This is a genomic window from Pontibacterium granulatum, from assembly GCF_029961155.1.
Classification (GTDB): Bacteria; Pseudomonadota; Gammaproteobacteria; order Pseudomonadales; family Balneatricaceae; genus Pontibacterium; species Pontibacterium granulatum.
Genome location: NZ_JASBRH010000003.1, coordinates 57,672 through 173,014 on the forward strand (window position 1 = coordinate 57,672; position 115,343 = coordinate 173,014).

Below are 115,343 nucleotides of genomic sequence, written 5' to 3' on the forward strand. Positions count from 1 at the left end.
CAATCTCTCCAGCCGCTCCTACTTTAAAGAAGCACGGCGCAGTAAGACGCTGGTTATCTCCAACAGTTTTATTGGAGCCGATGGTGTACCCGCCGTCGCACTCAACCTGCCGATTCTTGACGCCCAAGGCAACATCATCGCCCACTTAGGCGGTGTGCGGTATCTCCACCATCTTGACGCCATGATCAGTCCGGACAAGATCGCACCATTCGACAAGGCCTTGCTACTCGATGGAGAAGGCAACCGAATCGCATCAAGTGGAGCTGCACCCGATACATTTTCGGCACAACCGTTTGCCCGCTTAAACATCGGGATGCCAACGGGCACCTCCATCCGCCAACTGCGCGACAGCAATGACCTGATCTGGCTTTCGTTCCAGTTGCAGCTGGATACGGGTTGGTCGCTGCAACTCATGCGGCGTATGGATCGTCTGCAGGATGAGATCTCGCCACAGCTGCAGAAAACTATCAGCCTAGGTATCGCCATCATCATCCTCACCAGCATCATTGGTGCGTGGCTAGCGCTACGCTTCAGCCGCCGCTGGCGCGAAACCGACGCGGCGCTGAAACAGGCAAACGCTACCCTGGAGCAAAGGGTCAAACAGCGCACCGAAGCCCTCGCCTACTCCGAGCTGCGCCATCGTACGCTGTTCGAGTCCACCGCCGATGCCGTGCTGTTACTGCGCAAGGGACAGATCATCGACTGCAACAACTCGGCACTGCGGATGTTTGGAGCCTCCAGCAAGGAAATGTTGTTACAACGGGTCGTAGGCGAGTTTTCAACACTCAACCAAACCTGTGGTGGGCACTCTGCCGAACTGGCCAAGCTACGGATGCAACAGGCGTACGACGAGGGTAGCTGTCGCTTCGAATGGATACACAAACGGCTTGATAACGACAAGAGCTTTCCCGCTGAAGTGCTACTTAGCCGGATGGTAGTGGATGGCGAACCACTGTTGCAGGCGACCATACAGGACATCAGTGAACGTAAGAGCGCGGAAGAGCGTATCCGTACCCTTTCGCAGGCCATCGAGCAGAGCCCGGTGTCGGTTGTCATCACTGACACCAAGGGCAACATCGAATACGTGAACCAGGCCTTTGAGCGAATCACCGGTTATGCCGAGAAAGATGTGCTCGGCCAAAATTCTCGCCTGTTGAAGTCGGGCAACACCCCGCCAAGACGCTATCAGGAGCTGTGGAAAGCAATTCTGTCCGGTAAGGCCTGGCAGGGTGAGTTCCAGAATAAACGAAAAAATGGCGAGATCTTCTGGGAACAGGCACACATTGCGCCGGTTATTGACGTTGATGGCATAACCCGCCACTTCCTCGCCGTAAAACAGGATGTGACCCTGCACAAGATGCAGGAGGAGCATATCCTGCACCAGGCGCTCTACGACAACCTGACGGAGCTGCCTAACCGTTTTCTCTCACTCGACCGTCTGGACCAGCTGATCAGCGATGCCAAGCGTGACGACAGCCAGATTGCTGTGTTGTTTATCGACCTGGACGACTTCAAGAAAGTGAACGACACCCTGGGGCACGAAACCGGCGATCACCTGCTGCAACACGCTGCCACCCGTCTCAACTGCTCCGTGCGCGAACAGGACACTGTAGGGCGTTTAGGAGGCGACGAGTTTATTGTGCTGCTGGGTGGATTGAAGAAACCCGAAGACGCGTTGCCGGTTGCAGAGAAGATCCTTAACTGCTTCCGCGACCCGTTCAAAATTGCCAACCGCGAACTGGTGGTCACCGCCAGTATGGGGATCTCGATCTACCCGGACAACGGCATCAGCCCGGCGGAATTGCTGCGCAACGCCGATACCGCGATGTACGCATCCAAGGGTCAGGGCGGCAACACCTGTCACTTCTTCACCGAAGAGATGAACATGGGTGTCAGCCGACGCCTCGCGCTGGAGGAACAGTTGCACAGTGCACTGGGCAACAATGAGCTTGAGGTGGTCTACCAGCCACTGGTTGACATCCATAGCCGCAGTATCATTGGTGCTGAAGCCCTGCTGCGCTGGTGCAACCCGACTCTCGGAAGCATCCCTCCGGATGAATTTATTCCGGTAGCGGAACAGACCGGCCTGATCATCCCAATCGGTCAGTACGTCTTGTCCCAAGCGCTGGAGATGACAGCCAAGTGGAGCAAACAACGCCGCTGGCCGTTTAAGATCGCCGTAAACCTCTCACCGCGCCAGTTCCGCGACGAGAACCTGGCCTCCTTCATACAGGAAAAACTGCACGAAACCGGCGTCTCTGGCCGTAACCTTGAGCTGGAGATTACCGAAGGTGTGCTGATGGGTGATCACGGTTATATAAACAGCGCACTGGAAACCCTCTGCCGCATGGATATCGGCATCGCCATGGACGATTTCGGTACCGGTTACTCGTCGCTGAGTTACCTGCGTAGCTATCCGTTCGACACCCTGAAGATCGACCGCAGCTTTGTCAACGACATCAATGTTGATGCGGCCGACCGCGAGCTGGTCAGCGCCGCCATCGCTATGGCGCACGGTTTGGGACTGAAGGTGGTTGCGGAAGGCGTTGAGACTGAAGAGCAGATGGAATATCTGGCGACCCAGTATTGCGATATCGCGCAGGGTTACCTGTTCAGTAAACCGGTGAAAGCGGGAGAGATTAGCCGAATGCTAAATGAAGGCGGGTTTAGTCGGTCGGGACCAAGACGTTAATGCCAACCACACCTCTCGTCGTTTATTTATGCGGCTGTAGGGCAGCCGTTCAAGCTGCCGGTAGCGTGAAGGCTACCCTGCAAGCGTCCGTCAATAGTATCGTAGGTTGGCCACCGCAAAGCGGTGCCCAACATGTTAGGCATCGCGTTGCGATGACTAACCTACGGGGCTGCCGGTAGCCTGAAGGCTGCCCTACAAGGGGGGCGTAAATAGATTGGATTTCCCCAAAATTCAACAAAAAACCCGCTGCCACAAAGTGACAGCGGGCCAGACCCTTTGCTGAACTGAAAGGTTATCAGTTCAGGCGTTCAAACACCGTAGCAATCCCCTGCCCCATACCGATACACATGGTTGCCAGACCGTAGGTGGCATCCTTGTGATCCATGACGTTCAGCAAGGTGGTGGAGATACGGGTACCGGAGCAGCCCAGCGGGTGACCCAGAGCGATCGCACCACCGTTCAGGTTTACCTTCTCTTCCATCTGATCCAGCAGTTTCAGGTTTTTCAGTACTGCCAGACCCTGCGCTGCGAACGCTTCGTTCAGCTCGACCACGTCGATATCGTCCATGCTCAAGCCTGCTCGTTTCAGCGCTTTCTGGGATGCAGGTACCGGACCGTAACCCATGATGGAGGGATCACAACCCGCAACCGCCATGCTAACGATACGGGCACGAGGTGTCAGGCCCAGCTCCTGCGCTTTGGCTGCTGACATGATCAGCATACCGGAGGCACCGTCGGAAAATGCAGAAGAGGTACCCGCAGTCACTGTGCCCACTTTCGGTACAAAGGCTGGTTTCAGCGAGCTCAACGTTTCTACGGTAGTTTCCGGACGGATCACCTCATCGTACTCCAGCAGGCTCTTGAAGCCGTTTTCGTCGTGGCCTTCCACGGCGATGATCTCGTTGTCCCAACGACCTTCCAGCGTCGCTTCGTGCGCCAGACGGTGTGAACGGGCACCAAACTCATCCTGCATCTCACGGGAGATACCGTTCATCTTGCCCAGCATCTCGGCAGTCACGCCCATCATCAGGGCAGCCTTAGCAACCTGCTTGGACATCTCCGGGTTCACATCGATACCGTGCAGAATCGACAGGTGGCCCATATGCTCCACACCACCGGCCAGATAGATATCACCGTTGCCTGTCATGATCCCCTGAGCCGCGGTATGCAGCGCCGACATTGAGGAACCACACAAGCGGTTAACCGACTGTGCGGCAACCGTGTGCGGAATACCCGCCAGCACCGCCGCGTTACGGCCGATATTAAAGCCCTGCTCCTTGGTCTGGTTTACACAACCCCAGACAATGTCTTCGATCTCTGCAGCCTTCAGCGCTTCGTTACGGTCCAGCAACGCGTTCATTACAGCTGCCGATAGCGCCTCGGCACGGACGTTACGGAAAGAGCCGTTCTTGGATTTCCCCATCGGGGTGCGTACCGCATCGACGATTACTGCGTCATTTGGTTTCAGATTCATCGTTCTCTCTCCATCCTTAACCGAAGTAGGTTTCGCCAGCGGCGGCCATCTGTTTCATCTTCTCGGTCGGCTGGTACAGCGGACCCAGTGCTTCGTACTTAGCGGCGATCTCGCAGAAGCGATCCAGCCCCATGCGATCCAGGTAGTGCAGCGGACCACCCAGGAACGGCGGGAAACCGATACCCATGATCAGGCCCATATCCGCTTCCGCCGGGGACGCCACGATGCCATTTTCAAGACAACGTACGGTTTCGATGCACAGCGGCACCATCATGCGCTCGATAATCTCTTCGTCGGAGAAGTCGGTCGCGGTACCCACCACGCCTTCGAGCAGCGCATCCACTTCGTCATCCTGCAGTTTCTTCGGTTTGCCCTTACGGTCCATCTCGTAGCGGTAGAAACCTTTGCTGTTCTTCTGACCAAAGCGTTCCAGCTTAAACATGCGGTCGATGATGTTTTCACCTTCGTGCTCCATACGGTCCGGGAAACCCGCCGCCATCACACGGTCCGCATGGTGCGCGGTATCCACACCCACCACGTCAAGCAGGTAGGCAGGCCCCATCGGCCAGCCGAAACCTTCCATCACCTTGTCGATCTTGCGGAAGTCAGCGCCGTCTTTGATCAGCGCGGCAAAACCACCGAAGTATGGGAACAGGATGCGGTTAACCAGGAAGCCCGGGCAGTCATTCACAACGATCGGTGTTTTGCCCATCGCCTTGGCGTAGGCCACGGTACGTGCAATTGCGGCTTCAGACGTTTTCTCGCCACGGATAACTTCCACCAGCGGCATTTTGTGCACCGGGTTGAAGAAGTGCATGCCACAGAAGTTTTCCGGTTTTTCCAGTGCCGTTGCCAGCTCGGTTATCGAGATGGTGGAGGTGTTGGAGGTCAGCACCGCGCCTTCTGGCAGTTGCTTCTCGGTTTCGGCCAGGACGGCTTTTTTCACGTTCGGGTTTTCAACCACCGCTTCCACCACCAGATCCACGCGGTTGAAATCGCCGTAGCTCAGGGTTGGCGTAATGCGGTTGATAATCTGCGCCATCTTGGCTGCGTCGATGCGCTTACGCTTCAGCTGGCCGCCCAGCAGTTTGTTGGCTTCGTCCAGACCCAGCTGCAATGCGGGCTCCGCGATGTCCTTCATCAGGATCGGCGTGCCTTTGGAGGCAGATTGATAAGCCACGCCACCACCCATGATGCCCGCACCCAGTACGGCGGCCTGTTTCACAGGTTCAGCCTGGGCTTCGTATTTGCCGGTGATCTTCTTGATCGCCTGGTCTTTCAGGAACAGCCCCACCAACGAGCGGGTGACGTCGTTACGCGCCAGTTTGGCAAATCCGGCCGCTTCGATCGGCAATGCCTTGTCACGCGGCAAGTTGGCGTGTTTCTGGATCGTTTTCAGGGCCGCTAGCGGAGCCGGATAGTGAGGACCGGCCTTGGCACCGATCACACCCTTAGCACTTTCGAACGCCATCATCTGCTCGATCTGGTTCAGCTTGATCGGTGATTTCTTCTCTTCACTACGCGCCTGGTAGTCGAACTTGCCGTCGATACATTTGCGCAACAGGTCAAGACCTGCTTCGTTCACTTGTTCAACTGCAACCACCGCATCCGCCGCGCCGTCTTTCAGCGCCGCATCCGCTCGCTTTTCCACACCGCCGCAGATCCACTCGTTGGCGTTATCCACACCGATCAGACGTGGCAGTCGAATGGTGCCGCCCCAACCCGGGTAGATACCCAGTTTCACTTCAGGCAGACCCACTTTGGCGCCTTCTGCCATCACGCGGTAATCGGTACTCAGACTGAGCTCGAAACCACCACCCAACGCGATTCCGTTGATCGCCGTCACGGTTGGGCATGGCAAATCTTCGATGGTGTTGAAGATCTGGTTCATCTCCAGCAGTGCCGCAACGATCGCCTCCTCTTCGTGGGAGAACATCTTGTTGAATTCGGTAATATCGGCACCGACGATAAAGCAGGACTTGGCACTGGAAAACAGCACCCCTTTTAGATCGTCCCGGGCTGACAGTAGGTTGACTGCTTCGCGCAGCTCACCCAACGTCGCCTGATCCAGCTTGTTGATGGATTCGTTCTGGTTATCGAACACCAGGTTGAAGATACCGCCTTCAACCTCTTCCACACGGATCGACTGACCTTGATAAAGCATTGGTTTGCTCCGTTTATTTTGGATACCTTGAGAATCCTGCTGCACGATCCGATAGCTACGTTACGCGGTGCTCGCTCCCTCGCCTATCTTCAGATATGTCTCGGTTGCTGCGCGCCGGGCGCCTTGCTCTCGAACCGCTCGCGATGGATTCTCAGATACCCTTTTTTATTTTCAGCCGCCCTATCCAGGACGACTGCTAATTGAAAAGGTTTTTTCGGTTACAGCTTGCCCGACATCTCAGGCACCACATCGAAGAGATCCGCGACCAGGCCATAATCCGCTACCTGGAAGATCGGTGCCTCCTCATCCTTATTGATCGCGACGATCACTTTGGAATCCTTCATACCCGCCAGATGCTGGATCGCGCCGGAGATACCTACTGCAATGTATAGCTCAGGCGCGACCATCTTGCCGGTCTGGCCCACCTGCATATCGTTCGGTACAAAGCCCGCATCCACTGCGGCACGGGACGCACCCACAGCAGCCCCCAGCTTGTCAGCCAGGGCGTAAAGCAGGTCAAAGTTTTCACCGTTCCCCATACCGCGGCCACCGGAGACCACAACGGATGCCGCGGTCAGCTCAGGACGGTCGCTCTTCGCCAGTTCTTCACCCACAAAGCTGGAAAGACCCGCATCACAGACTTCGCCAAAGGTTTCCTGAGTCGCACTGCCACCCTCTGCTGCAACGGCATCAAAGGCGGTACCACGCACGGTGATCACTTTCACCGGATCAGACGACTGTACAGTGGCAATGGCGTTGCCCGCATAGATCGGGCGGGTGAAGGTATCAGCGCTCTCAACACCGGTAATGTCGGAGATCTGGTTCACATCCAGCAATGCCGCTACACGTGGCAGCAGGTTCTTACCACTGGTGGTGGCTGGCGCCAGTATATGACTGTAATTGCCCGGCAGCGCCAGGATCAGCTTGGTCACGTTCTCCGCCAGCTGGTGTTCGTAAACCGGGGCATCGGCTGTGATCACGTTGCTGACACCCGCCGCTTTAGCTGCCGCGTCAGATACCGCCTGACAGTTGTGACCTGCCACCAGCAGATCGATGTCACCACCAATCTGTTGGGCGGCTGCCAGCGTGGTCAGGGTGACCGGTTTCAGTTCGTTGTTGTCGTGTTCTGCAATGACCAAAATACGCATCTGAATTACCTCCCCTTAAACCACTTTGGCTTCGTTTTTCAGCTTGTCGATCAGCTCATCCACGGAGCCCACTTTGATACCGGCCTGACGCTGTGGTGGAGTTTCCACTTTCAGCAGCGTCAACGCGGATTTGACGGTCACACCGAGCTCATCGGTGCTGAGGATATCCAGCGGTTTACGCTTGGCTTTCATGATATTCGGCAGGGAGGCGTAACGTGGTTCGTTCAGGCGCAGGTCGGTGGTCACCACTGCTGGCAGGTTGAGCGCAACGGTTTGCAAGCCGCCGTCTATTTCGCGGGTTACATTCACTTTGCCGTCCGCCAGCTTCACTTCAGAGGCAAAGGTACCCTGTGGCATATCCAGCAGTGCAGCCAGCATCTGACCGGTCTGGTTGTTGTCGGAGTCGATCGCCTGCTTACCCAGGATGATCAGCCCCGGCTGTTCCTTTTCTGCGACCTTCGCCAGCAGCTTGGCGATGGTCAGCGGATCCATCTGCTCTTCGCAATCCACGCGGACACCACGGTCGGCACCCAGCGCCAGTGCGGTACGAATCTGCTCTTCACACTGTTTACCACCGATGGACACCACAACCACTTCATCGGCAACACCGCTCTCTTTCATGCGCACCGCTTCTTCAATCGCGATTTCACAGAACGGGTTCAGGGCCATCTTTACGTTAGCCAAATCAACATCGGAGTTATCTGCTTTCACGCGCACTTTGACGTTGTAGTCAATCACGCGCTTTACTGCGACCAGTACTTTCATCATCGGCCCTTTTCATGCTCAGGTTATACGTCAATACTAATCCGGGGGCCGATATCAACAATGACAAATAACAGCTGATTTACTGACAAAAAATTTCAGAATAGCTAAAGGCCAATAAAATCAGTGATTAATTTGCATATTAAAAACTAACACAAAGATTCAAAAATCAACCTATCACTCTCGTAGCAGCCCGCTCTGAGGGCGACAAGCTATTGATCTTCGAATTGTCGCGGTCAGAGCCCGCTGCTACAGTGAACGTGCCAATAACAAACAAGGATGTTGAATATGGCGACCTCAAAATTTCGTACGCAAAACCTGCGTATCGGCAGGCATTCTGCGCCTCATCAGATCTATATGATCACCACGGTTGCTCACCGACGGTCTCCGTTGTTTGAAGATTTGTTTTTGGGTCGGTGTGTGGTTAATGCGCTTAGGCAAGCCGAATCATCTGCGCACACACTCGCTTATGTCGTAATGCCGAATCATCTGCATTGGCTGATGCAATTGAGGGAAGAAGCATCGTTGGCAACAACCGTGCAATTCATGAAAACCCTGTCGGCTAGATCCGTTAACGAATACAACGGCTCAAAAGGGAAAGTCTGGGCTAAAGGCTATTACGATCAGGCATTACGAGATGAGGGTCAGGTTAGAGATTTTGCCCGATATATCGTGGCTAATCCCTTAAGATCTGGTTTGGTAAGGTCCGTCAAAGATTACCCATTATGGGATGCGGTTTGGTTATAGAGCGTGGACCGGTCTTGGTCAGAGCCCGCTGCTACAGGACCGTGCTTGTAGCAGCCCGCTCCGAGGGCGACATCCCACCAACAAAAAAACCGGCACAAGGCCGGTAACGAAGTACGACAGGTAATTGCTCAGGTGGATGAAGCGTCTTGGTACAAGTCAGGCAGGTAGGTTTTGATCACCTCACTGTCCTGGGCCCAGGTGCGGCAGGTATTAAGCATAAACTGCCCACCCAGGGTCATGACATCCTCTTTAGCACTCGGCCAGAGGGTTTGAACCGCGGTGGTCGCGATGGGGATCAGCAATTCGCTCAGATGGGTGCAGCCATGCACACCACCCAACAGCTCCTTGGTCTGGCGCTGCCAGCCTGGACCGATACGGGTGCCTTCCAGCTTTTTGAATGCCCCCACGACTCCCGGACACATACGAAACGGGGACTGGTCGATATAGGCTTCCACTTCATGGATCTGCAGGGTCGCGTCGATGGTGACCCTTAAACCCATATCGTGGAACGGTTCACCGGCCCCGACGTAACCATCACGCTCGGGATTATCAACCGACTGGGTTTTCACGTCGATCAAGTGACCCTCGATATCCCAGAGACCATCTTCACGCTGGTATCCCAGACATCGAACGTTGCGCTGATGCGCCAGGTTACGACGCACCGGTTTTGATAGTGGCATCAGCTCACCTCGTCCAGTTGATCCAGGGTCGGCATCGGTTGTTTGAGCATGCGCCGCAGGATCTTACCTACGTTGGACTTGGGCAGTTCGTCGGCAAACTCCACGTATTTCGGTACTTTGTAGCGGGTCAGGCGCTCTTTGCACCAGTCGCGGATCTCTTCCCGGTTAAGGTCAGGGTTCTTGCTCACCACAAAGAGTTTCACCGCCTCACCGCTCACCGTATCTTCAACACCTACTGCCGCGCATTCAATCACATCCGGGTGGGAGGCCACCACGTCCTCGACTTCGTTTGGATACACGTTGAAGCCGGAGACGATGATCATATCCTTGGCCCGGTCAACGATGCGGAAACGCCCGTCGGGCTGACACAGTGCGATATCCCCGGTCATGAAGAAACCGTCAGGTGTAAAGACATCGCGCGTATCCTGTTCACGCTGCCAGTAACCACGCATCACCTGTGGGCCTTTAACACAAAGCTCTCCTGGTTCATCGATCGGCTGCTCTTCGCCGTCTTTGATGATGCGCACGTCGGTGTGGATCACCGGAATGCCGATGGTACCGATCTGCACCGCTCCAGGTTCGTTCGCACATACCGCGGGAGAGGTTTCGGTCAGGCCATAACCTTCAATGATCTCGCAGCCGGTGGTGTCTCGCCACAAATCAGCCGCGGCATGGGTTAGCGCCATCCCCCCAGAGATGGTGAGTTTCAGAGGGCTGAAATCCAGCGTCTTAAAAGCGTCTTTATTGCACAGGGCAACAAACAGCGTATTCAGTCCGATAAAGCCGGTCGGGCGCCAGTTACCCAACTCTTTTACAAAGCCATCGATATCCCGCGGATTCGGAATCAGTACCGAATGACCGCCGGAAAGCAGTACCACCTGGGCAATGGTAAAGGCGTAGATATGGTAGAGCGGCAACGGTGAGATCACCTGATCGTGCCAAGCGGCGCCCACGCCACTGACTCGATCCTGTAACTGCATCATGTTGGCGAGCAGGTTGGCGTGGGTAAGCATCGCCCCTTTGGATACCCCGGTTGTGCCGCCGGTGTACTGCAGTGCTGCGATATCACCCGGCTTGCGGTACGTGGGTTTTGGCGTTTCACCGTGGAATTTCAGCAAAGCAGCGCGCAATGGGATCGCCCCCGGCAGATGGTACTTAGGCTCCATCTTTTTCAGGTACTTTACCGCTGCATTCAGCAGGGTGCGTTTAACAAAACCATGCAGATCACCCACCTGTGTGACAAAGGTGTGTTTAATGTCTGTATTGTGCAGAATCTTGTCGGCCTTGTGGGCCATACTCTTATGGATCACCAGCGCTCTGGCGCCGGAGTCTGAGAACTGGTGTTCCATCTCCGCCGCCGTATAAAGCGGATTGGTATTAACCACAATCAGGCCTGCACGCAAGGCGCCGTAAACCACCACCGGATACTGAATCAGGTTGGGTAGTTGAATTGCAATACGGTCGCCCGGTTGCAGATCGGTCTCCTGCTGTAGATAGACCGCAAAAGCCGCCGACAAACGATCCAGCTCGCTAAAACTCAAGGTCCGGCCAAAGCTGGTAAAAGCCGGCGCATCCTTGTACTGAGCTACGGCGTAGGCCAGCACATCGGGGATAGTCTCAAACCCCTGTGGATTAATATCCGCAGGGATGCTGTCCGCAGCAGGGATCTGCCCGTCCATTTCAACCTCGCATACTGTTATTTTTATTGTTAGGTGTTGATTAGCCGGATTGACGTTAGCTCACCGGGAACAGGGCAGCAAGTTTAGTGGCGACCATGATGTCACCTTCAGCCTGTATACGGCCGGTCATAAACGCCTGCATGCCATCGGTTTCACCGGACATTACCTCTTCCAGCGTGGTGGCATCCATGTTGAGGGTTACGGTTGGGGCATCATGCTCACCTTCAGCAACCTGACACTCACCATCGGCCACCGCCACGCTCCAGTGTGCATCACCGTCGATCACATACTGGAACACTGCATCGGTGTCGGTCGCAGCTGCAGGGTTAAAACGTGCCTTCATCTGGTCAAAGATTGCATTCAGATCAGCCATGGAGTTTGTCCTCTCATTATTTTTTTTGCGGTAACGTTTGGCATTCAGTTTTAGCAGGCCAGTCGCCAGTGACTGACCCGCGGATGTTTTCAAAAAACGGGTTACGATCTTCATCAGAACTGGAAGTGCTCTTCTTCGAGCGCCATCAGGTTATCGGAGCCGGACAGCATGGTGTCCACCAGGCTGCGGGTACGTGGCAGCAGACGCTGGAAGTAGAAGCGTGCAGTGGCCAGCTTCGCTTTGTAGAACTCCGCCTCACCCTCACCGGCATCCAGCTTCTGCTGGGCGGTTTCCGCCATGCGTGCCCACAGGTAAGCCAGGGTCACGTAACCGGAGTACATCAGGTAATCCACCGATGCGGCACCCACTTCGTCGCGGTTCTGCATCGCTTTCATGCCCACCTGCATGGTGAGCTCGCCCCACTCCTTATTCAGTTTGTTGAGCGGATCGATAAACTCTTTCAGGCCTTCGTTATCGGACTGCGCCTGACAGTATTTGTGGATCACCTTGGTGAAACGTTTCAGGGATTCACCCTGGGTCATCAGTACTTTACGGCCCAGCAGGTCCAGCGCCTGAATCTGCGTGGTGCCCTCATACAACATGGAAATACGGCTATCGCGTACGTTCTGCTCCATGCCCCACTCAGCGATATAACCGTGGCCGCCAAAGACCTGCAGGCCGTGGTTGGCGGATTCGAAACCGACTTCCGTCAGGAACGCTTTAGCGATTGGCGTCAGCAGGGCCAACAGGCCATCCGCTTCAGCACGCTCTTCCGGTGATGCCAGGTGTACCTTGTCCACCATCTGTGCGGTGTAGTAGATCAGTGCACGACCGCCCTCGGCGAATGCCTTCTGAGTCAGCAGCAACTTACGCACTTCCGGGTGCACGATGATCGGATCCGCCGGTTTGTCCGGATTCTTAGGTCCGGTCAGGGAACGCATCTGCAGACGGTCTTTGGCGTAGTCCAGCGAGTTCTGGAACGCCCACTCCGCATGCGCCAGCCCTTGCAGGGCAGTACCGATACGTGCGGTGTTCATAAAGGTGAACATGCAGTTTAGGCCTTTGTTCGGCGGGCCGATCAGGTAGCCGGTCGCTTCATCGAAATTCATTACACAGGTGGAATTACCGTGGATACCCATTTTGTGTTCGAGGGACCCACAGCTCACGCCGTTACGATCACCGATACCGTCACCGGATGGCAGGAACTTCGGCACGATAAACAGGGAGATACCTTTGGTGCCTTCCGGCGCATCCGGCAGGCGGGCCAGGACGATATGTACGATGTTATCGGCCATGTCGTGCTCACCGGCTGAGATAAAGATCTTGGTGCCGCTGATGCGGTAGCTGCCATCTTCGTTGGGCTCCGCCTTGGTGCGCAGCATGCCCAGGTCGGTACCGCAGTGCGGCTCCGTCAGACACATGGTGCCGGTCCATTCACCGGATACCAACTTGGTCAGGTACGTTTCCTTCTGCTCCTGCGTCCCGTGGGCTTCCAGAGTATTCATGGCACCGTGGCTCAGCCCCGGGTACATGCTCCACGCCCAGTTCGCGGTGCCCACCAGCTCATTGATTACAATCCCTAAGGATTCCGGCAGCCCTTGACCACCCCATTCGGTGTCATGCGCCAGGGAAGGCCAACCGCCTTCCACAAACTGCTGGTATGCATCGCGGAAACCTTCAGGAGTTTTCACCCCCTCTTCGCTCCACTGACAGCCTTGCTGGTCACCCACCTGGTTCAGCGGTGCCAGAACGCGCTCGGCAAACTTGGCCCCCTCTTCCACGATGGCAGACACCATATCCGGGGTTGCTTCCTCACAGCCGGGCAGGCTCGCATAGTGCTTATCCATCTCAAGCACTTCATTCAGCACAAAACTCATGTCACGCAAAGGGGCCTTATATTCCGGCATAACCAATCCCTCATTCCTATTATTTTTGTGGTCGGTCCGGGCCAGGGTGTGCCCACAATCAGATACAGACCAACATCGTTTATGGAAACCTTCTAATAAGTCCTATAGGCACTCTGGCGTTCGAGATGATTCATAGTCGAGGCGGAGCTTTGCGGGCATGTCAGGACATGTCAAAAAGCTCCAACGAAGAGAATGAATCATCTCGATCGCCCCGAAGGGCAAGTCCAGAAGCCCGCACCTCCTGCGTTGCAGTTCTTGGTAAGGACTACGGCCATTACCTGCAAACTTCGCCTTGTATCTGCGGGCTTCTGAACTTGCAGAGCACGCATAGGACTTGTTAGCAGGTTTCGTAATAACAGAATGGTTCAAGAGCCCTTTGCGGCCAATAACAAAAGCTACCAGTTTTAGTAACAAAAATTGTCAACAGACTAAATACCAACACCAACACATTGAAATTAATTGATTTTTCAAAAGAACTGGCATCGACCATCTCTACCATCTTCTGGCAAAAATAATTCAGAAAGGACTATAAGTTGATTGTCGCCCTCGGAGCGGGCTGCTACGAAGCACCTGTAGCAGCCCGCTCCGAGGGCGACACAAATAGAAAATAGATTTAAGTGAGGGGACTCAGAAAGATGCCGTTTCCGGCTATGTCATCAACGGCGGCAGCGGCTGATCGATCCCGGCACGCAGGACGAGGATATCGGTATTCAAGCGATCGAGAATGCGTTCGGCGGTATTACCCAGCAGGGCAGCGGATACCCCTTTACGGGCAAGGGTGCCCATCACCACCAGCGAGGCATCAATCTCGGTGCTGACATGAGGAATCCAGTGTTCCGGCGGCCCTTCACCCACATGGAGCTGAGCCACCCGCAGATTCATTTCTGACAGCACGTTTTCAGCACAACGTTGCGCCCGTTGGTCAATCAGTACCTGGGATTGCAATTCAGGTTCAACGCCCTGCATCGCCATAGGTGTCGCCACCGCCGCGTGCAAAGGTGCGTTTAGAGCGTGGGCGATAAAACCTGCCAACATCAGAATGCTTTGGTTGTGTGCCCGTAATTGCGGGTCATGAGTGACCGTATTCACCGCGGCCAGGATACGACCATCCGCCCAATGCTGATCCTGTTTTACCAGCAGTACCGGACAAGGCGTTTCACGCAACAACTGCCAGTCACGAGGGGCAAGTAAGCGGCGGTTGTTATGCCGTAGATCGCAACCTTTCACCAGAAGTGCAAAGTGATCCTGCTGCCACCGCTCCACAACCAAATCGATCAGGTCCTTGGTGATCACCTCTTGGGTAAAACGTACCGCGCTGGATTGAAGTACTGCCAGATCCTGCGCCAGTCCTGTCCAGGGTTCCGATTTTCCAACCCAAAGCAGCTCCAGTTCACAGCCCATCCGCTCGGCGATCAGCTGCGCCCGATGCAATGCTTTGGGACTGTGTTCACCACTGTCCAGAATCACCAGAATACGTTTACTGAACAACATGTACCCGCTCCTTCTCCTCGGTATGCAGCAGACAAGCCAATGCCGGTAGCAGAATCAACGCACCCAGCATGTTCCAAATGAACATAAAGGTCAGCAACACGCCCATATCCGCCTGGAAACGGATGGGCGAGAACACCCACAACACCACGCCAATCGCCAGGGTCAGGCCGGTGAAGGCAACGGACTTACCGGTGCTCTGCAGAGTTTCCAGATAAGCCTCCGACAGACTATGGCCCTGCACCAGATAGGTGTTGAGTTTGGAATAGATGTAGATGCCATAGTCCACACCGATACCCACGCCTAATGCGATTACCGGCAGTGTTGCCACCTTCACACCGATACCCAACTGGGCCATCAATGCCTGACAGAGCAGCGAGGTCAGTGCCAGCGGCGTGATAATACAGAACACGACTTTCAGGGAGCGGAAGGTCAGCAGACAGAGGAAACTCACCACACCGTATACCCAGAACAGCATCTCGTACTGGGCCACGCTGATCACCTCGTTGGTGGCAGCTTCAAATCCAGCATTGCCGGCCGCCATCAGGAACTCAATATCATCGGTGTTATGTTGCTTAGCAAACGCCTCCACCGCCGCAGTTACCCGTAGCAGGGTTTCAGCCTTGTGGTCGTCCAGGAAGATAATCACCGGTAGCAGGGAACATTTGGCATTCATCAGGCCCGCAGGTACATAGGCCAGCGAAGCGTTGATCACCATCCGGTTACGGCTTACGGAGCGCCACTTCAGGCTGCCCTCATTGAGGCCCGCAGTGACCCGCTCGGATACATCCGCCAGCGAGATACTGCTCTGTATACCGGCCACATTTTTCAGGCCGTGCTGGAACTGATCCACCAGCGACAGCGTTTGGTAGCTGCTGCACTGCTCATCGCCGGTTTTCACCATCACCACAAAGGTGTCGCTGGAGGTGGAGTAATTCTCGGTAATAAAGGCATTATCCAGGTTGTAGCGGGAGTCCGCACGCAACTCGGGCGCCCCGGAATCCAGGTCTCCAATTTTAAGGTCGCTGCTGTAGATAAAACCCAGCCCCGCCATAAAGACCGCCACCGCGAGTGCGGAAAATGCCCCCTTAGGACGGCTAAATACGGTAAGCAACTGCCAGCGACTGTGGGTTCGGTTGGCGGCTTTTTGTGCACGCTTAATCGCCTTCGCCCCCACACCAAAATAGGACATCAGCACCGGCAACAGCAGCAGGTTGGTGAGGATAATCACCGCTACACCCACCGATGCCGCCACAGCCAGATCCTGAATCACTTCAATTTCGATTACCTGCAGGGTAACAAAACCGATGCCGTCGGAAAGCAGTGCGATCAGGCCGGGGATAAAGATCGCACGGAAGGCACGCTGTGCCGCCAGGCGCTTATCCGCCCCCTGCGCCGCCTCCAGGGTGGTGGTATTTACAATCTGCACACCGTGGCTGACTGCAATCGCAAACACCAGAAACGGCACCAGCATGGAGTACGGATCAAGACCGAAACCCAGCACATTCAGCAGCCCCAACTGCCAGATTACCGCAATTACGGAACAGGTCAGCGGAATGAGCGTACCGGTGACACTGCCAGAGTAGAGGTAGAGCAGTACCAGCGTCACACCAAAGGCGATGGCAAAGAACACCGCCACCTGCACCGCACCGTCGATCAGATCACCGACAATCTTGGCAAAGCCGGTAATATGAATTTCAATGCCCGGACGCGCGTATTTATCGCGAATCAGTTCTTCCAGCTGATGGGAGAACTGCTGGTAATTGAGCTTTTCACCGGTCTGGGGATGACGATCAAACAGCGGCACCTGGATAATGGCGGATTTAAAGTCGTTCGCCACCAGGCGCCCCACCTGACCGGAACGCAGGATATTAATCCGCACCTGCTCCAGGCTTTCGTCCGATCCATCGTAAGTTGGCGGAATCACCGGCCCGCCGACAAAGCCCTCTTCGGTCACTTCGGTCCAGCGGATGTTGGGTGTCCAGATCGACTTCAGTGCAGAACGATCCACGCCGGGAATGAAGAATACCTCGTCGGTAACCTGTCGCAGGGTTTCCTGAAACTCGGCGCTAAAGATATCTGCGTCGGTGGCTTCCACGGAGATACGCACGCTGTTGCCCAGGCCTACCAGGTCATCCCGGTATTGCAGGAAGTTACTCACATAAGGGTGACTGGATGGGATCATCTTCACGAAGCTGGCATCCGGGCGAATCATGCTCGCCTGCCAGACAAAGATGATCGTCAGCAGCGCAAACAGGCCCACGACCAACCCGCGACGATAGAACAGAAAACGCTCCAGCAGCTGTTCACTGGCGCGGATTGGTGCCAGCAGTTGACGGGAGAAACTCATCAGGAACGCCCTCCCTGTGGATTATTTGAGAGTTGCACGCGGGTAATACCGGCTTCACCCACCAGAATCAGTTGTTGCCCTACACGCACGCCGGACGAGAAGCTGGTGCGCATAGGCACTTTCAGCGACTCAAAGTGAGTGTTCTGCTGCTGGAGCAACAGGCCACCCTGCCCGATCAGGATTAACCCACCCTGGGCATCACTCAGCCCCGCGTTAATACTGCTGGACGTTGGCAATGCCACCTGCGCCCAGTGCTCACCGTCTCCGGATCTGAACAGATGGCCGCGCAACCCCATTAGGTTAAGCCCCTCTTCGCCTTCCTGCAGTGCAAAGAAGGAGCCTTCATAGCCGGTATCCAGCTGATACCAGCTGCCAGAGCCTTCATGCGCATAATCGACGGCATCACGCTTAAAAAGTGAACCCGCTTCACCAGCCAGATACAGGTCACCGTTACGGGCGGCGTATATGGCATTCAGATGAAGACGGTCAGGGTTAGGCAACAGGTGATCGGCACTCTGCCAATTCTTGCCGCCATCACGGGTCTGCAGGAACGTGCCGTAAGCCCCCACCAGATAACCGGTATTTCGGTCGGTAAACCACAGATCCAACAACGGTACGCTGGCGCCGTCTTCCTGTGCGATTTGGGCATCCTCCAGCGCGTACTCCAGATCCTCCAAGGTAAGATCGCCGTTGTCCCGGTTTTCATCCCATTGCTGGATTGTGCTGTTCAGATCGTGGATGCGGGTCTGGTTGATCTGGTTACCATCCAGCTTAAACTGCCAGCTTTCGCCGCCATCAACGGTCTGCAATGCAACGCCGTCATGCCCCACAGCCCAACCAACCTGCCCATCCACAAACTGCACCGCGGTCAGCAATACACTGGACGGAACCCTGGCCTGGCGCCAGCTTGAGCCCTGATCATCGGAAATCAAAATAACGCCCTGCTCCCCTACGGCGACAAGCCGGTTGCCCACAACCGTGATATCCAGCAGAAGCAGTTGACGGGTCATCGCGGCATCGACCACGTCAAGTGGGGTCGTATCCCGCACCAAGCGATCGGCAGTTCCGGCTGATACAGCCGGTGATGACAAACAAAAAAAAGACAGGAGCGACCAAATGGCCACCCGAAAAATTGCTGCGCGTTCTCTCATATACGACCCGGTTATTATATTTGTTGGGTAATCTGCGCCCGAGAGCTTTCTAGACTGTTACGCAGTTTCTTAGAAGACCAGCCGTTCAGCAATGACATTTCAACGCAGGTTTAGTGACATAAATCGCTAAAACACCTTTAAAGCACGAATTCAGCGGGAGCAAACGACAATCCAAGCCAAGTGAGGACTAACGTATTTGTGCAACCAAGCGATGTTAAAACGCTGAATGGAACAAACAAAGGGCACCTTAAAGATGCCCCACACGTTGTTTTGAAAGATTGGGCGCGTGATGCTAGAGCTGGGCAGCCAGACGCGTGCCCTGATCGATCGCACGTTTCGCATCCAACTCGGCAGCCAGGTCGGCACCGCCAATCAGGTGAACCGGTTTTCTACTGATCTGATCCGCCAGACCGCGATTCGATTCCTGACCCGCACAGATCACCACGTTATCCACTGCCAGCAGTTGCGGTTCGCCATTCACTTGCAGGTGCAGACCGTCGTCATCGATCTTCACATATTCACACTTGTTCAGCATGCGCACGCCTTTTTTGGCCAAGTCCGTACGGTGAATCCAGCCGGTGGTTTTGCCCAAGCCCGCGCCTACCTTGCTGGCCTTGCGCTGCAGCAGATAGACTTCGCGGGCAGCCGGTTCGAAGTCCTGCTCGATACCTTCCACACCACCCCGCGCCTGCAGGGACATATCGATACCCCACTGCTGCATGAAAGCCTCGATATTCTGGCTGGTTGATTCGCCCTGATGTACCAGCATCTCGCTGATATCAAAACCGATACCACCCGCGCCAATCACCGCCACCTTTTTACCTACTTCAGCGCCGTGCATCACATCGAGGTATCCCAGCACTTTCGGATGGTCGATGCCGTCGAGTTCCGGATTGCGTGGTGTAATACCCGTCGCCACCACGATCTCATCGAAATCGCCCTGCTCCAATTCCTCTGCACTGACAAAGGTATCCAGCTTCAGTTCTACACCGGTTAACTCGACCTGGCGTGCGAAGTAGCGCAGTGTCTCGTAGAACTCCTCTTTACCCGGAATCCGTTTTGCCACATTAAATTGGCCGCCAATCTCGGACTGGCCGTCGAACAGGGTGACCTGATGACCCCGTTTCGCCGCTGTCGTCGCAAACGCCAGACCCGCCGGGCCAGCCCCTACAACCGCAAAACGCTTCGGCGCGTCGGTTGGCTTGATCTCCAGTTCAGTTTCGTGGCAGGCACGGGGGTTCACCAAACAGCTGGTAAGCTTGCCCACAAAGATATGATCCAGACAGGCCTGGTTACAACCGATGCAGGTGTTGATCTCATCCGCCCGGGATTGCTCGGCCTTGGCAACAAACTCCGGATCGGCCAGGAACGGACGGGCCATCGACACCATGTCCGCATCACCCCGTGCCAACACATCTTCGGCAACCTGCGGCATGTTGATGCGGTTGGAGGTAATGAGCGGGATATTCAGTTCTGCCCGAACGCGCGCAGTGACCCAAGTAAAGGCCGCACGCGGTACTTTGGTGGCGATGGTCGGGATACGCGCTTCGTGCCAGCCGATACCGGTGTTGATAATAGTGGCACCGGCCTGCTCGATCTCCTTACCCAACTGCACAATCTCGTCAAAGGAGCTGCCGCCCTCCACCAGATCCAGCATCGACAGCCGGTAGATAATGATAAAGTGTTCACCCACCGCCTCACGCACCCGGCGCACAATCTCCACTGCAAACCGGATACGCCGCTCATACGCTCCCCCCCACTCATCATCACGGGTATTGGTGCGCTTGGCGATAAACTGGTTGATCAGGTACCCCTCCGATCCCATGATCTCGACACCGTCATAACCAGACTCTTTTGCCAGACAGGCACAACGCACAAAATCCTGCATCTGCTCTTCGATCTGGGCTTCATCCAGCGGGTTGGGAGCAAATGGATTGATCGGCGCTTTAATGGCAGACGGCGCCACCAGCTGTGGACTGTAGGCATAACGTCCGGTGTGCAGGATCTGCATACAGATCTTGCCACCCGCCTCATGCACGGCATCAGTCACGGTACGGTGCTTGGCCACATCTTCCTGACTGCTCATCATCGATGCGCCCTGGTGTACGACACCGGCTTCGTTCGGTGCGATACCGCCGGTCACGATCAGTGCCACACCACCGCGGGCACGCTCGGCGTAAAATGCGGCCATACGTTCAAAACCGTTTGGCCGCTCTTCCAGCCCCAAGTGCATGGAGCCCATCAGGATACGGTTTTTCAGGGTGGTGAATCCCAGGTCCAGCGGCTGGAACAGATTTGGATACAGTGGGTGTGCGTTGCTCATCTCATTGATCTCTGTATTTTTTATTCTTCGGCTTTTTCTTCGACTAATCCGCGATAGCGCTGTTTAAAAGCAATTACTTAAGCGGCTCGGTAACCGGGCGGAGCCCTTCATAGTCCGGTGTTTGCTGTGTCATCTTGGCGCTGAAGGTTTGCACCATATCGGTTGGCTGGAACATTCCTGCCTGCCAGGTCGCCATCATGGTCAGGCTGTCTGCCATGCTGTGATCGCGCGCATAATTGATCATCTGCTTGGTACCGGTGACGGCCAGCGGCGAGCGCTCGGCAATCTGCCTGGCAATAGCCAACACTTCGGTGAGCATGGTTTCCTGGTCGGCAAATACCCGGTTTACAAAACCACTGCTTGCCGCCTCATTTGCTGCCATCTTGCGCGCAGTGTAGGCCAGTTCCCGCGCCAGGCCCGGCGCAATCAGTTGCGGCAGGCGCTGCAGGGTGCCCAGATCGGCGGACATCCCCAGCTCGGTCTCTTTCACCTGGAAAAACGCATCTTCGGTGCAGTAACGCATATCCGCCGCACACACCATATCCACAGCGCCACCAATGCAGCCACCCTGGATCGCGGTCAGCACCGGCATACGCACCTCTTCCAGCACGTTAAAGCAAGCCTGCAGCTGCATCACCAAGCGACGCATACCTTCCGCCTGGCGGCCGCGCTCGCCCTGAAACAGGGTCGGGTTTGGATTACTGAACACCTCCAGATCCATACCCGCGGAAAAATGCTTGCCGCTGGAGCTGATCACAATCACCCGCGCCTCCGCAGCCTCATCAATGGCACGTATAGCAGCGGGCAGTTCACGCCAGAACGCCTGGTTCATGCTGTTGTAGGCATCGGGGCGGTTCAGCTGCAGATGCGCAATATGATCCTCAACCGTCAGATCAAACGTGGTGTAACTCATACATCCTCCTGTGATCCGGTCGTTTTTATCGCGTATTCAAACCCTTGAAACAGTGTAGACAAGCGCGACCGATCAATCTTGACACCGTCAAGTTATTACTCATTCTTGACGGTGTCAAGATGCATTGCTAGATTCCGCTCATGACTCAGGATAAGAAAACCTACCACCACGGCGACCTGCGCCAGTCCCTGTTGCAGGCGGCGACTCAGATCATTCGGGATGGCGGTGTAGACGCCCTCTCGATGCGTAAATTGGCCGATAACGTGGGCGTATCACGCACCGCGCCGTATCATCACTTCAAAGATAAAAACGAGCTGTTGTGCGCCATTGCAGAGGCGGGATTTGCCGACCATATCCGCGCAGTGAGTGAGCTGCCGCAGCAACATCCAGATTTGGAACCTCGTTTGCTATTTGAACTCTACGTGCTGGGGTATATCCGTTTTGCGGATGCAAATCCGGAAACCTACGATCTGATGTTCGGCAAGGAGATCTGGAAACTGGGTCAGCCCACCGAGTCCCTGAAAGGGATCTCAAAATGCTGTTTCCAGCACTGGCTGGAGTGGATCGAAACCCTGCAGGACGCAGGCATACTCACAGATAAGCATCCGACGCTACGGGTCGCACAGGCCAGTTGGGCGACACTGCACGGTTTGTGTCGTTTGCTGAACGACGGCATCTACGTCAACCGGGAAGATTTGGAAGAGATGGGAAAAACAGCGGCGGCCATGTTGTTGGCACAAGCTGGGACGTAACGGGAAAGAGCGGAGGTTGAGGGTATATGCCCAAGCTGCAGAACACCGGCGTCCCGATATTCCTTAAACGTCAGCCAAAAGCATATACCCTGCGGTAAACAATCCTGCATTGAGGTCGCCAGGGATGACCTCAGAAATTGCCTACCGAAGCCTGAATGACCGGTAGCGTTCACTCAGGCGGAATAAAAGAGGCCCGTGCGTCCAATTGGCATCGGCGGATCAACGGGCTTCTTCCTGCAAGCGACGATTCTTATTCGCCGGTTACCATGATTGCTTCAACTTCGATATCCGCATCCTTTGGCAGCTGTTTAACTGCGTATGCAGCACGCGCTGGGTAAGGCTCTGCGAAGTAACGGGACATCACTTCGTTCACGATACCGAAGTATTTCAGGTCAGACAGCAGGATGGTTACTTTAACCACGTCAGCTAGGCTACCGCCCGCTGCTTCAGAGATTGCCTGCAGGTTCTGGAAAACACGCTCAGCCTGAGCTTCAAAAGACTCGGTTACCATCTCCATAGTTTCTGGTACCAGTGGGATCTGGCCGGAGATGTATACGGTGTTACCCGCTTTCACTGCCTGAGAGTAGGTACCGATAGCGGAAGGTGCCTTTTCAGTGCTGATAATGCTTTTGTTCATTGTTATTCCTTAAAAGACTGATAGTTGAATTCTTTAGGGACGCTTAACGCCTCTGAGAGACTATCGGGCTTGACCGATTTTTAAGTGCGATAGTCTCCTGGAACCCGGTGCAGGATAAGTCGGGTTCTATCACGTAACGCCCATATAATGACAGCATAATCGAAAAAAAAAACAGAGGCGTGTCCGGGTAAGTTGCGAACTAGCCAGAAAACGACTCTGAAATTCAGAGCCCGGCCCAGTCCCAACCTAAGACCCGTAGCGCCTCTTAAAGGTCATTGGACGTCATGATTAGGGGTAAACGGTAAAAAAACGGACGGGCGAACCCGTCCAAAGGGCTTATGTTCAGTTTGCAGGGCAGCTTAGCTGTAACGCGCTACGCTCAGGCCCGCTGTGTCGATATCCGGCTTGCGACCGCAGATGATATCGGCAACGTATCGGCTGCTGCCCAGAGACATGGTCCAACCCAGGGTACCGTGACCGGTATTCAGGACCAGACTCTTGTATTTGGTTTCACCCAGTACCGGTACACTGTCTGGCGTCATCGGACGCAAGCCAGTCCAGAACTCGGCGTTCTTCAGGTCACCAGCGCCGGTGAACAGGTCATCCACCACGAAGTCGACACTTTTACGGCGCTTCTCTGGCAGACCCAGATCGTAACCGGTGATCTCTGCGGTACCACCCACACGGATACGGTCGTCAAAGCGCGTTACTGCAACCTTGTAGGTCTCATCCATTACTGTGGACACCGGCGCGCGGCTTTCATCAATGATCGGCAGGGTCAGGGAGTACCCTTTCACTGGATATACCGGCACCTTGATGCCGATCTGAGCCAGCAGCAGCGGGCTGTAACTGCCCATCGCAACCACGTACTTGTCAGCGGTCAGCAAGCCTGCGGAGGTGTGCACACCGGTGACATCACCCTTCTCTACCTGCAGCGCGTCTACGCTGGTATTGAAGATGAATTTAACGCCCAGTCGCTCACACTCTTTGGCCAGTGCCTGCGTAAACTTGAAGCAATCACCGGTCTCATCACCCGGCAGACGCAGACCACCCACAATCTTGTCTTTTTTGTATGCCAGCGCAGGTTCAGCGTCGACACAACCTGCAACATCCAGCACTTCGTGACGGACGTTGCACTCTTTCAGGATGGCAACGTCAGCCCCACAGGCATCCATCTGTTTCTGGGTACGGAATAGCTGCAGAGTACCTTGGGTACGCTGCTCGTAGTTGATATCCAACTCGTTACGCATATCAACGAAGCAGTCGCGGCTGTACTCGGCAATACGCAGCATCCGTTCTTTGTTCACGGCGTACGCAGATTCAGTACAGTTGCGCAGCATCTTGCTCATCCAGGAATACATGGAGCCTTCCAGCTTTGGCTGGATCGCCAACGGCGCCAGATCCTGCATCATCCACTTCACGGCTTTTTTCGGTACACCCGGAGCCGCCCAAGGCATCGCGTAACCTGGTGAGATCATTCCTGCATTGCCATAGCTAGTTTCCAGCGCGGCCTCTGGCTGACGATCTACCACAGTTACCTCATGACCTTCTTTAGCCAGATACCAAGCGTTGGTTACACCAATTACACCACTGCCAAGCACAAGAACTTTCATCAACTCACCTTCTGGTTATTATTTGATCAATGCGAGATATATAACCATTCTATTCCAGGTTCGTCAGAATATTTCTTTGTATTTATGCTATTATTAGCTGATATTACGAGAATAATAAAAATTGCAGAAAATATTATGGAAAGTAAGCGTAAGCCTTTGAAAAAAAGAAAGTTTGACCGTATTGACCGCAACATTTTGCGCATCTTGCAGCGCGAGGGCCGCATTTCGTACACGGAACTTTCCGACCGGGTCGGTCTATCGACTACGCCCTGCATGGAACGTGTAAAACGTTTAGAGAAAGACGGTGTGATTGAGGGCTACTACGCCCGCATCCATCCTGAAGCTCTAGACTACCACATGCTGGTGTTTGTTGAGATATCTCTCTCGTACCAGTCACCGGATGCCTTTGGTGCTTTTAACCAGGCAGTTAAAAAGCTGCCCTATATCCAGGAATGCCACCTGGTATCCGGTGACTCCGACTACCTGCTGAAAGCGCGTATCAGTGACATGTCCCAGTACCGTGAGCTGCTGGGCGACATGCTGCTGACCCTTCCCGGCGTAAAAAACTCCAAGAGTTACATCGTGATGGAAGAGGTGAAGGAATCTCAGGAGCTGCCGGTACCCGAGCGCTGAGCCAACGCACGCAACCAATCCCGCAATACCCGCGCATTGGATACGTCCGGTGTGCCTTTTGGCAGCAGCAGGTAGTAGTCACAGCAGGATTTCACGGCTGGAAACGGGGCGATCAGGCGCCCTGTCTCCAGCTCGTCCTTTACCAGTGCACTGCGCGCCAGCGCCACCCCCAAGCCAGCCCCCGCGGCTGCAATCGCCATATCCACGCGGTTAAAGTAGTGGCCGGAACCGCTGCACACATCATTCAGCCCCCGCTGATCCAGCCAATATCGCCACTCGGCATCGCGCCGCGAATTCGGCCATGGCATCGAATCATGCAGCAGGGAGATCTTGCTCCAGATATCCGGGTCCGACCAGTCCGCTTCCGGCATGTAGTTAGGGCTCGTCACCGGCCGTAACGTTTCCTCCATCAGCAGCAACGTTTCGAAGTCGGTGTACTCGCCATTGCTGTAATCGATGGCCAGATCAAAGTCCCCGGTAGTCAGGTCCAGCAGCGCAGCATCGGCAAAAGTCTCTACACGGATCTCAGGGTGGCTTTGATCAAAGGCCTGTAAATGCGGAATCAGCCATTTGAATACAAAAGATGGTGTCGACTTTAGTCTAACTACAGACTCCCCCGCCTGTCCCTGCAGTTTTTCTAATACCGTCTCAATCGCCTCTACTGAGCTTTGGGTAACTTTTAGTAACTCTGTCCCCTCAGCGGTGAGCTCAATCCCCCGAGGCTGACGCTCAAACAGTTTAAAGCCCAGAACATCCTCCAGCTTGCGAATCTGCTGACTTACAGCCCCGGTTGTGAGAGACAGTTCTTTCGCTGCGTCGGAAAAACTGAGAAGGCGACCACAGGCTTCAAAGTGAACCAGTGATGCCAGTGTGCGGGAGTTAAGCTTTGCCATCTATACTCTACAGAAACATTTATCGTTTAGTAAAACTAAACAGCCTTTAAGAAACTATCGTTTGTTTTGGGCAAGTTTTGTTCAGACAATAGTCTAAACACATTGAGGCAGGAATAGCGATGACAAACCTGAATCTGACCCAACAAGAAAAAGAAAAACTCAGTTCCGGACACCCTCTATTCTGGCTTAACCCCGCTTACCAAAACGCACATGCTGCGCCTGATACACCGGATGTAGCAGGCATCTACGAAGCGGAAGCGCGTTTGGCGCGCTTTGCACCGCTGCTGATCGACCTGTTCCCTGAGCTGAAAGACACGGGCGGCTTGATCGAATCTCCGCTGCTGCCAACCGATGCGTTGAACAAAGAGATCAACCCGATCGGCGGGCGCTTGTTTCTAAAAGCGGATCACGCATTGCCGGTTGCGGGTTCCATCAAAGCCCGTGGCGGTATTCACGAAGTCCTCTGCTTTGCGGAACAACTGGCATTAAAGGAAGGACTTATCGCAGGTCCCGATGATGATTATCGGAAACTTGGCTCCGACGAGAGCCGCACCCTATTCGCGCAACACACCATCGCCGTGGGTAGCACCGGCAACCTGGGCCTGAGCATCGGCATTATGGGCGCTGCATTGGGCTTCAATGCCGTGGTACACATGTCTTCCGATGCCAAGGAGTGGAAGAAAGAGCGCCTGCGTAAACGTGGCGTCAAAGTGGTGGAACATACCGCAGACTACGGCGCGGCCGTCGCAGCAGGTCGCGCAGAATCGGACGCAGATCCTCACAGCTATTTCGTCGACGATGAGAACTCACCGCGCCTGTTTATGGGATATGCGGTGGCCGCACTGCGTCTGAAGACACAGCTCGATGCTGCAGGTATCGAAGTGAGCCCGGAGCAGCCATTGATCGTTTACTTACCCGCTGGAGTCGGTGGCGCACCAGGCGGCATTACTTTTGGCCTGAAAGCCCTGTTTGGCGACAACGTACATTGTTTCTTCGCCGAACCGGTACAGGCTCCCTGCATGCTTCTCGGCATGGCGGGTGAAGCGGGACAGGAGCCTGTTCCGATCTACGAATTGGGGTTGCAGATCGATACCGATGCCGACGGACTGGCGGTGGGTACTGCATCCCAATGGGTGTGTGATGCAGTGCGTCATCAGGTGTCCGGTGTTTACACCGCCACCGATGATGAGCTGTATCAACACCTTTTTTCGCTCAAAAACCTAGAAAATGTCGAAGTTGAGCCTTCAGCAGCTATAAGTTGTTGTGGTCCAGCTATGCTTAACACAGGTCCGGGCCGTCAGTACCTTGAAGCCCAAAACATCGCTAACTCATTGAAAAACGGGGTACATGTTGCCTGGTTAACCGGTGGGTCGTTCGTACCTGATAAGGAATATCAACGTTATCTAGAAAAAGCGATAAAAATTTCCAATTGAAAACAATTTCAATAAGAGATAATTTGTTTCCTATTGGAAATAAAACATCCAATACAAGAAACAAAAAGCAAGACCACTTGCTACTGTCCGTCCCTCTGGACAACCAGCGACTATAAAAATAACAAGGGGAGGTATCCTTCTGATGGAAGCTCTAAGTTCCATAATTGGTGAAATTAACGGTATTGTGTGGGGTTGGCCGATGCTGATCCTGATTTTAGGTGTAGGTTTCTTCATGAGCCTGGGCCTGAAGCTGATGCCGATCCTGAAACTCGGTACGGGTTTCAAACTGCTCGCTAGCGGCACGTCCGCTAAAAAAGGCGAGGAAAGCGAAGGTGAGATCCCACCTTACCAAGCTCTGATGACTGCAATGTCCGCTACCGTTGGTACCGGTAACATCGCAGGTGTTGCAACGGCTGTATTCCTGGGTGGCCCTGGTGCCCTGTTCTGGATGTGGCTGACCGCTCTGGTTGGTATGGCAACCAAGTACTCCGAAGCCGTTCTGGCTGTTAAATACCGTGAAGTTGATGAAGAAGGTAACCACGTTGGTGGTCCGATGTACTACATCAAAAACGGTATGGGCAAGAACTGGGCTTGGCTGGGTACTGCATTTGCTATCTTCGGTGCGATTGCCGGTTTCGGTATCGGTAACACCGTACAGTCCAACTCCATCGCTCAGGTAATCGAAGCTAACTTCCAGATCCCAACCATCGTTACCGGTGTTGTTGCTGCGGTTCTGGTAGGTGCTGTACTGATGGGTGGTATCAAGCGTATCGGTCACGTTGCCGGTGCCCTGGTTCCATTCATGGCGGTTGCGTACATCGTTGCAGGTCTGGTGGTTCTGTCCATCAACGCTGACCAGATTGGTCCTGCGTTTGCCCTGATCATCGATGCGGCATTCACCGGTCACGCTGCCGAAGGCGGTTTCGCTGGTGCTGCTATTTGGGCAGCTATCCGTTTCGGTGTTGCACGTGGTGTATTCTCTAACGAAGCTGGTCTGGGTTCTGCGCCAATCGCTCACGCGGCGGCACAGACTAAAGATCCAGTTCGTCAGGGTCTGATCGCGATGCTGGGTACTTTCCTGGACACTCTGATCGTTTGTACTGTAACTGGTCTGGTTATTGTAACCTCCGGTGTATGGACTTCCGGTGAGTCCGGCGCAGCGCTGACTTCTGCAGCATTCGCAAATGCTCTGCCTGGCGTAGGTAACTACCTGGTAGCTATCTCTCTGGCAATCTTTGCTTTCACCACCATCATCGGTTGGTCTTTCTACGGCGAGAAATGTGTTGAGTTCCTGCTGGGCGTTAAAGCTATCAAACCATACCGCATCCTGTGGATCCTGGCTGTACCGGTAGGTGCAACCCTGAGCCTGGACTTCGTATGGCTGGTGGCAGACACCCTGAACGCTATGATGGCGATCCCTAATCTGATCGCAATCGCAGTACTGAGCCCAGTTGTATTCCGACTGACTCGCGAGTACTTCGAGCGTCAGAACGGCATTCCGGCTTCTCAGCCTAAATAACCGTTAATCTGCACACGTTAAAAAAGGGGCCTCCGGGCCTCTTTTTTTATGCTCCTGTCCCGTCCTGTATAACGTTGATACTTTTTCAGCTTCAATTCAGGTCCATTCCATACTATGAGCACACAACGCGGTGACCCTCAATCACCTTGTTGTGCGCGTGGGAACCAGCATGGCTTAATTCACTGCCTTGATCTCGAATCGCTCTGAACACCAGCGCGTAGTTCGGACGTGTTCGCAGGTTCCCTATGACCTTCTATCCAGTCCTTTGAGTTCATGAAGGTCATACTCAGAGCTCTCAATAAACCCTACTTCAGCCGCCTACCCCGGGCGGCTGTCTTTTTACGATTTGCGAACGCTTAGTACAATGTAGAGACCTTATAGGGAGAAGGTTATGACAAACGTTATCTTTATTACCGATCCGCTGTGCGGATGGTGTTGGGGCGCTGCGCCTATGGTGTCTGTAGTACACCAGACAGCACTTGAAAGCGGTGCACAGTTTGAACTGCTGCATCGCGCACTGTTCACCGGTGAAATGACCCGCTGGATGAGTAACAGCTTTTCCGACTATGTGACCGAAGCTGACAAACGCATTCATGCGGTATCGGGCCAACCATTTTCCGACACCTATAAAGAAAACCTGCTCTATAACAACAGCCTGATTTTTGACTCCTGGCCCACCGCAGTAGCCAATCAGGTTGTAAAGCGGCTGGCACCGGAATTGATATTCCAGTATTACGAACGCCTGCAGCATAAACGCTTTATTGAAGGCCGCGTGATCTCCGATGCTTCGGTACTCACCGAAACCGCTGCAGAGATCGGCATCAGGGCGATCGACTTCCACAACTGTTTTACCTATGACGACGCTATACGTGATACCGCCACACAGGAGCAGTGCCGCGCGATCGACCTGCAAAACCAGGTACTGAGCCAGGGTGTACCCTGTTTACTGCTGGAGCGCGATGACAGCCTGGAGCGCTTACCGCACGAATCCTGGCTGGGTGATCCGAACGGCTTTGCCCGAATAGTCCAGCACCAGTTGCGGTCTTAGCTTTCCCCCTGGCAGCCGTTTATAATGGCCGCCGCTTATCTGTCCGACGGAAACTTCCCATGCAACGCGCCGACATCTTGCTCACCGAAAAAGGTTACGCCCAGTCCCGTACTCACGCCCAGCGCCTTCTGAAGGGTCGTAAGGTCTCTGTACGTGCAGGCGATGGCTGGCAGGTTATCACTAAACCGGGCGTCAAACTCGATCCTGATACCGAGTTTCAGGTGGAAGTGGATGAAGCTGATCGTTTTGTTTCCCGTGGTGCGTTGAAACTGTTGGGTGCACTGGAACGCACGCGACTGGATGTTACCGACATGATCGCCATCGATGTGGGCCAATCCACCGGGGGGTTCTCCGATTGTCTTGTGCAGTCCGGTATTCGCAAAGTAGTCGGTATTGAGGTTGGACATGATCAGTTGGCGGAAAAGCTGCGCAACAATGAGCGTGTACTCTGCTTTGAAGGCGTTAACGGCCGCGATCTTCCTGCAGAGATGCTGCTGACGCATAGCCATGCGGACGGCTTTGATCTGGCTGTTATGGACGTTTCCTTCATCTCCCAGACCAAGATCCTGCCGTCGCTCATCCCTTTGATCCGCCCAGGCGGTCACCTGATCTCGCTGGTTAAACCCCAATTTGAAGTGGGTAAGGCGGGTGTCGGCAGTGGTGGTATCGTGCGGGACCCATCGCTGTATCCAAAGGTAGAACACACCATCAAGCAACACTGTGAAGAACTGGGTATGGAGATCCTCGACTACTTTGAAAGCCCAATCAAAGGCGGTGACGGAAACCGGGAGTTCCTCATTATCGGCCGAAAACAGTAAATCTGACGATTCCACCTTTTCCGGAATCAAGGCATCAACACAGTTCCAGACCATTTACTTTTAGGATAAAGATCAATCAAAACCCGATATATACAATTTTATTATTGTTTTTGATATTTCACTGAAACCAGCTTATTTTGACGCTTGAAGCCGGATTGCAGGCTGTATAAGGTAATCACATAACGGTTGTTGGACGGCTTCCTATGTATATCGATCTGCAGGATCTCTTTTGGCTGACACTGATCTCCCTGTTCTGTTTGCACTGGTGGCACGCACAGAAGGTAAAAGAGATCGCGTTCAAGCATACCGTGCGTCACTGTAAGGAGATGGACCTTCAACTGCTGGACGGCAGCATCGGTTTACGCGCGTTCTGGCTGAAACGAGGAGACGATGGCCGCCTGCACTTCTGGCGCTCGTACGTGTTTGAGTTTACCGCCACCGGCGATGACCGTTACAAAGGACGGGTTGTAATGCTGGGCCAGAAGGTTACTAACATCCAGCTGGATCCACACCGCATCTAATCTCCCCTTCTTTCACTGAAAGCTGTTGATCCGCGTCACCTCTATCACCGATTCTATGCCTGCTTGAGTAGCACTGGACTAGACTGTGAGAGTCCCTGATTTGGGGACCGATCTGCCCACCACGTTTAGAGGACACGCCGATGAGTGAGCTTCAGAATTTCCGCTTAATGGCCCGGTATAACCAGTGGATGAACGACACCCTTACCGAGGCTGCCGGGACACTACCGGAGACTGTTCTGCTGCAGGATCAAGGTGCATTTTTCGGATCGATCATGGGTACGCTGAACCACCTGCTAATCGGGGATATCATCTGGTTACAGCGTTTCAGCACCCACCCTTCAGGTTTCCATTCTCTACACCCTCTGGAAACCATGAAAAAACCCGCCACTCTCAACACCATGCTGTATGACGACCTCGAAGCCTTCGCGGTTGAACGCCAGGGGTTGGATATCATTATTCAGGAGTGGTGCGAAGAACTGACCGACGCCGACCTGGAACATAACCTGCGCTACTCCAACATGGCGGGCGTGCAATCGTGCAAACGGTTCGGTTTTCTGGTGCAGCACCTATTTAACCACCAGACCCACCACCGGGGTCAGATAACCACCCTGCTCTCCCAGCACGACGTGGATGTCGGTATCACTGACCTGCTCACACTGATCCCGGAAGCACACTGAAAAACGGACAAAGACTCCACACACAAAAACGCCGGTTCAAAGACCGGCGTTTTGCGTTATATGGATCTGTTTTCTGTCATGATGAACAGGTCAGGCAGATAGCGCCCGCCCAATCAGGCGGCGTATCGGCAAAGCGCTGCACCTCCGGGTGATCATCGCCGGGATGACGCAACACCCCCAACAGCTGATTCACCAATACATAGTTGCCGTCATGCGCCTCGCGGATCGCCTCCTCTGCCATGTAGTTACGGAGGATGTATTTCGGGTTTACCGAGCGCATCTGTTGACGGCGAATTGGAAAACTGGCCGCTTCGGCAGCCAAGCGTTCATCATACTGATCCAGCCACTGATCCAACACAGCGGCATCACACAGGAACGGATAGAGCAGATCGCGAGCGGCCCCCGCCCCTTCGTAATCACATAGCGTGCGGAAGAAGCGGTTAAAATCGACCTTATGCTCCGCAAAAAGGGTCAGCAACGACTCAATCAGCGCGGCATCACCCGCTTGCTCCGTCTGCAACCCCAGGCGCGCCGCGAGGCGTGCATTGCGGTACGCCACGAATTTGTGCGAGTAAGCACGCAACACAGCCTTCAGATCCTCCTCACCCACCATCGGTAAAAAGGACTCTGCCAATGCGGTGAGATTCCACTGCACGATGTCCGGTTGCTGCTTAAAGGCGTAACGACCGGCTGTATCATTCTGGTTCGCCACAAAGTCCGGGCGATACTCGTCCAGGAAGGTGTAAGGTCCGTAGTCGAAGGTCTCACCGAGGATCGACATATTGTCGGTATTCAGAACCCCATGTACAAAGCCATACGCCTGCCACTGGGCAACCAGTTGCGCGGTGCGCTCCGCGATCTGCTGATACATCGCCAGGTAGGGATTCTCGGCGTCTTTCACATCCGGGTAGTAACGCTCGATACAGTAATCCGCCAAACGACGCAGGTCTTCATGCTGCTTGCTGTAATAGAAGTACTCAAAGTGGCCAAAGCGGATATGACATGGAGTCACACGCAGAACGGCAGCACAGGGCTCCATGCCGTTGCGCATCACTTGCTGTGTACTGCCGATCAAGCACAACGCTCGTGTAGTGGGAATCCCTAAACCATGCATCGCTTCACTGACCAGATACTCGCGGATGCTGGAGCGCAGCACCGCACGGCCGTCACCAAAACGGGAATACCGGGTTTTACCCGCTCCCTTGAGGTGCAGGTCCCAGCGCTCGCCGTTTTGATTCACCACTTCACCCAGCAACAAGCCACGTCCATCACCCAGGTCCGGGTTGTAGTAGCCAAACTGGTGACCGGTATACTTCATCGCGATCGGCTCGCTGCCCGGTAACAAGTTTCCGCCCCCAAAGTAGTTCGCCAGATCCGACGGATTGATCTCACAGGGGTTCAGGTCCAGCAACGCTGCCACTTCCGGGTTGAAGCTGATCAGGTGTGCATCAACCAACGGCTCAGGTGTAACACGGTGAAAGAAATGTTCTGGAAAGCGGGTATAACTGTTATCAAAGTTCAGCGTTTCCAGCGTGGCGAAAGAGTCGGACATCCATAAAACCCCTGCTATCTAATTGCCAATTACCCTACCATTTTAATCAAGTATTTTCACCCCATAGGTTATCGGGTCATTTGGGTTTTATGGGTTCAAATACACTGTGGTAGATTTAGCGGATCGACAACCACGACCAGTGATATTACTTTGGAAGACGTAAGCTATCAGGAAAGGTTCTGGCAGGTGATCAGCCTGATCCCACCGGGTTCGGTGGCCACCTACGGCCAGGTGGCAGAACTGGCAGGGTTACCGCGCATGGCAAGAGCCGTCGGTCGAACCCTCAGTCAATTGCCCAAGGACTCCACCTTGCCCTGGTTCCGGGTGATCAACGCCAAAGGTGAGATCTCGTTCCCTAAAGACAGCCCCGCCTACACGCGCCAGAGGTCCTTGCTGGAAGCGGACGGGATTGTTTTTATGAACGGAAAAGTTTCACTCAAACGGTACAAGTGGCAGCCTTAAGGCAGCCACTTTGCGCTTAGAGGTGCAGCAGCGCGATCTTCAGTGGGAACTGGCCATCCGGCGATGGAAAGTCTGCTTCCGGGGTGATGATTTCATAATCCCGTATGGGACGACCGGCCTTGTTGCCACAACGCTGTACAGTATCCAGCCATTCATCCAACGGTACCTTGGCCACGTTGTTCACACAGATCAGGGTGCCGCCTTCCTTAGTTGCCAGGAGCGAGGGTTTCAGCACACTCGGGTAGTCACGTACCAGATCCACGGTGCCAAAGTAACTTTTTGCCCAACGCGGTGGATCCAGGTACACAAGATCAAACTGGCGCTCATCAATCCGTGGGAAAGGTCGCGGTTTCTGCCCACGTTTCACACGCTGCTTCACCGGCAGACCCGCATACTGTTTTACCGCAGTAAAGAAATCGCTCTGTATGAACGCGATCTGATCTTCATTCAAACCGTTAAGCTCGGCGTTTTCCCGGCCAACCTCCAGGTTACGGGTGGAAAAGTCCACGTTTACCACATCCGATGCACCGGCCTTTGCGGCACATACGCCCACTCCGCAGGTGTAAGAAAACAGGTTCAGTACGCTCTTATCCTGGGCTATCTCCACAATGCGACGACGCCCCGCACGCATATCCAGAAACAGCAATGGATCCTGTCCCATGTGCTTGCCGCGTACGCGGTATTTAACGCCTATTTCGTGCCCCACATACTCCGTACCCAGTACCCGGGAATCGTCACTGCGACGGGAGTTACTGGCACTGCGATCGTTGTAGACCACCTCTTCCGGCTCAAAAACCTGACGACAGTGTGTCTCGATCAACGCGAGATCCTGCTCAGACACGGGCGCATGGAAACTTTGCACCAGCAACTGCGGGCCGTAACGGTCAACGGTAAGACCTGGCTCACCTTCATTTGTACCGTGAAACAGACGGTAGCAGTCGGTTTGCTCAGCGTGCAGGGATGCCAAAAGCTCGGCGCGGGCGTCTAACGCATGAGAAAGTTTGTGTTGTAGATCGTTCATCGGGCACCTAACTGCTGCAGTAGTGATTGAATTGCCTCAAGGCGCAGGAGCGGATCATCACTTTCCAATAGCAGCTGCTTCTCGGCATGGGTAAATGGCAGGAGTTCAGCTAGCAGGTAACCCACCTGCGCGGCATCCCGGTAGTCGATATCGGTATCAAACGTCTCCACCATCGGATGCTCTTCCAGCTCCATTGCAAGCTTAACCAGCAGCTGGTATTTCTCTGCAACCAACACACCTGATGGCTCCTCAATAGGTTCACACTGGCCAACCAATAAGCTGTCTGGTTCGGCCCGGTAGTCATGAATACGAACCCGAAACTGCCCTTCCACTTCTATGCCCAGCATGTCATTGGCTTGCGGGTGCCAATCGATAACCTTGGCATAACAACCCACGCGGTAGAACGACCTGTCGCCGTTTTGAACCTTCTCTTCTGGCAAAGACTGAACAATGACAAAGCCAGTCTGATTTTGCAGCGACTCCTTTACCATCCGCAGGTAACGCGGCTCGAAAATCTGCAGAGGCATCACCGTCATGGGGTAAAGTACGACCGGAAGCGGAAAGAGAGGGAGTTCAACCATAAGACCACCTTTAGCTGGGGATGGCAGTATAACAGAGGGTTTATAAAGCGACGCGCTAAAACGCAAAAAGGGCAGCCAGAGCCACCCTCCATTTGAGATTGCGTATTGAGTGTTCCTCAACAAACAATCTCATCGTGTATTCCATGCTGTGTCGGAAAACACTGTTGTGGATCTACCCCACATTTTCGCTGCCGCCGGACCGGTGCTGAGCATTCTGCTCCATACCCGCCCGACGGCGAAATTTATTTTTGCTTCTCCCGTTGGCAGAGCCTCACCTTCAACTCCTTCTCAGTGGCCACAAGATCGTCTTCAGGCACTACGACACCGTTTTCGATACGAAGACCGATATCTTTTAACTGTGCGGACGAGAGGTCGCGCAGTTCATAGTATGTCTGGCGCTGCTTCAGGGCGATGTTCAGTTTACGGAAACAAGATACAAACAGAGCAAAAACAGTCATGGTTTTCTCCTTTGGATTTAAGCCCGGAACGCTTAGAGGAGAAAACAGAAGATAAGAGCATTCAGATTCACCGCGAAGAGTTCCGCGGCTACAGGGTGGTTTAAACGATCAGATAGCACGCAGACAGGCAGAAGTACGCTTATGCCAAGGGGCAGAAACGTGAGACATAATATTTCGCTGAGACGTATGCAGCTGGAACATTACGTTGCCTATCCAAAAGGTTGATATCTGAGAAAGACCGATTTCACCGTTTCAGTGCAAACAAGTCAAGCCTTCAAAAACAAAAAAGGCAGCCGAAGCTGCCTTTTCTCAGAACTGAATGGTCAGCAATTACCAGCCAGTTACTTCTTTCAGTGCGTCGCCGATCTGAGCTAGGGAACGTACAGTCTTAACGCCTGCATCTTCCAGAGCTGCAAATTTCTCGTCAGCAGTACCTTTACCGCCAGAGATGATCGCACCGGCGTGACCCATACGCTTACCCGCTGGAGCAGTTACACCAGCAATGTAAGAAACTACAGGCTTAGTTACGTTTGCTTTGATGTAAGCAGCCGCTTCTTCTTCTGCAGTACCACCGATCTCACCGATCATTACGATCGCTTCGGTCTGTGGGTCGTTCTGGAACATTTCCAGAATGTCGATGAAGTTAGAACCTGGGATCGGATCACCACCGATACCTACACAGGTAGACTGACCGAAACCGTAGTCAGTAGTCTGCTTAACAGCTTCGTAAGTCAGAGTACCGGAACGGGATACGATACCTACTTTACCCGGCAGGTGGATGTGACCTGGCATGATACCGATCTTACATTCGCCCGGAGTGATAACACCTGGGCAGTTAGGACCGATCAGGCGAACGCCCAGCTCGTCACACTTAACTTTACACTCCAGCATATCCATTACTGGGATGTGCTCAGTGATACATACGATCAGTTTGATACCTGCGTTCGCAGCTTCCAGGATGGAATCCTTACAGAAAGGAGCTGGTACGTAGATAACGGAAGCGTCAGCGCCTGTTGCTTCAACAGCTTCAGCAACAGTGTTGAACACAGGCAGGCCCAGGTGCTCAGTACCACCTTTGCCTGGAGTTACACCACCCACCATCTGAGTGCCGTAAGCGATAGCCTGTTCAGAGTGGAAGGTACCCTGACCACCAGTGAAACCCTGACAGATTACTTTGGTGTCTTTGTTAATCAGAACGGACATTATTTACCCTCCGCTGCTTTAACTGCCTGCTGAGCTGCGTCAGTCAGGCTGGTTGCCGCGATGATATCCAGGCCAGATTCCGCCAGAAGCTTGGAGCCCAGATCAGCATTGTTACCTTCCAGACGTACAACAACTGGTACGTTTACGCCTACTTCCTTAACTGCACCGATGATACCTTCTGCGATCAGGTCGCAACGAACGATACCGCCGAAGATGTTAACCAGTACGGTTTTCACCTTGTCGTCAGCCAGGATCAGCTTGAATGCTTCGGTAACACGCTCTTTAGTCGCGCCGCCACCAACGTCCAGGAAGTTAGCTGGGAAGCCACCGTGCAGAGCCACGATGTCCATAGTACCCATTGCCAGGCCAGCACCGTTAACCATGCAGCCGATGGTACCATCCAGGGCTACGTAGTTCAGATCCCACTCAGCAGCGTGCGCTTCGCGCTCGTCTTCCTGAGATGGATCGTGCATAGCCTGCAGATCTTTGTGGCGGTATACAGCGTTACCGTCGATTACCACTTTAGCGTCCAGACAGTGCAGGTTGCCTTCGTCAGTGATAACCAGTGGGTTGATTTCCAGCAGTGCCAGGTCTTTTTCCTGGAACATCTGCGCCAGACCCAGGAAGATCTTAACGAACTGCTTAATCTGGTCGCCCTGCAGGCCCAGTTTGAAAGCCAGCTCGCGACCCTGGTATGGCTGTGCACCAGTCAGAGGATCGATAGTTGCTTTCAGGATTTTTTCTGGAGTTTCTTCTGCAACCTTCTCGATTTCCACGCCACCTTCAGTAGATGCCATGAATACGATGCGGCGAGTAGAACGGTCTACAACCGCACCCAGGTACAGCTCGGAAGCGATATCTGTGCAGGTCTCAACCAGAATTTTGGATACTGGCTGACCGTTTTCGTCAGTCTGGTAGGTCACCAGGTTTTTGCCCAGCCAGTTTGCAGCGAATTCCTGCGCTTCCGCAGGGCTGTCTACCAGCTTAACGCCGCCCGCTTTACCGCGGCCGCCGGCGTGCACCTGGGCTTTAACTACCCACTTGTCACCGCCAATTGTAGTTGCTGCTTCTGCTGCAGCTTCCGGAGTATCTACCGCGATTCCTTTGGAAACCGGCAGACCATATTCGGCAAACAGTTGTTTACCCTGGTACTCGTGAAGGTTCATGCTCTAATCCGTTGTGTTGTCACTAGTGTGTGTTTCTGCAACGCAGTATGGAGAGATTACGTTGTTGCAGCCCTGTTGGGATCTCAACGACAAACTCAGAATCGACCGGATACCCCCGAAATGATACCCGGCCGACAGTTTAAAACGTCAGGTTAGCGTTTTTTACGGTTCGCAATGTGAATTGCGTGGCCGTCCACCGCCAGAGCGGCTTCGTGCACAGCTTCACTCACGGTTGGGTGAGCGAAGACGGTCAGCTGAAGGTCTTCTGCGGAAGAGCAGAATTCCATAGCAATCGCAGCCTGAGCAATCAGCTCGGATGCGATACCGCCAACCATGTGAACACCCAGAATGCGGTCATTTTCTTCGTCAGCAATGATCTTAACGAAACCATCGGTATCGTCAGCAGCCATCGCACGACCAGAAGCCGCAAATGGGAATTTGCCCACTTTGATCTTCACGCCATCCGCTTTCAGTTCCTGTTCGGTCTTACCGACCCAGGCCAGTTCAGGATGGGTGTAGATGATGCTCGGAATCACGTCGTAGTTCATCTGAGCTTTGTGGCCAGCAATGATGTCGGCAACCATGATGCCTTCTTCGGACGCCTTGTGCGCCAACATCGGACCACGTACGGAGTCACCGATTGCGTAAACTCCCGGTGCGTCAGTGCGGCACTGCTCATCTACGAAGATGAAGCCGCGCTCATCCAGCTTAACGCCGGAATCTTCAGACAGCAGACCATTGGTCTGTGGCTTACGGCCAACAGCAACGATCAGCTTGTCTACGGTGATTTCCTGCTCGCCTTTAGCGTCAGTGAAGAACACCTTAACTTCTTTACCGTCAACGATTTCGGTACCGGTTACACGCGCACCCAGCTGGATATCCAGACCCTGTTTCTTGAACAGTTTTGCAGCGTCGCGTGCAACGTCTTTATCAGCCGCAGCCAGGAAAGAATCCATCGCTTCCAGAACAGTTACTTTGGTACCCAGACGTGCCCATACAGAGCCCATTTCCAGACCGATTACGCCTGCACCGATTACACCCAGACGCTCTGGAACTTCATCGATATCCAGTGCACCGGCGTTATCCAGGATCAGACCTTCAGTCAGTGGCGCTGGCGGGATGTTCACTGGTACGGAACCGGATGCCAGAATCACGTTTTCAGCATCGTATACAGTCGCGGTACCGTCAGCTGCGGTCACTTCAACCTGTTTGTTCGCCAGCAGCTTACCCATGCCCTGCAGCAGGGTTACGCCGTTTGCTTTGAACAGACCACCAATACCACCGGTCAGGTTGCCAACAATCTTGTCCTTACGCGCAACCATCGCTTTAACATCCATAGTGACTTCGCCACCAACCTGGATGCCGTGTACATCAGCGTGCTGTGCTTTGTGGAACTGGTGAGTAGATTCCAGCAGTGCTTTAGACGGAATACAACCAACGTTCAGACAAGTACCACCCAGTACAGCGGCACCCTTGTCATCAACCCATTTCTCAACACACGCAGTGTTCAGGCCCAGCTGAGCCGCGCGAATAGCTGCTACGTAACCACCAGGGCCCGCGCCTACGACGATAACGTCGAATTTCTGTGACATGTCTCTTTACCTATCCTATCAATTCACTCGTTATAATTTGGGCTGACTTAGACTTCCAGCAGCATACGTGCAGGATCTTCCAGAAGGTCTTTAATAGTCACGAGGAATTGTACAGCTTCCTTGCCATCAATCATACGGTGGTCGTATGACAGGGCCAGGTACATCATTGGCAGGATTTCAACCTGACCGTTAACCGCCATTGGACGCTCCTGGATCTTGTGCATACCCAGGATTGCAGTCTGAGGTGGGTTCAGGATAGGGGTAGACATCAGGGAACCGAATACACCACCGTTAGTGATGGTGAACGTACCGCCCTGCATGTCGTCCATACCCAGCTTGCCTTCGCGACCACGCTTACCGAAGTCAGCGATAGTTGCTTCAACGTCAGCCAGGCTCATGCTGTCGGTGTCACGCAGCACAGGCACCATCAGACCACGATCGGTAGATACTGCTACACCGATGTCCTGGTAGCCGTGGTAAACCATGTCGTTGCCGTCGATAGACGCGTTTACAGCCGGGAATTTCTTCAGCGCTTCAGTAGCCGCTTTTACGAAGAAGGACATGAAGCCCAGACGAGTACCGTTGTGGGTTTTCTCGAACAGGTCTTTGTACTGCTTACGCAGTTCCATAACCGGCTTCATGTTGACTTCGTTGTAAGTGGTCAGCATCGCAGCGTTCTGCTGTGCTTCAACCAGACGCTTGGCGATGGTTGCACGCAGACGAGTCATAGGAACGCGCTTCTCTACGCGATCGCCTGCCGCGATGTTCAGAGCCGCAGCAGTTGCAGATGCAGCTGGAGCAGGCGCTGCTGCAGCTGCAGCTGGAGCGGGAGCTGCAGCAGGTTTGTTTTTCAGGAAGTTCTGTACGTCTTCCTTAGTGATACCGCCGTTTTTGCCGGTACCCGGGATCTGGGATGCATCCAGACCGTTTTCATCGATCAGTTTGCGTGCTGCAGGACCGATCTTATCAGCGTCACCAGCTGGCGCTGCTTCTGCAGTTGCTTCAGCCGCAGGTGCTGCTGCACCCGCTGCGCCTGCAGTGAAGGTTGCCAGTACTTCTTCGCTCAGTACGGTGTCACCTTCGCCTTTCAGGATCTCTGTAACAACACCGTCTTCTGGTGCTACTACTTCCAGAACGACTTTGTCAGTTTCGATGTCTACGATCAGTTCGTCCGCAGAGCATGCTTCACCTGGCTGTTTGTGCCAAGTTGCAACTGTACCGTCTGCTACTGATTCAGGGAAAGTCGGCGCTTTGATTTCGATGGACATGTTTTTTCCTTTACCGTTGCTCCGTCGGGTGATTACTTTCGATCACCCGATCAACCGTTGATTGCTTCGTTAACCAGTTTTTCCTGCTGTTCAAGGTGTACGGATACGTAACCTACAGCAGGTGCCGCTGCGTGCGGACGACCTACACCTTCAAGGTGCAGATTAGGGTTATGCTTGTGCAGCACAGAACGCATGTGATGCTGGCTGCAGTACCAAGCCCCCTGATTCATAGGCTCTTCCTGACACCAAACTACAGACTCCAGGTTGGTGTAAGGTGCGATTGCTCGCGTCAGATCCTTCTCAGGGAATGGGTACAGCTGTTCGATACGAACAATTGCAACATCGTCTTTTTCCAGCTCTGCACGGCGGTTGTACAGGTCGTAGTAAACCTTACCGCTACACAGCACCAGGCGTTTAACCTTGGCTGGATCAAGCTGATCGGTTTCAGCGATCACAGGCTTGAACATGGTGCCTTCTGCCAACTCTTCCAGAGTAGAAGTAGCCTGCTTGTGACGCAGCAGACTCTTCGGTGACATCACTACCAGCGGCTTACGCAGCGGTCGAACGACCTGGCGACGCAGCAGGTGGAAGATCTGTGCCGGAGTAGTCGGAACACACACCTGAATGTTGTGTTCAGCACACAGCTGGAGATAACGTTCCAGACGCGCAGAAGAGTGCTCAGGCCCTTGACCTTCAAAGCCGTGAGGCAGGAGCATGGTCAGGCCGCACAGGCGCTGCCACTTCTGTTCGCCACTTGTAATAAACTGGTCAATAACAACCTGAGCGCCGTTGGCAAAGTCACCGAACTGAGCTTCCCAGATTACCAATGCATTTGGTGTAGTGGTTGCGTAACCGTATTCAAACGCCAGCACCGCTTCCTCAGACAGGAAGGAGTCGTGCAGCGTCAAAGGCGGCTGCTCTGAAGACAGATTCTCCAGCGGCACATAGGTAGATGCGTCTTTCTGGTTATGCAGGACCGCGTGACGGTGGGAGAACGTGCCTCGACCTACGTCCTGACCGGTGATACGAACCGGGTGGCCCTCGGCCAAAACGGATGCATAAGCCAGAGACTCAGCCATACCCCAGTTCAGCTCCATGGCACCTGCAGCCATGCGCTTACGGTCATCAATAATTTTCTGAACCTGACGCTGAACAGAGAAACCTTCCGGCGCTTCACACAGTTTGTTGCCAAGCTCCTGAAGGAGTTTCAGATCAACACCGGTGTCGTGGTCGAAGGTCCACTTATGACCCAGATAAGGTGTCCAGTCTACGAACAGTTCCTTATTTGGCTCTGTCACCAGAGACTGAACCACGTGCTCACCGCTTTCCAGTGCAGCACGGTAATCCTTCTCCATCTGCTTGCTCTGTTCCGCAGTGATCACGCCTTCTTCGATCAACTGCTGAGCATACAGCTCGCGGGTGGTTTTCTGTTTCTTGATCTGCGCGTACATCAGTGGCTGAGTACCGGATGGTTCATCCGCCTCGTTGTGGCCACGACGACGGTAGCAGACCAGATCGATTACAACGTCTTTGTTGAATTCGTTTCGGTAATCAACCGCCAGTTGCGTTACGAAACGCACGGCTTCAGGATCGTCACCGTTTACGTGGAAGATTGGTGCGGACACCATCTTCGCAACATCGGTACAGTATTCGGAAGAGCGGGAGTCTTCTTTCTTGTTGGTGGTAAAACCAACCTGGTTGTTGATTACGATGTGGATCGTACCGCCGGTTTTGTAGGCACGGGTCTGGGACATCTGGAATGTCTCCATTACCACGCCCTGGCCAGCAAACGCCTGGTCACCGTGAATGTTAACTGGTACGACCGTTGTACCCACAGCATCTTCGCGACGGTCCTGACGGGCACGTACGGAACCTTCAACTACAGGCGCGGCGATCTCCAGGTGGGATGGGTTAAACGCCATCGCCAGGTGGACCTCACCGTCACGGGTCATCACGTTGGAAGAGAAGCCCTGGTGGTACTTCACGTCACCGGAAGACTCCACCATCTTCTTACCTTCGAACTCGCCGAACAGTTCAGCAGGGTTCTTACCAAAGATGTTAACCAGCGTGTTCAGGCGACCACGGTGCGCCATGCCGATTACAACTTCTTTCGCACCCTGTTTACCCGCGCGCTGAATCAAAGAGTTCAAGGACACGATCAGGGATTCGCCACCTTCCACACCAAAGCGCTTCGCACCGGCATAGCGGGAACCCAGGTACTTCTCAAGACCCTCGGCGGCCGTCAGGCGCTCGAGGACCATCATCTTTTTCTCAGGCTCAACCACCGGATGGGAGCGGCTTGGTTCCAGACGGGACTGGATCCAGCGTTTTTCCTGAGTGTCAACGATGTGCATGTACTCGGCACCGACAGTACCACAGTACGTTTTCTTCAGATCAGCCAGAATATCCTTCAGTGGCGCTTCTTCCGGTCCGAAGAACAGAGAGCCCAACTGGAAGACAGTGTCGTAGTCTGCTTCAGACAGTTCATGGAAGCGCGGATCCAAATCTGGCACGTCTTCACGTTCCAGCAGACCCAGCGGATCGATATTCGCTACCTGGTGACCACGCACGCGGTACGCGTTGATCATACGCAATACACGAACCTGCTTCTTCTCGTGCTCAGAGCTTACAGAGCTCACGGAAGCTGGTGCTGCGCGTTTCTGGTTTTTAGCGAGGTAGAGGAAATGTTCCTGGATAGGAGAGTGAGGAACATCTTGGGTGAGATTTTCACCCACTTTAGGCAAACGATCGAATTCTTCGCGCCACTCTTGTGGAATTGCGCTCGGATCCATCAGGTAGGTTTCGTACAGTTGTTCGATGTAGGAAAGGTTGCCACCATATAGGTGTGCATTCTTCCACATCAACTCCATGATGCCTTCTTGCATTCTTGATCACCCTGGCTCAGGGGGCTTTCTTAAGTCGGCACAGCATTGTATCTGTCGCGCGACTGCCCCTCTTTGACGTTACCGTATGTATACTCCGCAAACATAAGCGTCCCTATGTTCGGCGGTTGGTATTCTATAGCTTTTCACAGAAAGCTTTAAATAATTCTTTGTGTGAATATCACAGAATTGACATTATTTTCTTATCTGCCAAAAAGTGTTTCTTATTTCGCACAAATTTAGGTCAAAAAAAAGCGGTGCATGAGCACCGCTTGTTCGATCAGGTCGCCTGCTGAAGTAGCATGTTGCGAATCTTGCCGATCGCCTTGGTCGGGTTAAGACCTTTAGGACAAACGTTCACACAGTTCATGATGCCGTGGCAACGGAACACACTGAACGGATCGTCCAGATCTGCGAGACGCTCGCGAGTTGCGGTGTCGCGGCTGTCCGCCAGGAAGCGGTAAGCCTGCAGCAGACCGGATGGGCCGATAAACTTGTCCGGGTTCCACCAGAAAGATGGGCAGGACGTGGAGCAGCAAGCACAGAGAATACACTCGTACAGGCCGTCCAGCTCCGCACGCTCTTCTGGAGACTGCAGACGTTCGATCGCCGGCGCCGGCGTGTTGTTGATCAGGTATGGCTTGATCTTTTCGTACGCGCTGTAGAACTGAGTCATATCTACAACCAGGTCGCGGATAACCGGCAGACCAGGCAGCGGACGCAGTACCAGCTTGTCGTTTTCAACCACTGCGGACAGCGGAGTGATACAAGCCAGACCGTTCAGGCCGTTCATGTTCATACCATCGGAACCACATACACCTTCACGGCAGGAGCGACGGTACGCCAGCGATGGATCTTTGTCCTTCAGCAACTGAAGCAGATCCAGCACCATGATGTCTTTACCGCCAGGGATATCGATGTGGATATCCTGCATGTACGGTTTGTCATCAGTCTCAGGATTGTAGCGATATACACTTACCAGCATGCTATCTACCCCTTAGTAGGTTCGTACTTTAGGTGGGAACGCATCAACAGTCTTAGGCGCGAAGTTTACAGCGCGCTTAGCGATACGTTTTTCACCTGGGAAGTACATGGAGTGGCACAGCCAGTTCTCATCGTCACGCTCCGTGAAGTCGTTACGTGCGTGAGCACCACGGGATTCCTTACGCTCTTCGGCAGCGATCGCAGTTGCTTCAGCAACTTCCATCAGGTTCTGAAGTTCCAGAGCCTCGATACGTGCAGTGTTGAACGCCTGGCTCTTGTCTTCCAGATACAGGTTGTCAACTTTAGCGCGGATACCCTCAAGCAGTCCCAGACCTTTCTGCATGCTTTCGCCGTCACGGAATACACCGAAGTACAGCTGCATGGTGTCCTGCAGTTCTTTACGAACAGCAGATACACTCTCACCACCGGTAGAGTTGTTCAGCTTGTTCAGACGAGCCATTGCTTCATCAAGGTTAGCTTCGGTTGCGTCTTTAACTTCGTAACCTTCTTTCAGCTGCTTCTCGATGTGCATACCTGCTGCGCGACCGAATACAACCAGGTCAAGCAGAGAGTTACCACCCAGACGGTTTGCACCGTGTACAGATACACATGCAACTTCACCACATGCAAACAGGCCTTCAACGATGTAGTCGTTACCTTCTGCATCCTGAGCGATCGCCTGACCACCAATGTTGGTAGCAACACCACCCATCTGGTAGTGACAGGTTGGAACAACAGGGATTGGCGCTTTAACCGGATCAACGGCAGCAAAGGTCTTGGACAGTTCACAGATACCCGGCAGACGGGATTGCAGGACCTCTTCGCCCAGGTGATCCAGTTTCAGGAATACGTGATCGCCCTCTTCGCCACAACCACGACCGTCCAGGATCTCCAGGATCATGGAACGTGCAACCACGTCACGACCTGCCAGGTCCTTCGCGTTTGGAGCATAACGCTCCATGAAACGCTCGCCGTCTTTGTTGATCAGGTAACCACCTTCACCACGACAACCTTCTGTTACCAGTACACCCGCACCCGCAATACCGGTTGGGTGGAACTGCCACATTTCCATATCCTGCGCAGGAACGCCTGCACGCAGAGACATACCCATACCGTCACCGGTATTGATCAGAGCGTTGGTAGTGGAAGCAAAGATACGACCCGCACCACCAGTCGCCAGTACAGTTGCCTTGGACTTGATGTATACGGTTTCACCGGTTTCGATGCAGATAGCGATAATACCGACGATCGCACCGTCGTCATTCTTCACCAGATCGACAGCGTACCATTCGTTCAGGAAGGTAGTACCGGCTTTGATGTTACCCTGGTACAGGGTGTGCAGCAGTGCGTGACCGGTACGGTCAGCAGCAGCACAGGTACGGGCAGCCTGACCGCCCTCACCGAAGTTTTTGGACTGACCACCGAACGGACGCTGGTAGATACGACCAGTTTCAGTACGGGAGAATGGCAGACCCATGTGGTCCAGCTCAAATACAGCCTGAGGACCTACGGAACACATGTATTCGATAGCGTCCTGGTCACCGATGTAATCGGAACCTTTAACGGTATCGTACATGTGCCAACGCCAATCGTCGTTCGGATCAGCAGAAGCGATCGCACAGGTAATACCACCCTGCGCAGATACAGTGTGAGAACGGGTCGGGAAGACCTTCGTTACACAAGCGGTGTTCAGACCGGACTGAGCCAGCTGAAGTGCGGCACGCATACCAGCACCGCCGCCACCGACAACAATTGCGTCAAAAGTTAGCGTACGCAGCTTAGACATCTTTTAGATACCCCACAGAATCTGGATGCCCCAAACGACGTAAATAAACGTCACCAGTCCAGAGCCTGATTGAAACAGAAAACGCAATCCGGTTGCCTTGATGTAGTCAGTAGATACAGACCACAGGCCAATCCATACGTGTGCTGCCATAGACAGCAGTGCCAGCAGGGTAAAGATGCGCATCGCTGTGCCTTCAAACAGCGAGTTCCACATTTCATAAGTCAGCTCGGCGCCAAACGCCAGATAACCGATCATGAAAACGGTGTATGCTGCAAGAACAACGGCGGTAACGCGCTGAATCATCCAGTCATACAGGCCACTACGGCCAAAGCTAGTAATGCTAGTTACCATATCCATACTCCCGCCAGGAGGATTGCTACAACGCTAACAACCAGAGTTGCTTTCGCTGCTTTCCGACCACTTTCAAGTTCTTCACAGTGGCCAAAATCCATTACCAGGTGTTTGATGCCCGCAAAGAAGTGATACAGCAGTGCTGATACACATCCCCACGCAATCAGCTTCGCGAAGAAGCCATTCTCGAACATTTCAACGGCTTCGTTGAAGCCAGCTTCTGATTCCAGAGACAGACCCAGTGCATACAGCATGAACGCAGCAGCAACAAAAAGTGCTACCCCGGTCGCGCGGTGCAAAATGGATGTGATCGCCGGAAGCGGCTGTTTGATTGTTCGCAGATCTAGGTTTACAGGTCTTTTCTTATTCACGGCTCTTGTCACACTTTGCTGCCCTCTTGCAGGGCATGGTTGCTAGGAAGTGCTATAAAGATAAGTACCTCGTCCAAAAAGCTCACGTCCCTTTATTTCGGCACTTGTAGCGCTTTTAAGGCACATAAACTTCGGTGCGAGAGTATAAGCATTTAATAACCACAATACAACGCGGGGCTCCTTCTCTACACCCTTTGTCTAGGTCCGGCGGGGTAATGTCTGTTTAACTACAACTAAATATCTATACAGGCGGTGGTTAAAAATTGTTAAAAGTTTGTCACAATTTGCTGCAACGCAATAAACGACGCGTTGACAAACGCTTCGTAAACTCTATATTGGGTGAGCCCTTAAACTGGGTAAACTCCAACAAGTGATTCTGATTTAGTCGCCTAAGTCAATGATAAGAGATCTTTTACCTGGTAAGAGATCCATATAATTAACAAAATGATAGGAGCCTGTAATGGCTGATAAGAAAGCACGTTTGACCATCGACGGTCTGGATGAAGCAATCGAACTTCCTGTCTATTCCGGCACCGAAGGTCCTGATGTAGTTGACGTTCGCCCACTGACTGGCAAGGGCTGCTTCACTTATGATCCAGGGTTCGTATCCACCGCTGCATGTGAGTCTAAAATCACATACATCGATGGCGGTGCAGGTGTGCTCTTACACGGTGGCTACCCAATCGAGCAGCTGGCAGAACACTCCGACTACCTGGAGACCTGCTACCTACTGCTGAACGGTGAACTGCCAACTCCAGAACAGAAAGAAGAGTTCGTCAACACCATCAAGCGCCACACCATGGTGCACGAGCAGATGAGCGACTTCTTCCACGGCTTCCGTCGTGACGCTCACCCGATGGCTATCATGGTTGCAGTTGTGGGCGCCCTGTCTGCGTTCTACCACGACTCCCTGGACATCGATGATGCGTACCACCGCGAAGTATGCGCATACCGCCTGGTAGCGAAGATGCCTACGATCGCAGCAATGTGTTACAAATACAGCATCGGCCAGCCTTTCCAGTACCCACGTAATGATCTGGACTACGCTGAAAACTTCCTGCAGATGATGTTCGGCAACCCATGCGAAGACTACAAACCAAGTCCGGTTCTGTCCAAAGCCATGGACAAGATCTTCCTGCTGCACGCTGACCACGAACAGAACGCGTCTACTTCTACTGTACGTCTGGCTGGTTCTTCCGGCGCTAACCCGTTTGCATGTATCGCTTCCGGTATCGCTGCACTGTGGGGACCTGCGCACGGTGGTGCGAACGAAGCAGTACTGAACATGCTGGAAGAGATCGGCGACGAATCCAACATCGAAGAGTTCGTTGCACGCGCGAAAGATCCGAATGACTCCTTCCGCCTGATGGGCTTCGGTCACCGTGTATACCGTAACTTCGACCCTCGCGCGAAAGTTATGAAGAAGACCTGTGACGAAGTGCTGGCAGAGCTGGGCATCGAAGACGAGCCGCTGCTGAAGATCGCTAAGCGCCTGGAACAGATCGCACTGGAAGATGAGTACTTCGTAGAGCGTAAACTGTACCCGAACGTAGACTTCTACTCCGGTATCATCCTGAAGGCAATCGGTATCCCAACCACCATGTTTACCGTGATCTTCGCGCTGTCCCGCACTATCGGCTGGATCTCTCACTGGAACGAGTTCCACAGCAGCCCGAACAAGATCGGTCGCCCACGCCAGTTGTACACTGGCCCAAGCAAACGCGACTACCCTGCATAACGTTTTGTTTTGCTCTAAAAAGCCACCTTTTAAGGTGGCTTTTTTGTGCGCCCACTGCTTTAAACCTCAACCCCCATCCCCTTGGAAGTTCAGGCCACCTCCACACCCTTTAGCCGACCTGGTGCAAACGACCGTAACACTGACTCATTGAGACCGATTCCCCCTGCCCAAAGGGTCTCAACGGCACTCAGCACGCTACAGTCCTTCAACCCCACTTCTCTCACCACTAAAGCCAACACAAGGCCTGAGCCACTCTCATAAGCACTGCCATTCATCCATATTTTCGCGCATACCCCAAACGCAATCGCCACTAGAGAATTATGACAACAGCTTCAACTTCGGTTCCAGTTTGTGCCTGCCGATTCTCGCCATCAGTACCAAACTCATCACGCATTCCTTCCCATGGCTAGCTACAAACCACAGACACAAAAAAGCCGGCACTCCGCCGGCTTTTTCCTCACAGAACGAGGAGATCAATCCAGAGATGTAGACTCGATCTTGTGGATACTTAGGTCGGCACCGTTGAACTCCTGCTCTTCATCCAAGCGCAGACCCACAACTGTCTTGATTGCACCGTACACAACCAGACCACCGATCAGAGCCACTGCAATACCTGCTAGCGTACCGACCACCTGGGACATCAGGCTCACTCCACCCAGTCCACCCAGCGCTTCGCTACCGAAAATACCTGCAGCAATCCCGCCCCAGGCACCACACAGGCCGTGCAGCGGCCATACACCCAGCACATCATCGATCTTCCACTTATTCTGCTGGATGGTGAACAGCCACACAAAGATCACACCGGCCACACCACCAACAACCAATGCACCAATCGGGTGCATCACATCAGACCCCGCGCACACAGCCACCAGGCCTGCCAACGGACCGTTATGAATAAAGCCCGGGTCATTACGCCCCACGATTAGCGAGGTGACAATGCCACCTACCATCGCCATCAACGTGTTCACTGCTACCAACCCCGAGATACCGTCCAGCGTCTGTGCCGACATGACATTAAAGCCGAACCAACCGATACACAGTATCCACGCCCCGAGCGCAAGGAACGGAATATTGGATGGAGGGAATGCAATCAACTTACCGGAACGGTAACGGCCTTTACGGATACCCAGCAACAGCACCGCCGCCAAAGCAATCCAGCCACCCACTCCGTGCACAACAACAGAACCCGCAAAGTCATGGAACCCGGCTCCAAAGGATACTTCCAGCCACGCCTGAAAGCCGTAGTTACCATTCCAGATAATGCCTTCAAAGAATGGGTATACAAACGCCACACTCAGCGCAGACGCCGTCAGAATTGGCCAGAAACGCGCGCGCTCAGCAATGCCGCCAGACACAATCGCCGGAATTGCTGCTGCAAACGTCATCAGGAAGAAAAACTTTACCAGCTCATAACCACTGCCTTCCGAGAGCGTCGCCGCGTCCTGGAAGAAGGTGGTGCCGTACGCCACCCAGTATCCAATAAAGAAATAGGCGATCGCCGACACGCCAAAGTCAGTCATGATTTTAACCAGGGCGTTTACCTGGTTTTTATGACGAACGGTTCCCACCTCCAAAAATGCAAAGCCCGCGTGCATGGCAAATACCATGATGGCACCCACCAGAATGAAGAGCGTATTGGAACTTTGAATAAGCGTTTCTACGGCACTGTTAACGTTTTCCACAGTTAACTCCTGCAAGTAAGTATGACCTTTTGCACCATTAGCTAGCCCAGGACCTAGAACCAGCACCATTATGGTGCATTATTTTTAGTTATTTGTGCTCCGTTTTTGCATCAACGTCCATTATGGTGCGCAACTCCAGAAACGCCCGACCCTTATATACAGGGCCTGACAGCCGAAGAAGCGCTATTTCAGTGCATGCCATCACAATGTTGATGCAGAAACAGAGCACGTTTGGGTCTCTTAATATGCAGAGAGTGTGCCAAAAGAGATCACGCTTTGTGCGTGATCTCGAAGCAGACGTGTATACGCTGGTTACGTTTAAAGTCAGGATCCAGCGTCTGGGTTGTGATATCGCGAATCTCGAACGCGGCCAATGCATCGTAGTCGAGCTTGAAGCGACGATAATTGTTGGAGAAGATCAGTTTACCACCCGGGCGCAACAGCCCCATGGCAGCCTCCACCAGCTCCACATGGTCACGCTGAACATCCAGAATATTGGACATCCGCTTAGAGTTAGAGAACGTTGGCGGATCCATAAAGATCAGGTCGTATTCCGGTTTAAACTGACTGTGCAGCCACTTGAAACAATCGGAACGGATAAAGCGGTGCGCCTTGCCTTTACAGCCATTCAGCTCCAGGTTGCGCTCAGCCCAGTTCAGATAGGTGGACGACATATCCACACTGGTGGTTGATTTCGCCCCACCCACCGCTGCGTGCGCAGACGCAGTACCGGTATAGCAAAACAGGTTCAGGACATCTTTACCCTTTGCTTCCTGCTGAATTAGGTGGCGCACCGGACGGTGATCCAGGAACAAGCCGGTATCCAGATAGTCCTTCAGGTTGACCAGCAGGCGCACGCCGTGCTCATTCACCTCGAAGAAGTGATGGGTTTGCGACTGCTTTTCATACTGGGACGTACCCTGCTGACGCTTACGCTGCTTCAGGGTGATACGCTCTGCCGGCATATCCAACACCACCGGCAGCGCGGTCATGACTTCATTCAAGCGCGAGAAGGACTTCACCTTATCCACCGACTTCGGCGGCGCATACTCCTGCAGGTGCACCTGATCACCATAGATATCCACAGCGACCTGATACTCCGGAATATCCGCGTCGTAGGCACGGTAAGCCTGGATGTTCTCACGTTTCACCCACTTAGCCATCTGCTTGAGGTTCTTGCGCAGACGGTTGGCGAACATCTGTGCTCCTTCACTCAGCTCAACCTCACCCGACTCTGATGGTTGCTCTGCACCCTGTTCAGCCTGCTCAGCGATGCTATAGATAAACAGGCGACTCTCGATCGGGCCGTTGAAGAACTTATACTGTTTATCCGCACGCAGCCCCATCACTTTGCACAGCTCAGGATTGCCGGTAAAGATCGCCGCCTGCCAGCCCGGGAATTGACGCTTCAGCAAATCGCCCAGGTGACGGTAGAGAAACATCAATTGCGACTCTTCACCCAGACGCTCACCGTAAGGTGGGTTAGTGAGCATCAAGCCGGTCTCGGCTTCCGGCAGATCGCTGCGCTGTAGATCCTCTACACGCCCGTTACGGAACTCGATAAAGGCATCCACACCCGCGCGTGCTGCGTTCTCTTTGGCCGTGCGCAGAACCTTGGAATCCATATCACGACCCGAGAACTTAACGCTCAATGTCGCCAGACCAGCATCCCGCCGACCTTCGGCTTCAGCTTTTAACGCCTGCCAAATATCACGCTTATGCTGCAACCAACGGTTAAATCCGTAATAGCGACGCTGCAGGCCCGGCGCTATATCGGCCGCCATCAATACAGCTTCTATCAACAGGGTGCCGGAACCACACATCGGATCCACCAGCACCGGTGTCGATTCAGCTGCGTTCGGCCAGCCACAGCGGATCAGCAAGGCAGAGGCCAAGTTCTCTTTCAGCGGCGCTTCACCGGAACGCAGACGGTAAGCGCGACGGTGCAGGCTGTCACCAGACAGATCGAGGCTTAGTGTTGCCACACCACGCTGCAGGTGGACGTTGATACGAATATCGGGTGTCTGGCGCTCAACCGCCGGACGGCGACCGGTCTGCGCTCGGATCTGGTCAACGATCGCATCCTTGGTTTTCTGAGCACCAAAGCGGGTATTGTTGATACCTTCCGTACGGCCGGTGAAATCGATCGCCAGGGAGCCTTCCGGACGCATGTGCTCCAACCAATTGATCTGCTGAACACCAGCGTACAACTGGTCGGCAGATTCAGCTTCGAACTGGTGCAGATTCATTAATACCCGGTTAGCCAAGCGGGACCATAAACAGACGCGATACGCATCCTCCAGCTCTCCCTGAAAGTAGACACCAGCAACCGTCTGACGGGTTTCCTGAATGCCGAGGCCGTGTAACTCCTCTTCCAGCAGTAACTCAACGCCCTTTGGACAGGTGAGAAAAAAGTTCATGGTTGTCATACACCTATGTACGTTTTCAGCCGTCAGCTGAACAAAATTCAACAAACAAAAGAATTAAATAAAAACTATTCACTCAAATCGTGCACTTTGAACGAAATACTTAACTTAATGAATCTTCTCACTTTTTTGCACCAGCACTCTGATCATATTTATGACAGTACTGTAACAAGATAGTTAATTTAAATCGTACAACGCCACGTTTTTCGATATGAATATAGGTCTGTGAAGCAAATCACGAAGGAACGCGTCACAGCACACAGACAGGATACCAAGTCTCTGGTATCTGCTCTCAACACGATTAAAACAGACAGAGAGGCTCCATCAGATGAAGAGACAGAAACGAGATCGTAGCTCTTCCCTTTTCAACCGTGGTTTTAAGGCAGGTCTTGATGGCAAATCCCGGGACAATTGCCCAGTTAACACTTCAGAACTGCGCAGCCACTGGATGAGCGGCTGGCGTGAAGGCCGTGAAGCCCATTGGGGTGGCCAAACCGGCGTATCAGCGATACAGATGAATCCGTCACTTCACTAACACGTATATATAAAGATTTCCCGGAAGCTCCCTCTCTAGGGAGCTTCATTTATTTGGGCGCTTTACACCTTCAGCGCTTTAATTGCATTAGCAGCATCCGCGACCAGTTGCGGACCATGGTAGATAAAACCGCTGTAGATCTGAACCAAGGTAGCTCCCGCCTCGATTTTCTCCGCCGCATCAAAGCCTTCAGTAATACCACCTACACCAATGATTGGCAGCGCACCATCCAGGGCATTGGCTAGCACACGAATCGCACGGGTCGATTTGTTACGTACCGGCGCACCGGACAAACCTCCCGCCTCTTTTGCAAATGGCGAGTTTTCCACACCTTCACGGGACAGCGTGGTGTTGGTTGCAATCACCGCATCCATCTCATACGCCTTCAGTGAAGATGCTACCAGCTCCAACTCCTCTTCCGTCATGTCCGGTGCGATTTTCACTGCGATAGGTACGTAACGATCATGCAGACGCGCCTGACGCACCTGTTCGGTTTTCAGCGCATCCAACAAGCTGTTCAGAGATTCACCGTACTGCAGGGTACGCAGCCCCGGAGTGTTTGGCGAAGATACATTGACGGTAATGTATGACGCGCGGTCATACACCTTACGCATGCAGTACAGGTAGTCGTCGTTGGCTTTCTCATTCGGGGTATCTTTATTCTTACCGATGTTGATTCCCAGAATGCCCTTATAGGTGCTGTTCTGCAGGTTCTTCAACAGCTGATCAACGCCGTCGTTATTAAAACCCATGCGGTTGATGATTGCCGTCTGCTCAGGCAGGCGGAACAGACGCGGTTTCGGGTTACCCGCCTGTGGACGCGGTGTAACCGTACCCACCTCAACAAAGCCGAAGCCCATCGCCGCCAGACCGTCCACAGCGATGCCGTTTTTGTCCAGACCAGCCGCCAGCCCCACACGGTTCGGGAAGGACAGCCCCATCACCTCAACCGGATCACTTACTTCCGTAGCCCCCAGCAGTTTGTTCAGACCAAGGTCTGCTGCCAGATTCATGGAGCGCAACGCCACCTCGTGAGAGGTCTCTGGGTCAAAACGGAACATCAGGGATCGGGCAAGAGGGTATAGCATGCGGGTTACTCTGCTCTGTCTGCACTTGAAAAATTTTGCCGCAGATTATAGGCGACCCGGCCATTTATTAACAGGCCGCGCGCCCTTTCAAGAGAGCTTCTCGATCTTCTGAAAACGGCCACTGCGGTCGAAGGTAATGCAGAAACGGCCAAAGATACCTGCATGGAGCAAGTATGGTTGCAAAATATTTGCAGGAAAGCGCACGGTTCGCCCATCCAGCGCCCGGGTCACCACATCGCGCGCACTGCCTTTATATACCTGCAGATACTCATCCGCTGGCAGACGGATATCAAATACAATTTTGTTCATACACAGCCAAAGTAACCTACCGGATGTGAAACAGCCGGCAATGACCAATCAAATTCAATCACACAACTTTATATAGGCGATAGAGATCTGCCAAGCACTACAATACGCCCCTGCCACTCATCAACTCGGCCCTGTGGTCTGCATGGTTTGATAAGCTCAGACGCTTTACCCATAATAGTCTGGTTTTGAATCTGGCCTGTTGGAAAGCCCACTCTATGCGAAAGTTGTTATTGCTCTGCTCCCTGATCAGCCTTCCCCTGCAGGCGGCTGTAAATGCTCAGGTGAATGTGCAGACACTGGAGTTGGGTGAAACACTGCAACTAACCCTCGAGGCCGATCAGAAAGTTAAGCAGAACCCGGATCTGTCTGCCCTGCATAAGCAGTTCCGGATTGTAGGCAGCAAACAGATGACCATCTCCAGCTACACCGGCGGAGAACCCCGTTTTACCACCCGCTGGCGGGTCATGTTGCGTCCGCTAAAACAAGGCCCGCTGACCATCCCGGCAATCCGCATTGGCGGTGAAAGCACTTTCCCGATCTCGCTCAACATCCTGCCTAGCCAGCGGGATAGCAGCCCACTACTGGGGCACCAACTGGTGCTTGAAACCGAGCTGGATACCAACGAGATCTACCTGCACAGCCAGGCCATTCTGACGGTTCGCCTGTTTCACCAACAGCCGCTGCCGGACCAGGCACGCCTTGGCCACCCGATTACCACCGATGCCATCGTCAAACCGTTGGGTGAAGAACGGCGTTACTCTACCCGGTTACGTGGGCAAAACTATCAAGTCCTTGAGCGACGCTACGGTATCTACCCACAACAAACCGGCCTGATCCGCTTGGAGCCGATCAGCTACAACGATGGCAAATCCGGTAGCGTTGACCAGAATCTGCAGAAGACACCAATCGAAGTCGCAGTGCTACCCGAAGCGCTGCAGAAACGACCGGGATACTGGCTGCCCGCTACCCTGGTAAGCCTCGAAGACAACCTGCAGCCGCGCAACAGTGCTTCAATGGGTGAGGCCCTGACCCGCAAGATCACTCTGGAAGCACACGGCATTGTCGCGTCAGAGCTCCCCGCACTAAGCCCGCTGAAGAACGAACTGGCAGATATCCAGCTCGACAACGTCATCCTTGAAGAGCGTATGACCGACAAAGGGATAATCAGCACTCGCACCGAAGAGCTGACCGTTACACCTTACGAGCGCGGAGAGATCACCCTGCAGGCTATTCGCATTCCTTGGTGGGACGTCAGTCAGGACCGTGAGAAGGATGTCGCTATCGAGGCTCGCCTCATTAATGTGTCAGCAGCCAAATCCACACCAGCCCCGGTAGCGATTGAACCCACCTTAGCGGACACACCTGCGGCAACCGATCCGGACGTGCCAGCATCCGACAACAGTACGCTATTGATCTGGTTGCTCACCGGTCTGGCGATCGTGTCCAGCCTCGGCTGGCTCTACTCCTTCAATCGTATTCGTATCGGCAAGCGAAAAGAGCAGGCTCTACCTCCGCCACTGGAAGAGAGTGTCGAGGATATCGACTATTACGACCTGTCCGAAGCCAACAGTTTTGAAGAACTCAGCCTAGCCTGCACTCAGAATCAATGTGCAACCAGCCAGCTACTTCTGTTGGAGTGGGCGCAACACACCTGGCCCAATGATGATATCTACGACAACGAAGATATTGCCCGTGCATCCGGCAGCCAGACTCTGCAACTACTATTAATGGATCTGGAGCACCATATTGATCACGGTGAAGAGCACCTGTGGCGCGGGGATCTACTTCTGGAAGCATTGGACAAGATCCGTGAACGCCGCCTTACCGGCAGTTACTGAAAGATCTGCGCCAGCGCCTGATCAAGTTCGGGATATTTAAACTCAAAACCTGCCTGCATTAAACGTTGGGGATACACTCGCTGGCCTTCCAACAGGAGTTCAGCGCCCTCGCCCAACATCAACTCCACCACAAACGGTGGCAATGGCAATTTTGCCGGGCGCTTGAGTGATCTTCCCAGCGCCTGCGCAAACTCCGCGTTTCTGCGCGCCTCCGGCGCGGTCAGATTAAACGCCCCCTGCAATGTTTGGTGACGCAACAGGAAATCTATGGCCCGCAGTTCATCTTCCAGATGGATCCACGACATCCACTGCCTACCCGTACCTATCGGACCACCAACGCCCATCTTGAATGGCGGTAACATCTTCTTCAGTGCGCCACCTTCGCCCAATACCACACCGGTTCGTATCAAGCACACACGTACACCCAGTTCGGCTGCACGCATAGCTTCCTCTTCCCAATCGGCACACAGCGAATGGGTAAAGCCCTGGCGTACCGCGCTGGCTTCAACCAGCAGATCATCACCGGGGTGGGTACCGTAATAACCGATGGCCGATCCACTGATAAACACCGAGGGTTTTTTCTCGGACATTGCCATCCAATCCACCAGCGCATGCGTCATCGTAAGACGGCTGTAACGCAACAAATTCTTGCGTTTATCACTCCAGCGTCGATCCGCAATCGGCTCACCACATAGATTGATCACCGCGTCAAACGCTTCATCATCCACTTCCATCAAAGAGGACACCGTGCGCACATCAGGGCCCAGGATTTTTTTGGCCCGATCTGGGTTACGCGTTATGCAGGTGAAGTTCACGCCGTGAGGCTGACGCCACTTGATGTAGGCTTGGCCGATAAATCCGGTACCGCCGGTGATAAGCACTTTCATGCCACACTCCCTTGAATCTGAAGAAGGTACGAACAAGTCCTGAAGGCACTCTGGCTTTCGGGAAGGTTCACAATCAAGGAAGCGTTTTGCTGTAATGTTGAAACCTTACAAAAAGCGCTGACACCGAGTGTGTATCTTCCCGAAAGCCCCTTAGGGCAAGCCCTTAAGCCTGCATCTGCGGTGTTGCAGTTTTTGCCAAGGGCTACGGCCATTACCTGCAAACTGCGCCTTGCATCTACAGGCTTAATGGCTTGCAGAGCACTATCAGGACTTATTCGTACCTTCTTTAACTGATAGGCTTACGATAGATTTTAGACGTCAGATTCGTAGTTTGAGAGAAATAAGCCATGTTTACCGGCATCGTTCAGGGCAAAGCCACCATCACATCCATCGAAAAATATGACCAGTTTATGCGACTGCAGCTAGAACTGCCTGCAGAGCGCGCAGACAATCTCCAACTGGGTGCCAGCATCGCAGTGAACGGTACCTGCCTGACTGTTACAGCGTTTGAAGGCAACCTCGTCAGCTTTGACCTGATTATGGAAACCTTGCGGGTTACCAACCTTGGTACATTGTCGGCAGGTGATCAGGTGAACTTTGAGCGTGCTGCGCGCTTTGGTGATGAGATCGGCGGCCACTTGTTGTCAGGCCACGTGCATGATCAGGTCACCATCTGTCAGATCGAGAAACCGGAGAACAACTGCATTCTATGGTTTGAGGTGAGCGAAGAGTGGATGAAATACATCTTGCCGAAAGGCTTTGTCGCCCTCAACGGCTGCAGCCTCACCATCGGCGAAGTGGAAAACAATCGCTTTAATGTGTATCTGATTCCGGAAACCCTGGGGCTGACCGTGTTCGGCAATGCGGTGATCGGCAACAAAGTGAATCTGGAAATCGATCCCCAGACCCAGGCTGTGGTCGATACCGTTGAACGCTACATGCGCCAGAACCAGAACTGAGTTACCGTTGAACAAGTTCTGAACAATGCCAGGTCGAAACCAAGGTCTCAGGCTCAGTCATCAATCTGTAACTGAGGCCTGATAATGAAAAAATTTTATTTGCAATAATGTTGATTTTTTAAGTTGCTACTTGTTGTTTATGGCGTATACTGACTTAGCTTGAAATTTAGGCAGTGTTCGTGTGCACTACTACGAAGTACCATTGGAATACCTCGTCAGGGCCTCATTAGTAACACCACCATTTCTTAGCAACCCGGCCTTTAAAAAATAAAAAAGGCTTAATTTTCAAAACGTAACAAGAAGGTAAGACTAATTATGGCTACTGGCATCGTAAAATGGTTTAACGACGAGAAAGGTTTCGGTTTCATTCAGCAGGAACAGGGCCCAGACGTATTCGTACACCATACTGCTATCCAGTCCGACGGCTTCCGCTCCCTGCAGGAAGGCCAGAAAGTAGAATTCACCGTTGCTCAGGGTCCTAAAGGCCCACAGGCAGAGAACGTAACCAAGCTGTAATAGCTGTACGTTCACCGGTACATCAGGGCGACTTCCCGGTCGCTCTGATCTATATTCCCCTGCTCATTTATTTTTGGACGTGTCCAAAGATAGTCTTCGTTTTATATCTATTTTCCTGAAAAGTAGATATTTAGAACATCGCAACCTCATCTGCTGTTAATTGACGGTATTCACCCGGCTGCAATTTCGGGTCCAGCACCAGTCCGCCTATTCTTTCCCGGTGCAAGTCGATCACCTTGTTATCAAAATAACCGAACATTCTTTTTACCTGATGATAGCGTCCTTCAAACAGGGTCAAGCGCGCACTGTGTGATGACAACCTGTCCAGATCAGCAGGCAATGTCGTTAATCCTTCATATGCAAAGTGAATCCCCTGCCTGAACACCTCAGCGTAACCGGCCTCAATCGGATCTTCCGTCTGGACATGGTAGACCTTGGGAATACGCGTTTCCGGTTGTGTGACCCGTCGTGACCAGCGACCGTCGTTGGTTAACAGCATCAGTCCGGTCGTATTCAAATCCAAACGCCCCGCTATGTGCAGGTCAGTGCGGACCTCCGCAGCAAACAGATCAGTGACGGTACGATGCTTATCATCCTTGGTGGCACTGACAACACCAACTGGCTTGTGCAGCATAAAGTACTTGGCTTGGCCGACCTGCAGTACTCGATCATCCAGAATGACCTCCATCATCGGCGCCATTTTCAGCGAGCCATCGCGGGTGATTACACCATCCACACGTACACGGCCTGCCAACAGAAATTGGCGAACCTGACGGGAGCTCTCACGGGTTTGCTGGGTTAAGAATCGGTCTAATCGCATAGGCGCCTATTATGCCAGAACCTTTGTAACCTCACCTGATAACTTGCCCGCTCAAAAGAACACACGTAACGTAAAAGCACCATCTCCAACAGAGCCTCTCTTTATGACATCCGCTATTAATATTCGCCCAGCCACTATGGAAGAGATCGATGCAGTGTGCGCTTTATGGCAGCGGCTGGAGGCAAGCAAAAAACAACAACCGTTTGGTGGGGACAAAGAGGATGAAATTCCGGTACGTACCCGCAATGTGGTAGCCCACAGTATTACTTCGGAGACCGCGATCTCTTTGGTTGCAGAAAATAACGACCAGCTCATTGCTACATTATCGGCCTATATCTACGAAAAACCTGCCGTGCAACTGCCAACCGTAGCCGTGCTGTATTCTTTGTGGGTAGATCCTGAGCACCGGCACAAAGGGATTGCCCAGTCGTTGCTAGCTACAGCGGAACAGTCACTGAAGCAGATGGGCGCCCAGTCCCTTCAGGTGGCCTGGGACTCGGGAAACCTTCCCGCAGAGCGGTTCTGGCAACAAGCCGGGTTCAGCCCGTACGAGGTCATTGCCAGCAAAATTTTGAAATAATCCCTCCAAAACCACGAATTTAGGACAATTTCCGCTGATCCTTTGTCCAAAAGGCATTACAATGGCTATCTTTGAGAAGATTGTTCCACCACACACCGAATCAGAGAAATAATTTACCGATGAAGCTCGACGAACTCGACCGCGCAATCCTTGATCAACTGCAAAAAGATGCTCGCCTGTCCAACCAGGAACTGGCGGACAAGGTCGGTCTGTCGCCTTCTCCCTGCTGGCGTCGCGTTAAACGTTTAGAGGAGGTGGGTGTGATTCAGGAGTATGTCGCCCTGCTGTCACCCAAAGAGATTGGTGTTCCGGTGCTGGCATACGCTCAGGTCTCCTTGAATGACCACCGCCCTGAATCAAGCGAACGGTTCGACGCCTTTGTGAAAGCAAGCCCGCAGATTCTGGAGTGTTGCGCCGTCAGCGGACAGTACGATTACCTGCTGAAGATTGCATGCGCCAGCATGGAAGCCTACGAACTGTATATTAACCAGGAGCTGCTGGTGCAAACCGATATCCGCTCCATGAATACCAGCTTTGTATTGAACCAGAAAAAGTCGACAACCGCGCTTCCGCTTTGATGCTGTACGGCCCCTTCCGGGGCCTCGCTTTCACTTCCTTGCTCCACTCCTTCAAATCCCCCCCTTTTCCACCTCATACATCCAAGGGCACGGCTTTTTATTCGCCAAACCCAGAAAGACAAATAATTCCAATTTAAGCATAAAAACAAAACAGGATTTCAAAACCAATCAGATTAATGGATGTTTTGACCATTTGTTGATCTATGTCTAAAGCACCGCTCCTTACTCTGCGTAACATGCTCAATATGATTCACTTTTGAAATACATATGCGACCAAAAGCTATCACAAGCACAACATAAGGAGCCGACATTGAATGCCGTAGAACCCAAATCCGCAGATCTGCGCCAGTTTATCTCCGGAAACGAAGCCGTTGCCCTGGCCGCCCGTGATGCAGGTGTAAAAGTTGCGGCAGCGTATCCAGGAACGCCATCAACCGAAATTCTCGAATACGTTTCCAAGTACCCGGATATGTATTCTGAGTGGTCGATCAACGAGAAGGTCTCCTTGGAAGTGGCCATCGGCGCCTCCCTTGCCGGCAGCCGCGCTTTATGTGCCATGAAACACGTGGGCATGAACGTCGCGTCTGACGCTTTTATGACACAAACCCTGATCGGTGCGGTCGGTGGCTTGGTCATCGTGGTAGCTGACGACGTCGGTCTCTCCTCCTCTCAAAATGAACAGGATTCACGTTACTGGGGACGGTTTGCCCACCTGCCAGTACTGGAACCCAGTGATGCCCAGGAAGCATACGAGATGACCCGAGCCGCATACGGGATCTCGGAACAGTTTGAAGTGCCCGTCATCGTGCGCCTGACAACCCGTATCTGCCATGTAAAAAGTGTCGTGGTCACCGGCGAACCTGAAACCCATGCGAGCACTGGATTTAAGAAAGACCCTTCGCGCTACGTGATGGTACCGGGGAATGCCAAAGGGCGTATTCCGATGATGATGAAGCGTGACGAGGCACTGCAAGCGTATGCCCTGAACACCTCCCTCAACCGCGTTGAACCCGGCAGTGACAACCGTGTGGGTTTCGTGACCTCCGGTGCCGCCTACTATCACGTGAAGGAGTCCTTCCCGGACGCACCGGTATTTAAACTGGGTTTCAGCCATCCGGCACCGATCGACGCGATCCGCGATTTCGCCACCACGGTAGACAACACGGTGGTGATTGAGGAGGTGGAGCCCCTGCTGGAAACCGAACTGCGTGCCGCGGGGGTGGAGGTTCACGGCAAAGACCTGGTGCCAAAGATCGGCGAGATGTCCCCGGCCGTGATTACGCCACCGGTCAGCAAACTGATCGGTGAGGCCATCACAGAGGGCACCCTGATCCCAACCAGTGAAGTTTTTCCCCGTCCACCAACTATGTGTGTGGCTTGTCCGCATCTCGGGATCTACTACTGCCTTTCACACATCAAGAACACCATCATATCCGGTGATATAGGCTGCTACACACTGGGCGCGGGCCATCCATGGAATGCACTGGACACCACCATTAGCATGGGTGCCTCCCTGAGCGTTGCTCAGGGCCTCGACAAAGGTCGTGCGGAATCGGATGCCAACAAGAACGTACTGGCCGTAATCGGTGATTCAACCTTCCTTCATATGGGGATGCAGGGCCTGCTTGATATCACCTACAACAAGGGCAATGTCACTATCCTGCTGCTCGATAACCGCGCTGTGGGGATGACCGGCGGCCAGGATGCCCCCTCCTCCGGCCTCAACTTGCAGGGTGAAAAAACGACGCAGGTGGATTTCCGTAAGCTGTGTGAGGCATTGGGGGTCAAACCTGAGCGTATCCATGAAGTGAACCCATACGAGATGCCTGTGCTGTTTAAGGCACTGCGCACCGAGGTCAAGATCCCGGAACCGTCGGTCATTATCACCAACCAGCCCTGCGTTCTCACCGAGCGCTACAGCAAACTTCCACCACTGAAAGTGGAAACGGACAAATGCACGGGTTGTAGCAACTGTCTGGACGTGGGCTGCCCGGCCATCCTGGTTGACCGCCGCGAAACCGTGGTGAAACCCAACGGCAAAGAGAAGGAGCTGGCGTTCGTCAGCATAGATACCGCGGCCTGCACCGGTTGTGGCCTCTGTACCAAACCTTGTGCGCCGGATGCGATTGTTCCTGCGTTTAATGTAAGCAAAATCGATGCGGTGGAGATCAAGTGAATAACGACGTAACCAATATCCTCGTAGTCGGCATCGGCGGTCAGGGAGTCATGACTGCAGCCGAAATTCTGGCCACCACGGCCCTCTCTCTGGGTTATGACGTGAAAAAGACCGAAGTCGCCGGCATGGCGCAACGCGGCGGTGTCGTGACGTCCCATGTACGTTTTGGCCCTAAGGTGTACTCCCCGGCGATAAAACCAGGTACCGCCGACCTGATGCTGGCTTTTGAACCCGCCGAAGCACTGCGCTGGGCACCACACCTCAAGCAGGACGGCCTGTTGATGGTCAATACCTACGCCCAGGAACCACCGGTGGTATCCATCGGACTGTTCGACTATCCGGATTCACCGCTGGACACAGTGCGGGCAATGGGTATTGAAACCCATGATTACAACGCCGGTCAGTCAGCCATCGAGCTGGGCGACCGCCGGCTGATCAACAGCATCATGCTGGGTGCCATCTCCGATCACCTCCCCTTCCCTGCAGAAACACTGGAAGAGTCTCTACTGGATCGTTTCCGTCACAAAGGAGAAAAGTTGGTTGCCCTTAACCAACAGGCTTTTGAGCTGGGCCGCAAAGTCTTTGCCTGATCCCTTACCGCTCCCTCTACGGGTACCCCTCGGGTACCCGCGCCTACGCGCCTGATTTTTGCAGTTCCTTCCGAATTAAAATGGCTTTATATTTGTCACAGTTCGCCGATAGTATTTCAGTACGGGGACGAAACCGGGGACAGGATGAGCAAACAATCGCTGGAACGGGAAAACAGAGAACTCAAACGATCAATGCGCATCTTGGCGTCTAAAGCCGAGCGCAATGAAGCCATCGTAAAGAGTTTCTTTGAGATGGAGCTCCGCTTGCTCTCCTGTACCACACTGTCAGAACTGCTCGACCTGATCCTGATAGAATTCCGTGAATACTTCCGCCTTGATGCTGTAAACCTGATCCTGTTTGACCCGGAACAGGCAGCCCGCAGTCTTCTGGAAGACTATGTCCCACCATCCCCTGCAAACTCGCTGCGTTTTGTTGAAAACCAGCGTCTGCTGCAGTCGATCTATCCCGACCGTAAACTCACGGTGGGCGAGCCGGATGAGCAGGTTAAGAAAGCCGCGTTCCCATCTACACACTACATTCTTTCCTGTGCCCTGCTACCGCTGGAGCGCCACAATTGCCTGATCGGCAGTCTGCATCTGGGCAGCCGTGATCCAAGCCGATATTCCAGTGAGATGTTGTACGACTACATCAAGCATCTGGCCTCGGTAATCTCGATCTGTATCGAGAACTGCATCAACTACGAAAATATGAAACGGATGAGCATCATCGACATGCTCACCAAGGTCAACAATCGACGCGCGTTCGAGATCGAGATCCAACGGGAAATATCACGGGCCAGCCGCAGTGAATACCCTCTGAGCTGCCTGTTTCTTGATCTGGACTACTTCAAGCTGGTGAATGACAAGTACGGACATATTACCGGTGACCGGGTACTGCGCACGGTGGGGAGCTTCCTGAAACAGCAACAACGAAAATCAGACGTGGTTGCCCGTTATGGCGGTGAGGAGTTCTCGATCCTGCTGCCAAACTGTAACGAACAACAAGCGATGCAGCTGGCCGAAAACCTGCGCAGAAAATTTAACGCACTGATCTTCCGCAGTGAGCTGGGTGAGCCGTTCCGAATGACAACATCCATTGGGGTATCCACCTGCCACCCCGCCAGCTACAAACGGGACACTTTTGAGAAGCTCTCCTACAGCCTGATCTCAGCAGCAGACAAAGCGGTATATCATTCAAAAGCATCAGGACGCGACCAGGTTAACTATGTGGCAACGGCGGGGTCTGAACCACCCCAGAAGCTGCAACTTGAAGTTGTCTGACTCCCAAGGTTATTCAGCACAAATTTGTATGCGGTGAAGCCCACCCGCAGGTGATTATTCGTTCATATCCACAATCAGCTCTTTGTACAGATCACTGTACTGAACCGCTTGTTTTTCACCAAACAGTGGATCGTCGGATTTTGGTAACTCAGCAACCAGCTGCTGCCAGTCCGCTTCACTGGCTACGCCCTGCAGCAACGGGAATACAGAACCCTCTTCCAACTTCAAGTGCTCACTCTGCTCGTCCAGGAAGGCTTCAAGCTTATCGGTGAACTCGTCCATCGGAATGACCGCATCATGCAATATGCCATCAATGGTATCGGCCAGCTCATGGCAGGTGGTACGCATATTATGATGAGCTTGTTCACAACTTTCGATCATCGCGTCAAGCTCATCGCTACGCCCTTTGAAGTGAGCATACATACTGTCTTCACGCGGGTGATGATACACATCGGCGTAGTTGGAGATGTAGTCGACGACATCCGCCATCAAACTGAAATTCGGGTGGTTTCCTGCGCGCAGCTTTTCCACCTTCAGGCGCAAAACTGCAAGCAGCTTGTTCAGATTAATGTGATCCTGGTGCAGCTCATTCAAGATGGTCATAATGGAGCCTCCAATGATTGTGTACATCTGACTAACTATATAGTCCGGTCTCACCCGGTAGTTTTGATACCTGTCAATCCTCTAGGAAAGATAGCTACAAAACGTTCACTTACCACGAAGGGCAACGACCGGGATCAGTCATCAGGTCAGGACAGAGCTTAGCAAGGGCTTATGACACCTTTCCTTTGAATACAATACATGGGCAAACCCATACCTTGTATGAGTACAACGAAGCCATTCCGTTCACGATAAACGGAGGCATTCACCTATCAGTGCGCGCATCCGTCGCATCAGAGATTTTCGGCCTGCTCCGGCGTCTATCTCCTCCCAGCTACGCATCTGTAAAGCTTTTGATACAAGTAAGGATAGCTCGTCTGGTGTGAGTGCGTGCCAAACGGAGCGGTTTTTCAAAGAACGGATCACCAACTTGCGGATTGGCACGATACAACTCTCGTAACTGCGGTTATGTTGTACAAACGCCTCCAGATCGCGCATATCATGACTACTGAGATCCGTATCAAAACGCATCCCCTGCAGTAACATTGGTAATACCTCCACCTCCAGGTCGCGCAGGTTGTAGCCCAGCAACAACGGCAGCTGCTGGGTAAAGCGGTCACGCAGGTGGTTGTACATCAAACGCCCCGGATCAGACAGCGGCCGGCACACCAGTGCTGCATGGGTGCCACTCACCGCATCACGGGTTTCGCCCAGGCGGATAGTGCCAAAGCCGTTATTCTGCCAAAACAACAACAGCTCCTCTGTCGCCCCAAAGCTGGAACCCAGATAATCCCATCCAAGCCTGGCCCCTGCATTGGCGATCTCACGCAGCATCTGGCGCGCAACCCCACGGCGCTGCAGGGCCGGATGCACGGCGATACGCATGATACGGCCACACCTTAACGGCGCAGCCTCCAGGTAACCTTCCTGACCGATAACAGTTTGAGGCATCAGGTGACCTTTCGGACGCCGCTTGCCTTCCCACACCGCCTGGGCCAAATTGATGGCAATGGGTCCTTCCTCTGCAATTAATGCGGCCCCCACCACCAGCTTATTTTGGCGGGCGATCCAGACCCTCAGGTTTGGGCTGTCTAACAGTATACGCAGATCACCCGGAGTGGTCCGGTAGTGGGCAATCACCAGCAAACCAAACAACTGGTTCAGCAGGCTTTCATCCGTTACCAGTTGATCACGTTCAATTTCGAATATTTCAGGATCAAGCGCTGCGCAGGAGGCAATCTCGTCGGTGGGAGCCGCCTCCGCATTCAGCAGTAAGCTCTCAAACACAAAGGACTCCAACGGATCTTCAGCGGCCCAACGTACCGGCTCACTCAGCTCTACGGCACGCCAGTTGGGGGTACGTCGGTCAAGTTCGCGCCGGAAGCGAACGGCAAAGCCCTGGCCAGTCCCTTCATAACCGTGGATGGTTGAGGAAAATACGATACGCGGAAACCGTTCCAGCAATCGGGCCAGTACCGGCGAGGGGATGGCCGCAGCCTCATCCACCAGCATCACTGCGCCCTCCCCATCCAGACGACAGGCCTCATCGGGTGTCACATACCGGAGCGTGGCATTGCCACAGGTAATACTTCCGGCTTCAATACGTGTATCACTGAGGTGGCTGGCAGCATGGGCGAACACCTCTGCTACGTTGTCCAATGACGGTGCTGTGACCCAGATCGACTCCGCACCATTGCGGATCAACTGACTGGCCGCTATCCCGAGGGTGGCGGACTTTCCACGCCCACGATCGGCCGTCATAACAACGGGACGGCGCCCACGCGACAGGGTTTTGAGGATTTTTTCAACCGCTGACTTCTGGTCGTCAGATGCATACATCGCATCGACTAACGGCTCTCTCGGCTGCGGTTTTGAGTTACGCGGGGAACAAGCTTTGAAAGTATCCGGCGTAATAACGGCAACCTGATCTCCCACTCCCAATAGGCTCACAAGACGGGAGATAAAACGGCGTCCGACCTGATCGGTACCATAGGGCTCGACCACCAGTACACTGTGCTCCGGATCATCATAGGTTGCCCATTCATCCAGGGGGGGGCATAAAAGTACCAATACGCCACCACCACACAAGGTGCCGCTGATCTGCCCGAAAGCATTGGGATTAAACCCGTCCCAGGCATCGTAGATCAGCAGGTCTATTTCCTGGCCCAAATAGCGATGCAAGTCACGCGATATCGCCTGCTGGCTCTTATCCGGCGCTTGGCGTGATACCCACAGGCTGCGGTCACCTTCACCCGCTATCCAGCCCTGGATCTTCTGGGCTTTGCCTAATGTCCAGTCGCGCTCGCCCGACACCACCAACAACTGTCGGTGGTTGTTCTGACGCGCATTTGCCTGCATCTGTTTCACAGCTTCACGCCGGATCACGTACTACCTCCCAAACTACGACTTCGATGACTGCACTCTCCCTGCCGGCGTACGCTGCTGTCCGCCTCAATAAGATGACTTCACCTCTGTACTATTCGCAAACTGCGTGCATTGTAGCTGATTTGCTCGCTGTGTAATTGACTCAGGACTATGCTGTAGTTACAGGCCAAGCCCGAGGTACCACGTTTGTCAGACACGCTCTATCTGGTTCTGGATCAGGGCGGGCAAGCCAGCCGTGCGCTGGTATTTAACGACTACGGAGAAAGTTTAGCTCAGGCCCGCGTTGAGCAAAAAACCGATATCGATACCACTGCGCCCGATCCGAAACTGATTGTGGACGCCCTGCGGCGTGCAGTTACCTGTGCCCTGCAACAGCTTTCTGCTTCACAACGGAAACTGCCGATGCGCGCTGCGCTGGTCTCTCAACGTTCAGCCTGCCTGTGCTGGGACCGGATCACCGGCCAACCACTGACCCCCGTTATCAGCTGGCAGGATAACAGCGGTCAGTCGATCATCGACCAGCTCTACCACCACTTCAAGGAGATCCAGCGAATCTCCGGTTTAGTGCCTAACGGACATAGCCCCGCTAGCAAATGGTCCTATCTGCTGAACTCCAATGCCCTGATCGAAGCCCAGCGGCACTACCAGATGGCATGCGGCCCTCTGGCGTCTTTTCTGATCTTTCACCTATGCCGTGAGCATCCTTTCCTGATCGACAGGGTAAACGCATCTCGCACCATGCTCTATTCATTGGAAGCGCGTAACTGGAGTAATCCCCTTTGCGCACTGTTTGATGTACCACCGGAATACCTGCCCGACATACGGCCTAGCCACTACCGATACGGGACCTTGGAGATTGCCGGATCACGGATTCCATTGAAACTCGTGTGTGGTGACCAACCCGCGGCCCTGTTCAGCAACGGCTGGCCAAACCCCAGCATGTTGTCGGTCAACATGGGAACCGGCGCCTTTGTACAGATGCCGCTGCTGGTAGAAGCACAGGAACGGCCACGCACCCGACTGCTGATCTCGCCTGCCTATAGCGACCTCAACGATGAACTCCTGGTGCTGGAAGGCACCATCAACGGCGCTGCGACTGCGCTTAACCTGACCAGTCTGCCCCTGGGTCTAAACTATCAGAACAGCGATGCCTGGCGACAGCGCTATCAGCCGCTGCCCCTTTTTGTGAATGGGGTCGGAGGGCTGGGATCCCCCGATTGGTGCCCTCTGGAAAGCGGCTGGCAAGGTGTACCACCCTTTGATGCCAAATCTAAGGTGTTGGCGGTTGCGGAGAGCATCCTGTTCCTGATCCAACGGAACATCAACGCCATGCGGGATGTAGGAAGTTTTCCCGGCAGTATCAACCTCAGCGGAGGCCTGAGCCAGCTCGACTGGATGGCCCAGGGTTTGGCCAACCTGAGTGGTCTCAACGTTCACCGTATGAACAATCCGGAATCATCTGCCCGCGGCGCTGCCTGGTTACTTTCCAGAAGCCGAAACTGGCGTCAGAGTGAGGAGACCGTCTTTACGCCTGCCGCCGCATCGGCCCTGAATGCCCGCTACCAAAGTTGGACTCAACTACTGCACGCAGCGCTGATCATCAGTGGAGCCCGTCGCTAAGATAGTATTTTAACGTTTAGTCCAACCGGCCAGCAGATCAGCCGACCGGTAACTCTCCAGGTAAGCGGCTCCATGCTTTAGCCAATAGCGTGCCCGCCGTATGGTATCAATCTCATACACCACCACCGGAACACCGATATAGCTCAAATGCCGCCGTTGCTTGATCCGGCGCTTATTCACAAACAAGATATCCGGTTTACAGCGCTCCATCTCGTCTTGGATAGGCGGCCAGTGGCGCAGTACCAAGCCAACCTGCGGCCATCGCGTTCTGGCCGCAGCAATAAACGGCATATCAAAACTGATCAGATGAGTCTGCTTGGCCATCGGCCGCAACACGGGTAAGACTGCATTCAGAACGGTCTCGATCCCAAAGGCCACAATCGATTCCTCTTTGATCTCGACAAACAGCTCTACCGCCGGCTGTTCTTCCGCCCAGCGGATCACCTGCACCAGCGTGGGAATCGGCTCCCCGTGATATTTATGCCCCAGACGCCAGGGCTCACAGGCCGAATAGTGATCTAGCTGATCGTAATTCAGATGTAGGATGTTTCTATGGATACCGCAGGTACGGTAAAGGTCGGTGTCGTGAATCAGGACCGGAACCTGGTCGGCTGTAAGCTGAATATCAAATTCCAGACGGTGAACCCCGCCAGCCACAGCTTCTTTGAGTGCCCGCAGCGTATTCTCCGGATAGCGGTGTTGGTATCCGCGATGGGCGACCAGGCGCTTGCTTAACTGCGCCGCATCCATAATCTACCCCCTCTCCCGCCACACTCAGGCACCTATAAACGTAGCCTAGCTTATAAACAGGAGAAGAGTATCCACGGGCTTACAGGGAATAGGTCACCGATGGCAGATCAGAAACGTTTTCAGTCGATGCGATGTATTGGTTTCGGCCCGCCTTCTGTGCATCGTACAGCGCCTTTTCCGCCGCTTCGATCAGTCGCTCCGGGGTAAGCATACGGGATGGTTGCATGGTGGCTACACCAATTGTGACGGTGACAATATCAGACACCGCCGACGCTGGATGCCTAATGGCCAGGCTACGCACATCGGCACAACACCGGGCCGCAAGTTGTGCTACCTGTTCGTTGGTGGAGGGTAACAACAGGGCAAAACGTTCATTATCAAAACGAACCGCGAGGTCGCCCGGGCGGGAGATACATTTACGCAGATCTTCTGCTATCTGCTTCAGGCAGTTCTCGCCTTCGGCTTCACCTTTCTCTTTGCGGTAGTGATCCAGGTAATCCACTTCGATCAGCATCAGGGAGAGCGGGCTGAATTCACGCACAGCGCGGCGACACTCGTTCGCGGTCACGTTATCAAAATGGGTGCGGTTAAACAGGCCTGTGGTACGGTCTATTGCACCGACCAGTTCCGCGTTTTCCCGGCTATTACTCAGTTCCGCGACGCAGGCGTTCAGCTCGGTTTCAATTGCCGCGGAGCGCCGCAGCGTGTTCTTGAGGTAACCACTGATCAGCGCGGTCAGGGCTAAGCCCACAATAAGCAGTACCGGCGCAGCAAGTTCGTCTGCGGGCATCAGCAGGTAAACAGCCAGAGAGAAAAGTATGCCTGCCAGCGCAACCAGCACAACAGGACGTGGGAAAGAGTTCACAACCGCATCGGTTTTTTGTTCTTGTGCTTCGTGCTTCATAGATCTGTTCCCGGCAGAGATACGGCTGAGTAAATACTTTTTCTGGACGCATTGCAAACCACAAGCGCCGCCAATAGCGGAATCTACGATTAACCGTAGGAAAAGAGAACTCTTCTGGGCCTGATTATGCCGTTACTGGCCCCAGTTATGGTTACTTTGATTGAGGAATATCAGCTCCTCAGTGGTTGAGTCACGCCCCAAAACACGGTTTCGGTGAGGAAAGCGTCCGAAGCGGGCAATCTGATCCCGGTGCTGGTGAGCAAAATCAAGAGAGCCCTGCGCCACTACTTTTTTATGGGGTGGCACCTCCATCAACAGGTTTTCGAAACAGCGGATACTCTCGTCCTGTACAGCAAGATCTTCAGCATGCTCCAGGGGCATATAGAAAAACTGACGTTCCGCATACTCCAACGCTTGATCATGGCCGCGCTCCATACCGGATTGGCACAATGCCAACGCCTGACCATCACCGGAAAACGCCTCCGGAGTACTACGAAAGATCGAGCGGGTAAACTGATCCAGCAGAATGATCAATGCCAGACGGGCACGCGGACTTTCACTCCACGCCGCCAACTCACCCCGCAGAGCTTGTCTCACCAGAGCACCAAAAAGTTCTCCGATCAACTGGTCTGTTTCGTCACTGGCACCCCACCAAAGTGCCGTACGGTCACTGGTGGGGAATCCGTCCGCCATTTCACCGAACCAAAACTGCAGAATCTCTTCGACCTGTGTATTCATGCTGCTCCCCTTACGTACATACTTGCGCCCTTACGAGCATAGCAATTCAAACTTCATGAAGCATCGCTACAAGCTTATCGCTTCTGGTGCTGTTCCCAGTTTTCCAGCCTTTGTGTTTCATTCTTACGCAACAACACATAGGTTGCCGCCAAACCACCATGATGCTTCTGCGCGGAGTGAAAGGCCATCACTTCGGGGATATGGGGCAACCATTGATTGAGGTAACTGCGCATGATGTTTCCCGCAGCCTTTTCATGGTTACCACGTCCATGACTGATCACCACGGAGCGGATACCAAACTTCGAGCACTCAGCAATAAATCCGATCAACTCATTCAGTGCCTGGGCGGGTGTTTTGTTATGCAAGTCAAGGCGTGCATCGGACTGATAACGTCCCAGGCGTACATTACGATACACACCGTCCTGTACCCCATCACGTTTCCACTCCAGCGGATCAAAAGGGTGCAATAGACTGACCTGCTCGGTGGATAAGCCTTCATGTACCTCACCTTCAGCGGCCTGACGGCGCTCTTTCAGACCCGCATCGCCGCGCTTTTCATTGTGCCCGGCAAGATCTGCTTTATCGGTGGGCTTGGACGGAGTCACGCCCTCTCCCATCATCATATCCATGAAATCCAGATCGTCAGTACTCATACATCCCCCAGGGCCCAAATTTTCGCGGCGGCAGTATATACAATCTGAGGTTTTGACTACAGCAGCCGTACCAGGTTCACCCACGCGCTTGACGCATTCTAGCCACCACAAGCCTCCTCCCTGCTCACGGTTTCGGTTTCATAAAGACTTAAGAAGCAAGCCTTTTTGCCTCTTTTCTCGATCCGAGTTGCAGGCTACAGTGTGTAAGAAGGTCGTTTAATTCCGTACAGATTGAGGTTAGGGATGATACGTGTTCTGATTTTGTTTCTAGTACTGGTTGCTGCTGCGGCTGCCTATCTTTTTATGAACAGATCAGCAGACCTGCCTGATCTACCAGCGTTGATAGCCCCCACAACGCCGGAGGCAGAGTCCGAACCGCCAACTGAGCCCGAACCTACTCCCGAAGTGGTGAAGCAGGCACGCGAACATATCGACCAGATCACTGCCCCACCCGAAGACTCCATCGACATTGAAAAAGCGGATCACTTTGTAACCGCCTCTCAACTGCTTAAGCTGCCGATACAACAAACTGAAAGTGAAGCGGTTCTGGAAACAGTGGATGACGCAGGCACCAAGACCTTTGGTGTTGAAACCGGGGCTATTAGCGTCGCGCCCGTGACCACATCCGCCACACCAACCATTGTTGTGGGTGAAGCAGAGCTGACAGCAAGCAACCGAATCAAACTTCAGGAGCTGCTTGACCGTCCTGAAACCAGCGCCAAGCAGGTGTTCTATATCCACGCCGTGAACGAAGGTGACTCCCAAGGCCTGTGGGGCATCCTGCAACGAGGCCTGACACGCACCTTTGCAGAAGGGATCGTTCTGGGCAAAAAGCAACAAACGCTCTATGTCGAGATTCCTGAAGAAGCGGACGAGAAACTGGAGAACCAGCTTAGCTCCTTCCTTGGCAAGGTTTTGCAACAGAAGGTGGAAAGCACCTACATCTATAATTACCGCAGTGGGCGCCTGGGTGACGATCCTGATCTGATCGAACCCGGCCAGCAGTTGATCATTGTGGAGTTCTCCGAAGACGAACTGGTCAGAGTGTACAACCACTTTATCCGTCAGTAACACGAGGGAAGATTGATGATCGATCTTTATACCTGGGGTACGCCGAACGGTAGAAAAGTTTCTATCATGCTGGAAGCCCTGCGACTGCAATATAACGTGCATCCGATCGATATCCTGGATGGCGAGCAATTTGCCGACGACTTCCTGAAAATCAGTCCAAACAACAAAATTCCGGCGATTGTGGACCACGACGGCCCCGACGGCGAACCGATCACCGTGTTTGAGAGCGGTGCGATTCTGCTTTACCTAGCGGAAAAGTACGGCGAATTTATCCCCGACGACCTGCGCGGCCGCACCGAATGCATGGAGTGGGTCATGTGGCAGATGGGTAATTTTGGCCCGTTTCTAGGTCAATCCCATCACTTTAACCGCTTCGCGCCGGAAAAAGTGCCCTATGCGATCAGGCGGTATAACGATGAAGCTAAACGCCTTTGGAGTGTGCTGGATACACGACTGGACGGACGCACCTTTATCCTGGGGGATGATCTGTCGATCGCAGACTTTGCCATCTATCCCTGGGCGATGCGGTACGAGTGGCAGCAGATCACCCCTGAGAATTACCCGGCGGCGAAGAGCTGGATGGAGCGGATGGGCCATATCGAATTCGTGCAGTTTGGAATGCAAGTACCCTGATATATACCGTCGTCAAAAAACTCATTAAAAAAGGAGCTGGGTTTCCCTCAACTCCTTTTTTACTTGCCGCCAGTAAAGCTACTTAAGCCTGCTGCACTTTCCAATGCACGGTCTGACCGGCGAAAAACGGTACGATCGGCTTGCCGTTAGGCAGTGTAATTTCGCCCGGAATCTCCCAGTCTTCGCGTACCAGCGTGATGGTGCCTTCGTTGCGCGGCAGACCGTAGAAGTCTGCACCGTGCTCACTTGCAAAGCCTTGCAGCTTATCCAGTGCATCCAGCTCTTCAAAGACATGAGCGTACAGCTCGATCGCGCTCCAGGCGCTGTAGCAGCCCGCACAACCACAGGCATTTTCCTTAGCATCCTTGGCGTGTGGTGCAGAGTCGGTACCCAGGAAGAATTTAGGTGAACCGGACTGTACCACGGCACGCAGTGCTTCCTGATGGGTGCTGCGCTTCAGGACCGGCAGGCAGTAGTTGTGCGGGCGCACGCCGCCTACCAGCAGATCGTTACGGTTCAGCAGCAGATGCTGCGGGGTAATGGTCGCTGCCACGTTATCAGATGCGCCCTGAACAAACTGCGCCGCATCGCCGGTGGTGATGTGCTCGAACACTACTTTCAGGTTCGGGAAACGCTCAACGATTGTCGCCAGCTTCTGGTCGATAAACTCTTTCTCGCGGTCGAAGATATCGATGTGGTGATCGGTCACTTCGCCGTGAACCAGCAGCAACATGCCCTGCTCTGCCATGACCTCGAATACGGGGTACATCGCTTCCAGCTGCTTTACCGCAGCCGCAGAGTTGGTGGTTGCACCTGCCGGGTACAGTTTAGACGCAACAATACCCGCCGCCTTGGCATTGATAATATCCTGCGCGGAGGTGTCGTTGGTCAGGTATAGGGTCACCAGGGGATCAAATCCGTTACCTTCAGGGCGTGCCGCCAGAATACGCTCACGGTATGCCATCGCCATCTCGGCGTTCGTTACTGGTGGTACCAGATTTGGCATCACAATCGCACGCTGGAAGCAGCGGGCAGACGCAGCAACAGTTTCCGGCAGCATGTCCCCGTCACGCAGGTGCAGGTGCCAGTCGTCAGGAGTTCGGATGGTCAGCGTATTCATGCAGGTCCTTTATAATCGTCGTATCTGGATAGTCGTAATCAGTGGCGCAGCAATGGATGGCCGGAGTGACGCAACGTCATCCGGGGATGTGGCTTCTCTTGTCGCCAAGAATTATACAGGAACACGCTCACCGCTTCATCCACCCCGATTGTTCACAAGGTATCGATGCCCAGTTTAAGCAGTCGACGCGCCAGCACATCGTCAATCTCTTCCAGCTCATCAGCACTGAGTTCGATCACGCGCAGCTCATAGCGCTGGTAGAGCTCTTTACGTCGCATCTTTTCTGCCAGATAGCCGGCACTGCCCTGCTCATCCCAGTACTCGATATATAGGTGCGCTGAAGGGATATAGAAGTCACTGTAAGCTTCTTCGTCTGTTGGCAATCGGCGACCACAGGCGTGTACAACCCCTGCGTAGTAGAGCCAATTATCTATCTGCTGCATACCCGCCGACGCCACCCGATGCCCATCCAAGCAGCTGATCTCTTTTTCCATGGTCTCAGGCACAGCAAGCGATGCAATCACCTGAAGCAGAGCCGGATGCTCGACAACGGTGTCAGGCCACAACACGTACGGTACACCGGTTCGGGCATCTTCAGCCTGGCGACCACCAACATGGGTGCCGGTCTTGGTCAACCGCCAGCCTTTGATATGGGGTTCGATCCAGCCCAGCTCATTAAAGAGTCGGTTAACCTGGACCGCCGAATATCCTAACTGTTTGCCCAGTGCGGTCGCACTGAGTAGCTGACTGTCGGGGTTGACCAGCGCACGGTGTTGGATCACCGAAGCCGGCCAGACCACATAGGTGCCAAACCGTTTACTTTCCCGGTAATCGCCGCCTTCGAACCTTCCCTTGGCAGTGAGCTTCCACTGCTCCTCTTCGCGCACAATCCAGCCCAGCGCTTCCAGCTCCGCAAACATCTGCCGGGAGGTTTTACCCAGCTTTTTAGCCAATGCACTGGTGGAAAGAGACTGCACTTCCTCTGTCATTCAATACACCTATCGAAACACCACACATATAACAACGAAGCAATCAGGCTAGCAGAAGCGGAGAAGGGACAAAACAGAAAATAGCGGGGCACCCCACACAGCCACGGTGCGGGATATGCGCAGGTTAGATGGGATAAAGCAGCATCAGTGCGGCACCGATACTGCTTTCAACACTTAGTCGCGACGGCGCGGGCCACCAGACTGACGTGGCTTAGCCTCGTTGACCACGATGTTACGTCCGGCGACATCCTGACCGTTCAATGCCTCAATGGCCACCTTGCCTTCTGCTGCACTTGGCATCTCAACAAAACCGAAACCACGGGAGCGACCGGTTTCACGATCCAGAATAATTTTAGCGGACTGTACCTCACCGTGCTGTGCAAACGCCGCCTCCAGATCACTTTCCTGCATGCGGTAGGAGAGGTTTCCGACAAAGATATTCATTGTTATTTCTCAATTCCGTTGTACCGGCTCAACAAAAGGCACCTGTTACTGCGTGAAGCCGGTACCTTCAAACAGCAACCACAACCTCCAGGATGGAGATGTCTCCGACACCTCTATAAAAACAGCCACATATGACAACATGGTTAAGGATTAATCAAACCTGAAACACAAACGGCAACCCAAAGCCGAGGCTGTATCCTCGCAATTGCCGGTGTGTAGGGTTATGTTTGATTAAGCAATACACAGCCATGCAAACCGGAGACCGCCCACTATGTATGCCAACAAATCCATTAAACCACGGGTACTGGTTATCCACACGGGCGGCACGATCGGTATGCAACCGTCAGAGAACGGTTACACGTCGGTTGATGGCTTTGAGGAGCTTGTACGGGAAAAGCTGGACCAGAGCGTGCACGATACCCTGCCCGAATTTGATCTTGTCGAGCTGGATCCGTTACTGGATAGCGCCAACCTCAGCCCAGAGTCCTGGAGCACCATCGCCTCCAAGGTGATTGAGCACTACGCGCAGTACGACGGTTTTATTGTGCTGCACGGGACCGACACCATGGCGTACTCCGCATCGGCGCTCTCCTTTCAGCTGCGAGGTCTCAGCAAGCCGGTCATTGTGACCGGCTCCCAAATTCCGTTGTATGAGCTGCGCAACGATGCACTCGACAACCTGATCACCGCCCTGATCATCGCGGGTTTTCATCCGGTGCCCGAAGTCTGCATCTATTTCAACGGGCGTCTGCTGCGTGGTAACCGTAGCCGCAAGATCAAAGCCACCGGACTGGATGCCTTTGATTCCCCCAACTACCCATGGCTGGGTCAGGTCGGTATCCATATCGAACTTCACTCGGGATTGATCCGTCCTGCCGGTACGCCACAATTGGCCGCAGCCAACTACCAACCCGGTGCGGTGGCGATGCTGCCCATCTACCCCGGCCTGCCACAATCGGTCATCAAGGCTACTCTGACCGATAAACAGATCCGCGGCGTGATCATTCAGAGCTACGGTGTGGGCAACCTCCCCAACCATGACAAAGAACTGATGAAGCTGCTCGAAGGTGCTGGTAAAGCGGGTAAGGTATTGGTCAATCTGAGCAGTTGTCTCCAGGCCCAGGTACTGCACGGCACCTATGCCACGTCAGCGGGACTGGATAAGATCGGAATTGTTTCAGGTGGGAATATGACGCCAGAGGCTGCGTACAGTAAGCTGCATACGTTGTTGGCAAATTCCACAAACAGCGAGCATGTTACTGCGTTAATGCAGCAGGATCTGTGCGGCGAACTGGATCAGAGCTCAACTTCTTCCAGCCACTCAGCCTCTTCGGGCTCCATATAACGGTTTTCAAGCAGTTCGGTCGCCCAGCTTTCCGAGCGTGACAGGCGTTTCAGCATTGCCACCGCCGTCACTTTTACCGCCGGTACCGAACTCCACATGGAGTTGTTAAGACAACGCCAGTGGTGCTGATCCATATGTTTAGGATGTTCGATCTGATCCAGACAGGTTTCACAGATCATGATGCAGTGATTCACGTCTGGTTCGCTGTCAAATGGCGGCACTTCGAAAATTTTCAGCTTGGTGCCCTGTGCATCGCACAGTTCACAGTGGGCGCCACAACGACGCACTAGCTCTTTGCCGTATATTGATAAACCGGCATGCCCGTGATGTCTTTCATATCCTCTAGCCATAACTGTACCTTCCCTTCAGTCGAAACCCAGTTATTCAATGCCACTGCTTTGCTAACCCACTCCGTGGAAGCACTTCCCGACACCGAACTGCGATCCATCTCCCTCAGGTACTGATATATACGAATAGCAGAACTTTATGGATTTAGCCTGTTTAACGCACATTTAAAATAAAGATATACGTTTAAAAAACAGGAACATTCGCGCAAAAACAAAGGGGTCCCTGTGAATGAGACCCCTTTGTGCCAGACTTTACTCCGGCTAAATCAGCCCAGAGGGCTTGCGGTTTGTTAGCTACCCTGTTGTTGAGTAGCTGGTTTGATGTCATGAAACCGACCGCCGCTCAGCCGTTGAACCTGTTCAGTGTTGATGCCTGACACTGAAGGCTAAACGCCCATCGATCCACACCCATCAGCGGTAAATCTGTACTTATGATTATAGGCGAGAATGCTCTGTACACCGTGTCTGGAGGGGGTTTGGCGCGTGAAATTTTTTCAGCTGTTACAGTTTAATAACAGAGCAATGGCGCCTGCTGACGATAGCTGGGCTCTTCCAGTTCATGGAGGATAAAACCCGCCACATCGGCCCGTGAGATTTTCCCTGCTACCACCCCGTCCATATCGGTGATCACCTGATATTGGTCGGTGGCGTCCCCGTTAGTCAGGAAGCCTGGACGGACGATGGTCCAGTCCAGATTGCTCTTGCGGATCAACCCCTCCTGACGCTCCTTATCCTGATAGATGGTACGCAGAACGAAGGGCTGAAACAGCCTGTCGTAGAGGAATCCGCCATGCCCTTTGCTGTCTCCCGCCCCTATACCAGTGACAACAACCAGACGCTTAATACGGGCGGCATGCATAGAATCAATCAGGTTGCGGGTACCTTCCGAAAACAGGCGAACTTTTTCAAAGGTCGGCAAGATACCGAGGGCGATTACAACCGCATCGTGACCCGGCACAATGCGTTGCAGGGCAAAGAAGTCCAGCACATCCGCGCGCTGTATCTGAAGGTTGGGATGGCAAAGTCCCAGATCTCGTATGCTTCGTGCGCAGGCCGTTACCTGATGGCCTTGTTCCAGCGCTTTGTGTACTACCTGCAAACCGATCCCTCGACTCGCACCGATCACTAACAAACGCATAACCTATCCTTACAGAGGGAACGGATACGACTGACTGTCGCATCCGGTTATGGTTTAAATAATCGCCGCTGCTTACACGAGGGTCAAACCAGAAAAACTGTAGTTTCCACCAAAATGAGTAAATTACAGTTTCAGATCAAATTGATCTGCATCCATCCAGGCGGGGAAATTATCGCGGAAGATATCCAGCGCTGATCGGTCCAGGGTCCGGGTTACAACCAACAGCTCCTCGGTGCCACCGTCGATGGCAAGTTCGCCTTTGAAATCCACCAGCAGGGAGTCACCGCTGTATTCCAGCCCTTTACCATCGGTACCGATTCGGTTCACTCCGGCCACATAACACTGGTTTTCATGGGCGCGGGCCTGCAACAAGGTTCGCCACGGATTGCGACGTGGTTTCGGCCAGTTAGCCACATAGATCAGCAGGTCGTAATCATTACGGTTACGGCAGAATACCGGGAAGCGCAGGTCGTAACAGATCTGCGGCAGGATACGCCAACCACGGTAATTGACGATTACACGCTCAGCACCCGCTTCATAGTGGTTGTGTTCACCGCCCATACGGAACAAGTGTCGTTTGTCATAGTGGTGCAGCTCGCCCTCCGGCGTCGCAAACACCATGCGGTTACGGTATCCCTCACCAACCTTAACCATCATACTGCCCACAATCGCTGCATCCAGCTGCGCCGCCTGTCTCAGCATCCATTGCACGGTTTCGCCATCGGCAGGCTCTGCCAGCGCTTCTGGCTCCATGGTAAAACCGGTGGTAAACATCTCCGGAAGGACAACCAGATCTGTTTTGCCCTGTAGATCGGCAAACAGCCGCTCGAACTGCTCCCGGTTTGCCGGCGCATCATGCCAGTGCAGTTCGCACTGGATCAGGGTGACTCTTAAATCTTGCATAACTTCTCCGCCGCAGCGCGCAGGGTGTCATCCCCTTTTGCGAAACAGAAACGTACCAGTTTGGTATCCATCGGCGCTTCACTGAACACCGAGATCGGGATCGCCGCTACACCCGCTTCCTTAATCAACCAGCGACAGAACTCAGTATCCGGCAGATCGCTGATTGCGCTGTAATCCATCAGCTGGAAATAGGTCCCGGAGGTTTTCTCAAAGCTGAACCGGCTATCCTGCATCAGTTCGCAGAACAGGTCGCGCTTTTGCTGGTAGAACGCGGGCAGCTCCAGATAGTGCTCTGGCTGCTGCTCAAGCATATCAGCCATTGCCAACTGCACAGGGGTTACCGTGCTGAAGGTCAGGTACTGATGCACCTTGCGGAACTCGGCGCTCAGCGCAGCAGGGGCTACACAGTAACCGACTTTCCAACCGGTGGTGTGAAAGGTTTTACCGAATGAGGAAACCACAAAACTGCGCGCCGCCAGCTCATCGTGGCGCAGTAAACTCTGGTGAGGTTTACCGTCAAAGGCGATGTGTTCATACACCTCATCGGACAGCAACAGGATATCAGACTCACGCACGATATCGGCGATTGTGTTCAGGTCATCCGCAGACAGCACCGCACCGGTTGGGTTGTGCGGTGAGTTGATCACGATCATGCGCGTTTTTTCGTTGATCGCATCCGTCAACTGATCGAAATCGATGCAGAAGCTCGGCGGGCACAGTGGCAGATGAATCGCACGACCGCCATTCAGTTCGATCGCAGGCTCGTAGCTGTCGTAGGCCGGATCGAAAACGATCACTTCATCACCGTCACGTACGACAGACGCGATTGCGGCAAACAACGCCTCTGTGGCGCCGGAGGTGACCGTCACTTCGGCATCAGCACAGATCTTACGGCCGTACAGCGATTCGGTTTTAGCTGCAATCGCCTCACGCAAGGTCGGCATACCGGTCATTGGTGCATACTGGTTGGCGCCCTGCTCGATATAGTGCGCGACCCGTTTACGCAGGAACGCCGGGCCATCAAAATCAGGAAAACCCTGGGACAGGTTGATCGCCCCCGCCTCATTGGCGAGCTGGGACATCACAGTAAAAATAGTGGTGCCGACTTTCGGCAGCTTTGAAGGTGGGCAGTGCATGATGATTCGTTTCACCGATAGATCTACAAACAGAGCCCCCATACTACCCTATTCAATCCAGTGAGAAACCGATTATCCCCTTTCCTGGGGCTCAGATTCTTTGGTTTCCATACGCTGATCGTCAAAAACTGCTTCCCCAACGATCAATATCCTGTTCTTTCACTTTTTTACACTGGATGACATCACGTTCGTAGCCGGTAACGGACTTTCATGTCAGTACTGGCGCGAATAATCACAAAAATAATAAGAGGTGTGATATGTCCAGTAGTGTCGATCCTATAACCCTTGCCGTCGTGCGAGGAGCACTGGAAACCGCACAGCGAGAGATGACGCTGACCCTGGAGAAAACCGGGCGTTCCAGCGTATTCAATCTCGCTCACGACTACAGTAACGCGCTGTTTGACCACTATCCGGAAATGATCCTGCAGGGTCAGGATATTCCGATTCACTTGGGGTCGCTGATTCCCGCAATGAAAGAAGTCGCCGACTATTTCGGTGATGACATTCACGAAGGCGATGTGATCTACCACAACGATCCAGCCTATAAAGGCAGCCATATCCTCGACTGCTGCATGTACAAGCCGGTGTTCTACCAAGGCGAGCTCGTGTTCTGGACAGTCTGCAAGGGACACCTGACCGACATCGGCGGTCCGGTGCCCGCCGGTTACAATCCTGATGCCAAAGAGATCTATGCCGAGGGTTTACGTATTCCGCCCGTCAAACTCTGGGAAAAAGGCAAACGCCGTGATGATGTTATCAATCTTTTGCTGACCAACATGCGTGCCCGTCGCGACCAGGAAGGCGACCTGAACGCCCAATACGGCGCTTGCCGTGTGGGCGAACGCAACCTGATAGCACTGCTCGACAAGTACGGTGTTGCAGAGGTAAAAGCCTGCATCGCAGAGCTGAAGAATATGGCAGACCGCCAGATGCGTTCACTGATTGCCAAGGTACCAGACGGCGAATATTACGGCTCTGCGGTGTTGGAGGATGCCGGTCATGGTTTCGGTGATATGGAGATCACCTCCAAGGTCACAATCAAAGGGGACAGCGTACATATTGAAGTGCAGAGTCCACCGCAAGTGCCTTACTTTATTAACTCCTATGAAGGCAACTCAATGTCGGGCGTGTATCTGGGGCTGATGATGTTTGCCCAATTGCCACCGCCCTACAACGAAGGCCTCTATCGTGCCGTCACTGTCGACCTGGGTCCTAAAGGCACACTCTGTAATGCCGAAGAACCTGCACCACACGTCAACTGCACCACCACCCCGATGGAAACCCTGACCGACGCGGTACGTAAAGCCCTGGAAGAAGCAGCACCGGAGCGTGTCAGTGCCTCTTGGGGCCACGCCAGCGGCATCAACATTGCCGGTATCGATCCGCGCACCGGTGAGCAGTACGTCACCATGGTACTGGCATCAATCATCTCCGGTGCAGGGGCAACCCAAGTGATGGATGGCTGGCACGCCTGCGGTCCATTGTGTTGTTTTGGCGCGCTTAGCTCAGGTGATACCGAGCTGCTGGAATACTCCTACCCAATCATTATTCGCCGCTACGGCCTAATTCCTGACAGTGGCGGTGCCGGTATGTACCGGGGCGGATCCGGTACCGTGTGGGAAGTAGAACCGATCGACCACGAGATGACCGTGGTGGCCTTTGGTGAGGGCCGCAAGATCCCAACAATGGGAGCAGCAGGTGCTACCAATCAACTTCTTGAGCCGAAACTAGGCCGCTTGGTAATTCAGCGCGAAGACGAGGAAACCGTTTACAAAGCGAACACCATCGAATCGGTTAAAGCGGGCGAACGTGTCGCCAACTTTAATCCAGGTGGAGGCGGCTACGGTAATCCATTCACCCGTCCCCCCGAGAATGTACTGGAAGACTACCGAAACGGGCTGGTCTCACTGGATGCAGCGCGGATGGAATACGGTGTTGAAATCGATCCCGTCGCGATGGCCATCAACTCCGAAGCGACCGCGGCCTTGCGCCAGCAACTTTCCACTCATCGCGTTTAAAGAATAAGGATAATAAGATGCGTAACAGATATCGCCTGGGTATTGATGCCGGTGGCACCTTTACCGATTTTGTACTTGCTGAAAACAACGGCTCTCTGCGGGTTTTCAAAAGCCCATCCACACCACACGACGGCACCATCGCGATCAAAGCGGGTTTAGCGCAAATCAGCGAAGCTGTGCAACGACCAATTGAGGAGATCGTGCAGGAGTGTGACCTCTGCATCAACGGCACCACCGTCGCGCTGAATGCCTTGATCGAAAAGAAAGGGGTGAAGGTTGGCCTGCTGTGTACCGAAGGGCATGAAGACAGCCTGGAAATTCGACTGGGCCACAAAGAGGAGGGATACCGTTACGAGGCAGACTTTCCACCAGCCCACATGATCGCTCCGCGTCACCTGCGCCGCCCGATTCGTGAACGCGTGACCGGAACCGGCGATGTAAATATCCCGTTGCACGAGCAGGACATCCGGGACGCGGTCAGCTATTTCAAGGAACAGGAGGTCGAGAGTGTCGCGATCTCCTTCGTCTGGGCAGTACGTAATCCCGCCCATGAGAAACGTGCCAAAGAGATCGTACAAGAGATGATGCCGGGAGTATTTGTCTGCACCGGCAGCGAGGTCTATCCCCAGGTACGAGAGTACACCCGTACATCTACTACCGTGGTTAATGCATACCTCAGCCCGGTTATGGCGCGGTATGTCCAGAAAATCGACGACTACTTCCAGTCTCTGGGCGCCAAGTCCCCCGTGCGCTACTTCCAGTCCAATGGAGGGCTGGCAATCGGCGAAGCCATGCGAGGTCGTGCTGTCAACGCAATCAACTCAGGGCCGGCCTCTGCCCCGCAGGCAGGGCTTTTTGTCGGCCAACCATTTGATATCAACAATGTGATCACCGTGGATATGGGGGGGACCTCCTTTGATATAACCCTGACCAAAGACGGCCAAACCAACCTAAATAAAAACATCGACTTCCTGCGCTACCGTATCGGTGTGCCTATGATTCAGGTGGAAACCCTCGGGGCAGGCGGCGGCTCTATCTGTCACGTCGATGAATACGGCATGCTCAATGTCGGACCGGAAAGTGCAGGCGCCAACCCAGGCCCGGTCTGTTATGGCAAAGGCGGTACCCGACCAACCGTGACCGATGCCAACCTGGTTCTGGGCTACCTTAATCCCAAAGCAGTTCTGGGTGGGACCATCCACCTGGACCGTGACGCGGCAATTCAGGCGGTCAAGGAGCATGTGGCAGATCCGCTGGGCATCTCCGTGGAGAAAGCCGCTTACGGCATCAGCACCATCGTAAACCTGAATATGGTGAACGGCATACGTCGCGTATCGATTGAACGCGGTTATGACCCCCGTGACTTCGCTCTGCTCTGTGCAGGCGGCGCAGCAGGTATGCATATCACGGCCCTGGCGGAAGAGATCGGCAGCCGCACTGTATTGGTACCCAAGGTCTCATCGGTATTCTGCGCGTTTGGTCAGATCATCTCCGACGTACGCTACAACTACCTGGCATCGGAACCGATGCGCCTGGACGACCATGCCAATCTGGAAGCCCTGAATAAAAAGTTCGACGAGCTGGAAACCCAAGGTCGGGAGCATCTGATCTCCGACGGTTTCAGCAACTCGCAGATCAGCTGCTCGCGCAGCGTGGAGATGCGGTACGTTGGCCAGATCCATGAATGCAATGTGGAGATCCATCCGGGTGAGATCACCCGCGAAAAGATAGCCTCCGTACTTGATGACTTCCATAAGCGCCACGAAGAACTCTACACCTACAGTGAACCTCACAACCCGGTCGAGTTGGTCAATATCGAGTCCACTATGGTGGGCAATGTGGAAAAACCGGAATTCATGCAAGTTGCACAGCGCGGAAGCACTGCTGCCGATGCACTGGTTGAATACCGCCCCGCTCTGTTTGATGATGACGGCCACTGGACCGACACACCGGTGTACTCAGGACCGGAATTGGATGTTGGCGTAACAATCGATGGGCCCGCAGTGGTGGAAGAACCCACCACCAACATTGTGGTACGCCCGGGTTGGCAGTTAGTGCTGGAACCCAACAACTGCTATCGCCTGACACGCATCAATTAATACAAGTTCGTCTCTGTCCCCACTGTTAGGGGGCTTAGGCCAGGCTTGCGACACAGGCCTGGCTGTTTTTTCCCCATTCCTTTGGAGACAATTGTCACTCAGACGACCAAATGGGCTTATACTGGCTCCTGATATGAACTCAAATAAAAATAAGAGAGGTGTTCATATGCACTCCAGCTTCAGTACCCATCTGCTTCCGCAGAGGGACCGGAAAACCTATTGGAAAGAGGTGATCGAGAACACCTATTTCCCACTTGAACTGACGTTTCGCGATCCCCAACATTTTCACGGCCAACTGAGCCAATGGCAGCTGGGAGAGATCGGCGTATCCCGACTCCACAGTTCTGCCACCTGTTTTAACCGAATCAAACAACAGATCGACGAATCGGAACCCTATTTCCTGATCACCATTCCCGAAAACGGCAAGGTGAGCTTCACCCAGGACAATCACAGTGTTATCTGCAATCCAGGCGCATTCATTCTCGAACGCAGTGACCTTCCTTACGAATTTAGCTTTAACCAGGAAAATGCACTGTGGGTGATTCGTGTCCCCATTTCCCTGTTGCGGCACAAACTTCGGGAGCCCGAGCGCTTCCTCTACATGGAATTCGATAAGCGTAAAGGGATCGGTGCGGTCTTCTGTGACTTTATGAAGACACTTGTCCAACAGTCCTCTTATACCGATGATGCCAGCCAGAGACTGCTGAGTAACCAGCTCATTGAGCTACTGGCCCTCAGTTTGCAAAAAGACGATCGCGTTCTGATGAGCAATGAGGCAGGACTGCGGAGCGCGCACCTTCGCAACATAGAAGACTATGTGCGCACCAACATTCAGCGCCCCGATCTGTCGCCCGATCTGATCGCTCATGCCTGCAAGATATCCACCCGCTACCTGCACAAACTGTTCAAAGACTCCGATCAAACGGTCAGCCAGTGGATAAAGGAATTACGCTTACAATCAGCACTCAACGATATCAAAGCAGAATCCAGTACCACCACACTAGCCGAAATCTCCTACCGCTGGGGTTTCAACGACCAAGCCCATTTCTGCCGCTTGTTCAAAGCACGCTTCGGCTGTTCACCACGGGAGATGCGTAACCGCTAACGCTGACCACATATCCTGAACGTCCCCCCATTCCTTTATGTCTCAGCTTTTCCGAACAAGCTGGCACGACCTTTTACGCACCGAAAAAGCCCTATCACATTGATTCCTTAATCATCAAAAACAAGGGCTCTCTCCGGCAATTATCACACGCCTCGATCTTCTAGCCTGATGGAATCCCACCGCCCCATATGGACACAGGTGGGACCTCAAACGTCCATTAATAATAAGAGAGAGATTCTTATGGCCGGAAATATAAATATAAAAAATGAAGGCTCAGATTCCATCGCGCCGTTGTCTGTTCCTGAAACGGAACGTATGAATAGAGGTTCATTGAGCATGGCATGGTGGGCAATCTGCAGTGCCATGTTCTGGTTGGTTGTTGCCGCAACGCTTGCCATGAACTTCGGCACCACCAACGCCCTGATCGGTTTGGCCCTATCCGTCGTCACATACGGATTGATCAATGCGGTTATCACCCGTTATGCCATTAAAACCGGACTCTCCGTTGCCCTGTTTTCCCGCGTGCTGTTTGGCAAGGTCGGTGCTAGCCTGGCAACTCTGATTTTCTTCGCAACCGCGATCTACTACAGCGTATTTGAAGGCTCGGTCATAGCCGTGGCCATCCAAGCCTACTTTCCTTCGCTTAGCCTTGAAATAGCCTATTTAATCGTGGTGCTTTACAGCGTCCCGCTGGTATTTGGCAGCGTGCAAACCTGGCTGGATAAGTTCAACGGCGTATTGCTGCCTTTCTATATTCTTGGTCTGATCGCCGCTGTCGCCGTCTCGATCCATCAATACGGTTACAGCGATGCCTGGCTGCATATGGGACCGGAGGGCGGGGATCCGGAAAATGGTTGGTGGAACTGCTTCACCTATTTCATGGGTGTATGGATCCTGATGATGTACACCTGGGACTACGCCCGCTTCGGGCGTGAAGATGATTCTGATTATCACGCCAAAGTGAACTTCGGCATGCCGTTTTATCTGTTCACGTTCATGGTGAATGGAGTCGTAGGCATCTTCCTGGCGGCCACCATTCCCACCGAAGGAGGTTTGTCCGAGGTATCAGTTGTACTAGCTATCCTGAAGCTGATGGGTATCTGGGGATTGCTGTTTGTCTGGGTTAGCCAAACACGCATCAACACAGCCAATTTCTATCTGGCCGCTGACAATATGAAAGCGTTTTTTGAACGCTTTGGTCTGCAGAACGTCCCCCAGTTTGTCTGGGCCATCATCGTAGGGGGCGTCGTCTATGCGTTGATGCTGATGAATGTATTCAGCTTTATTCTGCAAGCCTTGGCTTACCAGGGTATTTTTGTCGTGGCTTGGGTTGCTATCGCCCTCGCCCATATCTTTTCACCAAAATATGATCAGATGTTCGACGGGCATATCGAATGTGATCACCAACGTGTAACGTCATTTAATCCGTGCGGATTAATCGCTTGGTTCTCAGGTGCCGGTCTGGGCATCATCATTCTCAACTTTGGCAACGCGTCACTGGCACTTTTTTCAGCGCCAATCACCTTCCTGATCGCTTTCTGCGTTTATTTGATGTTGCTTAGCGGTGCCAAACATCACTGGTTTGTCCGCGACAGTGGTGCCACCAGTAGTTAGACCGATATGGGTTACTCGGTAAAAAGCCCGCTCATTTGAGCGGGCTTCATGTCTGAATATCAATAGATAAGCAGGTGGATCACACTGCGCAAAGCAATCCCCGCAAAACCGGCAATCACCGCAACCCTCGCTACATCGGCCACCCGGCTTCCCGCAGCCGCCAGCACCGCCACCCCCACAATATCCAACGGATTGGTTACCAGGCCAGCCATACGGTTCAGCTCCTGCGCGGTAATCAGCCCCTGATCCATCAGGTCCAGGGTGATCCCCATAAAGGCGGTGCCACCGGCGATATATTTGGTCACCAACGGCAGTACCGCCGCTTCCGGCAACCCCAGCAGTGCCATAAGTGGCGCCAACACGCCACTGAGCCACTCGATTACGCCGGTTTCACGCAGTCCGTTCACCAAGCAGATCGCCAGCATCAGCATCGGCAGCATCGCCAGGGTGATTTTCATCCCCTCCTGACCACCATCCGACAGGATCTGTACCACAGACTTCTTGCTGTGTGGTTCAGGATAGGTTGGCTCCTCCGCCGGGTCATTATCCTTGCTGGCCGGCATCAGAACGTAATAGGCCAACGCAGCCGAGAAGAACCCGCTGAGTAGCGAGGTGGCGATCGCAATTGGCATATCCAGCCCGACCGCCATCATCGGAAAAACCACATTCGCCTGGGACATCGGCAGCAACATTGCGAAGGTCGCAGCGATTTTGCGCTTTGCCATCGCATTGTTGTGCATCAGGCTGAGGGTCGCGACAGGTGCGGAGAAGCTCACCAGCAGCATCTTCAGCATGGCAAATACGCCGAGCCCCGGTACGCCAAACACCTTCACAAACAGTGCCAGAATTCGTGCGGATACCGCCAGGACTCCCTTCGCATCCATCAGCTTCATCAGGGCCAGCATCACGACCATTATCGGCATCAGGATATAGAGTGCCATATCGATCGCGGATCGACCGGATGCCAGTATGATTTCAACAACCTGTTCCATGCAGGTTCTCCATTACGATCTGTATGAGTGTTCCGTTACTATCCCGTAACGGGGTTGAATATCAATGTTTTGCATTGGCAAATTCACAACTGGTACGACCAAATGGGGAGGTACGTTTTACTGCTTCAACAGTTCAATCGTTTGTGTAACCAGCTGCTTCATAGAGATTTTTGTGCCCTTGAGACCGCGTATCCAGTACCAGAGCGTCTCCAGTACCCTGAGCAGCCATACAGCCCGGCGCAGTCCTCGCTGCACATCCTCCAGCTCCAGCGAAGCAACTGCAGGCAGCATCGCCAACTGTTCAGCGCGGATGCCACAGTGATGATTGAGGGCAGCCAGATCGAGCCAGGGGTTGCCGATCGCCCCATACTCCCAGTCCACGACAACCAGACGTCCAGCGTCAGTACAGAGATTGCCCGGGTGCAGATCGTGATGGACCAGAACCGGCGCCGCTTGGGGAAGAGAGTCCAGCGCCCGCAACGCGCCATCGATTAAGGTCAGTAGCGGCTGCTCCATCGGCAGGTCCTTGACCTGGGGACGAAACCCGTCAAACAGAGCCTGATAATCAATCTGCAGTACCGGGTCATCGCTGGTGATCACTTGCCACTGTGTAACGCTACCCAACAACTGACTCTGTTCGGACTCACCTAACGGTGCAGAGAGACGCTCCCCATGCCAATCCATCAGCAACCAGCCCAGGTGAGGATCATTCCACACAACATCCGGGGCCCATGGGTTGGAACCTATCAGCGTCAGGATTGCCGCTTCCCGAGCGCGATCAACCCCAAACGCCACTGAGTCCGGCGCGTTCAGCCGCAATACCAGAGAACGCTCCTCTATCCGCGTACTGAACAGCCTGTTGCTGCTCCCGCCTGCAAACGGCTGCCATTTCGGAATGGGAAGCTGATATTTGTCGCTAAGGTATTGATTGATGGAGTCGAATTCTGACACAGGCATGACGAAGGTCTATCGTTAGAGGTAAAATTCGGCGCAGTTTAACGCGCAATCCTGCCGCCGTCTCTTAACTCCCGAGGTTTCCATGAACAAAGCCCTGCGTCTGATCGGCACTCTGGTTACAGGTCTTTCCTTGTCTCAGGCTGCCAATGCAGCAGACCTGACCGTATACACCTATGACTCGTTTATCTCAGAATGGGGACCGGGCCCGCAGCTGGAGAAGGCGTTTGAGCAGCAGTGTCAGTGTGACATCGAATTCGTGGGTGCGGAAGACGGCGTAAGTATCCTTAACCGCCTGCGCATTGAGCGCGAGCAAACCAAGGCCGATGTGATTCTGGGTATCGACGATGCGCTGATGGAAGAGACCCGTGCCACCGGGCTGATTCAACCGCACCAACAGCCGCTGGACGGCCTGAAAGCGGAGCTCAACTGGTCAGACGGCTCATTTGTACCGTTCGACTACGGCTACTTCGCGTTTGTCTATGACAGCCGCAAGCTCCAGCAACCGGCCACCTCGCTGAAAGCCTTGGTGGAATCCGATGCCCAGGTAATCTACCAGGACCCGCGCACCAGCACCCCGGGCCAGGGCCTGATGATGTGGATGAAGGCCGTGTACGGCGAGCAGTCTGCAGATGCCTGGCAGCAGTTGGCGGGCCATACCGTAACCGTCACCAAAGGTTGGTGGGAAGCATACAGTATGTTCCTGAAAGGCAGCGCGGATTACGTGCTGAGTTACACCACGTCACCGGCGTACCATCTGGTTGCCGAACAAACCGGACACTACAAGGCGGCCCTGTTCAGCGAAGGCCACGTTGCTCAGATCGAGCTGGCGGCAATCACCAAAACGTCCGACAACCCGGAGCTGGCACGCCAGTTTGTCGGTTTCCTGACTTCCGACGAAGCGCAACAGATCATCCCGGTGACCAACTGGATGCTGCCGGTACGTGATGGTGTTGAACTCCCAAACGCCTTTAATCAGCTGGTGAAGCCAGCACGTATCGGTTTCAGCCCGGCAGAAATGGCCGAGCAGCGCAAAGGCTGGCTACGTGAGTGGCGCAACGCCGCGGCAAAGTAAGCACAAACCTTGAGCACCCGTACGGCCAATAATACAGGCCTTGTTGCCCTCACCCTGATCATGCTGCTGACCGGTCTGGCCTTTTATGGCCTGATCGGTTTCAGCGGTCAGGGCGCCGACTGGCAACTGCTGCACGACAACTATTTCCACTCGATCCTGCTGTTCTCGATCAAGCAGGCACTGCTGAGTACCCTGATCTCCGTGCTTCTCGCCTGGCCAGTAGCACGGGCACTGTATTACCTGCCTTCGCTGCCGTTTCAAAGCAGCTTCCTAAGCCTCTGTATCCTCTGCTTTGTAATGCCCACGTTGGTGTTGATCACCGGTCTGGTGGCGTTGCTTGGGCGGGATGGCCTGCTAACGACCATGCTGGGTGAAGGCTGGAACCTGTACGGTCTAAACGGCATTCTGATCGCCCACGTCTATCTAAACCTGCCCTTTGCCGTGCGGGTGTTATTGCAGCAACTGAACAACATTCCGGATCTGAGCTGGAAGCTGGCAACCCAGCTGAAAATGACACCCTGGCAGCGACTGCGCCGGATCGAACTGCCGATGGTACAGAGCACGCTTCTTCAGCTGGGCGGTTTTATCTTTGTACTCTGCTTTAACAGCTTTGCCGTGGTACTGGCGTTGGGTGGTGGCCCTCGGGCAACCACGCTCGAAGTTGCGATCTATCAGGCCCTGAAATACGACTTCAATATCCCCGAAGCACTGACCCTGGCCTGGACGCAACTGCTGATTGCCGGATCCCTGTTTCTGCTGATCTCCCGCCTGGGGCAGAGCAACTGGCTGGCGGTAGACACACTCACCCGCGCACACACACCCAAGCCTGGCGCCCCGATGCGTTATCTTCACCGGGGCCTCTACCTCACCACCTGGTGCTGTCTGCTGCTGCCGATGATTGCGCTGATTCCGGGACTGACCCAGAGCGACCTGAGTCGCTTTGAGCCGATAGCACTGCTACAGCCCACCCTGACCAGTATCGCCATTGCCGTGATCGCCGCGCTTGTGGCAATCCTCTTTGCCCTGATGATGCTGGCACCGATCCGCCAGACCCGTCGCTTACAACAGCGCCGCCGTGCCGTGTTACTGGAGTGGTTAGCCACCCACACTCTCGTGGCACCGGCGATGGTGATCTCCGTGGGGCTCTACGTACTGCTTTTGCCCCACTTTGATCTGGACCGCTATGGCATGGTGATGGTGTTTGTGTTGAATGCTGCGCTGGTGATCCCCTTTGCGATACAACAGCTGCGCCCGCGACTGCTGCAATACGATGCCCAGTATTATCAATTGGGTCGATCCCTCAAGCTCAGCCCCTGGCGACACTGGACGATCCAGTGGCCGTTTATCAAAGCGACCTTCATCAGCTGTTTTGCCCTGATCCTGCTGCTAGCCATCGGCGACGTGGCGATCTTCTCCATCTTTGGCAACCGCGACTGGACTACCCTGCCCTGGCTGATCTACAGCTATGCCGGCAGCTACCGGATCGCCGAAGCCTCGCTGGCTTCCATGCTGTTATTATCTATCTGTGCCCTGATCGTCTGGGCTTTTGAACGGGTACGCCACCATGCTTGAAATAAACAACCTTGTCATTCAGCGTGATGGACAGGCCCTGCACTACCAGTTAGCCGTGGCAGAAGGTGAGATCCTGGCGATTCAGGGGCGTAGCGGTGTAGGTAAATCTACGCTGCTGGGTGCCCTGGCTGGATTTGTGGACACCGAATCGGGCGATATGCGCTGGCAAGGCCAATCGCTGCTGCCGCTGGCCGCCGATCAACGTCCGGTCAGTATGCTGTTTCAGGATCACAACCTGTTCGAGCACCTGAGCGCGCTGGACAATATGCAACTTGGCTTTCCCGGCCTGGCGCCCAAAGAGGAATTGCTTGAGGCGGCTAAAGCACTGGACGTAGACGAACTCCTGCAGAAGAAACCAACGGAGTTATCCGGCGGGCAGCGCCAGCGTATCGCGATCATCCGTACGCTGCTTCGCCCGGAACCGATCGTGCTGCTCGACGAACCTTTTGCAGAACTCGACCAACATACGCGGCATCAGGCGGCAGATTGGGTAAAACGGACGGCAAAACAGGCGGGTAAAACGGTCCTGCTGGTGACCCACCAGCAGGAGGATGTAACGCAGTTGGCGGATCGTTTGTTGGTGCTCTGACCACAACGATCTCTCTCCAATCAGTTCTGCTCCTCACCCTCCACCGGTTCTGCGTAGAGTTCTTCGTACGGTTCGATTAAGAACGCCTCCAAACTGTAGCCGGAGGATGCCAGTTCGTGGGTGGTGACTTCCGTTTCCAGCTTACCGGTTACCCAGATCGCATCGTACAGATTTTCGACCTTGGTACCCGGCTCAAAACGCACATAGATAATCTGGTTGGACGGAGGCGGTGGCACGTGAATACAAGCGCCGAAGTACGGCACCAGGAAAAACTCGGTCACATTGAGGCCGTCCCCCTGCACCGGCACCACAAAACCCGGCACCTTCACCATCTTGCCATCCATCTCCGGCACCACCGGTGCTGACGCCAGTGCGGCCATCATCTGGTCCATATACTGGGTCGCGGCCGGATCAAGATCGTCCAGGGAGCTTATCTCGTCGGGATTACCCAACAACGAATCTAGCGAAAAATCTGCTGGCATCAGCTCTTCCCAGTCAAGGACCTGCACCGGTTCACCGTTGAAGGTTAACGGCTTTTCCGCAGGCTCTTCAGCTTGAGCCAGCGACACCCCAGCCAAGCTGATGGTAAGCAGGAGGATTCGAAAAGTGGATTGAAACTTGATCTGCATAGAGCGGTACCAGATGACGTAATCAGACGATGCTCAGATACGAATTGTCATACCATCAGCAACGGAATAGCGGTAGGCCCGGTAGCCCGGAATTAATCCTACCAACGTACCACAGACAACAACCAGCCCAAGGAGTTTCCATTGATAGATGCTCGGTGGTGTTAAAGGTATGAATACGCCGATATGACTTTCGAGAATTGGCTGCGCCAGGACGATGCCACCGTACAGCAGAGATATCCCGAATCCTACCCCCATTAAAGTCAGTAACGCAGACTCCAGCGTAAGCAGCAACAGGATCTGCCAGGCTCGCGCGCCCACCGAGCGCAGAATCGCCATCTCACGGCGTCGCTCGTTAAGGCTGGTCAGGATCACAGTCAGCATTCCCACCAGTCCGGCGACTACCACAATGGCGGACACCAGCATCAACGCTTTTTCGGCGATGCCCACCATATCCCACAGCTGTTGCAGAGCTACGCCGGGCAGAATCGCCAGCATCGGCTCTTTACGGTAGTTGTTGATGGAGCGTTGCAGATGAAACGTGGCCACCTTGGACTTCATGCCCACCAGGAAAGCGGTGATCTGTTTGGGTTGCAACTCCACCCGAGCGGCTTCTTCAGCGGAAACGTTCGTACCCGGAATACGCACTCCCGCTTTCCAGTCGATATGGATCGCTTCCAGCGCCTCTAAGCTCAAATGTAAGGTGCGATCCACTGGCGTACCGGTACGTTCCAGAATGCCGACTACACGGAAAGGTTTATCTTCGTGTTTGCTGAAGCTGGCATTCCCTATGCCATGGGCAACGACGATTTCACTACCGATCTTATAACCCAGCTTGTCGGCGACCTCGGCCCCTAGCACCACGTCATACAAGTCTTCAAAACGGCGTCCCTCTTCGAAGCGTAGCAGGTGACGGTTACCGTAACGATAGTGGTCAAAATAATGCTCGGTGGTACCCAACACCCGATACCCCCTGTGGGAATCCCCCAGCGAGATAGGCACGGTCCAGGCGACCTGTTTATGGTTTTTCACCAGCTCATAACTTTGCCACGAGACATTGCTGGTCGCATCGCCGATACGAAAGATCGAGTAGAGCAGTAACTGAATCTGGCCACTACGCGCGCCCACGATCAGGTCCGTCCCTGACAGGGTGTTGGCAAAACTGTTGCGTGTTTCGGTGCGAACCTTTTCCACACCCAGAAACAGCATCACACTGAAACCGATCGTAATAAGCGTCAGCAAGGCCGTGGTGCGACGGTGCCACAGCGAGCGGGCAGTGAGTCGGAGCAAAATCATTGCTTGCTCCCGTTCTGATTGAGGTGGTGCAGATCGATCACCCGGTCGAAGTGATCGTGCAGGCCTGGATCATGGCTGACAAACATCAACGTGCTTTCCTGCAGTTCACATTCGTGCAGCAGCAGTTCGATGAAGCGATCTCGATTGTTCACATCCAGCGCGGAGGTTGGCTCATCGGCGATCACGATCTCCGGCGAGCCGATCAAGGCACGCGCCACCGCCACGCGCTGCTGCTGCCCCATGGAGAGGTCCGTGACCGGACGGCGCAGCAGTTCATCGTGACCCAACTCGAGGTGATCCAACAAACGGCAGGCGGATTCATCCACCGTACCGTCCCGTAAGATCGCCTTGTCTTTGCGGCCGTGGGAGAAACGGCACGGCAGCGTGACGTTCTCCAACACACTGAGGTAAGGCAGCAGGTTGAACATCTGAAAGACAAACCCGATGTGGTTGGCCCGAAACGCATCACGCTGGGTTTTACTCAGCGCACGCAGGGTAATATCCAGCAAGTGAACACCACCGGCATCGGGCTCAAGTACTCCTCCGATCAGGTTCAGCAGGGTGCTTTTGCCACTCCCTGACGCTCCCTGCAGGAATACACGTTCGCCGCGGTCCACCCTTAGCTTATCGATATCCAACAGGGTTTTGCCCGGTTTCCAGCCAAACTTCAGGTGTTCCAGCTCTATGGCTGCCTGCACTCCAACCTCCTTAGAAATCTACGCGGTAACTGCGTGCGGTCAGCGTTTCACCCTGCTGCACACGTGGTGTAATCAGCTGCAGATTCAGCTTTTCGAGGGCCGGAAAGACTTTAAACAGACCCACTTCCAGACTGTTTAGCTTTTCTGGCGCACTACACTGGTAATAGTAGTGCACACTCAGATCACTGTGAGTATCTTCTTCACCTGCGTGATGTGCGTGCTCCTGATGCGTATGGTGATCATCGTAATCGGCATGCTTATCGTGATGAGCCTGCTCATGTTCATCTTTGCCGCGATCTTCATGGGCGTGATGATTACCATGCTTGGCGTACTTCTCTTCATGATGCTCGTGCCCAACGTGTTCCTCGTGGTGATACCCGTCTTCCGACCCCAGCTCCAGTTCTACACGGCCCAGGCGGCAATCTGCTGCGGGGGTCAGCACAAACAACTGATCTGCTTTCTGCAGGGTACGCTGAGCCTCACGCGCCTGGCTCAATTGCCCTTCATTACGTGGGGCATGCTCAAAGCCATATACGTTAGCCGCCGGTGTGTGAAATTCCAGTTCCAGGAATTTACCATCCAGTGCCATATTCAACGACGCTATACCGTGCACGTGTGTACCCAATGAGCCACCGTGGTGATCGTCAAGATCGTCCAGTCCCTGCGCCTGTACCGTAGCCGCCACCAAAGACAACATCACCCCGGATACAAATGCCTTCTGTTTCTGTCTGATCTGAGCCATACCCCCCTCCACAACTCTGTTAATAAAAGGATAAGCGAAGCCTAGATGATATAATATAACATTTCAATTACCCCGTATAAGCATCCTGCAAGATCCCACCCAGCACCTGCAGTGCCAGAATACGCTCCTCACTCCAGGGGTGCGCATAACTTACGCGCAGGCAGTTTCTGAACTGATTGGAGGCGGTAAACAAAGCTCCGGGGGTAATCAGCACATCTCGCTCGCGCGCCCGGGCATAGACCTTCATCGAGTCGATCTGTTCCGGTAACTGCAACCATAACGTTAGCCCGCCTTGAGGCACCGGAGTCACACAAGGCACCCGCCACTCATTCTGAACAAAGCTGATCACTTCATCCCGCTGCGCCTGAAGGTTGGGTACGTAACGGCGCAAATGGCGATCATAGCCCCCCTCTTCCATAAACCCGGCCAGGCCTTGCTGCACATAACGGCTGGTTGCCAGAGATGTGACCAGTTTCAGCCGCTGAATCTCCGGCTGCCATTGCCGGGAGATCACCCAACCAACACGAACATCGCGGGACAGCGTCTTAGAGATAGAACCGCACAATAACACCCGACCGGTCCGATCCAGTCCCTGCAGAGGAGAGACCGGATGGTCAAAGGCAAGTTCGCGATAGATATCATCTTCGACGATATGAAAATCATGCTGCTCCGCCAGTGCCAACAACCGTTTACGATTTTCCAGCGGCATCAACGCCCCGGTTGGCGTCGCATAGGAAGGCGTCACAACACAGGCTTTTAGCGGCCACTTTCCCGCCACCTGTGCCAATACATCCAGATCCATCCCGGTTTGCGGATCACTGGGAATCTCCAGCGCTTTCAAACCCAGTGCCTCCAGCAACTGCAGCACACCATAGAACCCGGGCGATTCCACCGCCACCAGATCCCCGCGCTGGCACAGCGTCATCAGGACAAAACACAACGCCTGCTGACAGCCTGCCGTGATCGTAAAGTCCTCCGCTTCCACCTGGCAGCCCTGGCGCTTGTAGCGACGCGCCAGCACTTCACGCAGCTGCTGGTTTCCCGCCGGCTCATCATAATACTGATGCAAGCCTTTCTGGCGGCGCAACTCCCGCGCTACGGTGCGGTTCAACTGCAACAAGCCCGGTGTCAGCGGATCCCGGTTGCCGGCACTCGGTGAAATATCAAAGGCGGCACTGCGACACATCAGCTCCTGGGTTACCGCATTAACGGAAACCGGCACTGGCGCTGGCGCTTCAGCCGCCGGTGCAGCCGCAACTTTCATCGGTTTGTATTGGGCACGTACAAAGAAACCGGCTTTCGGCCGGGACTCAATCAAACCTCGGGCTTCCAGACGATTCAGCGCATGCATCACCGTGGTTTTCGATAAACCATGGCTCTGCACAAGCGTGCGTATCGAGGGGAGCCGATCACCCGCTTGCCAGCGCCCCTGTTCGATCTCTTCAGCGATGCCCTGCTCCAGTGAGCGGTACAAAAAACGGCCCATTGAACAATCTGTACCCTAAAAAGTTTATTTTTTTATACCTGTTCCTATTTTGGCATCGGTATAGAGTAACGCACAAGTAAAACCAGAGGCCGTCGAGACGCACTCAGGACCTTGTGACTGATCCCTGACTCTCGTGAGCAAACGGCTTCCTCAACGGAGAACCTCGATGGAGCCCATCCCCGTCATAAACCAGCCATCCACCACTACTGCCGTCGGCGGTAAAATCCATGTACGCCTCACTCAGGGTTTCTACCAGAACCTGCGCCGCCTCGTGAGCGGCAGTCTGCTGTTCCTCTATTTTGCCCTGGTATGGATACAGGTAGACGGCCAGCCCTGGCTGCTGTTCGACTTTGGCCAACACCGTATTTTCCTGTTTGGTACCGAGTTCTCCTGGTCAGACCTACCGTTGATGGCGGGCCTGATGATTGCCGGTACCGCGTTGCTGTTCTTTATGGCCGTGGGCTGGGGACGGCTGTGGTGTGGTTTCGCCTGTCCTCAGAGTATTTGGACCTGGTTGTTTATCCGCATCGAGCAGCTCACTGAAGGCCGCGCCAGCGTACGCCGCAAGAACGAGCTGAAACCGCTGCAGGGTTCACGCCTGGGCCGACGAATCCTCAAGCACCTGCTGTGGGCGGTATTGGCGTTTGTTACCGCACTGTCCTTCACCGGGTACTTTGTACCAATCCGAGAACTGGTCGCCGACATGGCCACCCTGGAACTGTCTCTGTACAGCCTGTTCTGGATCATCATGATGGCCAGCCTGACCTACGTGAACGGTGGACTGGTGCGTGAGAAGGTCTGCTTCCATATGTGCCCTTACTCCCGCTTCCAGGGGGTGATGTTCGACCGTGATACCCGCACCGTGACCTACGATGCGCTACGCGGTGAGCCGCGCAACCACCGTTCTCACAGGGAAGACGGTAGTCAAGCCGGTGACTGTGTGGATTGCGGCCTTTGCGTGCAGGTATGCCCAACCGGTATCGATATCCGTGACGGTCTGCAATATGAGTGTATCGATTGTGGTGCCTGCATCGATGCGTGTGATGCGGTGATGGAAAAGACCGGCCGGGAGAAAGGCCTGATCGCCTTCCGCTCGGAGAACCAGGTACTGAAGCAGGATTCACCACTCTGGCGTCCTCGCTTGCTGACCTACATGCTGGTGATGCTGGTCGCGGCAAGTTCCGTACTGTGGGGCTTCACCCAACGCACGGAAATTCTGGTGGAGATCCGTCGCGACCGCTTGCAACTGGTACAGGAATTGGATGACGACACGGTCTGCAACCTCTATCGCGTTAAAGTAGAATCATTTACCGGCACCAGTGACGCGATCAAGGTGGATGTACATGCAGACTTCGAGGTTGCAGTAAACGGACTGAAGGAACTGAATCTGTCTGAACTGAATCAGTGGCTGCCCTACCGGATCTGTGCCAACACATCTGACTTGAACGGCAATCAGCCGATGCAGTTCGCGCTCAATAACAGCAACGGCAGTGCCGTGAAAGACACCGTCTTTATGTCCCGCGTACTGCGTTAATTGAGCGAAAGGAAAGAACCTAAAACAGGTATCGCTGGGCGGGATCAGATCTCGTCCAGCGACACTGGTTTACCGGTGTGGTAGCCCTGTAGGTAGTCAAAGCCCAATACAATCGCGGCTTGTTTTACCTCTTCGCTGTGGACAAACTCGGCGACCGTTTCCGCCCCCATCTTACGTCCGAACGAGACAATCATGTCCGACAACATCTGGGTATTGGTATCGCTATCCAGGTGCTTGATCAGAGAACCATCAACCTTGATGTAATCGATATCCAGCTTCAGCAGATACTCAAAGTTGGAGTAACCGGATCCGAAGTCATCCACCGCAATACGACAGCCTATTTTTTTTGCCCAACTGATGAAACCGAGAACCTTTTCATAGTTCTCAATTCCTTCAGATTCTACAATTTCAATGATCAGACGCTCAGCAACACCATACTCCAGGGCCTTATCCAGCAGCATAGCTACAGTTTCGCTGTTGTAGATATCGCGGGCACTCAGGTTAATGCTGAAATTATCGTCTCGGTCACTGAAATGGCGAAACGCTTTATAGATCACTATCTGCATCAGGTTATCGTATAGACGTGCCCGCTTTGCCGCCTCAAGAAAGACATAAGGCGAATGCAGATTGCCTTCATCGTCACGCAGGCGCATCAGGCACTCATACTTTGCTACGTGACCCGTCAGTGCATCAATGATCGGTTGGACGTAAACTTCGATACGATCGTGCCGTATCGCATCGCGAATACGCCCCACCCAACTGATGTTATCCTCAATACGTTTGGTCAGGCGAGAATCCGGGCTGAATATCTCGTAAGTGCGCTCTTTCTCCTGCGCACTGTGCAGCGCAATATCCGCTTCGATAAAGGCATTAACGCCACTTGCCGCACCAATCACCACACTAACGGGAAACTGGAATTCTTCCACACCCACCGGATACTGCGCGATGCGACGGGCCAGGTCTTTGCACATATGAGCTAGCTGTTCAGTGTTCAGACTCTGACGGGTCAGTATGGCAAACTGATCCCCTCCCAGATGGTACAGTACGCTGTCTGAATGGATCAGGCGATTCATAATCAGGGCAAGCGCCTTAAGCAGACGGTCCCCCACCTGATAGCCGTGATATTCATTGATTTCACTGAAATCGCAAACATCGACCAACAGACAAGTGACTTCGTCCATCTCAGCGTGATCGGAAATTAACTTCTGGCGATTGGGCAAACCAGTTAGAGGATCAGTAAACTGGCGCTGGATAACTGATTGTTGTTCAATCAAGTCGGTCACATCGGTTCTTATCGACATGAACTCAGCAATTTTTCCGTCAGGGTCAAGCACCGGCAAAATCAGCGAGTCAACATAATAAGCACTGCCGTCTTTACGCCGATTCTTGATAATCCCCTGCCAGGTTTTGCGGCTGCGGATTGTTTGCCACATATCGCGGAAAAGCAGTGGATCGTTGTCGGGGTGACGAATCAGGCGATGGGTGGCCCCCACCAGCTCTTCGCGGCTGTGACCTGACACCCTGCAGAACTGATCGTTCACATAGGTAATCACACCGCATGGATCGGTTTTTGAAACGATAGAGCTGATATCCACCGCATGCTTGTACTGTTCAAGCAATGACCGGTTAAACGCCAGCTCCTTCATCACTACTTGATCGTTTGGCAAAGGGTTGCTTTCCCCCTCGCTCACGGCATCAATGACAGGGCTTTCCTTCAGCCGGACTTCACCATCACTTTTAATGCTAGACACACTGATTTCCGCCTAATGCGACAACTCGACTGATTGACTCAAATACCTATTCACAAGCTACGCTTAGCTCATAACAAAAACGTTCTATCGGCAGTTCTACTTATAACTGAAACATAAACGCAACAAAAATATATCGCGAATAAGACACACAAAATATAAGGATAATTTCCGAGTTTGTCTCGTTGAAATATCAACTATTTTCTATGATCAGCTTTTCTTTTGCTGATTTGGAGATGCGCTTAATTTGCGCTTCGCGCTTGCAAGCGTCTGAACGGTTAGCGTGGACTTCCTGCCATACCATCGTCACGGGTTGGCGCGTACGGGTATACCTCGCCCCCCCTTTCACCTCACCATTGTGCTCACGCAAACGTCGCTCGGGGTCGGTGGTTACGCCGGTGTACAACGTATTATCAGCACACCGCAGCATATATACATACCAGTCATTCATGGTTTTGAATTATATGGGCTTTTTCCATGAACGCACGTTAAACATAACAAACGCCTGAAAGCCTGGCGCCCCCAGATAATCCCAAAACTGGACAACATCAGACACTATAGTTGAGACAATCCACCACGCGGATCCCTAACCTGATCAAACCATAAGCCCCAAATGAACCCTCAACAACGGCACCAAACTGCGTCGTCCACGTTTGAGGAAGGTGTGTAAAGCGCTTTATGCGTCTGCTGCAAGCGCGTAAAATACCCAGTTTGATTTAACCCGCGAGTCGACTGTGACCAAGACCCCATTTTCCAGCCTGAACCTGCCAGAAACCCTGCTCGATAACCTTCAGCAGATCGGTTACACCGGCATGACACCCATTCAAGCAGCCAGCTTGCCGCAGATCCTTGCCGGCGAAGATGTCATCGCCAAGGCAAAAACCGGCAGCGGTAAAACTGCTGCATTTGGCATTGGCGCACTGACCAAGCTAGAGCCACGCAACTACCGTGTTCAGGTGCTGGTGCTCTGTCCGACCCGCGAACTGGCCACCCAGGTGGCGAAAGAGTTGCGCCGCCTGGCGCGCTACCAACCTAACGTAAAAGTATTGACGCTGTGTGGCGGACAGCCCATAGGCCCACAGATCGGCTCGCTGCAACACGGCGCGCACGTTGTCGTGGGCACACCGGGACGTATCAAGGATCACCTGCGCAAACACACCCTTAACCTGGAAATGCTGCATACGCTGGTGCTGGACGAAGCCGATCGTATGCTGGAGATGGGCTTTAATCAGGATATTCGCGACATCGCGGCACAAACACCTGATGATCGGCAGACGCTGCTATTCTCCGCCACTTACCCGGACTCCATCCGCGAACTGAGTGAAGACTTCCAATACAAGCCGGTTGAAGTGACGGTTGAGGCGCAACCGCAGGAGAACCGTATCCAGCAGCAATTTTTCCGCCTGGAAAAAGACGCGCGTATCCCCACACTGATTCAACTGCTGCACAAGCATGATCCGATCTCCTGCGTGATCTTCTGCAATACCAAGCAGCAGTGCAGCGATCTGCGCCAAGCGCTCCGAAATGCGGGCTTCTCCGCCTCTGCCCTACAAGGCGATATGGAACAGCGCGACCGTGACCAGGTGTTGGTCACCTTTGCCAACCGCAGTTGCTCGATTCTGGTGGCAACCGATGTTGCTGCCCGTGGCATCGACGTTGAAGACCTGGATCTGGTGGTTAACTTTGACCTGCCGCGCGATCCGGAAGTGTACGTGCACCGCATCGGTCGTACCGGGCGAGCGGGTAAATCCGGTCTCGCTCTCAGTCTCTGTTCAGAGCGGGAGCAGTACAAGGTGAATGCGATTGAGGAATACACCGATCAGAGCGTCATCTACAAAAATCCGCCAACCGTTCCGAATTCACCGCCACTGCTGCCGGCGAAGCCGTTGATGGTAACGCTCTGCATTGCTGGCGGTCGCAAACAGAAGGTGCGTCCGGGTGATATTCTTGGCGCCCTCACCGGCGATGGAGGCATTTCCGGACAGCAGGTAGGCAAGATCGACGTTTTTGATTTCTCAGCCTACGTTGCCGTCGAGCGACCTGTCGCCCGCAAAGCACTGGAACAACTGACCAAAGGCAAGATCAAGGGACGTAAATTCAAAGTCCGTCGCATCTGATCACCTGAACCGGAGAATCCCGAATATGGCCACAAAAGCCTGCGCACGTCACATTCTGGTTAAAACCCGTGAAGAGGCGGAAGCGCTGAAAAAGAAGATCGCCGGTGGTGCCGACTTTGGCAAACTGGCAAAACAGCACTCCACCTGCCCATCCAAACGCCGCTTCGGGGATCTGGGTGAGTTTCGTCGGGGTGAGATGGTGAAAGCCTTTGATGACGTGGTATTTAAGAAACCGCTGCTGACCGTACACGGACCCGTGAAGACCCGCTTTGGCTGGCATCTGATCGAAACCATCTACCGTAGCTAAAAGGTTGCCAATCACCCGCATTCCGCACGCAAAGTGTCATCAAATCAGGCTTTAATAGGCCTGATATTTTAAGGACGAAATACCGATGATCATTGCCATCAACAACCTGCCGAACGACACCTCTCTGCATGAGGTGTGCGAGCTGTTTGCGGGCGATAACCGAATCGAGAACATCAGCTTCAGCTCCGAAGGCAATCCCGACCGGATCATCGCGTGGGTTCGCTTCAATCAAATGAGCCGGGTTGAATTAAACCGCAACGTTTTCCGGCTGAACCACCACTTCCACAAGACGCGTCGCTTGGAAGCCTACGCGCCGCTGTTTTTTGTCTGACACGGCCAGCAACAGTTGACAAAACACAGGGGTGAGCCACAGTTTTAATGTAGACCTAAGGCATCATTGGTACGACAGCGCATGGTTATCACAATTAGCAACCTGCCCCCGCATGTTACCGAAGAGCATATCAGCGATTTGCTACAGGGGGATTCGCGTATCCAGCGCATCACCTTTAATAAAGAGGGGAACCCTGACAAGGTGATGGCGCTTGTCCAGATTGATGTGAGCCGGCTTGAAGCACAGTTTCTGGCCAACAAATTAAACCACGCCTACTTTGAAGAGCGGCATCTAGACGCTTACACGCCACTCTTCATGGGGCGTTAACCCGCCCTATTCACCGATCTCCGTCTTATCTTTGTACTCGCACAGATCTTCGATCAGGCAGGAGCCGCACTTTGGCTTACGCGCAGTACACACATAGCGACCCAGCAGAATCAGCCAGTGATGCGCATCCTGCAGAAACTCCTTCGGCACAAAGCGCAGCAGTTTCTGCTCCACCTCATTCACATTTTTGCCCGGCGCGATCTTGGTACGGTTAGAAACACGGAAGATATGGGTATCGACCGCCATGGTTGGATGACCAAACGCCGTATTCAGCACCACGTTGGCGGTCTTGCGCCCCACCCCCGGCAACGCTTCCAGATCCTTGCGGCTTTCCGGCACCTGAGAGTTATGCTGATCGATCAGGATACGGCAGGTCTTGATGACGTTTTCCGCCTTGGCGTTAAACAGCCCGATCGTCTTGATATACTCCTTCAGACCCTCCACACCCAAGGCGTAGATCGCCTCCGGCGTATTGGCGACCGGATAGAGCTTACGGGTCGCCTTGTTAACCCCCACATCGGTGGCCTGGGCTGAGAGGATCACCGCAATCAGCAGTTCAAACGGATTGCTGTATTCAAGTTCGGTGGTTGGATTGGGATTATCGTCGCGCAGGCGCGCAAAGATCTCATGACGCTTCTGTTTGTTCATTGGTGTCGGGTAAACGGCGATTGGTGGTCTGTATTCTTGTGGTAGCGCTCACGCGCCAGCTGGCATCATAAAGCAGTGACTGGCTTCCGTCACTTGGCCTCATACACGGTAAACTGGTTACGTCCGTTTTGCTTGGAATGGTAGAGCGCTTCGTCCGCCTGACCAATCCACTGCTCCTCATCCTGGACATCACCCTGCATCTCACAAATTCCGAGACTGATGGTGGCCTGAATACGCTGCCCTTCAAACACCACTTCCAACATCTCGGCCGCCATACGCACACGTTCAGCGAATACTTCAGCCTGGCTGGCGTTGGTGTGGGGCAGGATGATTCCAAACTCCTCACCGCCGTAACGGCCCACCACGTCGGTTTTGCGGGCGTGTTGGGTCAGCAACGAAGCAACCTGGCGGATCACCTCATCGCCAGCCGGATGGCCGTAGGTATCGTTAACCGACTTAAAGTGGTCGATATCCAGCATGATCAGGGTGCTCGGTTCACGTCCCCGTTGGAAGCGGTTGAACTCCTGCTCCAGACACTCTTGCCAGTAACCACGGTTGAACAGCCCGGTGAGTCGATCCTCCCGGCTGAGGGTTTGCAATTGCTTGTTGGCCTCTTCCAGCGCGATGCGGCTGACCGCCTCGTCGGTCACGTCATAGATCATCAGGCTGACCAGTTCCACTTCACCGGACGGTGAGGTTAGCGGAATCAGGGTAACGTTCTGGTACATACGTGAAGCCACGCCGGTGATCGGGCGCTGGCTTTTGAAATCGAACAGGTAAGGGCGTTGTTCCCAGGTAATGTAGGCGGGACATTTGAGCTGGAAAACACTGTCGATCTTACGACGCAGCCACTCAACCGGCAGTTCGGGAAACTCATCGAACAGGTTTTTCTCACGGATACGCGCCGGGCCAATCTCAGAGTGGTTGACCATAAAGCTGTTCCAGAGGTGAATCTGATAACTCTTATCCAGCACCACCAGCCCCACATCCAAATTGTGTAGCAAGCCCAGATGCCAGTGCAGCTCGTCGATATTCAGGCTTTCCGTGCGATCATTCATCAGAAGAACGTACTCAGTTTGCGCAGCGGCTCAAGAGACTCCTCGCTGAAAATCAGCATCAGCTCACAACTGTCACGGTCTTCATTCAGGCCATAATCAATGCTGATAGAGAGAGTTTCCTGCCAGCTTTCCGCTGTAGAAGGTAATTGTTTCATCGCCGGCAACATGACCGGTATACCGCAACTAAACTCGATATCCAGCTGGCGGGCGAAGGTCTGCAGAAACGCGCCGATCAGAATATTGCCCAGATCCATCAGCAACTCGTTCTCGAAGGCAGTGCTTTGCTCATACTCAAGTTGCAGAATGCGGGCGACCGATTCGAAGCTTTCCGGTGGCAGCGCAATCATCGCCTCCCCCGCAATGCCTGCGCCAACAAACCCCTGGGAGATAATCCGCTTTTCCCAGTCGGCCGAGATGTTAAGCGTCTCTTCAAATTCCTCCCGGGTGATGGTTTTTACCACCGGTACAGGATGGTGCACAAACGCACCGAGGAAACGTGCCAGTCGATCACCGGCACGCCCCATCGCCACGTTGGCGATCTCCTGGTAGTAGTCCGGTAGCTTTACAACCATCTCTTCGGTGGACATCGCCTCACTTTCATCCTGCAGCTCACTGAGCAAGCCGTAGCGGCGCAGCACATCTGCTACCTGATCAGCAGTAAAAGGCTTCTTGATGAAATCGAGGGCACCCAGCGCCATCACCTGGTCGTGGGCTTCGGGCTGAATATCACCGGAGACAACGATCACCATGGTAGGCAGATCTTCGGAGCGGATACGCTCCAGCACCTGATAGCCGTCCATGATCGGCATATTGAGGTCGAGGAACAGCACGTCCCCAAGGCCAGTGCGTACCGCTTCCAATGCAGTCAATCCATGTTCTGCATAGGTGATGTCGACGTTCCAATTGCTCAGCGCTCGAGCCATCTGCTTGCGCGCAAGGTTGGAGTCATCGCAAATAACAACTGGAATCGTACTACTCACACAACAGCTCCGTTGATGCCGCGAGTTGAGAAAGCACTCAGCCTATCGAATCTTCAGGGAGAACACAATGAGCAGAAAAGTGTGGAGGTGCGGGAACACCTCCACGATAGGAATCAACCAGTTACGCGTGCGCGCTGGATGTCTTTTGGCTCTGCAGGAGTGAGGCGTTTACGCCGCTCCTCCAGCTTGCCGTCGATGATATTCTTGAGCGCAATCAGCAGTCCCATTCCAACAAAGGCTCCGGGCGGCAACACCGCAAACAGGAACCCGCTGTAATCATCTACCAGTACGATCTTCCAGCTTTGCGCACCAGCACCAAACAACAGCTGCATATCTGCAAACAGGGTTCCACTGCCCAGCGCTTCACGCATGGCACCCAGCACGATCAAGACCGCACTGAAACCCAAGCCCATCATCAGGCCATCCAGCAGTGACGCCGATACAGGGTTCTTGCTGGCAAACGCATCGGCGCGGCCCATGATCGCGCAGTTGGTTACGATCAGCGGGATAAAGATGCCCAGAATCTGGTACAGCTCGTAGGTAAACGCCTGCATCAGCAACTCAATTGCAGTTACAAAGGAGGCAATAATCATCACGAAGATCGGCAAACGCACAGAGCCCGGCACAAACTTACGAAACGCAGAGATCGTCAGGTTCGAACCCAATAGTACGATGGTACTTGCCAGGCCGAGGCCGATCGCGTTTACGACAGAGCCGGTTACCGCCAGCAGAGGACACAAACCAAGTAGCTGAACCAGTGCCGGGTTGTTGGTCCAGAGACCGTCGAGGGTAATTTTTTTTACATCTACGGACATCACTCTGCTCCCGTAATCGCTGGCTCCAGCAGAGCCGCTTTATTCGTTCGGAAGTAATCCAGCGCACGACTGGTCGCCCCCACCACTGCGCGTGGTGTGATGGTTGCGCCGGTAAACTGGTCAAAACGACCACCGTCCTTCAGCACGGCAAAGGAATCACGCTGATCGTTGTCGTTCCGCTGGTTATTCAGGCCCAGAATCCAGCCCGACTTTTTCAGGTCGACCTTGTCACCCAGCCCCGGGGTCTCTTTGTGAGCAAGCACACGAACACCGGCCACGCTACCATCGCGTTTTACACCCACGATCATGTTGATGTTACCGCTGTAACCGTCCGGAGCCACCACCGGCAGGATCACCGCAACCACCTTGCCATCTTTACGGGCAAGATAGGCATCAGCAGGCTGATCATGTCCGAGCAATTCAGGCGCTACGAAGGAGACCGTGTCTTCCAACATATCATTGTCAATGGTGCTTTTCGGCACGATCTCGTACAGAGCCCTGGCCTGCGCATCGCGTTCGTTCTTGGCGATACGTTCTTTGGTCGACACCTGTGTCACCGCGATCAAGGCGGCGGTCACCACCGCAAAGAGGGTAATGCCCAGCGTACTGCTGCGGATTGCACTAAACATTTCCATCATGCATCTCCTTTTAAGCCGCGTTTCGCCTTGGCGTGCCCATAAGTCCGTGGCTGGGTGTACTGGTCAATAAACGGTGCACTCAGGTTCATCAGCAGCACAGCAAACGCCACCGCATCTGGGTAACCACCCCAGGTACGGATCACAAAGATCAACGTACCGATACCGAGACCAAACCAGATCTTGCCTTTGTTACTGGTCGCCGAGCTGACCGGGTCGGTCGCGATAAAGAACGCGCCCAGCATGGTGCCACCCACCGTCAGGTGGAAAAACGGATCGGCAAAGTAGTCCGGCTCAACAATAAAGAACAACGTCGACAGGACGGCCAGTGATCCCAGTACGGAGACCGGTGCGTGCCAGGTGAAGATCTTTTTATACAGCAGGAAAACGCCACCCATCACATACGCCGCACTTACCGCGTGCCATGCACCGATACCATCAGCAAGCACCGGCACCTGGCGCCAAGCCTCCTCGGTGGTCAGACCACCTCGATGACGCAGCGCGTCCAGCGGGGTTGCACCGGTATAGCTATCAATCACACTGGTATCGATGCCGCCGAAGATCACCTTCAGGGTGTCAACGAAGCTCAGCACCGACCAACCGCTGTCGGCGCTCACCAATACAAACGGTTCGGTCCAGCGGGTCATCTCCACCGGGAAGGAGACCAGCAGCAACGCATAGGCCACCATCGCAGGATTGAACGGGTTCTGCCCCAAACCACCGTACAGATGCTTGGCGATCACGATGGCGACAAACACACCTACCAACGTTACCCACCAGGCAGCAAATGGCGGCAATGCCAGTGCCAGCAGCACCGCAGTCACCACCGCGCTGTAGTCGCTCAGATAGAAGCGGATCGGGCGGTTGCGCAGCTTCATAATCGCCGCTTCGAAACCCACAGCCAGCAGGGACGCCCAGATGATATTGATCAGCGTGCCCCAGCCAAAGAAGAAGGTCATCGCAGCCAACCCAGGCAGTGTTGCAAGCAGCACCAGACGCATTACACGGCCGGTCTGGTTCATCTTGTGCAGATGGGGTGAACTGGATCGAATTAAAGCCATCGGTTACTCAGTCCTTACTCAATCAACGATTACGGTATCGGGTTTGGCGTCCGCATCTACGGTACCGCCCGCCGCTACATAGGCCTGCTTGGCCTCTTCATATTTACCACGCAGTTTTTCGACACCTGCGCGCATCTTTTCAGCGGTTGGCAAACCTTTCTCTTCCGCATTTTTAGCGGCGACATCGGCTTTCTGCACCTTACCCAGCGCAGCTTCCATATCCGCTTTCAGCTCATCGAGGTTAGCCGCAACTGCGGCTACGGCAGCACCACCTTGCGCTTTGGCATCTTCGTAGGTCTTCTTCGCCTCTTCATACTTGCCGCGCAGCTTATCCACACCGGCACGCATCTTGTCAGCCGTCGGCAGACCTTTCTCCTCGGCGTTTTTCGCTGCGGCATCAGCCTTCTCGACCTTAGCCAAAGCCGCATCCATATCCGCCTTCAATTCATCCAGATTGACGGCAGATACCGCTGGCGTTGCTGCGTTGTTTTGAGCCTGGGCATCTTCGTAGGCTTTTTTCGCTTCTTCGTACTTGCCGCGCAGCTTATCCACACCAGCACGCATTTTCTCAGCCGTTGGCAGGCCCTTCTCTTCTGCGGCTTTTGCTGCGGCATCGGCTTTTTCGACCTTCGCCAGCGCTTTGTCCATGTCCTCTTTCAGCGGTGCCAGGTCAATCGCTGGCTTACCACCGGCAGCGGCATTCTGTACTTCGGCATCTTCGTAGGCTTTTTTCGCTTCTTCGTACTTGCCGCGCAGCTTATCCACACCGGCACGCATTTTCTCGGCAGTTGGCAGGCCCTTCTCTTCTGCAGCTTTCGCTGCGGCATCGGCTTTCTCAACCTTCGCCAGAGCCTTATCCATATCCTCTTTCAGTGGAGCCAGATCGATCGCCGGTTTCGCTGGGGTGCTGCCACCCTGCTCTGCCTCTTCAAAGGCCTTGCGGGTTGTGTCGACTTTGGCTTCCAACTCTTTTACCTTGGCTTCGAGTTCTGCGATATCACCTTCACCGCTGTCCTGCGCTTTTTCCAGGGCTTTCTCGGCCTGCTTCAGCTTGGTACGCGCCACAGCTGCGGCGGTCTTCAACTGCTTGATATCCACAACCGGCGCTGTTGGCGCTGGCGCGGCCTGAGCGTCATCAAACGCCTTCTGGGCAGCGTCCGCTTTGGCTTCCAGCTCTTTAACGGTGTCGCGCAATTGCTCGATACCGTCCTGGCCTTTCTCTTCCGCCGCCTTCAGTGCACTCTGAGCCTTCTTCAGCTTCGTACGAGCTACGGCAGCAGCGGTCTTCAGAGCCTTGATATCCGGTGCACCTGCGGCTGCCACAGTGCCGCCTTTTTCCGCCTGCTCCAGTTTCTGCTGGGCAGCATCGGCTTTCTGTTTGGCCGTGTTAAATGCAGCTTCCAGCTCCGCCAGATTGTCCGCTCCGCTCTCTTTGGCCTGCTCGAACGCCTTTTCGGCCTTCTTCAGTTTGGTGCGGGCCACAGCAGCCGCAGTTTTGAGCGTTTTCACATCGCCACCGGCAGCAGCCGGTTTCGCCGCGCCTGCGCTGTCTTTCTTGGACGCTTGCGCTTTGGCAGCCTCTTCGGCACGGGCCTTGCGACGCAGCTCTTTCTCGATCTTTTCCTGTTCCAGACGCGCCTGGCGCGCCTCGAAACGCATACGGGCGTATTCCGCTTTCTGCTTCTCCGCCTCTTCCTGACGGATTTCGGCCTTTGCGTTGCGGTAGTACTGCACCAGCGGGATGTTGCTTGGGCAGACGTAGGAGCAGGCACCACATTCGATGCAGTCGAACAGGTTGTGGTGTTTCGCCTTGTCGTACTCTTTACCTTTGGCGAACCAGTGCAGCTGCTGTGGCAACAGTTCAGCCGGGCACACCTGCTCACACATACCACAACGGATACAGTTCAGCGCTGGCGGCGCCGGAGGCATCTCTTCCTCGGTTGCGGCGATGATGCAGTTGGTGGTTTTCACCACCGGTACTGCGTCGCTCTTCATGGTGAAGCCCATCATCGGCCCCCCCATCACCAGACGATACAGGTCGTCACGGCGCACACCGGAGGCTTCCAGAAGTTCGGAATACTGGGTGCCGATCAGCACGTCCAGGTTGTGGCGCTGATCAACCGCGTCACCGGTGATCGTCACGATACGGGAGATCAGCGGCTCGCCACGGTGTACGGCACGGTAAATGGCGCTGGCGGTACCTACGTTCTGACAAACGATACCTACATCAGCCGGGATCTTGCCGCTTGGCACTTCGACGCCGGTCAGCAGTTTAACCAACTGTTTCTCGCCACCGGACGGGTATTTGGTTGGCACAACCACCACATCAATGTTCAGATGGCAGCCCCGTACCGCGTCTTCCAGAGCACGAATGGCCTGTGGCTTGTTGTCCTCGATACCAATCAGGATATGGCTCGGATTCAACAGGTGAGCAATCACCTCGATACCACCCAGGATTTCGTCGGAGCGCTCACGGATCAGCAGGTCATCCGCGGTGATATACGGCTCACACTCCGCCGCATTGATGATCAGGGTGTTCACGATATGGTCGTCACCCAGATGCAGCTTCACGTCGGTCGGGAAACCTGCACCGCCCATACCGGCGATACCGTAGTTACGGATGTAGTTGATCAGTTCAGACTTGGTGTAGGACTTGTAGTCCTCCAGGCCCGCATGCTCAATCCATTCGTCCTGACCGTCGGTTTCGATCACGATACAGTTGGCTTCCATACCGGATGCGTGTGGTACAGGCTGTGGCCCGATCAGCGTCACGGTGCCGGACGTCGGTGCATGCAAACTCACACTGACACGGCCGATCGGCTCGGCGATCACCTGACCTTTCAGCACCCGATCACCGACTTTCACCAGCGGCTCGGCCGGTGCTCCGATATGTTGAGACAGCGGCAATACGAGGCGCGGTGGGATCGGCGCCGGACGGATCGGCGCACCATTGGACTGACGTTTGTTTTCCGGTGGGTGAACACCACCATGGAAAGCGTGTACGCGGGTCATCAGGCTGCCTCCCCTTTTTCGAAGGCTTCACCACGACCGCGGTCTGTCGCAATCAGTTCAACACCCGGTTTGGGCAGATCCCACTTCCAGGTGTTCAGCGTTGTTTCGATCGGAACCATATCAATACAATCAACCGGACAAGGTTCTACACAAAGGTCACAGCCGGTGCACTCGGAGGTAATCACGGTGTGCATCTGCTTGGCCGCGCCGAGGATCGCATCCACCGGGCAGGCCTGAATACATTTGGTGCAACCAATACACTCGTCTTCGCGAATGTAAGCAACCGCTTTTACCGGATCCCCCGCATCTTCCGCATCCAGCGTTGGCGCCTCAATATCCAGCAGGTCGGCCAGGGCATCGACTGTGGACTGGCCACCCGGAGGACACTTGTTGATCGCTTCGCCGTTGGCGATCGCTTCCGCATACGGGCGACAGCCGGGATGACCGCACTGGCCACACTGGGTCTGTGGCAGCAGTTCATCGATCTGGTCGACGATCGGGTTGCCTTCTACTTTAAAGCGAACGGAGGCATAGCCCAGCAGCAGGCCGAAGGCGACCGCCAGCAGAGCTAGAACAATAATGGCTATCAGTACTGCGCTCATTTTACTCTCCGCTCACTCAGAACTGGACCAGGCCGGTAAAACCCATAAAGGCCAGTGACATCAGCCCCGCCGTTACCATACCGATGGCCGAGCCCTTGAAGGCAGCAGGCACATCCGCCACGGCGATACGTTCACGCATCGCAGAGAACAGGATCAACGCGAGGGAGAAGCCCACCGCGCCACCAAAGCCGTAGACGATGGAATCCACAAAATCGTTCTGTTTTTTGATGTTCAACAGTGCCACACCCAACACGGCACAGTTGGTCGTGATCAGCGGCAAGAAGATACCCAGCACCTTGTAGAGCAACGGGCTGGTCTTATGCACCACCATTTCGGTGAACTGCACCACAACCGCAATCACCAGAATAAAGGAGATGGTTTGCAGATAGGCCAGATCCATTGGTTGCAGTATGTAGGCATACACCAGATAACTGCAGACAGAGGATAACGT

The 115,343-nt window shown here is 53.9% G+C and carries 103 protein-coding genes (2 of these 103 cut by a window edge); 37 read left to right on the plus strand and 66 right to left on the minus strand.

The window, feature by feature from the left end; translation table 11 throughout:
* A protein-coding gene (locus QKW35_RS03580; RefSeq protein WP_282350807.1) for an EAL domain-containing protein crosses the window boundary here: on the plus strand, positions 1-2,692 show its 3' portion. Its footprint begins 416 nt before the window's first position; the window shows 2,692 of its 3,108 coding nt (coding positions 417-3,108); its start codon lies beyond the left edge, outside the window; it ends in the stop codon at positions 2,690-2,692.
* A gap of 295 nt (positions 2,693-2,987) precedes the next feature.
* Here the strand turns inward: QKW35_RS03580 and fadA are convergent, their stop codons facing one another.
* The 4 genes from fadA to QKW35_RS03600 all read right to left on the minus strand — a co-directional run bounded on the left by fadA (position 2,988) and on the right by QKW35_RS03600 (position 8,243).
* Positions 2,988-4,166 carry an acetyl-CoA C-acyltransferase FadA gene (gene fadA, locus QKW35_RS03585; protein WP_282350808.1) on the minus strand — a complete coding sequence of 393 codons (1,179 nt, stop codon included), beginning with the start codon at positions 4,164-4,166 and terminating at the stop codon, positions 2,988-2,990.
* A 16-nt stretch (positions 4,167-4,182) separates the two neighbouring features.
* Entirely contained in the window at positions 4,183-6,330 is a 2,148-nt protein-coding gene (gene fadB, locus QKW35_RS03590) for a fatty acid oxidation complex subunit alpha FadB (protein WP_282350809.1), read from the minus strand.
* Between the two features lie 218 nt (positions 6,331-6,548).
* The gene (locus QKW35_RS03595) at positions 6,549-7,478 is read right to left on the minus strand and encodes an electron transfer flavoprotein subunit alpha/FixB family protein (RefSeq protein WP_282350811.1); all 930 of its coding nucleotides are present in this window, start codon (positions 7,476-7,478) and stop codon (positions 6,549-6,551) included.
* Positions 7,479-7,493: 15 nt separating this feature from the next.
* Positions 7,494-8,243 carry an electron transfer flavoprotein subunit beta/FixA family protein gene (locus tag QKW35_RS03600; protein WP_282351084.1) on the minus strand — a complete coding sequence of 250 codons (750 nt, stop codon included), beginning with the start codon at positions 8,241-8,243 and terminating at the stop codon, positions 7,494-7,496.
* Positions 8,244-8,528: 285 nt separating this feature from the next.
* Here QKW35_RS03600 and QKW35_RS03605 point away from each other — a divergent pair, with 285 nt between their 5' ends.
* Positions 8,529-8,987, plus strand: a complete 459-nt coding sequence (locus QKW35_RS03605) for an REP-associated tyrosine transposase (RefSeq protein ID WP_282350812.1) — start codon at positions 8,529-8,531, stop codon at positions 8,985-8,987.
* A 128-nt stretch (positions 8,988-9,115) separates the two neighbouring features.
* On the opposite strand, the gene QKW35_RS03610 is transcribed toward QKW35_RS03605, so the two are convergent.
* The 9 genes from QKW35_RS03610 to QKW35_RS03650 form a co-directional block, all read right to left on the minus strand.
* Positions 9,116-9,667 (minus strand): DUF2889 domain-containing protein, encoded by a 552-nt coding sequence (locus QKW35_RS03610; protein ID WP_282350813.1) that lies wholly within the window; start codon positions 9,665-9,667, stop codon positions 9,116-9,118.
* A complete protein-coding gene (locus QKW35_RS03615; protein ID WP_282350814.1) occupies positions 9,667-11,346 on the minus strand; it encodes an AMP-binding protein in 1,680 nt (559 codons plus the stop codon). Before QKW35_RS03615 ends, QKW35_RS03610 begins: the two co-directional genes overlap by 1 nt.
* A 55-nt stretch (positions 11,347-11,401) precedes the next feature.
* The gene (locus tag QKW35_RS03620; RefSeq protein ID WP_282350816.1) at positions 11,402-11,719 is read right to left on the minus strand and encodes an SCP2 sterol-binding domain-containing protein; all 318 of its coding nucleotides are present in this window, start codon (positions 11,717-11,719) and stop codon (positions 11,402-11,404) included.
* A gap of 113 nt (positions 11,720-11,832) precedes the next feature.
* The gene (locus tag QKW35_RS03625) at positions 11,833-13,626 is read right to left on the minus strand and encodes an acyl-CoA dehydrogenase C-terminal domain-containing protein (protein ID WP_282350817.1); all 1,794 of its coding nucleotides are present in this window, start codon (positions 13,624-13,626) and stop codon (positions 11,833-11,835) included.
* A gap of 648 nt (positions 13,627-14,274) precedes the next feature.
* Positions 14,275-15,117 (minus strand): universal stress protein, encoded by an 843-nt coding sequence (locus QKW35_RS03630; RefSeq protein WP_282350819.1) that lies wholly within the window; start codon positions 15,115-15,117, stop codon positions 14,275-14,277.
* Positions 15,104-17,464, minus strand: a complete 2,361-nt coding sequence (locus tag QKW35_RS03635) for an efflux RND transporter permease subunit (RefSeq protein ID WP_282350820.1) — start codon at positions 17,462-17,464, stop codon at positions 15,104-15,106. Before QKW35_RS03635 ends, QKW35_RS03630 begins: the two co-directional genes overlap by 14 nt.
* On the minus strand, positions 17,464-18,513 hold the full coding sequence (locus QKW35_RS03640; RefSeq protein ID WP_282350821.1) for a WD40/YVTN/BNR-like repeat-containing protein: 1,050 nt from the start codon (positions 18,511-18,513) through the stop codon (positions 17,464-17,466). Before QKW35_RS03640 ends, QKW35_RS03635 begins: the two co-directional genes overlap by 1 nt.
* A 394-nt stretch (positions 18,514-18,907) precedes the next feature.
* The gene (locus QKW35_RS03645; RefSeq protein WP_282350822.1) at positions 18,908-20,938 is read right to left on the minus strand and encodes an NADPH-dependent 2,4-dienoyl-CoA reductase; all 2,031 of its coding nucleotides are present in this window, start codon (positions 20,936-20,938) and stop codon (positions 18,908-18,910) included.
* A 73-nt stretch (positions 20,939-21,011) separates the two neighbouring features.
* Positions 21,012-21,851, minus strand: a complete 840-nt coding sequence (locus QKW35_RS03650; protein WP_282350823.1) for a crotonase/enoyl-CoA hydratase family protein — start codon at positions 21,849-21,851, stop codon at positions 21,012-21,014.
* Positions 21,852-21,991: 140 nt separating this feature from the next.
* Here QKW35_RS03650 and QKW35_RS03655 point away from each other — a divergent pair, with 140 nt between their 5' ends.
* Positions 21,992-22,603 carry a TetR/AcrR family transcriptional regulator gene (locus QKW35_RS03655; RefSeq protein WP_282350824.1) on the plus strand — a complete coding sequence of 204 codons (612 nt, stop codon included), beginning with the start codon at positions 21,992-21,994 and terminating at the stop codon, positions 22,601-22,603.
* A gap of 250 nt (positions 22,604-22,853) precedes the next feature.
* Here QKW35_RS03655 and QKW35_RS03660 read toward each other — a convergent pair whose 3' ends face one another.
* Positions 22,854-23,240 (minus strand): RidA family protein, encoded by a 387-nt coding sequence (locus tag QKW35_RS03660; protein ID WP_282350825.1) that lies wholly within the window; start codon positions 23,238-23,240, stop codon positions 22,854-22,856.
* Positions 23,241-23,599: 359 nt separating this feature from the next.
* Positions 23,600-24,853, minus strand: coding sequence for a D-amino acid dehydrogenase (locus QKW35_RS03665; protein ID WP_282350826.1), 1,254 nt, complete (start codon positions 24,851-24,853; stop codon positions 23,600-23,602).
* A gap of 135 nt (positions 24,854-24,988) precedes the next feature.
* Between QKW35_RS03665 and QKW35_RS03670 the strand changes: the two genes are divergently transcribed.
* A complete protein-coding gene (locus QKW35_RS03670) occupies positions 24,989-25,486 on the plus strand; it encodes an Lrp/AsnC ligand binding domain-containing protein (RefSeq protein WP_282350827.1) in 498 nt (165 codons plus the stop codon).
* Here the strand turns inward: QKW35_RS03670 and QKW35_RS03675 are convergent.
* On the minus strand, positions 25,459-26,379 hold the full coding sequence (locus QKW35_RS03675; RefSeq protein ID WP_282350828.1) for a LysR substrate-binding domain-containing protein: 921 nt from the start codon (positions 26,377-26,379) through the stop codon (positions 25,459-25,461). The genes QKW35_RS03670 and QKW35_RS03675 overlap by 28 nt on opposite strands.
* 119 nt (positions 26,380-26,498) lie before the next feature.
* Here QKW35_RS03675 and dsdA point away from each other — a divergent pair, with 119 nt between their 5' ends.
* The 6 genes from dsdA (at position 26,499) to QKW35_RS03705 (ending at position 32,395) form a co-directional block, all read left to right on the plus strand.
* Positions 26,499-27,812, plus strand: a complete 1,314-nt coding sequence (gene dsdA / locus QKW35_RS03680; RefSeq protein ID WP_282350829.1) for a D-serine ammonia-lyase — start codon at positions 26,499-26,501, stop codon at positions 27,810-27,812.
* A gap of 142 nt (positions 27,813-27,954) precedes the next feature.
* The gene (locus QKW35_RS03685) at positions 27,955-29,331 is read left to right on the plus strand and encodes an alanine/glycine:cation symporter family protein (protein ID WP_282350830.1); all 1,377 of its coding nucleotides are present in this window, start codon (positions 27,955-27,957) and stop codon (positions 29,329-29,331) included.
* A 391-nt stretch (positions 29,332-29,722) separates the two neighbouring features.
* Positions 29,723-30,379, plus strand: a complete 657-nt coding sequence (locus tag QKW35_RS03690; protein ID WP_282350831.1) for a DsbA family protein — start codon at positions 29,723-29,725, stop codon at positions 30,377-30,379.
* Between the two features lie 59 nt (positions 30,380-30,438).
* The gene (locus QKW35_RS03695) at positions 30,439-31,197 is read left to right on the plus strand and encodes a TlyA family RNA methyltransferase (RefSeq protein WP_282350833.1); all 759 of its coding nucleotides are present in this window, start codon (positions 30,439-30,441) and stop codon (positions 31,195-31,197) included.
* 203 nt (positions 31,198-31,400) lie between these two features.
* Positions 31,401-31,718 carry a DUF3301 domain-containing protein gene (locus tag QKW35_RS03700; protein WP_282350834.1) on the plus strand — a complete coding sequence of 106 codons (318 nt, stop codon included), beginning with the start codon at positions 31,401-31,403 and terminating at the stop codon, positions 31,716-31,718.
* Between the two features lie 140 nt (positions 31,719-31,858).
* On the plus strand, positions 31,859-32,395 hold the full coding sequence (locus QKW35_RS03705; protein ID WP_282350835.1) for a DinB family protein: 537 nt from the start codon (positions 31,859-31,861) through the stop codon (positions 32,393-32,395).
* A 76-nt stretch (positions 32,396-32,471) separates the two neighbouring features.
* Here QKW35_RS03705 and QKW35_RS03710 read toward each other — a convergent pair whose 3' ends face one another.
* A complete protein-coding gene (locus QKW35_RS03710; protein WP_282350836.1) occupies positions 32,472-33,947 on the minus strand; it encodes a protein adenylyltransferase SelO in 1,476 nt (491 codons plus the stop codon).
* 150 nt (positions 33,948-34,097) lie between these two features.
* Between QKW35_RS03710 and QKW35_RS03715 the strand changes: the two genes are divergently transcribed.
* Positions 34,098-34,409: an MGMT family protein gene (locus QKW35_RS03715; RefSeq protein ID WP_282350838.1), complete on the plus strand. Its 312-nt coding sequence runs from the start codon at positions 34,098-34,100 to the stop codon at positions 34,407-34,409.
* A gap of 16 nt (positions 34,410-34,425) precedes the next feature.
* On the opposite strand, the gene QKW35_RS03720 is transcribed toward QKW35_RS03715, so the two are convergent.
* The 12 genes from QKW35_RS03720 to sdhC all read right to left on the minus strand — a co-directional run bounded on the left by QKW35_RS03720 (position 34,426) and on the right by sdhC (position 48,072).
* Positions 34,426-35,430: a class I SAM-dependent rRNA methyltransferase gene (locus tag QKW35_RS03720; RefSeq protein WP_282350840.1), complete on the minus strand. Its 1,005-nt coding sequence runs from the start codon at positions 35,428-35,430 to the stop codon at positions 34,426-34,428.
* Positions 35,427-36,011 (minus strand): LON peptidase substrate-binding domain-containing protein, encoded by a 585-nt coding sequence (locus QKW35_RS03725; RefSeq protein WP_282350842.1) that lies wholly within the window; start codon positions 36,009-36,011, stop codon positions 35,427-35,429. The genes QKW35_RS03720 and QKW35_RS03725 overlap by 4 nt, the downstream gene beginning before the upstream one ends.
* A 242-nt stretch (positions 36,012-36,253) precedes the next feature.
* Entirely contained in the window at positions 36,254-36,469 is a 216-nt protein-coding gene (locus QKW35_RS03730; protein WP_282350843.1) for a DUF1127 domain-containing protein, read from the minus strand.
* 330 nt (positions 36,470-36,799) lie between these two features.
* Positions 36,800-37,672: a succinate--CoA ligase subunit alpha gene (gene sucD / locus QKW35_RS03735; protein WP_282350845.1), complete on the minus strand. Its 873-nt coding sequence runs from the start codon at positions 37,670-37,672 to the stop codon at positions 36,800-36,802.
* Positions 37,672-38,838, minus strand: coding sequence for an ADP-forming succinate--CoA ligase subunit beta (gene sucC / locus QKW35_RS03740; protein WP_282350846.1), 1,167 nt, complete (start codon positions 38,836-38,838; stop codon positions 37,672-37,674). The genes sucD and sucC overlap by 1 nt, the downstream gene beginning before the upstream one ends.
* A gap of 152 nt (positions 38,839-38,990) precedes the next feature.
* On the minus strand, positions 38,991-40,430 hold the full coding sequence (gene lpdA, locus QKW35_RS03745; RefSeq protein ID WP_282350847.1) for a dihydrolipoyl dehydrogenase: 1,440 nt from the start codon (positions 40,428-40,430) through the stop codon (positions 38,991-38,993).
* A gap of 47 nt (positions 40,431-40,477) precedes the next feature.
* The gene (gene odhB, locus QKW35_RS03750; RefSeq protein ID WP_282350848.1) at positions 40,478-41,698 is read right to left on the minus strand and encodes a 2-oxoglutarate dehydrogenase complex dihydrolipoyllysine-residue succinyltransferase; all 1,221 of its coding nucleotides are present in this window, start codon (positions 41,696-41,698) and stop codon (positions 40,478-40,480) included.
* Positions 41,699-41,748: 50 nt separating this feature from the next.
* Positions 41,749-44,583, minus strand: a complete 2,835-nt coding sequence (locus QKW35_RS03755; protein ID WP_282350849.1) for a 2-oxoglutarate dehydrogenase E1 component — start codon at positions 44,581-44,583, stop codon at positions 41,749-41,751.
* Between the two features lie 277 nt (positions 44,584-44,860).
* A complete protein-coding gene (locus QKW35_RS03760) occupies positions 44,861-45,565 on the minus strand; it encodes a succinate dehydrogenase iron-sulfur subunit (RefSeq protein WP_282350850.1) in 705 nt (234 codons plus the stop codon).
* Between the two features lie 12 nt (positions 45,566-45,577).
* Positions 45,578-47,350, minus strand: a complete 1,773-nt coding sequence (gene sdhA / locus QKW35_RS03765) for a succinate dehydrogenase flavoprotein subunit (protein WP_282350851.1) — start codon at positions 47,348-47,350, stop codon at positions 45,578-45,580.
* A 3-nt stretch (positions 47,351-47,353) separates the two neighbouring features.
* On the minus strand, positions 47,354-47,701 hold the full coding sequence (gene sdhD / locus QKW35_RS03770) for a succinate dehydrogenase, hydrophobic membrane anchor protein (RefSeq protein ID WP_282351086.1): 348 nt from the start codon (positions 47,699-47,701) through the stop codon (positions 47,354-47,356).
* Complete coding sequence (gene sdhC, locus QKW35_RS03775) at positions 47,695-48,072, minus strand: succinate dehydrogenase, cytochrome b556 subunit (RefSeq protein ID WP_345774476.1); 378 nt, start codon at positions 48,070-48,072, stop codon at positions 47,695-47,697. The genes sdhD and sdhC overlap by 7 nt, the downstream gene beginning before the upstream one ends.
* A gap of 460 nt (positions 48,073-48,532) precedes the next feature.
* Between sdhC and gltA the strand changes: the two genes are divergently transcribed.
* Complete coding sequence (gene gltA / locus QKW35_RS03780; protein ID WP_282350853.1) at positions 48,533-49,810, plus strand: citrate synthase; 1,278 nt, start codon at positions 48,533-48,535, stop codon at positions 49,808-49,810.
* Positions 49,811-50,283: 473 nt separating this feature from the next.
* Here gltA and QKW35_RS03785 read toward each other — a convergent pair whose 3' ends face one another.
* Both QKW35_RS03785 and rlmKL read right to left on the minus strand, forming a co-directional pair.
* Entirely contained in the window at positions 50,284-51,492 is a 1,209-nt protein-coding gene (locus QKW35_RS03785) for an ammonium transporter (protein WP_282350854.1), read from the minus strand.
* Between the two features lie 269 nt (positions 51,493-51,761).
* Positions 51,762-53,912: a bifunctional 23S rRNA (guanine(2069)-N(7))-methyltransferase RlmK/23S rRNA (guanine(2445)-N(2))-methyltransferase RlmL gene (gene rlmKL, locus QKW35_RS03790; protein WP_282350855.1), complete on the minus strand. Its 2,151-nt coding sequence runs from the start codon at positions 53,910-53,912 to the stop codon at positions 51,762-51,764.
* Between the two features lie 334 nt (positions 53,913-54,246).
* Between rlmKL and rmf the strand changes: the two genes are divergently transcribed.
* Positions 54,247-54,453, plus strand: a complete 207-nt coding sequence (gene rmf / locus QKW35_RS03795) for a ribosome modulation factor (protein WP_282350856.1) — start codon at positions 54,247-54,249, stop codon at positions 54,451-54,453.
* A 62-nt stretch (positions 54,454-54,515) separates the two neighbouring features.
* On the opposite strand, the gene QKW35_RS03800 is transcribed toward rmf, so the two are convergent.
* Both QKW35_RS03800 and QKW35_RS03805 read right to left on the minus strand, forming a co-directional pair.
* Positions 54,516-55,541 carry a quinone-dependent dihydroorotate dehydrogenase gene (locus QKW35_RS03800; RefSeq protein WP_282350857.1) on the minus strand — a complete coding sequence of 342 codons (1,026 nt, stop codon included), beginning with the start codon at positions 55,539-55,541 and terminating at the stop codon, positions 54,516-54,518.
* A gap of 87 nt (positions 55,542-55,628) precedes the next feature.
* Positions 55,629-55,850: a DUF2835 domain-containing protein gene (locus QKW35_RS03805; protein WP_282350858.1), complete on the minus strand. Its 222-nt coding sequence runs from the start codon at positions 55,848-55,850 to the stop codon at positions 55,629-55,631.
* A 215-nt stretch (positions 55,851-56,065) separates the two neighbouring features.
* On the opposite strand from QKW35_RS03805, the gene QKW35_RS03810 reads away from it, so the two are divergent.
* Positions 56,066-57,688: a BatD family protein gene (locus QKW35_RS03810; protein ID WP_282350859.1), complete on the plus strand. Its 1,623-nt coding sequence runs from the start codon at positions 56,066-56,068 to the stop codon at positions 57,686-57,688.
* Here the strand turns inward: QKW35_RS03810 and QKW35_RS03815 are convergent.
* The gene (locus QKW35_RS03815; protein WP_282350860.1) at positions 57,682-58,575 is read right to left on the minus strand and encodes a TIGR01777 family oxidoreductase; all 894 of its coding nucleotides are present in this window, start codon (positions 58,573-58,575) and stop codon (positions 57,682-57,684) included. The two genes, QKW35_RS03810 and QKW35_RS03815, sit on opposite strands and share 7 nt — an antisense overlap.
* Positions 58,576-58,922: 347 nt before the next feature.
* Here QKW35_RS03815 and QKW35_RS03820 point away from each other — a divergent pair, with 347 nt between their 5' ends.
* The gene (locus tag QKW35_RS03820) at positions 58,923-59,534 is read left to right on the plus strand and encodes a riboflavin synthase subunit alpha (RefSeq protein WP_282350861.1); all 612 of its coding nucleotides are present in this window, start codon (positions 58,923-58,925) and stop codon (positions 59,532-59,534) included.
* A gap of 315 nt (positions 59,535-59,849) precedes the next feature.
* Complete coding sequence (locus QKW35_RS03825) at positions 59,850-60,050, plus strand: cold-shock protein (protein WP_282350862.1); 201 nt, start codon at positions 59,850-59,852, stop codon at positions 60,048-60,050.
* Between the two features lie 130 nt (positions 60,051-60,180).
* On the opposite strand, the gene QKW35_RS03830 is transcribed toward QKW35_RS03825, so the two are convergent.
* Positions 60,181-60,870 (minus strand): pseudouridine synthase, encoded by a 690-nt coding sequence (locus tag QKW35_RS03830; protein ID WP_282350864.1) that lies wholly within the window; start codon positions 60,868-60,870, stop codon positions 60,181-60,183.
* 103 nt (positions 60,871-60,973) lie between these two features.
* Between QKW35_RS03830 and QKW35_RS03835 the strand changes: the two genes are divergently transcribed.
* From QKW35_RS03835 to QKW35_RS03855, 5 genes are all read left to right on the plus strand, one after another.
* On the plus strand, positions 60,974-61,450 hold the full coding sequence (locus tag QKW35_RS03835; protein WP_282350866.1) for a GNAT family N-acetyltransferase: 477 nt from the start codon (positions 60,974-60,976) through the stop codon (positions 61,448-61,450).
* A gap of 119 nt (positions 61,451-61,569) precedes the next feature.
* Positions 61,570-62,028 carry an Lrp/AsnC family transcriptional regulator gene (locus QKW35_RS03840; RefSeq protein ID WP_282350868.1) on the plus strand — a complete coding sequence of 153 codons (459 nt, stop codon included), beginning with the start codon at positions 61,570-61,572 and terminating at the stop codon, positions 62,026-62,028.
* 310 nt (positions 62,029-62,338) lie between these two features.
* Positions 62,339-64,204: a thiamine pyrophosphate-dependent enzyme gene (locus QKW35_RS03845; protein WP_282350870.1), complete on the plus strand. Its 1,866-nt coding sequence runs from the start codon at positions 62,339-62,341 to the stop codon at positions 64,202-64,204.
* The gene (locus QKW35_RS03850) at positions 64,201-64,794 is read left to right on the plus strand and encodes an indolepyruvate oxidoreductase subunit beta (RefSeq protein ID WP_282350872.1); all 594 of its coding nucleotides are present in this window, start codon (positions 64,201-64,203) and stop codon (positions 64,792-64,794) included. The genes QKW35_RS03845 and QKW35_RS03850 overlap by 4 nt, the downstream gene beginning before the upstream one ends.
* Before the next feature lie 144 nt (positions 64,795-64,938).
* Positions 64,939-66,075, plus strand: coding sequence for a sensor domain-containing diguanylate cyclase (locus QKW35_RS03855; protein WP_282350874.1), 1,137 nt, complete (start codon positions 64,939-64,941; stop codon positions 66,073-66,075).
* A 54-nt stretch (positions 66,076-66,129) separates the two neighbouring features.
* Here the strand turns inward: QKW35_RS03855 and QKW35_RS03860 are convergent, their stop codons facing one another.
* Together QKW35_RS03860 and QKW35_RS03865 are read right to left on the minus strand one after the other, a co-directional pair.
* Entirely contained in the window at positions 66,130-66,678 is a 549-nt protein-coding gene (locus QKW35_RS03860; protein WP_282350875.1) for a hemerythrin domain-containing protein, read from the minus strand.
* Between the two features lie 243 nt (positions 66,679-66,921).
* Positions 66,922-69,060 carry a tRNA(Met) cytidine acetyltransferase TmcA gene (locus tag QKW35_RS03865; protein ID WP_282350877.1) on the minus strand — a complete coding sequence of 713 codons (2,139 nt, stop codon included), beginning with the start codon at positions 69,058-69,060 and terminating at the stop codon, positions 66,922-66,924.
* 186 nt (positions 69,061-69,246) lie between these two features.
* On the opposite strand from QKW35_RS03865, the gene QKW35_RS03870 reads away from it, so the two are divergent.
* Complete coding sequence (locus tag QKW35_RS03870) at positions 69,247-70,680, plus strand: FGGY family carbohydrate kinase (protein WP_282350879.1); 1,434 nt, start codon at positions 69,247-69,249, stop codon at positions 70,678-70,680.
* A gap of 9 nt (positions 70,681-70,689) precedes the next feature.
* Here QKW35_RS03870 and QKW35_RS03875 read toward each other — a convergent pair whose 3' ends face one another.
* From QKW35_RS03875 to smrA, 4 genes are all read right to left on the minus strand, one after another.
* Positions 70,690-71,430 carry a glycerophosphodiester phosphodiesterase family protein gene (locus tag QKW35_RS03875; protein ID WP_282350881.1) on the minus strand — a complete coding sequence of 247 codons (741 nt, stop codon included), beginning with the start codon at positions 71,428-71,430 and terminating at the stop codon, positions 70,690-70,692.
* A gap of 79 nt (positions 71,431-71,509) precedes the next feature.
* Positions 71,510-72,334: a diguanylate cyclase domain-containing protein gene (locus QKW35_RS03880; RefSeq protein ID WP_282350883.1), complete on the minus strand. Its 825-nt coding sequence runs from the start codon at positions 72,332-72,334 to the stop codon at positions 71,510-71,512.
* 132 nt (positions 72,335-72,466) lie between these two features.
* Positions 72,467-73,072, minus strand: a complete 606-nt coding sequence (locus tag QKW35_RS03885; RefSeq protein ID WP_282350886.1) for a DUF924 family protein — start codon at positions 73,070-73,072, stop codon at positions 72,467-72,469.
* A gap of 74 nt (positions 73,073-73,146) precedes the next feature.
* The gene (gene smrA, locus QKW35_RS03890) at positions 73,147-73,725 is read right to left on the minus strand and encodes a DNA endonuclease SmrA (protein ID WP_282350888.1); all 579 of its coding nucleotides are present in this window, start codon (positions 73,723-73,725) and stop codon (positions 73,147-73,149) included.
* 303 nt (positions 73,726-74,028) lie between these two features.
* Between smrA and QKW35_RS03895 the strand changes: the two genes are divergently transcribed.
* Positions 74,029-74,796, plus strand: a complete 768-nt coding sequence (locus tag QKW35_RS03895; protein ID WP_282350890.1) for a hypothetical protein — start codon at positions 74,029-74,031, stop codon at positions 74,794-74,796.
* 15 nt (positions 74,797-74,811) lie between these two features.
* Entirely contained in the window at positions 74,812-75,429 is a 618-nt protein-coding gene (locus QKW35_RS03900) for a glutathione S-transferase N-terminal domain-containing protein (protein WP_282350892.1), read from the plus strand.
* 82 nt (positions 75,430-75,511) lie between these two features.
* Here the strand turns inward: QKW35_RS03900 and pyrC are convergent, their stop codons facing one another.
* The 3 genes from pyrC to QKW35_RS03915 form a co-directional block, all read right to left on the minus strand.
* Entirely contained in the window at positions 75,512-76,549 is a 1,038-nt protein-coding gene (gene pyrC / locus QKW35_RS03905) for a dihydroorotase (protein WP_282350894.1), read from the minus strand.
* Between the two features lie 152 nt (positions 76,550-76,701).
* A complete protein-coding gene (locus QKW35_RS03910; protein ID WP_282350896.1) occupies positions 76,702-77,538 on the minus strand; it encodes a hypothetical protein in 837 nt (278 codons plus the stop codon).
* A gap of 174 nt (positions 77,539-77,712) precedes the next feature.
* Positions 77,713-77,982 carry an RNA-binding regulator gene (locus QKW35_RS03915; protein WP_282350898.1) on the minus strand — a complete coding sequence of 90 codons (270 nt, stop codon included), beginning with the start codon at positions 77,980-77,982 and terminating at the stop codon, positions 77,713-77,715.
* 271 nt (positions 77,983-78,253) lie between these two features.
* Between QKW35_RS03915 and QKW35_RS03920 the strand changes: the two genes are divergently transcribed.
* Positions 78,254-79,327 (plus strand): type I asparaginase, encoded by a 1,074-nt coding sequence (locus QKW35_RS03920; RefSeq protein WP_282350900.1) that lies wholly within the window; start codon positions 78,254-78,256, stop codon positions 79,325-79,327.
* On the opposite strand, the gene QKW35_RS03925 is transcribed toward QKW35_RS03920, so the two are convergent.
* The 4 genes from QKW35_RS03925 to QKW35_RS03940 all read right to left on the minus strand — a co-directional run bounded on the left by QKW35_RS03925 (position 79,279) and on the right by QKW35_RS03940 (position 82,851).
* Entirely contained in the window at positions 79,279-79,677 is a 399-nt protein-coding gene (locus QKW35_RS03925) for a phnA protein (protein ID WP_282350902.1), read from the minus strand. The two genes, QKW35_RS03920 and QKW35_RS03925, sit on opposite strands and share 49 nt — an antisense overlap.
* Positions 79,678-80,182: 505 nt before the next feature.
* Complete coding sequence (locus tag QKW35_RS03930) at positions 80,183-80,812, minus strand: NAD(P)-dependent oxidoreductase (protein WP_282350904.1); 630 nt, start codon at positions 80,810-80,812, stop codon at positions 80,183-80,185.
* Between the two features lie 123 nt (positions 80,813-80,935).
* On the minus strand, positions 80,936-81,715 hold the full coding sequence (locus tag QKW35_RS03935; RefSeq protein ID WP_282350906.1) for an amidohydrolase: 780 nt from the start codon (positions 81,713-81,715) through the stop codon (positions 80,936-80,938).
* Entirely contained in the window at positions 81,703-82,851 is a 1,149-nt protein-coding gene (locus QKW35_RS03940) for a pyridoxal phosphate-dependent aminotransferase (protein WP_282351088.1), read from the minus strand. Before QKW35_RS03940 ends, QKW35_RS03935 begins: the two co-directional genes overlap by 13 nt.
* Positions 82,852-83,108: 257 nt before the next feature.
* Here QKW35_RS03940 and capB point away from each other — a divergent pair, with 257 nt between their 5' ends.
* The 4 genes from capB (at position 83,109) to QKW35_RS03960 (ending at position 89,687) form a co-directional block, all read left to right on the plus strand.
* Complete coding sequence (gene capB / locus QKW35_RS03945; RefSeq protein WP_282350908.1) at positions 83,109-84,869, plus strand: caprolactamase subunit beta; 1,761 nt, start codon at positions 83,109-83,111, stop codon at positions 84,867-84,869.
* 17 nt (positions 84,870-84,886) lie between these two features.
* The gene (capA, locus tag QKW35_RS03950; protein WP_282350910.1) at positions 84,887-86,968 is read left to right on the plus strand and encodes a caprolactamase subunit alpha; all 2,082 of its coding nucleotides are present in this window, start codon (positions 84,887-84,889) and stop codon (positions 86,966-86,968) included.
* A 166-nt stretch (positions 86,969-87,134) separates the two neighbouring features.
* A complete protein-coding gene (locus tag QKW35_RS03955) occupies positions 87,135-88,073 on the plus strand; it encodes an AraC-like ligand-binding domain-containing protein (RefSeq protein WP_282350911.1) in 939 nt (312 codons plus the stop codon).
* 336 nt (positions 88,074-88,409) lie between these two features.
* Positions 88,410-89,687, plus strand: coding sequence for a purine-cytosine permease family protein (locus QKW35_RS03960; RefSeq protein ID WP_282350912.1), 1,278 nt, complete (start codon positions 88,410-88,412; stop codon positions 89,685-89,687).
* Positions 89,688-89,746: 59 nt separating this feature from the next.
* On the opposite strand, the gene QKW35_RS03965 is transcribed toward QKW35_RS03960, so the two are convergent.
* Together QKW35_RS03965 and QKW35_RS03970 are read right to left on the minus strand one after the other, a co-directional pair.
* Positions 89,747-90,679: a nucleoside recognition domain-containing protein gene (locus tag QKW35_RS03965; protein WP_282350913.1), complete on the minus strand. Its 933-nt coding sequence runs from the start codon at positions 90,677-90,679 to the stop codon at positions 89,747-89,749.
* A 117-nt stretch (positions 90,680-90,796) separates the two neighbouring features.
* Entirely contained in the window at positions 90,797-91,636 is an 840-nt protein-coding gene (locus QKW35_RS03970) for a phosphotransferase (protein ID WP_282350914.1), read from the minus strand.
* Positions 91,637-91,718: 82 nt separating this feature from the next.
* On the opposite strand from QKW35_RS03970, the gene thiB reads away from it, so the two are divergent.
* From thiB to QKW35_RS03985, 3 genes are read left to right on the plus strand one after another with little or no spacing between them, the layout of a single operon-like run.
* Entirely contained in the window at positions 91,719-92,708 is a 990-nt protein-coding gene (gene thiB, locus QKW35_RS03975) for a thiamine ABC transporter substrate binding subunit (protein ID WP_282350915.1), read from the plus strand.
* A gap of 9 nt (positions 92,709-92,717) precedes the next feature.
* Positions 92,718-94,280, plus strand: a complete 1,563-nt coding sequence (locus QKW35_RS03980; protein WP_282350916.1) for an ABC transporter permease subunit — start codon at positions 92,718-92,720, stop codon at positions 94,278-94,280.
* Positions 94,273-94,869, plus strand: coding sequence for an ATP-binding cassette domain-containing protein (locus QKW35_RS03985; RefSeq protein ID WP_282350917.1), 597 nt, complete (start codon positions 94,273-94,275; stop codon positions 94,867-94,869). Before QKW35_RS03980 ends, QKW35_RS03985 begins: the two co-directional genes overlap by 8 nt.
* 20 nt (positions 94,870-94,889) lie before the next feature.
* On the opposite strand, the gene QKW35_RS03990 is transcribed toward QKW35_RS03985, so the two are convergent.
* The 5 genes from QKW35_RS03990 to QKW35_RS04010 all read right to left on the minus strand — a co-directional run bounded on the left by QKW35_RS03990 (position 94,890) and on the right by QKW35_RS04010 (position 99,717).
* Positions 94,890-95,498, minus strand: coding sequence for a DUF3299 domain-containing protein (locus QKW35_RS03990; RefSeq protein WP_282350918.1), 609 nt, complete (start codon positions 95,496-95,498; stop codon positions 94,890-94,892).
* Between the two features lie 33 nt (positions 95,499-95,531).
* A complete protein-coding gene (locus QKW35_RS03995; protein WP_282350919.1) occupies positions 95,532-96,791 on the minus strand; it encodes an ABC transporter permease in 1,260 nt (419 codons plus the stop codon).
* Complete coding sequence (locus QKW35_RS04000; protein WP_282350920.1) at positions 96,788-97,489, minus strand: ABC transporter ATP-binding protein; 702 nt, start codon at positions 97,487-97,489, stop codon at positions 96,788-96,790. The genes QKW35_RS03995 and QKW35_RS04000 overlap by 4 nt, the downstream gene beginning before the upstream one ends.
* A 10-nt stretch (positions 97,490-97,499) precedes the next feature.
* Entirely contained in the window at positions 97,500-98,231 is a 732-nt protein-coding gene (locus QKW35_RS04005) for a DUF2796 domain-containing protein (RefSeq protein ID WP_282350921.1), read from the minus strand.
* Positions 98,232-98,298: 67 nt separating this feature from the next.
* On the minus strand, positions 98,299-99,717 hold the full coding sequence (locus QKW35_RS04010) for an aminotransferase-like domain-containing protein (protein ID WP_282350922.1): 1,419 nt from the start codon (positions 99,715-99,717) through the stop codon (positions 98,299-98,301).
* Between the two features lie 166 nt (positions 99,718-99,883).
* Between QKW35_RS04010 and ccoG the strand changes: the two genes are divergently transcribed.
* A complete protein-coding gene (gene ccoG / locus QKW35_RS04015) occupies positions 99,884-101,251 on the plus strand; it encodes a cytochrome c oxidase accessory protein CcoG (RefSeq protein WP_282350924.1) in 1,368 nt (455 codons plus the stop codon).
* A 44-nt stretch (positions 101,252-101,295) separates the two neighbouring features.
* Here ccoG and QKW35_RS04020 read toward each other — a convergent pair whose 3' ends face one another.
* Complete coding sequence (locus QKW35_RS04020) at positions 101,296-103,002, minus strand: EAL domain-containing protein (RefSeq protein ID WP_282350925.1); 1,707 nt, start codon at positions 103,000-103,002, stop codon at positions 101,296-101,298.
* A 190-nt stretch (positions 103,003-103,192) separates the two neighbouring features.
* Entirely contained in the window at positions 103,193-103,450 is a 258-nt protein-coding gene (locus QKW35_RS04025) for a GIY-YIG nuclease family protein (protein ID WP_345774477.1), read from the minus strand.
* 283 nt (positions 103,451-103,733) lie between these two features.
* Here QKW35_RS04025 and dbpA point away from each other — a divergent pair, with 283 nt between their 5' ends.
* The 4 genes from dbpA (at position 103,734) to QKW35_RS04045 (ending at position 106,081) form a co-directional block, all read left to right on the plus strand.
* Positions 103,734-105,116 (plus strand): ATP-dependent RNA helicase DbpA, encoded by a 1,383-nt coding sequence (gene dbpA / locus QKW35_RS04030; protein ID WP_282350927.1) that lies wholly within the window; start codon positions 103,734-103,736, stop codon positions 105,114-105,116.
* A 25-nt stretch (positions 105,117-105,141) separates the two neighbouring features.
* Positions 105,142-105,423: a peptidylprolyl isomerase gene (locus tag QKW35_RS04035; RefSeq protein ID WP_282350928.1), complete on the plus strand. Its 282-nt coding sequence runs from the start codon at positions 105,142-105,144 to the stop codon at positions 105,421-105,423.
* 85 nt (positions 105,424-105,508) lie between these two features.
* Positions 105,509-105,754, plus strand: coding sequence for a hypothetical protein (locus tag QKW35_RS04040; protein WP_282350930.1), 246 nt, complete (start codon positions 105,509-105,511; stop codon positions 105,752-105,754).
* Positions 105,755-105,835: 81 nt separating this feature from the next.
* On the plus strand, positions 105,836-106,081 hold the full coding sequence (locus QKW35_RS04045; protein ID WP_282350932.1) for an RNA-binding protein: 246 nt from the start codon (positions 105,836-105,838) through the stop codon (positions 106,079-106,081).
* Between the two features lie 6 nt (positions 106,082-106,087).
* Here the strand turns inward: QKW35_RS04045 and nth are convergent, their stop codons facing one another.
* The 9 genes from nth to rsxA all read right to left on the minus strand — a co-directional run.
* Entirely contained in the window at positions 106,088-106,729 is a 642-nt protein-coding gene (gene nth / locus QKW35_RS04050; RefSeq protein ID WP_282350934.1) for an endonuclease III, read from the minus strand.
* Positions 106,730-106,818: 89 nt separating this feature from the next.
* On the minus strand, positions 106,819-107,787 hold the full coding sequence (locus tag QKW35_RS04055; RefSeq protein ID WP_282350935.1) for a GGDEF domain-containing protein: 969 nt from the start codon (positions 107,785-107,787) through the stop codon (positions 106,819-106,821).
* Positions 107,787-108,767: a response regulator gene (locus tag QKW35_RS04060; RefSeq protein ID WP_282350936.1), complete on the minus strand. Its 981-nt coding sequence runs from the start codon at positions 108,765-108,767 to the stop codon at positions 107,787-107,789. Before QKW35_RS04060 ends, QKW35_RS04055 begins: the two co-directional genes overlap by 1 nt.
* A gap of 113 nt (positions 108,768-108,880) precedes the next feature.
* The gene (locus QKW35_RS04065; protein WP_282350937.1) at positions 108,881-109,582 is read right to left on the minus strand and encodes an electron transport complex subunit E; all 702 of its coding nucleotides are present in this window, start codon (positions 109,580-109,582) and stop codon (positions 108,881-108,883) included.
* A complete protein-coding gene (gene rsxG, locus QKW35_RS04070) occupies positions 109,582-110,217 on the minus strand; it encodes an electron transport complex subunit RsxG (protein ID WP_282350939.1) in 636 nt (211 codons plus the stop codon). The genes QKW35_RS04065 and rsxG overlap by 1 nt, the downstream gene beginning before the upstream one ends.
* On the minus strand, positions 110,217-111,278 hold the full coding sequence (gene rsxD, locus QKW35_RS04075) for an electron transport complex subunit RsxD (RefSeq protein WP_282350941.1): 1,062 nt from the start codon (positions 111,276-111,278) through the stop codon (positions 110,217-110,219). Before rsxD ends, rsxG begins: the two co-directional genes overlap by 1 nt.
* A gap of 18 nt (positions 111,279-111,296) precedes the next feature.
* The gene (gene rsxC, locus QKW35_RS04080) at positions 111,297-114,290 is read right to left on the minus strand and encodes an electron transport complex subunit RsxC (protein WP_282350943.1); all 2,994 of its coding nucleotides are present in this window, start codon (positions 114,288-114,290) and stop codon (positions 111,297-111,299) included.
* A complete protein-coding gene (gene rsxB / locus QKW35_RS04085; RefSeq protein ID WP_282350944.1) occupies positions 114,290-114,892 on the minus strand; it encodes an electron transport complex subunit RsxB in 603 nt (200 codons plus the stop codon). The genes rsxC and rsxB overlap by 1 nt, the downstream gene beginning before the upstream one ends.
* Before the next feature lie 16 nt (positions 114,893-114,908).
* Positions 114,909-115,343: the 3' portion of an electron transport complex subunit RsxA gene (gene rsxA / locus QKW35_RS04090; RefSeq protein WP_282350945.1), read on the minus strand. It continues 147 nt past the right edge of the window; the window shows 435 of its 582 coding nt (coding positions 148-582); the start codon falls outside the window, past its right edge; the stop codon is at positions 114,909-114,911.

Bases quoted from the DNA above. Each gene is read 5' to 3' on its own strand.
- fadA (WP_282350808.1), bottom strand. From the start codon at position 4,166: ATGAATCTGAAACCAAATGACGCAGTAATCGTCGATGCGGTACGCACC.
- fadB (WP_282350809.1), bottom strand. From the start codon at position 6,330: ATGCTTTATCAAGGTCAGTCGATCCGTGTGGAAGAGGTTGAAGGCGGT.
- QKW35_RS03595 (WP_282350811.1), bottom strand. From the start codon at position 7,478: ATGCGTATTTTGGTCATTGCAGAACACGACAACAACGAACTGAAACCG.
- QKW35_RS03600 (WP_282351084.1), bottom strand. From the start codon at position 8,243: ATGAAAGTACTGGTCGCAGTAAAGCGCGTGATTGACTACAACGTCAAA.
- QKW35_RS03605 (WP_282350812.1), top strand. From the start codon at position 8,529: ATGGCGACCTCAAAATTTCGTACGCAAAACCTGCGTATCGGCAGGCAT.
- QKW35_RS03610 (WP_282350813.1), bottom strand. From the start codon at position 9,667: ATGCCACTATCAAAACCGGTGCGTCGTAACCTGGCGCATCAGCGCAAC.
- QKW35_RS03615 (WP_282350814.1), bottom strand. From the start codon at position 11,346: ATGGACGGGCAGATCCCTGCTGCGGACAGCATCCCTGCGGATATTAAT.
- QKW35_RS03620 (WP_282350816.1), bottom strand. From the start codon at position 11,719: ATGGCTGATCTGAATGCAATCTTTGACCAGATGAAGGCACGTTTTAAC.
- QKW35_RS03625 (WP_282350817.1), bottom strand. From the start codon at position 13,626: ATGCCGGAATATAAGGCCCCTTTGCGTGACATGAGTTTTGTGCTGAAT.
- QKW35_RS03630 (WP_282350819.1), bottom strand. From the start codon at position 15,117: ATGTTGTTCAGTAAACGTATTCTGGTGATTCTGGACAGTGGTGAACAC.
- QKW35_RS03635 (WP_282350820.1), bottom strand. From the start codon at position 17,464: ATGAGTTTCTCCCGTCAACTGCTGGCACCAATCCGCGCCAGTGAACAG.
- QKW35_RS03645 (WP_282350822.1), bottom strand. From the start codon at position 20,938: ATGAGCAACGCACACCCACTGTATCCAAATCTGTTCCAGCCGCTGGAC.
- QKW35_RS03650 (WP_282350823.1), bottom strand. From the start codon at position 21,851: ATGAGTTACACCACGTTTGATCTGACGGTTGAGGATCATATTGCGCAT.
- QKW35_RS03655 (WP_282350824.1), top strand. From the start codon at position 21,992: ATGACTCAGGATAAGAAAACCTACCACCACGGCGACCTGCGCCAGTCC.
- QKW35_RS03660 (WP_282350825.1), bottom strand. From the start codon at position 23,240: ATGAACAAAAGCATTATCAGCACTGAAAAGGCACCTTCCGCTATCGGT.
- QKW35_RS03665 (WP_282350826.1), bottom strand. From the start codon at position 24,853: ATGAAAGTTCTTGTGCTTGGCAGTGGTGTAATTGGTGTAACCAACGCT.
- QKW35_RS03670 (WP_282350827.1), top strand. From the start codon at position 24,989: ATGGAAAGTAAGCGTAAGCCTTTGAAAAAAAGAAAGTTTGACCGTATT.
- QKW35_RS03675 (WP_282350828.1), bottom strand. From the start codon at position 26,379: ATGGCAAAGCTTAACTCCCGCACACTGGCATCACTGGTTCACTTTGAA.
- dsdA (WP_282350829.1), top strand. From the start codon at position 26,499: ATGACAAACCTGAATCTGACCCAACAAGAAAAAGAAAAACTCAGTTCC.
- QKW35_RS03685 (WP_282350830.1), top strand. From the start codon at position 27,955: ATGGAAGCTCTAAGTTCCATAATTGGTGAAATTAACGGTATTGTGTGG.
- QKW35_RS03690 (WP_282350831.1), top strand. From the start codon at position 29,723: ATGACAAACGTTATCTTTATTACCGATCCGCTGTGCGGATGGTGTTGG.
- QKW35_RS03695 (WP_282350833.1), top strand. From the start codon at position 30,439: ATGCAACGCGCCGACATCTTGCTCACCGAAAAAGGTTACGCCCAGTCC.
- QKW35_RS03700 (WP_282350834.1), top strand. From the start codon at position 31,401: ATGTATATCGATCTGCAGGATCTCTTTTGGCTGACACTGATCTCCCTG.
- QKW35_RS03705 (WP_282350835.1), top strand. From the start codon at position 31,859: ATGAGTGAGCTTCAGAATTTCCGCTTAATGGCCCGGTATAACCAGTGG.
- QKW35_RS03710 (WP_282350836.1), bottom strand. From the start codon at position 33,947: ATGTCCGACTCTTTCGCCACGCTGGAAACGCTGAACTTTGATAACAGT.
- QKW35_RS03720 (WP_282350840.1), bottom strand. From the start codon at position 35,430: ATGAACGATCTACAACACAAACTTTCTCATGCGTTAGACGCCCGCGCC.
- QKW35_RS03725 (WP_282350842.1), bottom strand. From the start codon at position 36,011: ATGGTTGAACTCCCTCTCTTTCCGCTTCCGGTCGTACTTTACCCCATG.
- QKW35_RS03730 (WP_282350843.1), bottom strand. From the start codon at position 36,469: ATGACTGTTTTTGCTCTGTTTGTATCTTGTTTCCGTAAACTGAACATC.
- sucD (WP_282350845.1), bottom strand. From the start codon at position 37,672: ATGTCCGTTCTGATTAACAAAGACACCAAAGTAATCTGTCAGGGTTTC.
- sucC (WP_282350846.1), bottom strand. From the start codon at position 38,838: ATGAACCTTCACGAGTACCAGGGTAAACAACTGTTTGCCGAATATGGT.
- lpdA (WP_282350847.1), bottom strand. From the start codon at position 40,430: ATGTCACAGAAATTCGACGTTATCGTCGTAGGCGCGGGCCCTGGTGGT.
- odhB (WP_282350848.1), bottom strand. From the start codon at position 41,698: ATGTCCATCGAAATCAAAGCGCCGACTTTCCCTGAATCAGTAGCAGAC.
- QKW35_RS03755 (WP_282350849.1), bottom strand. From the start codon at position 44,583: ATGCAAGAAGGCATCATGGAGTTGATGTGGAAGAATGCACACCTATAT.
- QKW35_RS03760 (WP_282350850.1), bottom strand. From the start codon at position 45,565: ATGCTGGTAAGTGTATATCGCTACAATCCTGAGACTGATGACAAACCG.
- sdhA (WP_282350851.1), bottom strand. From the start codon at position 47,350: ATGTCTAAGCTGCGTACGCTAACTTTTGACGCAATTGTTGTCGGTGGC.
- sdhD (WP_282351086.1), bottom strand. From the start codon at position 47,701: ATGGTAACTAGCATTACTAGCTTTGGCCGTAGTGGCCTGTATGACTGG.
- gltA (WP_282350853.1), top strand. From the start codon at position 48,533: ATGGCTGATAAGAAAGCACGTTTGACCATCGACGGTCTGGATGAAGCA.
- rlmKL (WP_282350855.1), bottom strand. From the start codon at position 53,912: ATGAACTTTTTTCTCACCTGTCCAAAGGGCGTTGAGTTACTGCTGGAA.
- rmf (WP_282350856.1), top strand. From the start codon at position 54,247: ATGAAGAGACAGAAACGAGATCGTAGCTCTTCCCTTTTCAACCGTGGT.
- QKW35_RS03800 (WP_282350857.1), bottom strand. From the start codon at position 55,541: ATGCTATACCCTCTTGCCCGATCCCTGATGTTCCGTTTTGACCCAGAG.
- QKW35_RS03805 (WP_282350858.1), bottom strand. From the start codon at position 55,850: ATGAACAAAATTGTATTTGATATCCGTCTGCCAGCGGATGAGTATCTG.
- QKW35_RS03810 (WP_282350859.1), top strand. From the start codon at position 56,066: ATGCGAAAGTTGTTATTGCTCTGCTCCCTGATCAGCCTTCCCCTGCAG.
- QKW35_RS03815 (WP_282350860.1), bottom strand. From the start codon at position 58,575: ATGAAAGTGCTTATCACCGGCGGTACCGGATTTATCGGCCAAGCCTAC.
- QKW35_RS03820 (WP_282350861.1), top strand. From the start codon at position 58,923: ATGTTTACCGGCATCGTTCAGGGCAAAGCCACCATCACATCCATCGAA.
- QKW35_RS03825 (WP_282350862.1), top strand. From the start codon at position 59,850: ATGGCTACTGGCATCGTAAAATGGTTTAACGACGAGAAAGGTTTCGGT.
- QKW35_RS03830 (WP_282350864.1), bottom strand. From the start codon at position 60,870: ATGCGATTAGACCGATTCTTAACCCAGCAAACCCGTGAGAGCTCCCGT.
- QKW35_RS03835 (WP_282350866.1), top strand. From the start codon at position 60,974: ATGACATCCGCTATTAATATTCGCCCAGCCACTATGGAAGAGATCGAT.
- QKW35_RS03840 (WP_282350868.1), top strand. From the start codon at position 61,570: ATGAAGCTCGACGAACTCGACCGCGCAATCCTTGATCAACTGCAAAAA.
- QKW35_RS03855 (WP_282350874.1), top strand. From the start codon at position 64,939: ATGAGCAAACAATCGCTGGAACGGGAAAACAGAGAACTCAAACGATCA.
- QKW35_RS03860 (WP_282350875.1), bottom strand. From the start codon at position 66,678: ATGACCATCTTGAATGAGCTGCACCAGGATCACATTAATCTGAACAAG.
- QKW35_RS03875 (WP_282350881.1), bottom strand. From the start codon at position 71,430: ATGGATGCGGCGCAGTTAAGCAAGCGCCTGGTCGCCCATCGCGGATAC.
- QKW35_RS03880 (WP_282350883.1), bottom strand. From the start codon at position 72,334: ATGAAGCACGAAGCACAAGAACAAAAAACCGATGCGGTTGTGAACTCT.
- QKW35_RS03885 (WP_282350886.1), bottom strand. From the start codon at position 73,072: ATGAATACACAGGTCGAAGAGATTCTGCAGTTTTGGTTCGGTGAAATG.
- smrA (WP_282350888.1), bottom strand. From the start codon at position 73,725: ATGAGTACTGACGATCTGGATTTCATGGATATGATGATGGGAGAGGGC.
- QKW35_RS03895 (WP_282350890.1), top strand. From the start codon at position 74,029: ATGAACAGATCAGCAGACCTGCCTGATCTACCAGCGTTGATAGCCCCC.
- QKW35_RS03900 (WP_282350892.1), top strand. From the start codon at position 74,812: ATGATCGATCTTTATACCTGGGGTACGCCGAACGGTAGAAAAGTTTCT.
- pyrC (WP_282350894.1), bottom strand. From the start codon at position 76,549: ATGAATACGCTGACCATCCGAACTCCTGACGACTGGCACCTGCACCTG.
- QKW35_RS03910 (WP_282350896.1), bottom strand. From the start codon at position 77,538: ATGACAGAGGAAGTGCAGTCTCTTTCCACCAGTGCATTGGCTAAAAAG.
- QKW35_RS03915 (WP_282350898.1), bottom strand. From the start codon at position 77,982: ATGAATATCTTTGTCGGAAACCTCTCCTACCGCATGCAGGAAAGTGAT.
- QKW35_RS03920 (WP_282350900.1), top strand. From the start codon at position 78,254: ATGTATGCCAACAAATCCATTAAACCACGGGTACTGGTTATCCACACG.
- QKW35_RS03925 (WP_282350902.1), bottom strand. From the start codon at position 79,677: ATGGCTAGAGGATATGAAAGACATCACGGGCATGCCGGTTTATCAATA.
- QKW35_RS03930 (WP_282350904.1), bottom strand. From the start codon at position 80,812: ATGCGTTTGTTAGTGATCGGTGCGAGTCGAGGGATCGGTTTGCAGGTA.
- QKW35_RS03935 (WP_282350906.1), bottom strand. From the start codon at position 81,715: ATGCAAGATTTAAGAGTCACCCTGATCCAGTGCGAACTGCACTGGCAT.
- QKW35_RS03940 (WP_282351088.1), bottom strand. From the start codon at position 82,851: ATGCACTGCCCACCTTCAAAGCTGCCGAAAGTCGGCACCACTATTTTT.
- capB (WP_282350908.1), top strand. From the start codon at position 83,109: ATGTCCAGTAGTGTCGATCCTATAACCCTTGCCGTCGTGCGAGGAGCA.
- capA (WP_282350910.1), top strand. From the start codon at position 84,887: ATGCGTAACAGATATCGCCTGGGTATTGATGCCGGTGGCACCTTTACC.
- QKW35_RS03955 (WP_282350911.1), top strand. From the start codon at position 87,135: ATGCACTCCAGCTTCAGTACCCATCTGCTTCCGCAGAGGGACCGGAAA.
- QKW35_RS03960 (WP_282350912.1), top strand. From the start codon at position 88,410: ATGGCATGGTGGGCAATCTGCAGTGCCATGTTCTGGTTGGTTGTTGCC.
- QKW35_RS03965 (WP_282350913.1), bottom strand. From the start codon at position 90,679: ATGGAACAGGTTGTTGAAATCATACTGGCATCCGGTCGATCCGCGATC.
- QKW35_RS03970 (WP_282350914.1), bottom strand. From the start codon at position 91,636: ATGCCTGTGTCAGAATTCGACTCCATCAATCAATACCTTAGCGACAAA.
- thiB (WP_282350915.1), top strand. From the start codon at position 91,719: ATGAACAAAGCCCTGCGTCTGATCGGCACTCTGGTTACAGGTCTTTCC.
- QKW35_RS03985 (WP_282350917.1), top strand. From the start codon at position 94,273: ATGCTTGAAATAAACAACCTTGTCATTCAGCGTGATGGACAGGCCCTG.
- QKW35_RS03990 (WP_282350918.1), bottom strand. From the start codon at position 95,498: ATGCAGATCAAGTTTCAATCCACTTTTCGAATCCTCCTGCTTACCATC.
- QKW35_RS03995 (WP_282350919.1), bottom strand. From the start codon at position 96,791: ATGATTTTGCTCCGACTCACTGCCCGCTCGCTGTGGCACCGTCGCACC.
- QKW35_RS04005 (WP_282350921.1), bottom strand. From the start codon at position 98,231: ATGGCTCAGATCAGACAGAAACAGAAGGCATTTGTATCCGGGGTGATG.
- QKW35_RS04010 (WP_282350922.1), bottom strand. From the start codon at position 99,717: ATGGGCCGTTTTTTGTACCGCTCACTGGAGCAGGGCATCGCTGAAGAG.
- ccoG (WP_282350924.1), top strand. From the start codon at position 99,884: ATGGAGCCCATCCCCGTCATAAACCAGCCATCCACCACTACTGCCGTC.
- QKW35_RS04025 (WP_345774477.1), bottom strand. From the start codon at position 103,450: ATGAATGACTGGTATGTATATATGCTGCGGTGTGCTGATAATACGTTG.
- QKW35_RS04035 (WP_282350928.1), top strand. From the start codon at position 105,142: ATGGCCACAAAAGCCTGCGCACGTCACATTCTGGTTAAAACCCGTGAA.
- QKW35_RS04040 (WP_282350930.1), top strand. From the start codon at position 105,509: ATGATCATTGCCATCAACAACCTGCCGAACGACACCTCTCTGCATGAG.
- QKW35_RS04045 (WP_282350932.1), top strand. From the start codon at position 105,836: ATGGTTATCACAATTAGCAACCTGCCCCCGCATGTTACCGAAGAGCAT.
- nth (WP_282350934.1), bottom strand. From the start codon at position 106,729: ATGAACAAACAGAAGCGTCATGAGATCTTTGCGCGCCTGCGCGACGAT.
- QKW35_RS04055 (WP_282350935.1), bottom strand. From the start codon at position 107,787: ATGAATGATCGCACGGAAAGCCTGAATATCGACGAGCTGCACTGGCAT.
- QKW35_RS04065 (WP_282350937.1), bottom strand. From the start codon at position 109,582: ATGTCCGTAGATGTAAAAAAAATTACCCTCGACGGTCTCTGGACCAAC.
- rsxG (WP_282350939.1), bottom strand. From the start codon at position 110,217: ATGGAAATGTTTAGTGCAATCCGCAGCAGTACGCTGGGCATTACCCTC.
- rsxD (WP_282350941.1), bottom strand. From the start codon at position 111,278: ATGGCTTTAATTCGATCCAGTTCACCCCATCTGCACAAGATGAACCAG.
- rsxC (WP_282350943.1), bottom strand. From the start codon at position 114,290: ATGACCCGCGTACACGCTTTCCATGGTGGTGTTCACCCACCGGAAAAC.
- rsxB (WP_282350944.1), bottom strand. From the start codon at position 114,892: ATGAGCGCAGTACTGATAGCCATTATTGTTCTAGCTCTGCTGGCGGTC.